Raw genomic sequence first — 114,668 nt, 5'->3', positions numbered from 1 at the left:
TGCAGAAACTGCGCGGCAACCGTATCGCGATGATCTTCCAGGAGCCCATGACCTCCCTCAACCCGCTGCACAGCATCGAAAAGCAAATCGGCGAAACGTTGCTGCTGCACAAGGGCATGGGCGGCAAGGCGGCGCAGGCGCGCATCCTTGAACTGCTCGAACTGGTGGGCATCCAGAAACCCCAGGAGCGCCTCAAGGCTTATCCGCACCAACTGTCCGGCGGCCAACGCCAACGCGTGATGATCGCCATGGCCCTGGCCTGCGAGCCGGAGTTGCTGATTGCCGACGAACCCACCACCGCGCTGGACGTGACCGTGCAGCGCAAGATCCTGCTGCTGCTCAAGTCCTTGCAACAGCGCCTCGGTATGTCGCTGCTGTTGATCAGCCATGACCTCAACCTGGTGCGCAGCATCGCCCAGCGCGTGTGCGTGATGCGCGCCGGGGAGATTGTCGAGCAGGCTGACTGCGAGACCTTGTTCACGGCGCCGCAACACCCTTACAGCCGCCTGTTGCTGGACGCCGAGCCGTCCGGCGATGTGCTGTGCAGCGATCCGCGCGAGACCGTGTTGGAAGTGGATGACCTGACCGTACAGTTCCCCCTCAGCGGTGGGCTGTTTCGGCGCAAAACCTACCTGCGCGCCGTGGATGGCATCAGCCTCAACGTGCAGCGCGGCAAGACCCTGGGGATTGTCGGCGAGTCAGGCTCGGGCAAATCCACCCTGGGCCAGGCGATCCTGCGCCTGCTGGATTCCACCGGCAGCATCCGCTTCCAGGGTGAAGCCCTCGACCCGCTGAACCATCAGCAAATGCGCCCCTGGCGCAAACAGATGCAGGTGGTTTTCCAGGACCCTTACGGCAGCCTCAGCCCGCGTATGTCGGTACAGCAAATCATCAGCGAAGGCTTGGAAGTCCACGCGCCGTGCAGCCTCGCCGACCGCGACGCGCAAGTGATCCAGGTGCTCAAGGACGTGGGCCTAGACCCCGCCAGCCGCCATCGCTACCCCCATGAATTCTCCGGCGGCCAGCGGCAACGTATCGCCATCGCCCGCGCCCTGGTGTTGAAACCCGCGCTGATGCTGCTGGACGAACCGACCTCGGCGCTTGACCGCACAGTGCAAAAACAGGTGGTTGCACTGCTGCGCGAGCTGCAGGAAAAGTACGGCCTGACCTACTTGTTCATCAGCCACGACCTGGCCGTGGTACGCGCCATGGCCCACGACATGATCGTGATCAAGGACGGCAAGGTGGTGGAGCGCGGCGCGAGCCATGATGTGTTCGAATCGCCACAACATCCGTACACCAAGGAGTTGCTGGCGGCGGCGTGCGGGCTGTCGACATGAGCACCAGCCTCAAGGACTACCAACAGGTTCGCGGCCTGGCGATCCAGTCGCTGTTCGAGATCATCGAGCAGTCCAGCGAAGGCACGGTGATTGTCGACCGCGACGCCAATATCGTGTGGATGAACGAGCGCTACGCCAAGCGCTTCGGCCTCAAAAGCGCTGACGAGGCCATCGGCCAGCCGTGCGAGCAGGTGATTTCCAATAGCCTGTTGCGCCAAGTGGTACGTAACGACCAGCCGATCCTGCTGGATATCCAGGACACACCCAAAGGCCCGTTGGTGGTGATGCGCCTGCCGATCCACAACGACGCTGGCGCGGTGATCGGCGCGATTGGTTTCGCGTTGTTCGATGAACTGCGCAACCTGTCGCCATTGATCGAACGTTACCTGAGCATGCAGCAGGAGCTGGCCTCCACCCGCTCGCTGCTGCGCTCACGCCAGAGCAAGTACAACTTCGCGCACTTTATCGGCACCAGCGCCGCCAGCCTTGAGGTCAAACGCCGTGCCCGGCGCAGCGCGAGTGCCGAGTCGCCGGTGTTGTTGCTCGGCGAAACCGGCACCGGCAAGGAGTTGCTGGCCCAGGCCATCCACGGTGCCTCACCGCGTGCGCACAAAGCCTTTGTCAGCATCAACAGTGCGGCGATTCCCCATGACCTGCTGGAAGCCGAATTCTTCGGCACCGCGCCAGGCGCCTTTACCGGCGCTGATCGCAAGGGCCGTCCAGGCAAATTCCAGATTGCCCAGGGCGGCACGCTGTTCCTCGATGAAATCGGGGATATGCCGCTGCCGCTGCAAAGCAAATTGCTGCGGGTGTTGCAGGAAAAGGAATTCGAACCGGTGGGTTCCAACGAGATGCTGCACAGCGATGTGCGGGTAATCGCGGCGACCTCCATGGACCTGGAAGCGGCGATCAAGCGTGGTGAGTTTCGCGCCGATTTGTATTACCGGCTGAATGTGTTGCCGATCCACGTGCCGCCGCTGCGTGATCGATTGGAGGACATTCCGGCATTGAGCGAGGCGATCCTCGAAGAACTGCGCAGCCAGCATGAGCTGGACCGCGAGGCTCTGGCGCTGTTGGCACAGCATGCGTGGCCGGGGAACATCCGTGAGCTGCGTAATGTGCTGGAGCGGGCGGCGTTGCTGAGTGATGACTTGGTGTTGAACGCCACGGACATTCGCGCGGCGATCGGCACGTTCAGCCCCGTGGAGCGCGGCGCGGTCGCAACGGTTGAGGGCGAGACATTCGCGGCGGCGCGGGAGCGGTTTGATCGACAGCTGATTGCGACGGCACTTAAGGCCTGTGACGGCAACGTGGTCGAGGCGGCCAAGCGATTGGGGCTGGGACGGTCGACGCTGTACAAGAAGATGGTGGCTCTGGGCATCGCCTAATCTCCACAAAGAGACTAAGTTCTCCATATAAAGACAATCCATGTGGGAGGGGGCTTGCCCCCGATAGCATCAGGTCAGTCAACACATGTGCTGGCCGATGCACCGCTATCGGGGGCAAGCCCCCTCCCACATTTGATCTTCGCTTGTCTCGAAATTGAGACAAAACCCAAAAACACTCGAAAGAAATTAAAAAATATCCATATATTTCAATAACTTGAAAATATGGCACACATCTCGCTATAGCCCTCCCCACAGTTTCACCCACAAAAATAACAATCCGATGGAGACACACCATGAGTGTGATCATTGCCCTGGCCGCGCTCGCGCTGCTGATGCTGGCCGCCTACCGTGGCTATAGCGTTATCCTGTTTGCCCCCATCGCCGCCCTTGGCGCGGTACTGCTCACCGACCCGTCCGCTGTCGCCCCCGCCTTTACCGGGGTGTTCATGGAGAAAATGGTCGGCTTTATCAAACTGTATTTCCCGGTGTTCCTGCTCGGTGCGGTCTTCGGCAAGTTGATCGAGTTGTCGGGGTTCTCGCGCTCCATCGTGGCCGCTGCGATTCGCTTGCTTGGCACGCGTCAGGCGATGTTGGTGATCGTGCTGGTCTGCGCCCTGCTCACCTACGGCGGCGTATCGCTGTTTGTGGTGGTGTTCGCGGTGTACCCGTTCGCGGCGGAGATGTTCCGCCAGAGCAATATCCCCAAGCGCCTGATCCCGGCGACCATCGCCCTCGGCGCATTCTCGTTCACGATGGATGCCCTGCCCGGCACGCCGCAGATCCAGAACATCATCCCCAGCACCTTCTTCAACACCACCGCCTGGGCGGCGCCGTGGCTGGGGTTGATCGGCACGATCTTCGTGTTCTGCACCGGCATGCTGTACCTGGCGCGGCAACGCAACAAGGCCCAGCGCGCGGGTGAAGGCTATGGCACTGAGTTGCGCAACGAGCCTGAGACCGCCGAAAACCTCACTCTGCCCAACCCGTGGATCGCGCTGTCGCCGCTGATCCTGGTGGGGGTGATGAACCTGTTGTTCACCCACTGGATCCCGCAGTGGTACGGCAAGACCCACAGCCTCAGCCTGCCGGGCATGAGCGCGCCAGTGACCACTGAAATCGCCAAGCTCACCGCGATCTGGGCGGTGCAGGCGGCGTTGCTGGTCGGGATCTTGATGGTGCTGGCCTTCGGCTGGTCGGCGATCAAAAGCAAGCTCGCCGAAGGCAGCAAAAGTGCGGTCAGCGGCGCCTTGCTGGCAGCAATGAATACCGCGTCGGAATACGGTTTTGGTGCGGTGATTGCCTCGCTGCCAGGCTTTCTCGTGCTGGCGGACTGGCTCAAGGGCATCCCCAACCCGCTGGTCAACGAAGCAATTACCGTGACCCTGCTGGCCGGTATCACCGGTTCCGCGTCGGGCGGTATGAGCATCGCCCTGGCGGCCATGTCCGAGAGCTTTATTTCGGCGGCCCATGCGGCCAATATTCCCCTTGAAGTGCTGCACCGGGTCGCGGCCATGGCCAGCGGCGGCATGGACACCCTGCCCCACAACGGCGCGGTGATCACCCTGCTGGCGGTGACCGGCCTGACCCACCGCGAAGCCTACAAAGACATTTTCGGCATCACGATTATCAAGACCCTCGCGGTGTTCGTGGTGATCGGTACTTTCTACGCCACCGGCATTGTGTGAGGTTTTCATGACGACTTTGAATGGCAAGACCGCCCTGGTCACCGGCTCCACCAGCGGCATCGGCCTGGGCATTGCCTTGAGCCTGGCACAGGCAGGCGCCAACTTGATCCTCAACGGCTTCGGCGACGCCAGCGCGGTGATCGCGCAGGTGCAGGCGTTTGGTGGCAAGGTGGGGCATCACCCTGCGGACGTCAGCGACCCGGCGCAGATCGCCGATATGTTCGCCTACGCCGAGCGTGAGTTTGGTGGCGTGGACATCCTGGTCAACAACGCCGGCATTCAACATGTGGCGGCGGTGGAAGAGTTCCCGGCCGAACGCTGGGACTCAATCATCGCAATCAACCTGTCCTCGGTGTTCCACAGCACGCGCCTGAGCCTGCCGGGCATGAAGGCCAAGGGCTGGGGGCGTATCGTTAATATCGCCTCGGTTCACGGCCTGGTCGGTTCGGTGGGCAAGGCAGCCTATGTGGCGGCCAAGCATGGCGTGATCGGTTTGACCAAAGTGGTAGGCCTGGAGACGGCAACCAGCAATGTGACCTGTAATGCGATTTGCCCCGGCTGGGTGCTGACGCCGCTGGTGCAGAAGCAAATTGATGATCGCGTGACCAAAGGTGTGGACCCGCACCAGGCGCAGCATGATTTGCTGGCGGAGAAACAGCCGTCCCTGGAGTTTGTGACGCCGCCGCAGTTGGGTGAGTTGGTGTTGTTTTTGTGCAGCGAGGCCGGTGCGCAGGTACGTGGCGCGGCGTGGAACATTGATGGCGGCTGGCTGGCCCAATAAAAACAGACACTGGCGTTCTAAATTGTGGGAGGGGGCTTGCTCCCGATGGCGGTGGGTCAGTACCACACGGGCTAGCTGATACTCTGCTACCGGGAGCAAGTCCCCTCCTACAGTAGAATTCTATTGTTTTGAAGACTTGCATAAAAACAATGATGGCGGCTGGCTGGCCCAATAAAAACAGACACTGGCGTTCTAAATTATGGGAAGGGGCTTGCTCCCGATGGCGGTGGGTCAGTACCACACGGGCTAGCTGATACTCTGCTACCGGGAGCAAGTCCCCTCCTACAGTAGAATTCTATTGTTTTGAAGACTTGCATAAAAACAATGATGGCGGCTGGCTGGCCCAATAAAAACAGACACTGGCGTTCTAAATTGTGGGAGGGGGCTTGCTCCCGATGGCGGCGGGTCAGTACCACACGGGCTAGCTGATACTCCGCTATCGGGAGCAAGCCCCCTCCCACAGTAGAATTCTATTGTTTTGAAGACCTGCATAAGAACAAGAGACCTTGCTGATGTCCGAGATCCTCTGGCAACCCTCACCGGAACGCATCCGCCACACGCGGATGGACCAGTTCCGCCGCTTCATCAACGACCGCCACGCCTTGCAACTGGGCGACTACCCCGCCCTGCATCAATGGAGCATCGACCAGCGGCCGGACTTCTGGCAGGCGATCGTCGCCTACTTCGACGTGCAGTTTCGCAGCCCGCCCGGCGCGGTACTGATCGAAGGCGCCGAGATGCCCAGCGCCCAGTGGTTTCCCGGCGCGACCCTGAATTTCGCCGAGCACCTGCTGCGTCGGCGTGACCACCACCCGGCCGTGGTCGCGATCAGCGAAGACGGCCAGCGCGAACAACTCACCTACGCCGAACTGGTCGCCCACGTCGCCGGCCTGCAAAACAGTCTGCGGTCGGCTGGCGTCGGCATCGGTGACCGGGTGGCGGCGTGCATGCCCAACACCTGGCAAACCCTGGTGGGCATGCTCGCCACCACCAGCCTGGGCGCAATCTGGTCGTGCTCCTCGCCGGACTTCGGCACCCAAGGCGTGATCGACCGGTTCGGCCAGATCGAGCCCAAGGTGCTTATTACCTGCGCCGGTTATCGGTACGCCGGAAAACCCATCGACCAGAGCGCCAAACTCAATGAAATCCTCGAACGGCTGCCGTCCCTGGAGCAGTTGATTGTGGTGCCGTACGCGCGGCCCGAGGCGCAGGTCGAGGACTACCGCACCCAGGCGAAGGTTGTGCTGTGGCGGGACTTTTACCAACCCGGTGGCGAGCCTGAGTTTGTCGCGGTGCCCTTCGATCATCCGCTGTACATCCTCTATTCCAGCGGCACCACCGGCGTGCCCAAGTGCATCATCCACAGCACCGGCGGCGTATTGCTTACACACCTCAAGGAACACGGCCTGCATGCCGATCTGTCCCGCGAGGACTGCCTGTTCTACTACACCACCTGCGGCTGGATGATGTGGAACTGGCTGGTCTCGGTACTGGCCATCGGCGCCACGGCTGTACTGTATGACGGCTCGCCCTTTCATCCTGGACCTGAGCGCCTGATCGACTTGATTGATGCCGAAAAGATCAGCGTGTTCGGCACCAGCCCAAAATTCCTCGCCACCCTGGAAAAGGCCGGGCTGCAACCGCGCCTGAGCCACGACCTGGGCAGCCTCAAGGGGCTGATCTCGACCGGGTCGCCGCTGTCACCCCAGAGCTACGACTATGTGTACCGCGAGATCAAGGGCGAGCTGTGTTTATCCTCCATGTCTGGCGGCACCGATATCGTGTCCTGCTTTGTTATCGGCAACCCGGTGTTGCCGGTGCGCCGAGGCGAAATGCAGTGCAAGAGCCTGGCGATGGCCATTGAAGTGTGGGACGACCACGGCCAGCCGTTGGTCGGTGAAAAAGGCGAGCTGGTGTGTACCCGGCACTTCCCGGCCATGCCCATCGGCTTGTGGAATGACCCCGACCAGAAGAAGCTGCGCGCCTCGTATTTCAGTCAGTTCCCCGGCGTGTGGGCCCAAGGCGACTACGCTGAGCAACGCCCGAATGGCAGCCTGCTGATTCACGGCCGCTCCGACGCGGTGCTCAACCCCGGCGGCGTGCGCATCGGCACGGCGGAGATCTATCGCCAAGTGGAGAAAGTCCCACAGGTACTGGAAAGCCTGGCCATCGGCCAACGCTGGCAAGACGACGTGCGCGTGGTGCTGTTTGTACGCCTCGATGAGGGCATCGAGTTGGATGAGGCGTTGCAACAGCAGATCCGCCAAGTGATCCGCGCCAACACCACACCGCGCCATGTGCCGGCCAAAATCCTGGCTGTCAGCGATATCCCTCGTACCATCAGCGGCAAGATTGTCGAATTGGCGGTGCGCAATGTGGTGCATGGCGAGCCGGTCAAGAACACCGACGCCCTGGCCAACCCGCAGGCATTGGAACAGTTCCGCGACCGCCCGGAACTGGCATAAAGATGAAAGGATTCAGCGCTGACGCACTCATTTGAAGACAAACGCCGAATGCATGCTATTTTTCGGGGGTAGTCACCCATTCTCGACTCACGGGATAATGGGTGTTGTCATTTTTCAAAGCGTTACGCTCAGGGCTTTTTATGAAAGGAACATCCACCGGTAGCGACGCCGCTGCATTAATTGCGCGGCTGGACTGGGCACGAAGCCCACTCGGTGAGGCCAATGATTGGCCGCAAAGCCTGCGCACAGCGGTCGATATTGTCGTCCATTCGCCGATGCCCATGCTCCTGCTGTGGGGCAGCCAACTCACCCAACTCTACAACGACGGGTTCGCCCTGCTAGCCGGAAACAAACACCCCGAAGCCATGGGCCAACCGGCGCACGAGACGTGGCCAGAGCTGGAAAGCTTTACCGGCCCTGTCTACGACGCCGTGCTCAGCGGCCAGGTGCGCACCTTCAGCGAGCAGCGCTTTGTCCTGCAACGCAATAATCGCGACACGGAAATCTGGCTCGACCTGACCTACAGCCCGATCCGCGATGAAAGCGCCAACGTGGCCGGCATCCTCGTCACTGCCATCGAAACCAACGAGCGCCGCAAGGCCCAGCACAACACCGAGCAACGCTTGCAGCTTGCACTGGCGGCGACCGACGCCGTGGGCACCTGGGATTGGGACATCGGCGAGGATCACTTTATTGCCGACGCCCACTTCCCCTACCTGCACGGTGTCGACCCCGACGACGCGAACCGGCTGCCCATCAGCGATTACCTCCAAGGTGTGCATCCCGAAGACCGGGCCACGGTGGCGCGCAGTATCAAGCACTGCATCACCCACGGCACCGAATACGCCGAGGAATACCGCCTGCAACAAGCCGATGGCCAAGTCCGCTGGGTGTTTGCCCGAGGCCGTTGCTACAAGGATCACCACGGCCGCCCCGCACGTTTCCTCGGTGCCGCCCTGGACCTGACCGAGCGCAAGCACACCGAGCAGGCCCTGCGCCAAAGCCAGACCGAATTGCAGCTGATCATCAACGCCATGCCGGTGCTGATCGGATACGTCGACCACGAGCAGCGCTTTCGCCTGAACAACAGCGCCTACCTTGATTGGTACGGCATGACGCCCCAGGAACTGTACGGCAAGAGCATCCGCGAAGTATTAGGCGACGAAGTGTATGCCGGGCGCGAACACCAGATCGCTGCCGCGCTCAAGGGCAAGGCGTGCAGCTTCATGACCATCACGCCCCACCGCGACGGGCGTCCCCGCCATGCGCTGATGAAATACCTGCCGCGTTTCAGCAATGACGGCTCGGTCAATGGTTTCTACATCTTTGTGATTGACGAGACCGAACGCAAACTCACCGAAGAAGCCCTGCGCCACCTCAACGATAACCTCGAAGAACGCGTGGCCGAGCGCACCCAGGCCCTGGCCGAGGCCAACCAACGCCTGCAAAACGAGATGTTCGAGCGCGAGCGCGCCGAAGATGCATTGCGCCATGCGCAGAAAATGGAAGCGTTGGGCCAGCTCACCGGCGGCATCGCCCATGATTTCAACAACATGCTCACCGGCATTATCGGCAGCCTGGACCTGATGCAGCGCTATATCGTCGCTGGGCGCAGTGAGGAAATCGGGCGCTTTACCGATGCCGCCGTGTCGTCGGCTCACCGCGCTGCCGCCCTCACTCACCGTCTGTTAGCGTTTTCGCGGCGCCAGTCACTGGACCGTCGCCCCACCGACCCCAATCAGCTAGTAGCGTCCCTGGAGGACCTGTTCCAGCGCACCAAAGGCGCGCATATCACGCTCAAGGTGCAACTGGGTCAAGACATCTGGCCAGTCAACACCGACGCCAGCCAGCTGGAAAACGCCCTGCTCAACCTGGTGATCAACGCCCGCGACGCCATGCCCGACGGCGGCGAATTGTTGATTGAAACCGCCAACAGCTACCTGGACGGCACCGACATAACCACCCTCGAACCGGTCAAGGCCGGCGACTACGTGATGCTCGGTGTGTGCGACAACGGCACCGGCATGGCACCAAAAATCCTCGCCAAAGCATTCGATCCTTTCTTCACCACCAAACCCATCGGCCAGGGCACCGGCCTGGGCCTGTCGATGATTTACGGGTTTGCCCAGCAGTCCGGCGGCCACGTCACGATCCAGAGCGAACCTGGCCAGGGCACCTGCGTGCGCCTGTACCTGCCACGCCTACATGGCACCGCACTGGAAAGCAACCTGCCCGCCAGCCTCGGCGAAGTGCCGGTGGCACTGGCCGGTGAAGCAGTCGTGGTGGTTGAGGACGACGCGGCGGTGCGCATGCTGGTGGTGAATGTGCTGGATGAATTGGGCTACACCGCGCATCAGGCAGCGGATTCACGCACCGCGTTGCCACTGCTGGAGTCGGATCTGCGCGTGGACCTGCTGGTGACCGACGTCGGCCTGCCGGGCATGAACGGCCGGCAACTGGCGGAGATTGCCCGCCAGCATCGCCCAGGCTTGAAGGTGCTGTTCATGACCGGCTACGCCGAAAAAGCCGCCGAGCGCCAGGGCTTCCTGGAAGATGGGATGGACATGGTGGCCAAGCCGTTTTCCATCGACCTGCTGGCGACTAAAATCCGCAGCATGATCAACGTAGCCGAATGAGTTCAGGCATAATCGCGCGCCGTCGCACACCTGGTAGAGACCAATGAAAGCCCAAGCCCGTCATATCCTGGTGAAAACCAGTGAAGAAGCCGAACAACTCAAGCAGCGCATTGCCAAGGGCGAAGCCTTTGATGTGTTGGCCAAGAAGTACTCCACCTGCCCGTCGGGCAAACGTGGCGGCGATTTGGGTGAAGTGCGGCCGGGGCAGATGGTCGGGGCGATTGATGCGGTGATTTTCAAGAAGCCGGTGAAGGTGGTTCACGGGCCGATCAAGAGCAAGTTTGGGTATCACTTGGTGCAGGTGTTTTACCGCGACTGAGGCTTTGACTTAAGACCGCTATCGGGGGCAAGCCCCCTCCCACAGGGATCGCATTCCTCCAGATGAAATGCGGTCACGTGTGGGCCCGATCCGCCGCGGGCGGCCACTCACTTAGTCTCTGGGAATAAGCGCACCCGGTACCTGGATGACCCGGCTCGCCAACCGATGCCCCGCCAACGCAGCCTCCTCCGGCGAATCACCCTTGAGCCGCCCGGCCAGATACGCCGCACTGAACGAATCCCCCGCCGCCGTGGTGTCCACCACCTTCTCGACCTTCAACGCCGGCACCGCAAAGCGCTCCTGCGCGCAGCGGATCAAACACGCATCCGCCCCACGTTTTAGCACCACTTCCTCAATCGCCGGATAGGCCGCAAACACCTGCTCGCTGTCGGCATAGTCAAACAACGCGCGCTCGTCATCCTCGGTGAGCAAGGCGATATCCACCTCGGCCAAGACCTTGCGATAAGCCGCACGCGCCGCCTCGACACTGGCCCACAAACGCGGCCGGTAGTTGTTGTCGAACACCACCGTAGCGCCGCGTCGGCGCGCGTCAACCAGCGCTTGCAGCAAACGCTCGCGCCCAACCTCCCCCAGCACCGCCAGGGTAATGCCGCTGAAATAGACCACGTCATAGGCCGGCAACGCGGCCAGGATGGGCTCGGCGGCCGGCGTGGTGAAACAGTCGCGCACCGCGGCTTCGTTGCGCCAGTAGAGGAATTTACGCTCGCCGTTGGCGTCGGTCTGAATGCAGTACAAGCCCGGCAACCGCCCCGGCAGGCGCTGGACCAAGCCCAGCCCCAGGCCTTCGTCGGTCCATTGCAGGCACATGGCGTCGCTGAAGCTGTCATCGCCCAAGGCGGTGACGTAATCGACGCTGCCGATCGGGCCCAACTCACGGCGCAGGTACACCGCCGTGTTCAGGGTGTCGCCGCCGAAGCTTTGTTGCAGGCTACCGTCGGCGCGGTGTTGCAGTTCGATCATGCATTCACCGATGAGGGCGATGCGTGGATGGGTGGTCATGGCTGCTGTCTCGGGGGGGCTGATGGCCTCATCGGGGGCAAGCCCCCTCCCACATTTGAAATGTGTTCACACATCAAAGTATGGGAGGGGGCTTGCCCCCCGATAGGAGCGACGCGATCTAGAAGCTGGTATGCAGGGACTCGATCACCTGCAACTGTTCATCCACCAGGCAACCCACCTGCCACTTGTCAAACGTCAGGCAAGGATGGGAAGTGCCAAAGGAAATGATGTCGCCAATGCGCAGTTCAACCCCAGGCGCCACGACCATGAACGCATGCTGGTCCATCACGGCCGTGACCTTGCACGCGCTCACATCATCGCCTTGCGCCGGCACAATACCGGCCTTGTAGCGCTTGAGTGGCACCGGCAACCCGGCGTCGTATGCCACGTCGCGCTTACCGAGGGCGATCACCGCAAAACCGGGCTCAGGCAACGACTGCACATGAGCCCAGACTTCCAGGGCCGGGCGCAGGCCTTCACTGAGGTCGCTGCGGCGGTCGAGCACGCAGCATTGAGCTTCTTTGTAGATGCCATGGTCGTGGGCCACATAACTGCCGGGGCGCAATACGCTGAGGAAGCGGCCGGCGGCGTTCTGCGCTTCAAAGGATTCGGCGATCAGGTCGTACCACGCCGAACCCGACGCTGTGACGATCGGCTTGGCCAAGTCGAAAGAACCGTTGTTCTGCAAGTCCACCGCCAGGCGCACCAGGCTGGCGGCGAAGTCGCGGATGCCGCTGACGGCGTGCTCGCCATGGATCACGCCTTCGTAGCCTTCAATACCGGTGAGGGCCAGGGCCGGCTGGGCCTTGATCGCCTTGGCCAGGTCGCGCACTTCCTGCTCGCTGCGGCAACCGCAACGGCCGCCAACCACGCCGTACTCGATCATCACGTTCAGGCGCAGGCCACGGGCGGCGAAGAACAGGCCCAGGTCGGCGACGTTATCCGGGTGGTCGACCATGCAGTGGAAGTCAAAATCCTTGTCCGCCAGCAGGTCGGCGATCAACGCCATGTTCGGCGCGCCCACCAGTTGGTTGGCCATCAACACACGGCGCACACCCCCGGCATAGGCGGCGCGGGTCTGCACGGCGCTGGCCAGGGTAATACCCCAGGCGCCCTGGGCGATCTGACGCTGGAACAGTGCCGGCATCATGCTGGTCTTGCCATGGGGCGCGAGTTCGGCGCCGCTGTTGCTGACAAACTCCTGCATCCAACGGATGTTGTGTTCCAGGGCGTCGCGGTGCAGCACCAGGGCCGGCAGGCTGACGTCTCGGACCAGGTGGGCGCCGACGGCGGCGGCGCCTTTTTCAACGGCGTTGATGGCAGACATGTAAAGCTCCTATTCGTTGATGCGACGCGCCAGGTAATTGGCGCTGTCGATCAACACCCGGCGATAGTCGTTGTAGTTTTTTTGCGCATCGGCCCGAGGGGCGACGATGCACAGGGTCGCAATGCTGATGCCTTGCGCGTCCCGCACCGGGGCGGCAAAGCAATGGGTAAAGGTGTCGGCCACACTGTCGAAGGAAAAGAACCCATCGAGGGTAGCCTGACGGATTTGCGCGAGGAACGTTTCCAGCGGCAGACGCTGGCCGTCCGGCAGGATAAAGTCATCGTGGTCGATCAGGTCGACAATTTGCTGGTCACTCAGGTGCCCCAGCAGCAGGCGCCCGGAGGCGGTCCAGGGGATCGGGGCGTTTTCGCCGATGTCCGAAGAAATCCGGAAATGCCGCTCGCCTTCGCGCATCAGCGCCACGGTGTATTTGCGCCCGTTGAGCAGGCACATCTGCGCGGTTTCATGGGTCTGACTGACGATCTCCTGCAAGGCGTGATCGGCCTCGCGAGTCAGGTCGAAGTGTCGCAGGTGCGCCTGGCCGAGGAAGTACAACTGACGACCGAGGTAGACGTGACCGTCCTTGCCCACGGTTTCCAGAATGCGGCGCTCCAGCAAGGATGCGACCAATTCATAGACGGTGGACTTGGGGCTGCCAATGCCGCTGGCGATATCATTCGGCCGCAGGGGCTGGCCGACTTCCTTGAGGAAATCAAGGATGTCGAATGCACGGTCCAGGCCTTTGGCGCGGCGTTTGATGGTGTCTTCGGTCATGGCAATTTCGGTCCGGTCGAAATGGTAGGGCTGGCGCAGGTCCACTGTGGGAGGGGGCTTGCCCCCGATGGCGGCGTGTCAATCAACACCTCTGTTACTGATACACCGCTATCGGGGGCAAGCCCCCTCCCACATTTGATCTCTGGTGCTTAAGAGTGGGGCAATTTAGCCCTTTTTCTTGTAGGCCACACAATCAATCTCCACCTTGCAATCCACCATCATATTGGCCTGTACACAGGCCCGCGCCGGGGCATGTTCGGGTGTGAAGTATTCGCCGAAGACCTTGTTGAAACTCCAGAAGTCCCGAGGGTCTTCCAGCCATACGCCGACGCGCACCACGTCTTTGAGCTCGTAGCCGGCTTCTTCGAGGATCGCCACCACGTTGCGCATGGTCTGGCGGGTTTGTTCGATGATCCCGCCGGTGATGATTTCGCCGTCCACCGCAGGCACTTGGCCCGAGACGTACAGCCAACCGTCCGCTTCCACCGCGCGGGCGAAGGGACGAGGCTGGCCACCGCCGGCAGTACTGCCGGCTCCGTAACGAGTGATGCTCATAAAACGATGCTCCTGATTAAAAACGAATGTTCTTGAGAAATTCCGCCAGGCGCGGCGATTGAGGCCGCTCGAAGATATCCTTCGACGAGCCCTGCTCTTCAATCCGCCCCTGGTTCATGAATACGATCTTGTCCGAGACTTCATAGGCAAAGCGCATTTCGTGGGTGACCAGCAACATGGTCATGCCCTCTTCCGCCAGGCCTTTGATCACGCTGAGCACTTCACCTACCAACTCCGGATCGAGGGCTGAGGTGACTTCGTCGAACAGCATCAAGCTGGGGTTCATCGCAATCGCACGGGCAATCGCGACACGCTGTTGCTGGCCGCCGGACAACTGGCCGGGGAAGTGATTGCGGCGCTCTAAAAGTCCTACGCGGTCCAGCCATTTTTCCGCCAAAGCCACGGCTTCATCCTTGCCCATCTTCTTGACCTTGAGCAGGCCCAGGGTGACGTTCTGCAAGGCGGTCAGGTGCGGAAACAGGTTGAACTGCTGGAACGCCATGCCGGTCATCGCCCGGTGCTGGGCGATGACGCGTTCGGGGTGGCGCACGCGCTTGCCGCCAATGTCGCTGTAGCCGATGGATTCGCCGTCCAGGGTGATCTGGCCGCCCTGGAACTCTTCCAGCAGGTTGACGCAACGCAGCAGCGTGGTCTTGCCCGAGCCGCTGGAACCGATCAAGGTCACTACGTTGCCGCGCTGCATGGACAGGTCGACGCCTTTGAGCACTTCCACATCGCCGTATTGTTTGCGCAAGCCGCGAATGTTCAGCAGCGGCTCGGTTGTTTGAGGTTGGTTCATGGCAAGGCCACCCGCTTTTCAATGTAGCGCCCGAATAACTCGATGGCGTAGTTGATGACAAAGAACATAAACCCGGCGAACAGGTAGAACTCCAGGGTCATGAAGGTACGTGCGATGACTTGCTGGGTACTGAGCAGCAACTCGGCCACGCCGATCACCGAGAGCAAGGTCGAGGCCTTGACGATCTCCGTGGAGGAATTGACCCAGGTCGGCAGGATCTGCCGCAATGCCTGGGGCAACAGCACGTAGGCCAGGGACTGGTAGAACGTAAGGCCAATCGCCTTACCCGCTTCCAGTTGCCCACGGGGAATGGCTTGCAGTGCGCCGCGCACGATTTCCGACACGTGGGAGCCGCAGAACAGCGTGAGCCCGACGGCACCGGCCTGGAACGCGCTGATCTGCCAGCCGAGCGCCGGCAGCATGTAGAAACACGCCAACACCAACACGAACACCGGTGTACCGCGGATCAAATCCACGTACAGGCGAAACGGCGCACGCATCCAGAATTTGCCGTAGGTCAGCACCAACCCTGCGAAGATGCCGATCAGGGTGCCAAAGATAATCGCCAGCGCCGAGCAGTAGATGCTGGTCTGAAAGCCGGCCCAGAGGGTCTCTCGGGCGACCCACAACTCGTGTAGCCAACTGGGGGATTCGTACATAAAAACCCTCCTTAACGACGGATCGCCAGACGCTGTTCCAGGTAGCGGAGCAACATGGCAATGAGGTAACAGGCAGCCACGTAGAGCGCGGTCGTGACCAGCCAGGTTTCAATCACCCGGTAGCTTTCGACGTTGATCTTGCGGGCGTAATAGGTCAGCTCGGGCACCGCAATCGCAGCGGCGAGCGAGGTGTCCTTGAACAGCGAGATAAAGTTGTTCGAGAGCGCCGGCAGCACATTGCGCAACATCACCGGCACGGTGATATACGCACGGATACGCCACTCGCCGAGGCCAATCGCCAATCCGGCTTCACGCAGCCCCTTGGGAATATTCAACAGACCGGCGCGGAACACTTCGGTCAGGTAGGCACCGGCGTACAACGACAGCGTGATGATGAACGAGGGGATCTTGTCCAGCCGGATACCCAGGCTGGGCAAGGCGAAGTAGATCAACAGGATCAGCACCAGGATCGGCGTGTTGCGAATCACTGTCACATACACCGAGGCGAAGATGCGCAGCGCACGATGTTTGGACAGCATGGCAAACGCCATCAACAGGCCGATCACGCAGCCGATGGCGATCGACAGCAATGCCAGTTGCAGGCCAAGACCGAGCCCCGCCAGCAAGGTGTCGAAATCGCGCCACACGGCGGCAAAGTTCAACTGATAGTTCATGGTCGACAGTACCTAGTTGGGGCGCCTTGGCAGGCACCCCGGTTGTTCCGGATCACTTGAATTCAACAGGGAAACCAATCGCCGGTTCTGGCAGGTCGACACCGAACCACTGCTTGAACGAGGCTTTGTAGGTTGGGAATTCCACACCGGTCATGGCTTCATGCAGGGCAGTGTTGACGAAGTTCAGCCAGTCCTGATCACCACGCTTGACCGCGCACGCGTAGGTTTGCGGGCTCCAGGCGTAAGCCGGGCTGCGGTAGCGGCCGGGGTTCTGCACCATCAGGTATTTGACCGAGGATTGGTCGGTGGCGGCGGCATCGGCGCGACCGGAATTCACGGCCTGGTACATCAGGTCGACGCTGTCGTACTGGTCGACCTTCGCCTTGGGCAGCGCCTGGTGCACCAGTTCTTCGGCATACACGTTTTGCAGCACGGCCACGGTGACGCCATCGCCAGCCGCCTGCAGGTCTTCAATCTCTTTGTACTTGCTGTTGTTCGGCAGCAGCAGGCCCACGCCTTCGCGGTAGTACGGCAGGGTGAACGCCACCTGCTGTGCACGGCTGGCGGTGACGGTGATGAACTGGCAGCTCATGTCGACTTTGTCCGTCAACAGGTTGGGAATGCGCGCGTCAGACGACTGCACCACAAACTCGACTTTGCTCGGATCGTTGAACAAACCTTTGGCCACGATGCGGCCGATGTCGATATCAAACCCCTGCAACTTGCCATCCGCTCCCTGGAAGTGCCACGGCGCATTGGTACTGCCTGTACCCACGATCAAATGCCCACGTTTGAGCACGTTATCGAGCTTGCTGTCCGCCGCCTGCACAACGCCTGCGAGGGAAGCCGATGCGGCGAAGAGAAAAACACACGCTTTGAACACGGAAGGTCGGTGATGCATGACAAGCACTCCAGAAGTTGTGTATTCCGCTATACCGGAACTTAGTATGTAACAACGGAATAGACAGCAGAAAGTGTGCCATACGCGCTTAGCGAAAACTACGGCCTGGGTAAAGTCCTTGGTAATCAGATAGATAACGCGAGGCGTAAGATGCGGCGTTGCGCCAGCATCCGGATTCAGATTGCTACCCAAGGCCTCACAGGGGATCACAGCGCCATTGGCGTGCGTCACCGCCCCGTTACCGCGCACCCCGACGGTGCGCCCGCCCCATGGAAAAATCCCTGTGCTGGGCTAGCCTTTGGCACACACCCAACGACAAGGACTGCATTGCGATGAAGCTCAGTCTCACCCTGGTACTGCTTTCGTTTCTGGCCGCCGGCAGCGCGTCGGCCAACAACGACCGCCGCGAATGCAAAGAAGAATTGCGCAAGCTCAAAGAAGCCTTCGACATCAATTACAGCAGCCAAAACCACCACGGCTATCGCCGCGCCAAAGCGTCCAGTGACAATGAGGAATACCGCAAGTGCGCGAACCAGGCACGCAAGGCCCGCGAACGCCTGGAGCGTGACGCGGACCTGTGAAGGTTGACAGTAGACGACGATGACCCTCGAGCTTAGCGTTGGCAGAAACCCGCGCCGCTCGTAAGGAGATCATCATGGGGGTTGCCACCGCGACCATTGCAAATGCCGAGGATTACCAGCGCGTACTGAGCACGTCGCGGCCGGTATTCCTGCTGTTTGTCTCAGATCACTGCCCGGGCTGCGCGATCTCCGGGCCGCTGTTCCAGAGGATTGCCCGCAAGTACCGCTCAGTGGTGAGCCTGGTACTTGATTGCGCGAAAACCCCGAGGCACCCGAAGGTTACGGGTACCCCAACGCTGCTGATTTATCTCAACGGCACACTGATGCAGACGTTCAGAGGGTTCGGCCCCGAGGACGAACAAGTGCAGACGATCGAAAACGCATTCATGCTCTATGCCCCCCACAAGCGCGCAAAACCACCTGCGTCACCCGCCGCTCCTCGACCGCAGCCACCGTCAAGCGCCAGCCCTCATGCTCCAGGCTATCGCCCACCACGGGCAGGCGGTCGAGCAGGCTCATCACCAACCCGGCCAGAGTCTGGTAATCCTCCGTCGCGACAACCTTGAAGCCGGTACGCTGACGAATCTGGGTCAGGTTCAAGGCGCCATTGGCACGGAAGCCATCGCCCTCTTCGACAATATCCGGCCCTTCGATCTCACTGGCATCCGGCAATTCACCGGCGATGGACTCGAGAATGTCGGTCATGCTCAACACGCCCATGAAGTCGCCGAATTCGTTGATCACAAAGGCGATGTGGGTCGATTCCTGACGCATCTGTTCCAGGGCGTTGAGGATCGAAAAACTCTCCAGCAGGTTGATCGCTCGACGCGCCAGGTGCTCCAGGTTCGGCTCGTTGCCGGCCAGGTATTCCTTAAGCAGTTCCTTTTTATGCACGAAGCCCAACGGCTCATCCACCACGCCGTTGCGGATCAACGGCAGGCGAGAGTAGGACGAATGCATCAGTTTCAGGCGAATCGTGTCGGCATCGTCCGCCAGGTCGATAAAGTCGACCTTGGCCCGCGGCGTCATCAAGGTACGAATCGGCCGCTCGGCCAGTTGCAGCACGCCACTGATCATCACTCGTTCACGTCGATCAAACAGCGGGCCCTGATTGGCATCTGTCTCGCCCAGCAAGTCGGCCACGTCTTCGCCCACCTCTTCTACCGCCAGGCTGCGACCGCCGAGCAAGCGCATCACCGCATGGGCAGTACGCTCGCGCACCGGCAACACGCCCTGCGCCGATTTCTTGCGACGGGCGCGGGCAATCTGGTTGAACACTTCGATCAGGATCGAGAAGCCAATGGCTGCGTACAGGTAACCCTTCGGAATATGGAAACCCAGGCCTTCGGCGGTCAGGGCGAAACCAATCATCATCAGGAAGCCCAGGCACAGCATGATCACTGTGGGGTGGGCGTTCACGAAGCGCGTCAGCGGCTTGCTCGCCACGATCATCAGGCCGATGGAAATGATCACCGCGATCATCATCACCGCCAGCTCATCCACCATGCCCACGGCGGTAATCACCGCATCCAGGGAGAACACCGCATCAAGCACCACGATCTGCGCCACGATCGGCCAGAACATCGCATACGCCACGTTGCCAGTGCGCTGAGCCACATGCCCTTCAAGGCGCTCGTGCAATTCCATGGTGGCCTTGAACAGCAGGAATACACCACCGAACAGCATGATCAGGTCACGGCCGGAGAAACTCTTGTCGAACACCTCGAACAGCGGCTGGGTAAGGGTCACCAACCACGAAATACTCGCCAGCAGGCCAAGGCGCATCAGCAATGCCAGGGACAAACCGATCAACCGCGCACGGTCACGCTGCTCCGGTGGCAACTTGTCCGCCAGGATCGCGATAAACACCAGGTTGTCGATACCCAGCACCAGTTCCAGCACAATCAAGGTCAACAGGCCGAGCCAGGCCGTTGGATCCGCTAACCATTCCATTTATATAAATCTCTATCTAGGTTTCAGAATGCCGGACACGGCAAAGCGCGGTCAGTGGACCGGAACAAGGTTAGCAGTCGGAATACGGGATGTTTCAGCGGGAACGGCAGCAGCGGATGTCTTGGGGAAAGACGACTGGGGGGCTCCGAGAGGGTGTTCATGCAAATCCTGAAATAACAAAAAGGACTTGAATCCTACAGGCGAAAAGCAAGTTTCCCACAACGCAAAACTATTACAAAACCTGTCTTTGAAACCCATACCCCTGTGGGAGGTGGCTTGCTCCCTCCCACAGGGGACACCATGCATTCTGAAGGTCGGGTTACCAGAACCGCTGCTGGGTCAACCGGCTCCACCAGGTCAGCAGCACTCGGTCCACCGAACCGCTGGCCGCCAGACCCACGCGCTCTTGCAGGCTTTTGCGCTCGGCATAGTGCAGGTGGAACACCTCGGCGGTCTTGGCCTTGGTGGCCAGGTATTCGTCGCTGGTTTGCAGCTCGTCGACCAATTGTTTGTCGAGGGCTGCAACGCCGAGCCACACTTCACCCGTGGCTACGTCATCAATCGCCAACTGCGGGCGATACCGCGACACGAAGTTCTTGAACAGTTGATGAGTGATATCCAGGTCTTCCTGAAACTTCTCGCGGCCCTTTTCGGTGTTTTCGCCAAACACGGTGAGGGTGCGTTTGTATTCGCCGGCGGTCAGCACTTCAAAGTCGATATCGTGTTTTTTGAGCAGGCGATTGACGTTGGGCAACTGCGCCACTACGCCGATGGAGCCCAGGATGGCAAACGGCGCGCTGATGATCTTCTCGCCGATGCACGCCATCATGTAACCGCCGCTGGCCGCGACCTTGTCGATGCACACGGTCAATGGCACGCCCGCCTGGCGGATACGCGCCAATTGTGACGAGGCCAAGCCGTAGCTGTGCACCATGCCACCACCACTTTCCAGACGCAGCACCACTTCGTCCTTGGGCGTGGCCAAGCTCAGCAATGCGGTGATTTCATGGCGCAGGCTCTCGGTCGCCGAGGCCTTGATGTCACCGTCGAAATCCAGCACGAACACCCGTGGCTTGGCCTCGGGTTTTTTCTTACTGTTCTTCTTTTCAGTTTTGCTTTCGGACTTGCGCAGCGCTTTGAGCTGATCCTTGTCGAGCAGGCTCGACTCCAGGCGCTCGCGCAGGCCCTTGTAGAAATCATTGAGCTTGCTGACCTGCAGTTGGCCGGCGGATTTGCGACGACCTTTACTGCGCAGTGCGGCGAAGCTGATCAGTACCACCAGAATAGCGACCACCAGGGTGACAGTCTTCGCCAGGAAGCTGGCATATTCGGCCAAAAAATCCATGTGACTCCTTACAAGTGCATTTACAAGAGCAGTGCGCCAGGCGCGGATTGCCCAAGCATACCGATGGCACCGCATTCGGGCCAGTGATCAAACCGTCGGCAGCCAAGGCCTCTAAGGAGCTTTTAAAACAAGCGTATGTTTTTTCATTGACAGCTCCCTGGCATCCCCATAACCTCGCCAGACTTTCAACGTACCGGGAAAACGGACGTGGGCAGCATCTATCTGATTCGACATGGCCAGGCCTCCTTCGGTGCAGACGATTATGACGTCCTGTCGCCCGTTGGTGTGGAGCAGGCACAAGTGCTCGGTCGCCACCTGGCGGACATGGGCATCGTGTTCGACCGCTGCGTGGCCGGCGACCTGCGCCGCCAGCAGCACACCGCCACGGCTGCCTTCGATCAATACCGCGCCCTTGGCCTGCCGGTTCCGGTCTTGGAAACCGACAGCGCCTTCAACGAATTCGATGCCGAAGCGATCATCCGCGCCCTGCTCCCCGACCTCCTCACCACCGAACCAGACGCTCTGGACATCCTGCGCAATGCCGCGCAGAACCGCAGCGAATTCCAACGCATCTTCGCCCTGATCATTGAACGCTGGTTGGCCGGCACTTATGACACGCCGGGACTGGAAAGCTGGCTGGGGTTTGTCGAGCGCGTTCAGGGTGGCTTGCAACGCATTCTCGATGCCGCAGACAACACACAGAAAATCGCCGTGTTCACCTCCGGCGGCACCATCACCGCCCTGCTCCACCTGATTACCCGAATGCCTGCTACACAGGCTTTCGAACTGAACTGGCAAATTGTTAACACCTCGCTCAACCAGCTGAAATTCCGCGGTCGCGAGGTGGCACTGGCTTCCTTCAACAGTCATAGCCACTTGCAACTGTTGAAGGCGCCGCAACTCATCACCTTCCGATGAAGTGCGGCCAACCGTGACCCCAAGGTCACTGGACTCCACCCAAAAGGATCGAAACCATGACTGACGTAGCCAAAGCTGTAGAAGCAATGAAAGCCAAATTCAACCCAAGCGCTGCCGACGGCTTGGACCTGGTATTCGGTTTCCGTATCGATGAAACCAAGAACTTTTCCCTGGTCGTCAAAGACAAAACCTGCGAACTGCATGAAGGTGAAAACCCGGACGCACAAGTGACCCTCGTCATGGACAGCGCGACCCTGGAAGGCATCGTCGACGGTTCGACTGACGGCATGCAGGCCTTCATGGGCGGCAAACTGCGCACTGAAGGCGACATGATGCTCGCGATGAAACTGAGTGAGCTGTTCCCTTCCTGATTCACAGGCAAGCTTGCATCTCGATCCCGCCTCTCCAGGCGGGATTTTTTTTGCCAACTAACCTGGGATCAATCAAGGTCCGAGGCGGCAGCTCAGCAGTGCAACTCAGACCTTCGGTTGCAGCAGCAACGCCACCAACGCACTCCACCCCGTCTGATGGGACGCCCCCAACCCGCGCCCGGTTTCCCCGTGAAAATACTCATGGAACAACACCAGATCACGGCTGAGCGGGTCCGCTTCCAATTGCGAATAGCCCGCCATCGATGGCCTACATCCATTGTCGTCCCTTAGAAACAGCCCGGTCAGCCGCTGACTGAGGCCTTCAGCCACTTCCTCCAGGGATGACAGATACCCGCTGCCCGTTGGGTACTCCACCGAGAAGTTATCCGCGTAGTACCGATGAAATTCACGCAGCGATTCAATCAGCATGTAATTGACAGGCATCCACACGGGCCCCCGCCAATTCGAGTTGCCGCCATACAATCGTGAGTCGGACTCGCCAGGCTGGTAACGCGCGCTGAGGGTGTCGCCGTTCATCTTCAGCGCCAGGGGCTGCTCGGCGAAGGCTTTGGACAGCGAGCGCACGCCAAACGCAGAGAGGAACTCACTGTCCTCCAACATGCGCCGAAGCAGGTCCTTTGTACGTTCGCCCCGCAACAACGCCAGCAACAAGCGATTGCCCTGCCCCGGCTCGTTCCAGCGTGAGACCAATTTAGCCAAGTCCGGCCGGTGTTTCATAAAGCCCAGCAACCGTTCGCGCAAACCCTCCAGGCCTTCATGCTCGCGCTGCTCCAGCACCAGCACGGCGAACAACGGCATCAGGCCGACGATGGAGCGCAAACGTACCGGCTCGTTCTGCCCATCGGGGCTGTGCAGCACGTCGTAGAAGAACAGGTCCTGCTCATCCCACAAACCTTCGGCACTGTCATCGACCCGGTTAATGGCACCGGCGATATACAGGAAATGTTCGAAAAACTTCACCGCAATATCCACGTACACGGCATTGCGCCTGGCCAGTTCCAGGGCGATGCGCATCAGGTCCAGGGCATACGCGGCAACCCACGCGGTGCCGTCGGCCTGGTCCAACTGATACCCCGGCGGCAATGCCGCCGAACGGTCAAACAACGCAATGTTATCCAGCCCGAGGAAACCGCCCTGGAACAAGTTGCGGCCCTCGGCGTCCTTGCGGTTGACCCACCAGGAAAAATTCAGCAGCAGCTTATGGAAAATCCTCTCTAGAAAATCCATGTCGCCTACACCGGTCAACGCCTTGTCCTGCTGGTAAACCCGCCAACTGGCCCAGGCATGCACCGGCGGGTTCGCATCATCGAAGCGCCATTCATAAGCCGGCAGTTGGCCGTTGGGATGCATGAAGCGATCCTTCACCAGCAGCAGCAACTGTTGCTTGGCGTAACCCGGATCGATCAGCGCCATCGCCACCGCCTGAAAGCCCTGGTCCCACGAGGCATACCACGGGTATTCCCAGGTGTCGGGCATGGAAAGGATGTCGAAGTTGGACAGGTGCCGCCAATGGGTATTGCGGATATGCAGGCGCTCAGGCGGCGGCGCTGGCTGGGCTGGGTCACCATCGAGCCATTGGTTCACGTCGAAATAGTAGAGCTGCTTGGACCACAACAAGCCAGCCAGGGCTTGGCGCTGCACATTGCGAGCGTCCGCATCGCCAATGCCCTGTTGCAGGGCCGCATAGAAGTAATCGGCTTCCTGACGACGTTGCTCGAACAACTTACGGGCGTTGGCCGCGGGCGCATCCACGGGGGCAAAGCGCAGGTACAAAGTTTTGCTTTCCTGCCCTGCCAGTTCAAGGATGAACCGCGCGGCAACCTTGGTACCGGTGTCCCGGCGAATCGCCGATTGAGCGCCACTGACCACGTAATCGTTGATGCCATCCTTGAACGGGCCCGGTGCCACCTGCCCGTCCAGCTTGACGACATTGCTTTCGTTTTCGCAGAACAACCATTCCAAACCATCCTGGCCCCAGGCACTCAGATAACGATCCGGCAATTCATGATGACGGGCCAACACCTGCTCGCCGTCCAGCCGCAACTGCGGCTTGGGCGCATCAAAGGTCCAGCTCCAGTCGTTACGCGCCCACAGTTGAGGCATTACCTGCAAACGCGTCGGCTGCTCCGAGCGGTTATGCACCGTGACCCGCATGAAAATATCGTCAGGCTGCTGCTTGGCGTACTCGACGCTGACATCGCAATAGCGGTTGTCCTCAAACACGCCGGTATCGAGGATTTCATACTCGGCATCACCCAGCCCGCGACGGGCGTTCTCGGTGATCAGGTCAGCATAGGGAAAGGCGGCATGGGGGTATTTGTAGAGCATGCGCATGTAGGCATGACTCGGTACGCCATCGACGAAAAAGTACAGTTCCTTGACGTCCTCGCCATGGTTGCCCTCGGCGTTGTTGAGACCGAACAACCGCTCCTTGAGGATCGCATCGCGCTCGTTCCACAGCGCCAGCCCGAGGCACCAGCGTTGCGCCTTGTCGCTGAAACCGGCCAGGCCGTCCTCACCCCAACGGTAGGCGCGGCTGCGCGCGTGTTCATGGGGAAAGTAGCGCCAGGCATCGCCATCGGCGCTGTAGTCTTCACGCACGGTGCCCCATTGGCGTTCACTCAGGTACGGGCCCCATTCGCGCCAGCGCTCGGCGTCTTCAGTGGCCAGGCGTTGGCCTTCAATCGTTTGCGTTACGGGCGTGGCCGTCATTGGGTCCTCCATCGCCGACAAGGTGAGGAGCAGTGTAGAACCCATCCACACCCGCGTGCACATGAAGACTTGGCAGAGAATGCCGTTCATTCATTTGCAGAATGAAGTCCAGAGGAATCTTCGTTTGCAAGCGCACCTGGGGCCCAACAAAATCCAGTAAAAGACCATCACCCTCTCCACCGTCATCAGGAATTTTTCTATGCCCAGTACCGCACATGTCAGCCCAGACGAGATCCGCAAGGGGTTTTCCAAGGCCATGTCCGATATGTACCGAGATGAAGTTCCCCTGTATGGCGCGCTGATGGAGTTGGTGGCCGAGACCAATAGCCGCGTGCTCGACAGCGAACCGAGCCTGGCGCAACAGCTGCAACGCACCGGCGAAATCCAGCGTCTGGACATGGAACGCCACGGCGCCATTCGCTTGGGCACAGCAGCGGAATTGGCCACAATCAGCCGCCTGTTTGCGGTGATGGGCATGCAGCCCGTGGGCTACTACGACCTCACGCCAGCCGGCGTGCCGGTGCATTCCACAGCATTTCGCGCGGTGCATGAACACGCGCTGCAAGCCAGCCCGTTTCGGGTGTTCACCTCCCTGCTGCGCCTGGAATTGATCGAGAATGCCGAACTTCGCGCCTTCGCCGAAACTGCATTGGCAAAGCGCTCGATCTTCACCACCGGCGCCCTGGCGCTTATCGCAAAAGCGGAAACAAACGGCGGCCTCAATGCCGACGAGGCCGCCGAATTCATCCGCCAGGCCCTGGAAACCTTCCGCTGGCACCACACCGCCACCGTTACCGCCGCGCAGTACCAGCAACTCAGTGACCAGCACCGCCTGATCGCCGATGTGGTGGCCTTCAAGGGGCCGCACATCAACCACCTCACCCCGCGCACCCTGGACATTGATCAGGTACAGACCGCCATGCCCGCCAAGGGCATAACCCCCAAGGCCGTGATCGAAGGCCCACCGCGCCGCCAGTGCCCGATCCTGCTGCGCCAGACCAGCTTCAAGGCCCTCGACGAAGCCATCGCCTTCACCGACGCCCAAGGCAGCCACAGCGCCCGCTTCGGTGAAATCGAACAGCGTGGCGTCGCCCTCACGCCCAAAGGCCGCGCCCTCTACGACCAACTGCTGAACGCCGCCCGCGACGAACTGGGCGCGTTCCCCAACGAATCCAACGCCGCGCGCTACATGCACTTGATGGAACAACACTTCCAGGCCTTCCCCGACAACCACGGGCAGATGCGCGAACAAGGCCTGGCGTACTTCCGCTACTTCGCCACGGAACAAGGCCTGGCGGCACGCGGCCACGCCGATCAACCACGCACATTGCAAGCACTGATCGCCGCCGGTCATGTGGATGTAGAGCCGTTGGTGTATGAGGATTTTCTGCCGGTAAGTGCGGCGGGGATTTTCCAGTCGAATTTGGGGGATGCGGCACAGAGTCATTACGCCGCCAATTCAAACCAGGCGGAATTCGAAAAGGCGTTGGGGCGCAGGACCATCGATGAATTGCAGCTGTACAGCGAGACCCAACAGCGCTCGATCGATGCGTGCACTGAAGCGCTGCTTGCTTGAAAGACAGCGTCCACCCGGCCCAATAGCACATCCTTGCGCCGCGATAGTCAAGGGCGCAGAGGGGTCTTTCACGCCCTTACAAACTACCGGTAGCGGAAACCCCCTACATTATTTTAGGAAGTTCGCAGTTTGTAATAAATCCAATTCGGTACGACGCTGACTAACAACAGCAATCGTGTCGAACAGAGAAGGTCAAGACAACGTCAACTAGCGCTGTGTTTTACCTACAAAGATTATTGACAATGGAATAGCTTTCTTCATTCATCCCAGGCGGGAAACATTGATTTCCCTCATCGACCAGAATAAAAGTCATGCGACCACTACAACCCTATCGAGCAGCGCTCTGCATGGCAATACTTATTTCTGGTTCCGCAAATTTAATCTTGGCGGCATCTTCCCTTTATTGGAAAGCACTTGAAGAGATTCCGCCATTAACAGTACTCACCTACAGGATCATATTATCTACCGCCGCGCTTTCATTTTTTATATTCACACCCCGAAAAGTCAATCAAATAAAAAACCTGACACCGCGATCAATCCTCATTCACTGCGCTGCATCTTTGCTTGTCGCCGTCAACTGGCTGACTTTTATAAGCGCCTCAATTAACGGCAATGTCTTGGAAAGCGGCTTGGGATATCTGCTAGCCCCGTTTATCGCCATTGTATTAGGCATTTCAATTTACAGAGAGCGAATCACGCACACGAAAATTCTGGCAATCTCAATTTCATTCATCGCAATTGTATTGCTCATCGCCTTTAGCAACACCTTAAATCACTGGATTTATTTATTAATCGCTACTACTTGGGGCTCGTACACATACCTAAAAAAAGCCACCCCAGTAGACGCTGTGAATGGCTTATTCCTAGAAACTACTTTCCTGACTGCTGGTTTAGCGCTCGCCATCTGGCTATTCGACTTACCCATCATTTTACCTGGCGAACTTTCCGACCGATCAAGCGGGCTAATCTGGTTCGCAGGATTAATCTCTATCATACCTTTGCTAATGTTTTCTTTCGCCACAGGAAAAATGCCCTTGGCCCTTACCGGACTTATACAGTTCACCCTACCTATCGCCCTACTAACTATTGGCGTGCTTTTCAACGAACAAAAAATATCGACTCTATCGTTAACACTTATTTTCATGACGGCGGGTATGTTAATCGCCGTCCTTGCTTACGACATGAAAATCGCCGCCACTTCAAATTTGGCACAATTCTCAATCGATTCTGAAGGAGTCCACCCAGCTCAACAGCACAATCCTTGCGCTGCAAAACGTCCCCAGAGCCGGGCGGACGGGGCGCATCATAAGGAGTGATTCCCACGATGTCCCTCAGTCAAATCTGAACAAACCTTGCCGCGTTTCAGGCGTCGAGGCGCCCTGCGATTTCGTCCTTGATCAGCAGGCGTTTCTTCTTCAACACCTCCACCACCGTGTCGTCGGCCTTTTCTGATTCCGCCCGGAGCACCTCGCCGTCGGCAGCGTCGTATTGGGTGAGCAGCGAGTCCAGCCGTTTATCGCTCGCCCTGCGTTCGTGAACGACTTCCTTGCTCAAACCCAAATCCTGATACAGGTCGTGTTTCACTGGCATGACGTACCTCCGCAAGTTGATCAATGGCCTACGCCCTTGAAGCTAGACCATTGCAAAGGGTCTTGTCATGTTTGAAGTCAATACGTCCCCGTTCGTCGCGGCAACGGCAATGGGATCAAACCTTCGCGGCGCCCGGCCCTCCACAGTAGATCGTCACTTGAGGGAGACCGGTTTCATGACTAACGCCGCAACCACTGTCGACACCCTATGCATCAACACCCTGCGCACCCTGGCGATGGACGCCGTGCAGAAGGCCAACTCCGGCCATCCGGGCACGCCCATGGGCCTGGCGCCGGTGGGATACACGCTGTGGAGCCGGTTTCTGCGCTATCACCCCGAGCATCCCGACTGGCCCAACCGTGACCGATTTGTGTTGTCAGTGGGGCATGCATCCATGCTGTTGTATTCGCTGCTGCACTTGGCCGGTGTGAAAGAAATTGATGCCCATGGCAAGCGCACCGGGCACCCGGCGATCAGCCTGGACGATATCAAGCAATTCCGTCAGGCCGACTCCAAGACGCCGGGGCATCCGGAATACCGCATGACCACAGGCGTGGAAACCACCACAGGCCCCCTTGGCCAGGGCTGTGCCAACAGCGTGGGCATGGCGATGGCCGAGCGTTGGCTGGCTGAGCGCTTTAACCATGACGAACAGGTGCTGTTCGATTACAACGTCTACACCCTGTGTGGCGACGGCGACATGATGGAGGGCATCAGCAGCGAAGCGGCGTCGATGGCCGGCCATTTGAAGCTGGATAACCTGTGCTGGATCTACGACAACAACACCATCAGCATCGAAGGCCACACTGAGCTTGCCTTCAGCGAAGACGTGATCAAGCGTTTCCAGGCCTATGGCTGGCACACCTTGCACGTCACCGATGCCAACGACTTGCAGGCACTGAGCGCAGCCCTGGAGACCTTCCAGGCGAATACCGGCGCGCCGACGCTGATCGTGGTCGACAGCGTGATCGGCTACGGTTCGCCCCACAAGCACAACACCGCCGCCGCCCATGGCGAGCCGTTGGGTGATGACGAAATCCGCCTGACCAAAGCTGCGTATGGTTGGCCGCAGGATTCCAGCTTCCTGGTGCCCGATGAGGCGCGCACGCTCTTGCGCGACGCCCTGCACGCCCGCGCCGAACCGCTGTACCAGCAATGGAACCAGACCCTGGCCCGTCTCGACCCTCAATTGGCCGATGAACTACGGCGGATGCGCGCCGGGGAGATGCCCGAGCACTGGCAGGCTGACCTGCCCGACTTTGCCGCCGATGCCAAGGGCGTCGCCAGCCGCGCGGCGGGTGGCGAGGTACTGAATGCCTTCGCCCAGCAAATCCCCTGGCTGCTCGGCGGCTCGGCGGACTTGTCGCCTTCGACCAAGACCAACCTCACCTTCGACGGTGCCGGGCGCTTCAGCGCTGATGACTACAGCGGGCGCAACCTGCATTTCGGTATTCGCGAACACGCCATGGGCGCCATTGCCAATGGCATGGCGCTGTCGTATTTGCGGCCGTACACCTCGACCTTCCTGGTGTTCAGCGACTACATGAAACCGCCGATCCGTCTGGCGGCGATCATGGAGTTGCCGGTGGTGTTCGTGTTTACCCACGACTCCATCGGCGTGGGTGAAGATGGGCCGACGCACCAGCCCATTGAGCACCTGACGCAGTTGCGCGCCACGCCAGGGTTGCTGACCCTTCGCCCTGGCGACGCCAACGAAACCCTGGAGCTGTGGAAAGTTGCGCTGGCGCAAACCCATCGGCCGAGCTGTGTGGTGCTGTCACGCCAGCCGCTGCCGACTCTGGATCGCACGCAATACGCAGCGGCGACCGGTGCAGCCAAAGGCGCTTATGTGTTGGCGGGGGCGGATAAACCCCAGGTAATTTTGATCGGTACCGGCAGCGAAGTCAGCCTGGCGGTGGCGGCCTATGAACAGCTCAAGGGCGAAGGGATTGCCGCACAAGTCGTCTCGATGCCGAGCTGGGAGTTGTTTGAAGAACAGGACCAGGCCTATCGCGACAGTGTGTTGCCGCCGGCGGTGACGGCGCGCGTAGTGATGGAACAGGCTGGGCCTTTGGGGTGGGACCGCTATGTCGGGCAAACCGGCGCCAAGGTGGTGATGAACAGCTTCGGGGCTTCGGCGCCGTTGGCGAAGTTGCAGGAGAAGTTTGGGTTTACGGTGGAACATGTGGTGAAGCAGGCCAAGGCACAAATCCAACTGACCAGACACTGATCACTCTGTGGGAGGGGGCTTGCCCCCGATAGCTATCTGTCAGGCACTTGATGGGGTGACTGACCCACCGCTATCGGGGGCAAGCCCCCTCCCACATGTGGACCTGTTTAACTGTTAGATCAACGCTCGGGCCAGGAAGGGCGCAGTCCGGCTTTTCTTGCTCTTGGCAACTTTTTGCGGCGTACCGCTGGCCACCACTTGCCCGCCCAAATCCCCTGCCCCCGGACCGATATCGATCACCCAGTCACTCTGGGCCACCACACGCATTTCATGCTCGACCACCACCACCGTGTGCCCTGCATCCACCAAGTGATTGAGCTGGCTGAGCAGGCGATCCACATCCCGTGGATGCAGCCCGGTCGTTGGCTCATCCAACACATACAAGGTCGACCCACGGGCATTGCGTTGCAGCTCGGTGGCCAATTTGATCCGCTGCGCTTCCCCCCCGGACAGTTCGGTAGCCGGTTGACCCAGTCGCAGATAACCCAGGCCGATATCCCGCAGCACCTGCAACGAGCGCAGTACCCCTGGCTGCTCGGCAAAGACCTCGACTGCCTGCTCAACGGTCAGCCCGAGCACCTGAGCGATGCTCAAGCCTTGCCATTTGATCGCCAACGTCTCGGGGTTGTAGCGCGCGCCGTGGCAGGTCGGACAGGGTGCGTACACACTCGGCATAAACAACAACTCGACGCTAACAAAGCCCTCGCCCTCGCAGTTCGGGCAACGGCCCTTGGCGACGTTGAAGGAGAACTGGCCCGCATCGTAATGGCGCTTCTTTGCCGCGGGCGTGGCGGCGAACAGTTTGCGCACGTTGTCGAACAGCCCAGTGTAGGTCGCCAGGTTGGAACGTGGCGTACGGCCGATGGGTTTCTGATCCACCTGCACCAGGCGTCGGATCTGTTCCAGCCCGGCGCTGATGCGCCCGCCACTGGTTTGCGGCGTCTCATCTTCCAGGCTCGGCTCTTCGTCGTTCTCCACCACACGCCCAAGGCCACTGCCCACCAACTCCAGCAGCGCCTGGCTGACCAGGCTGGACTTGCCCGAGCCGGAAATGCCGGTCACCGAGGTGAAGCAGCCCAAGGGAAAATCCACGTTCAGACCATTGAGGTTATTGCGCGTCACGCCCTCCAACTTCAACCAACCACTGGGTTCGCGGCGAGAGGGATTTGATGTACGCCGCTCGGCGAACAAATACTCACGGGTCTGCGACGCCTCTACGTCAGCCAACCCAGCAGGTGGCCCGCTGTACAGCACTTGCCCGCCATGCTCGCCAGCGGCCGGGCCGACGTCGATCAACCAGTCGGCGCGGCGCATGGTTTCCAAGTCGTGCTCCACCACAAACAACGAATTACCGGCGGCCTTCAAGCGCTCAAGCGCGGTGAACAAAGCCTCGCCATCCGCTGGATGCAAGCCCGCCGAAGGCTCATCCAGCACATAGATCACTCCAAACAATTGCGAGCCCAATTGCGTGGCCAAGCGTAAACGTTGCAACTCCCCGGACGACAAGGTCGGTGTGCTGCGCTCCAGGGACAGATAACCCAGGCCCAATTCGATCAAGGTGCTGACCCGCTCCAGCAAGTCCTGGGCGATACGCTGCGCAGCCAGGCGCTTCTCCACCGAGAGCTTCATCGTGTCCTGCCCCGCCGCCACCGGCCGCAGCAGTTCGGCCAGCTGCGACAACGACAGCTGCGACAACTCGCCAATATCCACCCCGGCAAACTTCACCGAGAGCGCCGCCTTGGTCAGCCGCTTGCCTTCACACAGCGGGCAGGCGCTGCCCTGCATGAACTGCGACACGCGCTTTTTCATCAGCGCGCTTTGGGTGTGGCTGAAGGTGTGCAGGATGTAGCGCCGCGCGCCGCTGAACGTGCCCTGGTAACTAGGCTCCAGCTTGCGCTTCAACGCCTCGCGGGTTTGCTCCGGGGTGAAACCGGCATACACCGGCACAGTGGGGGTTTCTTCGGTGAACAGGATCCAGTCGCGCTGCTTTTTTGGCAGGTCGCGCCATGGGATATCCACGTCATAGCCCAAGGTCACCAGAATGTCGCGCAGGTTCTGGCCCTGCCACGCCAACGGCCAGGAGGCAACCGCGCGCTGGCGAATGCTCAGCGAAGGGTCGGGCACCATCAGCGCCTCGGTCACTTCATACACGCGGCCCAGGCCATGACATTTCGGGCACGCACCCTGGGGCAGGTTCGGCGAAAAGTCCTCGGCATACAGCATTGCTTGCCCCGCAGGGTAGCTGCCGGCGCGGGAATAGAGCATGCGGATAAGGCTCGATAACGTGGTGACGCTGCCCACCGAAGATCGCGCGCTGGGCGTGCCACGCTGCTGTTGCAGGGCCACGGCGGGCGGCAGGCCTTCGATGCTGTCCACGTCGGGCACGCCAACCTGGTCGATCAGGCGCCGCGCGTAAGGCGCCACCGATTCGAAGTAGCGCCGCTGGGCCTCGGCATACACCGTGGAAAACGCCAGGGACGACTTGCCCGAACCCGACACGCCGGTAAACACCACCAGGGCATCCCGGGGAATATCCACGTCGACGTTTTGCAGGTTGTGCTCGCGGGCGCCGCGCACCCTGACAAAGCCTGGGCGTTGGGCAGTGATCGCAGGGATGTTGCGCTGTGAAGTCATGGTCAACCTTATCGTGCGGTGAGCACGCTGCGCACCCGTAGCGTCAGGGCTTCGGGGCTGTAGGGCTTGCTCAGCAGATGAATATCGGGGCTCAGCAGGTGGTTGCTGGAGAGGATGTCGCGGGTGTGACCGGAAGTGAACAGCACCGGCACGGGCGGGGTTTGTGCACGGGCCCAGGCGGCCAGGTCGGTGCTTTTAAGGCGGCCGGGCATGACCACGTCGGTAAAAATCAACTCGGGTTGCAGGCCAGCTTTGAGCTTCGACATGGCCTGGTCGCCGTCCTCGGCGGTGATCACGGTGTAGCCCGACTGTTCGAGCACGTCCACCACCGTCAGGCGCACGCCTTCGTTGTCTTCGACCACCAGGATCGTTTCCTGGCCGCCTACGGACGCAACGGGCTCGTCTGACGCTTCAAGGCACTCCTCGCCCAGGCTGCGCGGGAAGTACAACTGCACCACGGTGCCCTGGCCTTCTTCGCTGCTGACCTCGACATGCCCGCCACTTTGACGCACAAAGCCGAACACCATGCTCAAGCCCAGGCCGGTACCGTGACCGTCGTGCTTGGTGGTGAAGAACGGTTCGAACACCCTGGCCTGGATCCCAGGAGGCATGCCCACCCCGGTGTCGGTGACCGCCAGGCGCACATATTCTCCGGGACTGACGCTCTTGCCGATGCAATCGCCGGGGTTAAGGATGATGTTTTCGCCGCTGATGCGGATCACCCCCTCACCTTTCATGGCGTCGCGGGCATTGATCGCCAGGTTGAGCAACGCATTTTCCAACTGGTTACGGTCGACGTTGATGCTCCAGGAATCCTGGGGCAACTGCACATCGATATGAATGGTTTCTCCCAGTGCGCGCTGCAACAGTTCGCCAAGGCCGGCATAGATGCGTTGCGGGTTGTACACCGCCGGCGACAACGGCTGGCGGCGGGCAAAGGCCAGCAGTTGCGCCGACAGCTTGGCCCCGCGCTCCACTGCCGCGATGGCCGCGTTGACGCGGCGCTGCACCTGGGCATTGTCTGGCTCATGGCGGGCCAGCAAGTGCAGATTGCCGGCGATCACTTGCAACAGGTTATTGAAGTCGTGGGCCACGCCGCCGGTGAGGCCGCCGATGGCTTCGAGTTTTTGCGATTGGCGCAATTGGTCCTCGGCACTGGAGCGCGCCTGGACTTCAGCGGCCACCCGTTGTTCGAGGTTATGGGTGAGTTCCTGGCGCACCTGTTCGGACTTCACCAGTTCGGTGGTATCGACCACAATCGCCAACACGCCGGCTGGTTGCTGGTTGTCGCCGGCGACGGGGCTGTAATACAAATCCAGCCACACGGTTTCCGGCTGGCCATTGCGCAGCAGCACCAGGTCTTTGTTGTTGAAGGACAGAGTGCCGCCGGCCAGACAGGTGTCCACCACATGGCGATTGAAATCCGCCACCTCCGGCCAACCCAACTCCACCGGAGCCCCCAGCAAAGACGGGTGGCGGCCGCCGGCAAAGACCGAGTAACTGTCGTTGTAAATCATGTACCCGGCCCGCCCCCACAACATCACCATCGGCATCGGCGATGCGAGCATCATCTGCACGTTACAGACCAGGCTAGTGGACCACTGGTTAATGGGACCGAGGTCCGTGGTCGACCAATCGAACGCGCGAATGCGCTGGGCCATTTCACCGGCCCAACCTTCACAGCCGTGGGGGTTAGATAAAAATTGCATCGTTCGGCTCAGTGCAAAAGAGAAGACAGTCGCCATTTTTGGAGCTTACACGGAGCAGATGGTTTCATCTGGTATTAATTTGGGGTCACCTCAGTGGAAATCCCGGCTGCGCACAGACATGCCTTCCAGCAACGGCGTGAGGTCGGTGAGCCGCCCGGCGATCAGATGGCGCACCTCGCCGACCGCCTCCCAGCGCCCGTCTACCTTGAGCAAGCGCGACCCCACCAGCGCCTGGCGCTGACGTTCGGCCAGGTCGCGCCAAACCACCACATTGAGATTGCCGAACTCATCTTCCAAGGTGACAAAGGTCACACCGCTGGCCGTGCCCGGACGTTGCCGCCCCGTGACCAACCCCGCGACACTCACATTACGCCCATGCTCCACCGCCATCAGCTCGCGGGAGCTGCGACAACGCCGCTTGCGCAGCTCATCGCGCAACAACGCCAGCGGGTGCGGGCCGAGAGTGGTGCCGACGGTGGCGTAATCAGCCTGCAAGTCCTCGCCGACCGTCGGTGCGGGTAAAGCGACCACGGCTTCGTCGGGGCTGGGCAGCCCGGCGAACAGCCCCAATTGTTTGTGCCCCCCCGCCACGTCCCAGCGGGCTTGGTGCCGGTTTCCAGCCAGGGCACGCAGGGCGCCGGCGTCGGCCAGCAACGCCTGGGCACGGGCGTCCAGACCGGCGCGCTGGTCCAGATCAGCAATGTCACTGAAACCTGTGCCAGGGCGGGCGGCCTCGATGCGCCGACCATCCTCTTCACGAAACCCCGCGATCATGCGCAAGCCCATACGGATCGCCGGTTGCTGGCCGTCAATGGGTTCCAGGCTGCAATCCCAGTCGCTGGCCTGCACATCCACCGGGCGAATCTGCAAGCGATGGCGCCGTGCGTCCTGCAGTATCTGGTCCGGGCTGTAGAAACCCATAGGCCAGCTGTTGATCAACGCGCAGGCGAATGCCGCCGGCTCGTGGCATTTGAGCCAGCAACTGGCGTAAGTCAGCAAGGCGAAACTGGCCGCATGGGACTCAGGAAAGCCATAGCTGCCAAAGCCCTTGATCTGCTCGAAAATCTGCGCGGCAAATTCCTCGGTGTAGCCGTTTTTCAGCATGCCGGTGCGCAAGCGGTCCTGATGGGGTTCCAGGCCGCCGTGACGTTTCCACGCGGCCATGGAGCGGCGCAACTGGTCGGCCTCGCCAGGGCTGTAGTCGGCGGCGACCATGGCGATCTGCATCACTTGCTCCTGGAACAGCGGAATGCCCAGGGTGCGCTTCAATACGCTTTCAAGTTCCGGTGACGGGTAGGTGGTTTTTTCTTCCTTGTTACGTCGTCGTAGATACGGATGCACCATCCCTCCCTGGATCGGACCGGGCCGCACAATAGCGACCTCGATCACAAGGTCATAAAACGTCTGCGGCTTGAGCCGGGGCAGCATCGACATCTGCGCCCGCGACTCGATCTGAAATACGCCAATGGTGTCGGCCTTGCTGATCATCGCGTAGGTGGCCGGGTCTTTCTTGGGGATCGTCGCCAGGGCCAGGTCGAGGTTGCGGTGGCGGCGCAGCAAATCGAAACAGCGGCGAATCGCACTGAGCATGCCCAAGGCGAGGATATCCACCTTGAGCAGGCCCACGGCATCCAGATCGTCCTTGTCCCATTGGATAATGGTGCGCTCGGCCATGGCCGCGTTTTCCACCGGCACCAGAGTGTCCAGCGGGTATTCGGAAATCACGAAACCGCCGGGATGTTGGGACAGGTGCCGGGGAAAACCGATCAGTTGCTGGGTGAGCGTGAGCACACGGCGCAGGATCGGGCTGTCCGGGTCGAAGCCGCCTTCACGCAGGCGTTCCAGCGGAGGCGCATCATCACTCCAGCGCCCGCAGCAGTCGGCCAGGGCGTTGATCTGGTCCGGCGGCAACCCAAGGGCCTTGGCCACATCGCGCACCGCACCGGCGGCGTGGTAGCTGCTGACCACCGCCGTCAGCGCCGCGCGGGTACGGCCGTAGCGCTGGAAAACGTACTGCAGCACTTCTTCGCGGCGTTCGTGCTCGAAGTCCACGTCGATATCCGGTGGCTCGTTGCGCTCCTCTGACAGGAAGCGTTCAAACAGCATATTCGTCAGGCTCGGGTTGATCTCGGTAATGCCCAAGGCAAAACACACCGCCGAGTTGGCCGCCGACCCTCGGCCCTGGCACAGGATCGAACGGCTGCGGGCGAAGCGCACAATATCGTGCACGGTGAGGAAATAACTTTCGTAACCCAGCTTGCTGATCAATGTCAGTTCGTGATTGATCTGCTGCATGGTCTTGGCGTCGATTCCGTGAGGCCAACGCAGGGCGATGCCTTCTTCGGTGACGGCGCGCAGCCAGGATTCGGCGTCATGCCCCTCGGGCACCAATTCGCGCGGGTAGTGATAACGCAACTGGCCGAGGTCGAAGGTGCAACGGCGGGCGATGACCAGGGTTTCATCGAGCAAGGCTTGGGGGTACAGCGTGCCCAGGGCATCAAGGCCGCGCAGATGCCGCTCGCCATTGGGGTGCAGGCGCGTGCCGGCTTCGGCCACCGGGACGTGATGGCGGATGGCGGTCATGGTGTCTTGCAGGGCGCGTCGACCGCGTGCGTGCATGTGCACATCACCACAGGCCACCGCCGGGATATTCAGGTTGGCGGCCAGGTGCAGGCGCTGCTCCAGATGGCGCGCATCGTCTTGGCCGCAATGCAGGTGCACCGCCAGCCACAGGCGCTCGGCAAACGTGCGGCGCAGCCATTGGATCGAGGCCTGGGTGTCGCTGTCGTCGGCGACCCATAGCGCCAACAGGCCGTTGAGCGGTGCGTCGAAGTCTTCGTGCAGCAGGCGATAACTGCCTTTTTCCGCACGCCGCCTGGCCAGGGTGATCAGGCGGCACAGGTGCTGGTAACCGCTGAGGTTTTCTACCAGCAGCACCAGTTTCGGGCCGTTTTCGATGCGCACTTCGCTGCCGATAATCAGCGGTAACTCCACCGCCTTCGCCGCCTGCCACGCACGCACGATGCCTGACAACGTGCATTCATCAGTGATCGCCAAGGCGCTGTAGCCCTGGCGCTTGGCGCGCTCGAACAACTCCAGCGCGGTGGACGCGCCGCGCTGAAAACTGAAATTGGACAGGCAATGCAGCTCGGCGTAGTTCATGCAAACCAGCCTTGCAGCCACAAACCATCGCCCTGCCCCACGCTGCGGTAGGCCCAGCCTTGCTGACCGGCGCGGGTCTGGATCAGGTAATAGTCACGGCGGATATCGGCGCCGTCCCACCAGCCGGATTCGATACGTTCCGGGCCCATCAGAATCTGCACACCTTGCTCGGTCAGCAAGGTGGGTTCCCTGAGCAGCCAACCGGGGCGGTGCACCTTGTTCAAGGTCGGGCATGTGCGACTGTCGGCCGTTGCTTGCCAGGCGCACTCGGGGCGGTGGTCGGCATGAAAACGCAAGCCTTGTACCGCCTCATCCCCAAGGCGCGCGCGCAGGCGTTCGCGCAATTGCTCCCAGGGCAGGGTCTGTTGCGGGCGGTCGTCGAACAGGTCCTGGCGCTGCGGCACAAACACCGGCAAGTCCTGGGCCACCAGGCGAAAACCGCGCACCGGCGCCGTGACTTGCACTTGCTCCAGGCGCCCACGGGCCAGCTCGAACAGCATCGCCGGTTCGCGCTCGGCGCTGAGCAGGCCGACCTTGATCACACTGTCGGGCAACTGGGCGTGCTCCAGGTGCAGGTCAAAACGCTGCACGCCACTGTCGCGTCCGCAGAGAAAGGCGGATAAATCACCGGTCAAGCGCCGCAGTGGAAACAGCAGCGCCTGGTGGGACTGCACGTCGAAATTCAATTCGATGCGCACATCGAACTGGTCCGGCGGCTGGTAAAACCCAAGGGCCAGCGGGCGTTGCCCGGTCAAGGCATCCAGGTGCTTGAGCAGGCCGGCATCAAAGCGCCGTGCCAGGGTGTGCCGGGGCAAGGCTTGCACCTGGGACAGGGTGCGCAGGCCCATGCGCGACAAGGCGGTAGCGGCCTGAGGTTCAAGGCCGGCGCGGTCGATGGGCAGTGGTGCGAGGGCCTGCATCAATGCCTCATCGTCGATGGCCAGACCGTCGTAAATATTGGCCAGCACCCGCGCCGCCGCCGGGTTGGGCGCGGCGACGATGCGGTGACGAAAGCCCAGCTCGGTCAATTCTTTGCGCAAGCGCGCTTCGAACTGCGGCCAGGGACCGAACAGGCCCAGGCTCGATTCGATCTCAAACAGCAACGCACGCGGGTAATGCACACTGACCTGGGAACTGAAGCGATAGGCCCAGGCTGCCAGGAACTGCTGCCAGCGTTCGATTTCCACGGGGTCGTATTCGGCGCTGGCAAAAGTCTTGGCCAGGGCATGGGCCGCCGTCAGTGAAAGGCCTGGACGCAGGCCCAAGGCGCGGGCGGCGTCGTTGACGGTTTGCAGTACGCGCCGCTGTGGCGTACCGGCCAGCAGCGCGAGGGGTTGGTCGGGCTCGGGGTGCACACGCTGCACCCCGTCCAGCGCCAATTGCGGGAAGACAATACACACCCAGCGCATGGCAACCTCAGTGCCCCGCCAACGCAATCGGCGCCGGATGGGCCAAACCGCCACGGCACTTGATCACCCGTACTTGGGCGGGTTTCGCATCGACCGCCAAACGCAGGGCAGCAGGCGATGAATTGACCCCCTCACTCAAGGCGCGCCAGGCAAACGCCAGGGTCTGGCCGGTTTCTGCTGCCACCTGCAAGCGCCGCAGCGCCCGGTCATCGGCCTTGCGCGGCCAGCACAGCACCGCGCCGCAACTGCCGGAGCGCAGGCACTGCTCCACGGCCCACAGCGCATCACGTTCCTCGGCCTGGATCACTGAAAGCTGGCGTACATCCACCCCGGCGTTCTGCCAGGCATGGGGGTACGGCGTATACGGCGGCGCCACCAACACAATGCGCTCCCCCGCCTTTGACAGGCGCGCCAGGGTGGGCAGCACCAGTTGCAGTTCGCCGATGCCCTCCTTGGCCATGAGGATTTCACTCAAAGCCGATTCAGGCCAGCCGCCGCTGGGCAGCACCGCATCCAGCGCGGCCAGCCCGGTGGGGTGCACACTGGCGGGAGGCGCGGCCGGCCGGCCTTTCCAGACGCGGCCGCCATTGAACAGCGCGTCCAGGGCAACGACGGCGCCCATCAGCCTTGCCTCACCAGGCCGCAGAACACCCCTTCGATGGCCAGGTCCTGATCAGGGCCCACCACAATAGGTTGATACGCGGGGTTGCGCGGCAGCAGGCGCACGCGGTCGCCACTGCGTTCGAAACGCTTGATGGTGACTTCGCCATCCAGGCGCGCCACCACGATCTGCCCGTTCAAGGCCTCGGCACTGCGGCGTACGCCTACCAGATCGCCGTCAAGGATGCCGTCTTCGATCATCGAATCGCCCTGCACCCGCAGCAGGTAGTCGGGGGTTTTCGCGAAGGTGCTTGGGTCGAGTTGCAGGCGACTGTGCACTTCGGCGTCAGCACCGATGGGCAGGCCGGCGGCGACTCGGCCGAGCACGGGCACGTCCAGCCACTCCGGACGCATGGGTTGGTTGAGCAGGCGAATACCGCGAGCCTGGTTGGGGTTGACCTCAATGAAGCCTGCTTCGGTCAGGGCCACCACGTGTTTGCGCGCGACGCTGCGGGAGGCAAAGCCGAACGCCTCGGCAATCTCGGCGAGGCTGGGGGGCTGGCCTTGTTGCGCGATACGGTCGCGGATGAAGGTCAGGATGGCGGTGCGGCGGGGAGTCAGGGTCGTCATGGAGTACATTTGTACTCCTGCGGGAAATTTCTTACAAGAGCCGGTAGTCGGGGGGGGTTGAGTTGAGTACATATCCGTTGGTTAGGTAACGGCTACTTATGGTTCCGCTCTTACAGCGGCTCACTTTTGGAAAGGCCCAAAAGTAAGCAAAAGGCCTTCGCCCCAACACTCGGCACCTCGCCTAGGCTCGGTGTGCCCTCACTCCGGCTTGAATCCGTGGGCCGCCGCGATGGGCCATCCATGGCCCAGCGCGGCTAACCCGGCGTCCTGCCGGGTTACCCACGGATTCAAGCCTGCGTTCGGCCAGCGTGTTTGACGGGGCGCCTAGGATCAAAATCAAAAGCGCAGATCAACAGACCGCTGACTTCGTCAGCGAAAAGGATGTAAGAGCCAGATCAAAAGCACATCAAAAGCAGAGCAAAAGCAGAGCAAAAGCAGGACAGCAGGACAGCAGGACAGCAGGACAGCAGGACAGCAGGCTAGGACCTATCTATCTGATCTATGGAGATCAAACTGTGGGAGGGGGCTTGCTCCCGATGGCAGTGGGTCAGTCACAAATGCATCAACTGACACACCTTCATCGGGAGCAAGCCCCCTCCCACCTTTGGACGGAGTTGGAGCTGAGAACCCGGTCGGCTCTAAGGTCGCCGCGGCCTTGCTTTTGATCTGAAATCGCCCCGTCAACCACGATGGCCGGAATTCGATATTGATTTGGGGGGTAAACCGGCAGGGATGCCGGTTTAGCAGCCCTGCGCCATGGATGGCGCGTGGCGGCGGCCCCCCAAATCAATGTCGGATTACGGGCACACCGAGCCTAAGCGAGGTGCCGAGTGGTGGGGCGAAGGCCTTTTGGTTACTTTTGGCTGGGCCGGCATTCCGGCCTTTACAAAAGTGACCCGCTGTAAGAGCGGAACCATAGGCGGCCGTTACCGCAGCAACGGATATGCACTCAATCAACCACCCCCCCCCGCCATATGCTCGGCAATCCTCAACCTCAACCAACGCTCCGCCGGATCATTGTCATGCACCCCACTCCACACCATCGACAACTCCGCCGCATCAATCGCAAACGGCGGATCCTCTGCCCGTAACGTGGTGCCCTCGGTCAACGCACACGCCGCATAATCCGGTACCGTCGCAATGATCTGCGTCCCCGCCAACAACGCCCGCAACCCGCTGAATTGCGGCACCGCCAGCACCACCCGCCGCGCGCGGCCGATGCGGGCCAAGTCCAAATCGATGTTGCCGCTCAAATCCCCGGAGAACGACACCATCGCATGGGGCCGTTCGCAATAATCATCCAGCGTCAGCGGCGCCACCCCGTCATCCCCACGCAATACCTTGCACGGGATATCCCGCAGTTTCTTGCGCTTGGCATTCGCGGGCAGTTCAGTGGTGTAGCTCACCCCCACCGAAATCTCGCCACTGGCCAGCAGCGCGGACATCAGCAAGTAATTGGCGCGGCGTACCACCACGATGATGCCAGGGGCTTCTTCGCGAAGCTGACTGAGCAACGGCGGAAACAAGCCAAATTCGGCGTCGTCGGACAGGCCGATACGGAACACCGCACAACTGGTGGACGGGTCGAAATCCTTGGCGCGGCTGACCGCGCCGGAAATGGTGTCCATAGCCGGTTGCAGCTCCTTGAGTATCGCCAGGGCGCGCGGCGTGGGCTCCATGCCCCGCCCGTTGCGCAGCAGCAACGGGTCGTCGAACAGGTCGCGCAGCCGGCCTAAGGCAGCACTCACCGCCGGTTGGCCCATGAAGAGTTTTTCGGCGACCCGGGTCAGGTTCTTCTCGAACATCAACGCCTCGAAAATCACCAGCAGGTTCATGTCGACGCGACGCAGGTCATTGCGGTTCATGGCGGTATCCAAACGGTTAGCAGACTGCCAGCTAAGCACGCAAAACAAGGGGTTGATTGCATGTCTGTGCTGTCTTTTCCGTGACTGCACCTGACGAAATTAACAACGATTAACTCGTCAGCCAGACGGTACGGCAACAAGATTGACGCCATCTACACTGCATCCATTCACCGGGAACGCTCCCATCGACTGCGGATATCCGTCATGGCCCGAACTGAGCACTGCGCTCCTCGCTTATCCGCTACTGGCGGCCTATGCCCCCGGCGCGAGCGTATCGCCAAGCAATTGATCCTCGCCAACCTCGGCGAAAGCCTGGCGATTGCCGACCTGGCCCAGGCCTGCGCGCTGTCGCGCAGCCATTTCTCCCGTGCATTCAAGTGCACCACCGGGCTGTCGCCCCAGGAATGGATACGCCTGCAACGCATCCAGCGGGCCAAGGAATTGATCACTCAGTCTTCCTTGAGCCTGACGCAGATCAGCCTGGAATGCGGGTTCTGCGACCAGGCACATTTCTGCCATATGTTCACCCGCAGCGAGGGTGTCAATCCGATGACCTGGCGAAACCACCAACTGCGTCACAAGCCTCAAGAGATCGCTGCCTAGTGGTCTGCAAGCACCTGGAATATGCTGGCCGCTTACTTTCTCCAGAGCATGGCCACCCATGAGTGACCAACGCGATCAGGCCGTGCACTTCGGGCCGTACCGTATCCATCCCCACCAGCGCCTGGTGCTGGAGGCTGGTCGTCCGTTGCGCCTGGGGCGGCGGGCCGTGGATATCCTGCTGATCCTGCTGGAGCAGGCCGGTAATGTGGTGAGCAAGCAGGAGCTGATCGCTCGGGTCTGGCCCAAAAGCGTGGTAGAGGACGGCAACCTGCGGGTGCATATGGCGGCGTTGCGCAAGGCGCTGGGCGATGGCCAGGCCGGGCAGCGCTATATCGTTACGGTGGCCCAGCGTGGCTACAGTTTTGTTGCGCCACTGAGCATCGAGCCGATGAGCCTACCCACAGAAGGCACGCCCCAACGCCCCTGCCACAACCTGCCGCTGCGCCGCACCCGCATGCTCGGCCGCCAGGCGCTGATCGACAGCCTGGTGCAGCACCTGCCCGAACAACGCTTTATCACCCTAACGGGCGCCGGCGGCATCGGCAAGACCACCGTGGCGTTGCGCGTGGCGGAATTGCTGATCGGCCATTACCGCGACGGTATCCGCCTGCTGGACCTGGCGCCCCTCAGCGCGCCGTCGATGATCCTGCCCAACCTCGCCGCCCTGCTCGACCTGACCCACACCGAGCACGAACCGCTGGCCACCTTCGCGCGCCGCCTGCAAGAGCGCCAGGTGCTGCTGGTGATCGACAACTGCGAGCACTTGCTGGACGACATTGCGCTGATCAGCGAAACCCTGCTGCGCCATGCCCCAAAACTGCACATCCTGGCCACCAGCCGCGAAGCATTGCGCGCCGAAGGCGAATCGGTGCAACGCCTGGAACCCCTGGCCTGCCCACCCGCCACCGGCAACCGCGCCCAGGCCCTGGGCTATCCTGCCCTGCAACTGCTGATCGAACGCGCCATGTCCCATCAGGACAGCTTCGAACTGAGCGAAGCCGAACTGCCCCTGGCGATTGATATCTGCCAGCGCCTGGACGGTATTCCCCTGGCAATCGAATTGGTGGCGGCGCAGATCGAGCGCTTCGGCCTGCCGGGGTTGCTGGTGCAGATGGAAGACAATTTCCGCCTGCTCACCCGTGGCCGGCGCAGCGCCCTGCCCCGGCATCAAACCTTGCGCGCGACCCTGGATTGGAGCTTCGACCTGCTCACGACGTGCGAGCAAATCTGCCTGCGCCGTCTCGCCGTGTTCCGGGGTGGTTTCAGCCTGGCCAGCGCGGCGGCGGTGATTGCCGGAGAACAGATCGCACCGACCGAGGTGCTGGGCTCGATCACTCAACTGGTCGCCAAATCCTTGCTCAATGTGGAGCCCGGCGATGACGAGATGGTCTATCGCCTGCTGGACATCACCCGCACCTACGCCCTGGAAAAACTCAGTGTCGCCGACGAGCTTGATGCCACCCGTGAACGCCACGCCAACCGCTGCCTGGCGCTGATGGACCAGGCGCAGGAAGATTGGGAGCAGATCGCTACCCAGCCGTGGATCGACCGCTATGCCCCGCTGCGCGAAGACATCCGTGCCGCCCTCGACTGGGGCCTGGGCGACCAGGGTGTGCACGTGCTGGGCATTCGCCTCACCGTCAGCGCCATGCCGTTGTGGCAGGAGCTGTCGCTGCTGCGCGAACACGGCCTCTACGTGAGCAAGGCCTTGGCGCGACTGGGACAATCGAGTACGCCGAGCCAGCGCTTGCACATGGCATTGCAGTTGGCCTTCGGCAGTTTCTCCTATCACGCCCAGGGCAGTACGCCGCAGACCATAGACGCGTTTTCCTGCGCACGACGCCTGGCCGAAGCTGACAAAAACCTGCCCGGCCAACTGCGTGCCGTGTCGGGGCAAATGGCGGTCAGCCTGTGCAGCGGCAACTACCGTGAGGCGTTGAAGCAAAGCCTGCATTTCGACCAGTTGGGGCCACACACCGAGTCGTTGCTGGCCCTCAGCGCCCAACGCCTGCGAGTACTGGCGCAGCACTTCGCCGGCAATCAGGTGCTGGCGCAGCACAATGCCGAACAGGTGATCCAGCGCATGGCCCAGAGCGGCCATCTCAACCGGTTTACCCATGGCTTTGGCGTGCAGTACGACCAAAGCGTGGCTTCGCTGACCATCCTCGCGCGCATCCTTTGGCTGCGCGGTTTCCCTGAACGCGCGTGGCGCACTGCAAGCCAGGCGCTGGCGCTGGCGCTGCAGATCAACCACGGCACGTCAATCTGCTACACCCTGGCCCTGGCTGGGGTGGTGATCGCTCAGTACAACGGCGATACGCTTGCGGCCCGCGATCAGTTGGACCTGCTGTTGCAGCAGGCGCAAAAACATTCAGTGCAGTTGTTCCACACCTGGGCGCAATGCTACGAAGGCACGGCGCAGATTGCCGAAGTACAAGGGTTGGGCCTGGTCGAGGACATCCTGGTGACCTTCAACGCAATCGCAGTGGATGACGCCCTGTTCGAACGCGCCCGAAGCGGTGCGGCCGGCTGGTGCACACCGGAGATTCTGCGCGTGCGCGCCGAGGCCATGCCCGATGCCCAATCAGCCGAAAGCCTGTTGCTCGAAGCCCTGGGCCTGGCGCACCAGCAAGGCGCGCTGGCCTGGGAGTTACGATGCGCAGACAGCTTGGCGCGGCTGTGGCACAAGCAAGGTCGTGTGCAGGCCGCGCGCGACCTGCTGGGTTCAGTCTATGAGCGGTTTACCGAAGGCTTCGACACCCAGGATCTAATCCGCGTGCGCCGCCTGCTCGACGAGTTGCAAGACAAACGGCCGGCCTGAAAACGGCCCCAGGTAATGCCCATAGCCCTGTTGCAAGCGTGCTACCTGCTGCGGGTCGCGCAGAAGTGCCAAGGCGTAGCTGCGCACACTGTTGAGCAGGCGATAGCGCGGATAACCTGGGCCGGGCTCAAGGTTCAGCAGTGAGGTGTCGACCAGCCGACTCAACAAGTAAGACAGGTCGGCATGCTCCAGCTCCGTGCCGACCACGAGCTCACTCAAGGTGGGCAAAGTCACCGCCATTTTGAACAGGCTCATCTGCAGGAACAGCCAGCGCTCCGGCAAGCTCAGGCGCTGGTAGGTCCAATCCAGCGCGGCACTGAGGGATTGGTGGCGCTCAACCGCTGTGCGGCGCCCCCGCGTGAGGATCTGCAAGCCCCTGCACACTTGCGCCTGCACACCACGGACGCCAAGGGCGTCTACTTGGGCGGCGGCCAGTTCGAGAGCCAGAGGAATACCGTCGAGGCGCCGGCAGATATCACGCAGCGGTGCCAAGTCCTGGGGCCGCAACACAAACCCCTGCTGGCTGGCACGCACCCGTGCAACAAACAACTGCACCGCCGGACTCACCATCGCCTGTTCAACGCTGCCCAACACCGACGGAGCTGGAAGCGCCAACTGGGGCACGCGCAACACCCATTCGCCCGGGGCATGCAAGGCTTCACGGCTACTGACGAGCACACTGATCCGGGGCGCGTTTTCGCTAAGCACACGCAGCAGATGTCGACAGGCGCCAAGCAGCAGATCAGCGCCATCAAGTACCAGCAATAATTGTCGGGAAGCCAATTGACGGCACAGTTCAGTGGCGCTGCCGCTGGGTTCGAGATGCAGGACCGTGGCCAGGTGGCGCAGCATCATCAGCGGCGCCTCGACGGTGGCCAGGTCGACCCACCACACACCGTCGCGGTAGCGCGGCAACACGCGCTCGGCCAGGGCCAGGGCCAAGGTGCTCTTGCCCACGCCGGCGCATCCGGTGAGGGTCATCAGCCGCTGCCCGGACAAACGCCGCACCAGCACGCCCAGCAGTTCATCACGGCCAATCACCGGGCTGAGCCGCGCGGCCAGGTTGTGCCTAGGCAGCACCGCTGCGGCCACGCCTTGCACGGGCGCAGCGAAGCAGTAGCCGCGCTGGGGGTCATTGAGGATAAACCGTTGCCCGTCGAGGGCACGGCGCAGCGCGGCGATGTGCACCCGCAGGTTGTTCTCTTCCACCACGCTATTCGGCCAGACCCGCTCGATCAGGGTGGCCTTGCTGACAAATTGCCCAGGCGCTTCCAGCAGCATCGCGAGGATATCCAGCGCCCGCCCGCCCAACGACACCGGCCAACCCGCCTTGCTGACCAGTCGCTGCTGCCGGTGAAAGGCATAGGCACCGAAGCGCACCGTGCTATCCGCGTCAATCGCCTGAGGGTCGTTCATGTCTGCAATCGCGCTGAAACACCCGGCCTTGGGCGTTCGCGCATCCTTTTCCGTGGGCTCGACGCTATTCTTGCCAGCTACCCATGACAGGACAATGCTGGCACGGGGAGCGATACGGACAATCGGGTGTGCGAGACGGACATCCTGTCGTTAACTGAACTGCTGTCGGTATTGGGTAGGGTTGAGACCGAGCTTTTCACTGAATAAAAAGCGCATGTGCCGCACGCTGCCAAAGCCTGCGTGGAACGCCACGGTCTTGAGTGGCAGATCGGTGGTTTCCAGCAATTGCCGAGCACGGTCGATGCGCGCGCCTTGCAGGAAGGCCATGGGCGTCATCTGCACATCCTTGGCAAACAACCGGGCAAAGTGGCGCGCACTCATGCCGGCCAACTCGGCCATGGACTCGATGGTGAACGGCTGCTCCAGGTGCGCGAGAACATGGTTCTGCACGCGGGTAATCGCGGTTTCCTGGGGCGCCACGGCCGCGGTCATCGGGCTGAATTGGGCCTGGCCGCCCTGGCGTTTCATCACCACCAACAGCACCTTCGCCACATCCACCGCCACCTGCTTGCCATGGTCCTGAGCAACGATGGACAACGCTAGGTCGATACCGGCCGTGACCCCGCCCGAGGTAATCAACCGCCCGTCCTGCAGATAGATACGGTCGGTCTCGACGATGGCGTTGGGGAACGCCTTGATCAGCCGCTCGGTGTAATGCCAATGAGTGGTCACGCGGTGCTCGTCCAACAGCCCGGCGTGCCCGAGCACAAAGGCGCCCGTGCAGATCGAGCCAAAGCGCCGTGCCCGTGGCGCCGCTGCTTTTAGCCAGGGCAGCAGCGCCGGATGGCATTCGTTATAGGCACCGGGGCCACCGGGCACCAGCAAGAGGTCATAGGCACCGTCGGCCTGCTCCAGCAACAGGTCGGTCTGCACCATTACGCCGTTGGATGCGCGCAGTGGGCCAGGTTCGGTGCCAACAGTAAGGATCTGATAATGCGCCGCCGCCGGCAGGTAGCGGTTGGCGATGGAAAACACTTCAAGCGGCCCGGCCATGTCGAGCAAGAGGAAGTCCGGGAACAGCGCCATGGCCACGGTTTTCATACAGAAGGCATCCATCGAGGGGAAGAAAGCGGGAGGCATTATGGCATGCCTTTCACTGTCAATCTGAGAGGGACAGTTATTCAGATTTCAGCTTCTTAATGAATATTTCAGTAACCAGTAACCTTCTTCTCAACGCAAGCGCCCTGCATCTCGCAGCCAGCGCCCACTTGAGGACACAACCATGCTGACCCTTCGCAAAGCTTCCGAACGCGGCGCCGCCAATCACGGTTGGTTGAAGTCGTTCCACACCTTCTCGTTCGCCAACTACTGGAACCCCAACGAGCAGGGTTTTTCCGACCTGCTGGTGATCAACGATGATCGCGTCGCCGCCGGCAAAGGCTTCGGCCAGCACCCGCACCGTGACATGGAGATTTTCTCTTATGTGCTCGAAGGCGCCCTGGAGCACAAGGACACCCTGGGCACTGGCTCGGTGATCCGCCCTGGCGATGTGCAATTGATGAGCGCTGGCAGCGGCGTGGCCCACAGCGAGTTCAACCACAGCCAAAACCGTGGGGTGCATTTCCTGCAAATCTGGATCGTGCCCGCCGTGGCCGGTGCCGAACCGCGCTATCAACAGGAGCACTTCAGCGAGGCACAAAAGCGTGGGCGCCTGCAGTTGATCATCTCGCCGGACGGCGCCGACGGTTCCCTGAGCGTACGCCAAGACGCCAGGGTGTACGCCGGGCTGTTCAACGGTGACGAAGCCACAACCCTTGACCTGCCGCCGGATCGCCACGTGTACATCCATGTGGCCCGGGGCAGCGTGGAGATCAACGGCCAGCGCTTGCAGGAAGGTGACGGTGCCAGAGTGCGTGATGAGCAGCGCATCCACGTGAGTCAAGGTCAGGACGCCGAGGTGCTGGTGTTCGACCTGCGACCTCAGGAACTGCCGCAAATGCCTTGATCAGCCGGGCGATGGCCGTTGCAAACGGTCCATCGCTGGCATCGATAGTCACCATCAGCGCAATGAAGTTCTCTTAAAAAATGCAACGCGTAACATCAAACCCATACCAGGCAACACCCAAACTAAAACACTCGGAGCACACCATCATGAAACGCCAAATCTTGCTTAGCCTCGCTTTCTCGGTACTCGCTGCAAACGCATTTGCCCACCCTGTAGTTGCTGAAGGCGGTGCAGATCGCCTGATCGAAAACCGTGTTGCTGAAAGCGGTTCGGATCGACTGATCGAAAACCGTGTTGCCGAAGGTGGTTCGGACCGTCTGCTGGAAAACCGCGTAGCTGAAGGTGGCTCGGACCGTCTGCTGGAAAACCGTGTAGCTGAAGGTGGCTCGGATCGTCTGATGGAAAACCGCGTAGCTGAAGGTGGCTCGGACCGTCTGCTGGAAAACCGCGTAGCTGAAGGTGGCTCGGATCGTCTGCAGGAAAACCGCGTAGCTGAAGGTGGCTCGGATCGTCTGATGGAAAACCGCGTAGCTGAAGGTGGCTCGGATCGTCTGATGGAAAACCGCGTAGCTGAAGGTGGCTCGGACCGTCTGCTGGAAAACCGCGTAGCTGAAGGTGGCTCGGATCGTCTGATGGAAAACCACGCATAACCCGCCCTGTTCGAGGGCACCCCCAAACCGGCCTGATCAGCCGGTTTTTTTTCGTCTATTAGAAAGTGCACTCAAACTCGCAAACACTTGGGGTTGCGTCGCTGCCGACCCAGATAATGCTATTTACTGATATAAAACCACAAAATAATTCTATTTTTTAATAATTAGGTTAGAACCAAACGGCATTTTACAGCGGACGTCGCGGCCCCTACCTTGGACGAGCATGACCGACCCCCTGCCCGGCGGAGGTACACACTCCCTACTCGACAAGGACAGACCATGAGCATCGAATTCATCGGCTATATCGGCGGCCACCATGCATCCGAAATTCATCCACGCAGCGGCCCGACCCTGCAACCGGACTACGTGGAAACCGTGGCCCGCGCCCACGAAGAGGCCGGCTTCGACCGCGCCCTGGTGGCCTTCCACTCCAACAGCCCGGACAGCACGCTGATCGCCTCCCATGCCGCCAGCGTCACCCGCAAACTGCAATTCCTGATCGCCCACCGCCCCGGGTTTGCACAACCCACCCTCGCCGCGCGCCAGTTCGCCACCCTGGATGTGTTTAACGGCGGGCGCACCGCCGTGCATATCATCACCGGTGGCGACGACCGCGAACTGCGCGCCGATGGCAGCCATATCGGCAAGGACGAACGCTACGCACGGACCGACGAATACCTGAGTGTGATGCGACAGGAATGGACCAGCGAACAGCCCTTCGATTTCACCGGCACCTACTACCAGGTCGAAGGCGCGCACTCCACCGTGAAGTCGCCGCAGCAACCGCATATCCCACTGTACTTCGGAGGGTCTTCCCAGGCCGCGATTGAAGTGGCGGGCAAACATGCCGACGTGTACGCACTGTGGGGCGAAACCTACGAGCAAGTGCGCGAGATCGTGACTCAGGTCCGGGCCGAAGCAGCCAAGCATGGACGCACGATTCGCTTCAGCCTGTCGCTGCGACCGATCCTCGCCGAGACCGAAGAGCTGGCGTGGGCACGCGCTGACAGCATCTTGCAACAGGCCACCGAGTTGGCAGAGAAGAATGGATTTGTGCGGCGTGAACCGCCGAATGAAGGCTCGCGTCGGCTACTCGCAGCGGCGGCACAGGGTTCCCGGCTGGACAAGCGTTTGTGGACGGGGATTGCGGGGTTGCTGGGCGCGCAAGGGAACTCAACCTCGTTGGTGGGCACCGCCGAACAAGTGGCTGAAGCGCTGGTGGATTACTACGACCTCGGCATCACCACCTTCCTGATCCGTGGGTTTGATCCGCTCAATGATGCGATCGACTACGGCAAGCGGTTGATCCCCCTCACCCGCCAACTGATTGCAGAACGCGAGCAGGCCAAACAGGTCGCGTAAGCCAGAACACGGCAAAACCAATGTGGGAGGGGCGGTGCGATGATTCGACTCGCCCTCTCCCACATGCCTATCTTCATTAAGCTCAGGATCAGTTCTTGTAGTCGGTATCGCTGCGTTCCAACTGCCGAATCAGCGCATTCCAATGCCGCGCCACGCCCGGCCCCTCGCCGCTGCTATGCGCCTTGGCCTGTTCTTCAACCTTCGCCACTACCTCCTGTGGCGGAAAGACCAGCTCAGCATTCCCCGCCGCTTGCGCCGCGATCTGAATATTGCACGCACGCTCCAACCCTTGCAGCTGCTGGAAGGCATGTTCGACGCTGATACCCGCCGTCAACAGCCCGTGGTTGCGCAGGATCATCACGCTCTTGTCGCCCAGATCCGCCACCAACCGCTCACGCTCGTCCAGGTCGAGGGCGATGCCTTCATAGCCGTGGTAGGCCACTCGCCCGGAAAAGGCGATGGAGTGTTGGGAAATCGGCAACAAGCCGTCCTTCTGCGCGGACACCGCAATGCCATCGCGAGTATGGGTGTGCAGCACCGCTTGCAAGTCATGGCGCGCGCCGTGGATGGCGCTGTGGATCACGTAGCCGGCGTAGTTGATACCCAGGCCGGTGGGGTCGTCGACGATCGTGCCGTCGAGGTCGACCTTGACCAGGTTGGAGGCGTTGATTTCATCGAACAACAGGCCGAAGGCGTTGATCAGGAAATGCTCCTCCGGGCCCGGTACACGGGCGGAGAAGTGGGTGTAAATATGATCGGTCCACTTGTACAAGGCCGCCAGGCGGTAGGCGGCGGCCAGCTTCACGCGCACTTCCCACTCTTCTGGCGTGACGCGTTGACGAACGTTGTTGGAGACGCTGGAAATCGAGGTGACGCTGCTCATGGCAAAACTTCCTGGATGGCCTTAAGGACTTCCAGGCAAGCCTAGGGGATGCTCAAAAATAATAAAAAGCACATTTTAATCTAAGCTAATTATTATTTTTTTTCATATCAAGCCGCATCCCGAATCTTGTGCAACGACGCCGCCACCCATTTGCCAAACGCATCCACCGGCCCTTGCAGGTTGCCGAGGAAATGCGGGTAGATGAGCCAAAGGTCCATCACCGGTTTGAAGTCCTTGAGCGGCATTACCGCCAATTGTTCGCGGTGAGCGCTGCGCTCCAGCAAGGGACGCGGCACCAGGCCCAAGCCCAGGCCATCGGCGACCAGACCCAATTGCAATTCAGTGCCGAAGGTTTCCAGGTTGACCCGCAGCGCCAAGCCCTGATCGGACAAGGTGCGTTGCAACCCGGCACGGAACCCGCAGCCGTCCGGGTTAAGAATCCACCCGTTCTGGTACACATCCGCCAGCTTGCAGGGTTTTTTCGGCAACTGCGCCTTGGCGCACACCACCACCAACTCCATCTTGCCGATAGACTCGCCAACGATGTTATCCGGGAAGATCTTGCCTGCCGGGAACAACGCCGCCGCCGCATCCAGTTCGCCCCGTTCAATCTTGCCGACCAACTGGCTGCCCCATCCGGTCGCGACCTGGGCGCGCAGTTCAGGGTACTCAGTGCGCAGCAGCTTCAGCGCGTCCAGCAGCACTACATCGCCGATGGTCTGCGGCACGCCCAGGCGCAGTACGCCGGAGGGGGGTGCGTCGGTGGCTACCAGCTCACGCAAGGCATCCATCTCGCGCAGGATCAACCGGCATTGTTCATACACGCGGGTACCGATCAACGTCGGTTTGAGGGGCTTGGTATTGCGGTCAAACAGCTCCACCCCCAGCGCCTGCTCGAAGTTCTGCACGCGGCGAGTAATGGCCGGCTGGGTCAGTTGCAACGACTCGGCGGCATGGCTGATGGACTGGCAACGAATCACTTCGACAAAGGCATCGATATCGTCAATTTTCATTTGGGCCGCACATAGAGAACAGTCATTAAGATGTCCGCGAAGCATAGTTGCAGGAACGTTATCTGAATAGCCCACGCTGTGATCGATAACGTCTAACGCTATACACGCCGGTTCTAAATTACCTTCAGCTATAAGCTAATCATTAAAAAATAGCATATTAACTATAAACATTATGCTTAGATAAACCCATCAACACCGACTGATGGAATTGCCATGACCCAGGCCCGACACCCCGAGAGACTCAGAGCCTTCATTGGCGCCCTGGCGGAACTGATCGACGGCAATCCGCGCGAAGGCGACCTGTTGCACCGTGGCGGCAAGCTGCTCGCGCAACTGGTCAGCCATGATGACTGGCTCCCCGACGAATTCGCCCAACCCAACCCCGAGCGCTACCAGCAATTTTTGCTGCACGCCGATTCGCGCCAGCGCTTCAGCGTCGTCAGTTTTGTCTGGGGTCCGGGGCAGACCACGCCGATTCATGACCACCGGGTGTGGGGGCTGATCGGCATGTTGCGCGGCGCGGAGTTTTCCCAAGGGTTTGAACGCGCGCCCGACGGCAGCCTGGTCGCCGAAGGCAAGCCTATTAAGCTGGTGCCGGGCCAGGTCGAAGCCGTATCGCCCAAGGTCGGCGACATTCATCAGGTCAGCAACGCCCACAGCGACCAAGTGTCCATCAGCATTCACGTGTACGGCGCCAATATCGGTGCGGTACGCCGTGCGGTGTACCAGCCCGACGGCAGCGAGAAACTGTTTATCTCCGGTTATTCCAACGCCTTCCTCCCGAACATCTGGGATTTGTCCAAAGAAAAGAGCCCTGCCCTATGAGCACCGTACCGACCCGCAATTTCGCCCAGATTCGCCAGGCCCTGTTGGACCATGCAGAAGTCGCCCTGATCGACGTGCGCGAAGAAGCGCCGTTTGCTGAATCCCACCCGCTGTTCGCGGCGAATATCCCGCTGTCCAAGCTGGAGCTGGAGGTGTATTCGCGCATTCCACGGCGTGATACCCAGGTCACCGTCTACGACAACGGCGAAGGTCTGGCCAGCCGCGCCGCCGAGCGCCTGATTGCGTTGGGCTACACCCAGGTCAGCCTGCTCGAAGGGGGCCTCAATGGCTGGCGCAGCGCCGGTGGCGAGCTGTTTATCGACGTGAACGTGCCGAGCAAAGCCTTTGGCGAACTGGTAGAGAGCGAGCGTCACACGCCGTCCCTGGCCGCCGAAGAAGTGCAGGCCCTGCTCGACAGCCACGCCGACGTGGTGGTGCTCGACGCCCGCCGCTTCGACGAATACCAAACCATGAGCATTCCCACCAGCATCAGCGTGCCCGGTGCCGAACTGGTGCTGCGCGCCCGTGAACTGGCGCCGGACCCGGCCACGCGCATTATCGTCAACTGCGCCGGACGCACCCGCAGCATCATCGGTACCCAGTCGCTGATCAATGCGGGCGTGGCCAACCCGGTATCCGCACTGCGCAATGGCACCATCGGCTGGACCCTGGCCGGGCAAACACTCGCCCACGGCCAGGCGCGACGCTTTGCCCCGACCTCGGAAGAACATCGCCAGGTCGCCGCCATCGAGGCACGCCGTGTCGCCGACAAAGCCCGCGTTGGCCGTGCCACCCTGGACGATCTACACGCCTGGCAGCAGCAAACCACTCGCACCACCTACCTGTTCGATGTGCGCACCCCGGAAGAATTCGAAGCCGGTCACCTGCCCGGCGCGCGCTCCACCCCCGGCGGCCAATTGGTCCAGGAAACCGATCACGTGGCCAGCGTACGCGGCGCACGCCTGGTGCTGGCGGATGACGACGGCGTGCGCGCCAACATGTCCGCGTCCTGGCTCGCCCAACTGGGCTGGGACGTGCACGTGCTGGACGACCTGCAAGCGGCGCACTTCAGCGAAAAAGGCATCTGGGTCGCCCCGGTGCCCACGCCGCCCCAAGCCGAACTGATCAGCCCGCACACCCTCGCCGACTGGCTGGCCCACGGCGACACCGTGGTGCTGGACTTCACCGCCAGCGCCAACTACGTCAAACGCCACATCCCCGGCGCCTGGTGGGCCCTGCGCGCGCAACTGCCCCAGGCCCTCGCCAAAGTGCCGACCGCCGAGCGCTACGTGCTGACCTGCGGCAGCAGCCAACTGGCGCGCCTGGCGGTGGCCGAAGTCGAAGCCATCACCGGCAAGCAAGTGTTCCTGCTGCAAGACGGCACGGCAGGCTGGATCAACGCGAAATTGCCCCTGGAAGAAGGCGAAACCCACCTGGCCTCACCACGGATCGACCGCTACCGCCGTCCGTACGAAGGCACCGACAACCCCAAGGAAGCCATGCAGGCATATCTGGATTGGGAGTTCGGTTTGGTTGCCCAGTTGGCCCGTGATGGGACCCATGGGTTCTACGTGATCTGATCATCTAACACACCTGCCTCTGAATGGGGGCAGGCTTCACCGACCCCTTTCCAGGCGGAGGTAACCCACACCTTTTTTGATCTGCCTGGAGCCTCTATCCCATGGTCTTTACCACCCCCTTCAAGCGCCTGTTCCTGGGTACTGCCCTGGCCCTTGGCCTGGCCACCAGCGCCCACGCCGCCGACCTGCAACCACTGCGGGTGGCCAATCAGAAATCGACGATCAAGACGCTGCTGGAAGTGTCCGGCGAAACCAAAGACGTGCCCTATGCCATCCAGTGGTCGGAGTTCCCCTCCGCCTCGCCCCTGGGCGAAGCCCTGAATGCCGGCGCGGTGGATGTCGGTGCCTTGGGCGATGCGCCTTACGTGTTCGCGCTGGGTGCCGGGGCGTCCTTAAAAGTGGTCAGCATCATCCACGCCGAAGGACGCAACACCACCGCGCTGCTGGTACCCAAGGACTCGCCAATCAAGACGGCCGCCGACCTCAAGGGTAAGAAAATCGTCACCGGGCGTGGCTCCATCGGGCATTACCTGGCGATCAAGGCGTTGGCCAGCGCGGGCCTGACCAGCCAGGATGTGCAGTTCATCTTCTTGCTGCCCGCCGAATCCCGCTTGGTGCTGGATAACGGCACCGCCGATGCCTGGGCGACCTGGGACCCTTACACCACCGTGGTGACCTCCCAAAGCCAGGCGCGAATCATCGCCAGTGGCAACACGCTGTTGAGCAACCACCTGTACCTCGCGGCAACCAGCCAGGCCATTGCCGACAAGCGCACGCAGCTGGACGACTTTGTCGCCCGCGTCGATCGCGCCTACGCCTGGGCCAATACGCACCCCAACGAATACGCCGCCGCCCAGACCAAAATCACCGGCCTGCCACTGGCCGTGCATGTGGCCGTGGCCAAGGAAACCCGTCTGAGCCCGGTATTGATCGACGACAGCGTGATCAGTGGCCTGCAAACCACCGCCGACACCTACCAAAAAGAAGGCCTGCTGACCAAACACATCGACGTGTCACAGGGCTTCGACAAAAGCTTTAACGCCAAGCGTGCCCCCAACAACCAAGTCTCGCGCTGAAGGAACAGAACATGAGCCAGCCACGTCAACTAAAACCACGCCATTTAAAACTGGGTGCCATGGTCCACGGTGTCGGCCACGGCTGGGGCGAATGGCGCCACCCGCAGGCACAACCGAATGCCAGTACGAATTTCGGCTTCTACAAGCAGCAGACTGAACTGGCCGAAGCTGCCAAATTCGACTTTGTGTTCATCGCCGATAGCCTGCATATACACGCCAAATCCAGCCCCCATTACCTCAACCGTTTCGAGCCGCTGACGATCTTGTCAGCCCTCGCGGCATTGACCACCCATATCGGCCTGGTCGCCACCGTGACCGTCAGCTACACCGAGCCCTACCAAGTGGCACGTCAGTTCGCGTCTTTGGACCATATCAGCGGCGGCCGCGCCGGATGGAACGTGGTCACCTCGTGGCTCAGCGGCACCGCCGATAACTTCGGCAAGGCCGAGCACCCGCCCCATGCCGTGCGCTACCGCATCGCCAAGGAACACCTGAACGTGGTCAAGGGCCTGTGGGATTCCTGGGAGGACGACGCCTTTGCCTACAACAAGCAAAGCGGCGAGTTTTTCACCCCGGACAAGCTTCACGCGTTGAACCACAAGGGCGAGTTTTTCTCGGTCAAAGGCCCGCTGAACATTGCGCGTTCGCGCCAGGGCCAGCCCGCAATTTTCCAGGCCGGCACCTCGGAAGACGGGCGTAACTTTGCCGCCGAACATTCCGATGCGATTTTTGTGCATGTGGAAAGCATCGAAGAAGGCCTGGCCTACTCCCAGGACCTCAAACGCCGTGCCAAAGGCTTTGGCCGCGATGCCGACAGCCTGTCGATCCTGCCGGGCATCCGCCCGATTGTCGGGCGCGACGAGGCCGAAGTGGAAAGCCGCTACCAGCAGGCCGTGGAGCTGGTCACCGTGGAAGACGCCATCGTCGCCCTCGGCCGCCCGTTCAACGACCACGATTTCAGTAAATACCCCCTGGACGACCCCTTCCCGGAACTCGGCGACTTGGGCTCCAACAGCCAGAAAGGCGGCTCCGATCGCATCAAGCAACTGGCCAAGGACGAAGGCCTCACGCTGCGTGAAGTGGCCCTGCGGTTCTCGCGGCCCAAGCGTGATTTTGTCGGCACCCCTGAGCAAGTCGCTGATGCGATCCAGACCTGGTTCGAGCGCGGTGCCAGCGATGGCTTCATCGTCAACTCGGTGCTGCCGGATGGCTTGCAGTACTTCACCGAATTGGTGGTGCCGGTGCTGCAACAGCGCGGCCTGTTCCGCACCGAATACACCGGGCAGACCCTGCGCGACAACCTGGGCCTGGACGTACCGGTCAACCGCTACAGCGTCGAGGTGCAAGCGCCGCAGGAGGCATTGGCATGAGCGAATCCCTTAACCGTCAGTTGGCGGCGCTGCACGCCGAGCGTGTAGCGACCTGGGCCCCGGCGGCATTGCAAGTCAATATCGACCAGCGCCAGCGCCTGGTGGATGAAGCGCGGGTAGACGACTACGTGCAGGTGGGTGATGAGCTCGACCCGTTTACCTTGCTCAACGTCGAAGGCGGCGAACTCAACCGCGAGCTGCTGTTGGCAGGCGGCCCGGCGGTGCTGATCTTCTTCCGCTTTGCCGGCTGCCCGGCGTGCAACATCGCCCTGCCCTATTACGAGCGCCAGCTGTACCCACGCCTGCGCGAATTGGGTGTACCGCTGGTAGCGATCAGCCCGCAAGTGCCGGAGCGCCTGGTGGAAATCAAGACCCACCACGCGCTGCAACTGCTGGTCGCCAGCGACCCGGATAACAACCTCGGGCGGCGCTTGGGGATTCTCTACAGCTTCGATGAAGCCTCGCGTAACGCGGCATTGGCCAAGGGCAATCACATCGGTGAAACCACCGGTACGGGGACCTGGGAGTTGCCCCAACCGACCGTCGTGGTGATTGCCCAGGACGGCACGGTCGCGTTCGTAGACGTTAGCCCGGATTGGCTGGTACGTACCGAAGCCGAGCCGGTGGTACAGGTGGTGGAGCGCTTGTTGGGCCAACAGCCTGTGCGCCTCGCCATCTAAGCCAAAAATCCTCTGTGGGAGGGGCAAGTCGAATCGTCGCGCCGCCCCTCCCACATTTTTGACCGAGTACATTCTTATGACCCAACCGTCTCTACGCTCCGTGGAAGTCGCCAATTTCGAAGCCTTGCTCGAACGCCTCACCACCGAGCTGGCCAGTACCGCGCCGCAGTACGATGACAGTGGCGCCTTCCCCCACGCCAACTTCCAGCTATTGCATGAACACGGCCTGGTCGCCCTCACCGTGCCCAAGACACTGGGCGGCGGCGGTGCCAGCCTGCCTCAGGCGCGCAAGGCGATCAGTGCGATTGCCAAGGGCGAGCCGTCCACCGCGCTGATCCTGGTGATGCAATACCTGCAACACACACGCCTGCAAGACAGCAAAACCTGGCCCCAGCACCTGCGCGTGAAAGTCGCCGAAGACGCAGTGCGTAACGGTGCGCTGATCAACGCCCTGCGCGTCGAGCCCGACCTCGGCACCCCGGCCCGTGGCGGCCTGCCGGCAACCACTGCGGTGCGCACTGCCGAAGGCTGGCGCATCAGCGGGCGCAAGATCTACTCCACCGGCAGCCATGGCCTGAGCTGGTTCAGCGTGTGGGCGCGCAGTGACGACGCCGACCCGCTGGTGGGCGCCTGGCTGGTGCCCAAGGACAGCCCCGGCGTGAGCATCATCGACACCTGGGACCACCTCGGCATGCGCGCCACCTGCAGCCATGAAGTGGTGCTCGACAACGTGCTGGTGCCGCTGGACAACGCCGTCAGTGTCAGCCCTTGGAGCGCACCGCAGCCGGAGTTGGATGCGGAGGGTTTCCTGTGGATGTCGGTGCTGCTCTCGTCGGTGTACGACGCCGTGGCCCAGGCCGCGCGGGACTGGCTGGTGAACTGGCTGGAAGAACGCACGCCGTCCAACCTCGGTGCGGCGTTGTCGACCTTGCCGCGCTTTCAGGAAACCGTCGGGCATATCGACACCCTGCTGTTCGCCAACCGCAGCCTGCTCGACGCCGCCGCCGACGGCCACACCCCGGCCGCCAACGCCGCACAGTTGAAGTACCTGGTCACCAACAACGCTGTTCGCGCGGTGGAACTGGCCATCGAGGCTTCCGGCAACCCTGGCCTGTCGCGCCATAGCCCGCTGCAACGCCACTACCGCGATGTGCTGTGCAGTCGCGTACATACCCCCCAGAACGATGCAGTGCTGCAAGGCGTCGGTAAAGCCGTGTTCGCCCAACGCCAGAAGGAACGCACATGACTCAAGTGATTATTGCCAGCCAGTTGGACGAAGACTACAACGACGTGATCCGCGCTCGCCTGCGCACGGTCCACCCCGAAGCCCAGGTGATCGGCGTTCCGGTGGGCGTGCCAAGCGACCTGCCGCCCCAGGCGAATATCCTGTTGCTGCGTCCGATCAACGTGCGCGGCTACACCGCCCCGGATACCCCGCCGCCAGGCTGGCCCTACGGCGCGCAATGGGTGCACTTGGTCTCATCGGGCATCGACTTCTACCCGCAATGGCTGTTCAACGGCCCGCCGGTGACGACCTCCCGGGGCAGCGCCGCCGACAACCTGGCCGAGTTCGCCCTGGCGGCGATCTTTGCCGCGTCCAAGCATTTGCCGGATATCTGGGTGAAGGATTCTCAGTGGAATTTCACCCCGCTGCGTCCGCTCAAGGGCACCACATTGGGCATTCTCGGCTTTGGTGCGATTGGTGAACGCCTGGCGCAGAAGGCTCACGCGCTGGGAATCAAGGTGGTTGCGCTGCGCCAAAGCCCGACCCCGTTCGGGATCGACGGGGTCGAGGCGGCAAGGGACATCCACGACCTGTTCGCCCGCGCCGACCACCTGGTGCTCGCGGCACCGCTGACCGAGGCTACGCGCCATATCGTCGATCGGGACGTGTTGGGCAGCGCCAAGCCGGGGCTGCATTTGATCAACATTGCGCGCGGGGGGTTGGTGGATCAGGAGGCGCTGCTGGAAGCGCTGGATAACGGGCAAATCGGCCTGGCATCGCTCGACGTGACCGAGCCGGAACCGTTGCCGGATGGGCACCCGTTGTATACGCATCCGAGGGTGAGGTTGTCGCCGCATACGTCGGCGATATCGACCGACAGCCGTAATGAGATTACTGATACGTTTTTGGCGAACCTGGAGCGGTATGTTTTGGGTGTGGAATTGGTGAATCTGGCTAATGGGTGATGCCGTTTGAGTGTGGGGTTTGTTTGGGTTGCGGTTTGTTGGGGGGACATATCCGTTTCTGCGGTCACGGCGGGTATTGGTTCCGCCCTTACGGCGGGTCACTTTGGAAAAGCCCCAAAGTAACCAAAGGGCTCTTGCCCCAACACTCGGCACCTCGCCTAGGCTCGGTGTGCCCGCACTCCGGCTTGAATCCGTGGGCCGCCGCGATGGGCCATCCATGGCCCAGCGCGGCTAACCCGGCGTCCTGCCGGGTTACCCACGGATTCAAGCCTGCGTTCGGCCAGCGTGTTTGACGGGGCGCCTGAGATCAAGATCAAAAGCGCAGATCAAAAGACCGCTGACTTCGTCAGCGAAAAGGATGTAAGAGCCAAATCAAAAGCAGATCTAAAGCAGATCTAAAGCAGATCTAAAGCAGATCTAAAGCAGATCTAAAGCAGATCTAAAGCAGATCTAAAGCAGAGCAAAAGCAGAGCAAAAGCAGAGCAAAAGCAGAGCAAAAGCAGAGCAAAAGCAGAGCAAAAGCAGAGCAAAAGCAGGACAGCAGGCTAGGACCTATCTGTCTGATCTATGGAGATCAAACTGTGGGAGGGGGCTTGCTCCCGATAGCAGTGGGTCAGTCACAGCTGCATCAACTGACACACCCTCATCGGGAGCAAGCCCCCTCCCACATTTGGACGGAGTTGGAGCTGAGAACCCGGTCGGCTCTAAGGCCGCCGCGGCCTTGCTTTTGATCTGAAATCGCCCCGTCAACAACGATGGCCGGAATTCGACATTGATTTGGGGGGTAAACCGGCAGGGATGCCGGTTTAGCCGCCCTGCGCCATGGATGGCGCGTGGCGGCGGCCCCCCAAATCAATGTCGGATTACGGGCACACCGAGCCTAAGCGAGGTGCCGAGTGGTGGGGCGAAGGCCTTTTGGTTACTTTTGGCTGGGCCGGCATTCCGGCCTTTACAAAAGTGACCCGCTGTAAGAGCGGAACCATAGGCGGCCGTTACCGCAGCAACGGATATGCACTCGATCCCATCCAACATCCTGGTCGGCTAAACACCACCTGCGGTAAACCAAGCTCACCACAACAGCAGCATTGCCAACCGAACGGATCATTTGATGCGGTAGTGAAAGGTATTCCGCACAGCCGGCACCACAACAGCCTTGCCATCAACGATCCTTGGCTGATAACGGAAGGTGTTCGCCGCCGCCAGTGAAGGACGCATGAACAACGGGTGGCAGCCGTCCAACACCTTGGGATTTTCCACGCGGCCTTGGGTGTTGACGCTGTACTCCAGGGTGCAATCGCCTTCGATGTTCTTGTCCAGAGCACGCTCTGGGTAGTCCGGCGCTTCCTTGCTCAGAGGCTGGTATTGGCGGCTATCAAAGGCCGGTGCCGCTGCAGGCGCAGGTGTGGCGACGCGGGCTTTTTCCGCAGCCAATCGCTCCTGGGCCTGGCGCTGTAGTTCCAGCTCGCGGGTGCGTTGTTCGGTGGCCAGGCGTTCCTGTTGTTGCTCGATTTTCTTTTCTTCGACGCGTTTACGCGCCAGGGCGGTTTTCTCCAGTTTTTGCGCCTGGATTCGGGGGTCGACCGCAGGTTTCACTGGTACCGGAATCACCACCGGCTCCGGCGGCGCAGGTGCCGGTGCAGCAACCACCGGTTCTGGTACTGCCACCGGCGCAGGCGGCAGCATGACCAACTGCGTGTGCATCACCCGAGGTGCCTCCACGATCGGTTTTTCCGTCGACCAGCCCACCATCAACGCCGCCAACACGCCCACGTGCAGCGCCACCGCCAGGCTGGCGGCGAAGCTGTTTCGCCACACGCCGGAGGTATCCCTGGGTTCCATCACAAGCGTCGGACTGTGCATGATCATCGCCGTCATTGCGGGGCCTCGGTCACCAGCCCCAGGTTGCTGACACCGCCTTTTTGCAACACCGCCATGGCTGCAACCACACGTCCGTAGCCGGCGTTGTCGTCGGCGCGGATGTACACCTGGGTGTCGCTGCGTGCCGCCACCACCTGCATGACCTTGGCGCCCATTTCGTCCAGGCTCACGGCGCTGTCGGTCTGGTGCTGGGTGTCGAGCTCGCCGCCGAGGTTCCAGTAGTAGCCGCCATCGGCCTTTACCGACAGCGTCAGGATCTGCTGGCGGGTATCGGTGGCCAGCGCCTCGGCGGCGACCTTGGGCAGCTCGATCTTCACGCCCTGGGTCAGCATTGGCGCGGTGACCATGAAGATCACCAGCAGCACCAGCATCACGTCGATATACGGCACCACGTTCATTTCGGCCTTGGGCCCGTGCTTGCGTTGCGGCCTGACTAACATGGGAGTTGCTCCTTTCAGGCGGCCACGGCCAGGTTGATCGGCGCACCGCGCAGGGTGCGGTGCAGGCGCACTTGCAGCTCATTGCCAAACGCGTAGTAACGGGTGAGCAGCGTCTGGCCACGCGCCGCGAAGCGGTTATAGGCGATCACCGCCGGGATGGCTGCAAACAGGCCGATGGCTGTGGCGATCAGCGCTTCGGCAATGCCCGGCGCCACTGTCGACAACGTGGCCTGTTGCACTTGGGACAAACCGATAAAGGAATTCATGATCCCCCACACCGTGCCAAACAAACCGATGTACGGGCTGACTGAACCCACGGTCGCGAGGAATTGCAGGCCCTTTTCCAGCTCGATTTCCTGCTCGGTGATCGCCACCTGCAAGGCCCGCTCAACACCTTCGAGCACCGCCGGGTCATGGCTGTGCAGGTGCTGGTATTCCTGGACGCCGGCAATAAAGATCGGCCCAATCCCGCCCTCGCCCGCCTGCACGGTTTCGCGGTACAGCGGTTGCAAGTCCGACGCTGCGCGAAAGCGCTGCACGAAGCCATTCAACTGGCGCTCCAGGCGGCGCAGTACGCTGCCGCGCTGGATGATCAGGTACCAGCTAAGCAACGACGCCAGCAGCAAGGTGATCATGACCGCCTTGACCAACAGGCTGGCGTCACTGATAAGGCCCCAGATCGTCATATGTTCCATCGTCGCGTGCATGGTGATGTCCTATTCGATTAAAAAGTGATGACGGGGTGATGACGGTTCACGGCAATTTCAGCGCACGGGTCACGTCAGCCCACGGTACGAATTTAAAATTCTGGGTTTGCTCGGGCATGCGCTTGCGGCCGTCCTGCACCACCAGCATGCCTTGGCTCCAAGGCCCGCCCAGGTTGATGGCGGTGACCTCCAAGCCATCGGTTTCCGAGGCGCCGTCGATACCGGCGGCGGCATTGAGGCCGACGCGAAACCCACCGTGAATCGCAAACGGCGGCTCGGCATCCACCACCAGGTAGCTGTCGTTGCCTTGGCTTGAGATCACCAAATAGTCGCGTTTGTCGCTCTGATACAGCGCCAGGCCCTCGACGTCCGCGTGCAACTGCGGGCCGACCTTGATCACGCTAGTGAGGGTGGCCGGTTGATCGGCACGAGCGTCCACCGCCCACACCCCCACGTCTTCTTCGCCGATAAACAAGCGCTGGCGCTGGTCGTCGGCCACGCAGCCTTCAGGCTGGCTGTCGACCTTGAACTGGCGCACCAGCTCACCTTGCACACGGCCATCCGGGGCGCTCAGGCGGTATTGCAGGAAGGTGCCGTCCTTGCCGTTGGCGATGGCATAGATCTCGCCGCTGGCGGGCTGATACAGGCAGATGCCATAGATTTCCTTGAGCGGCGTAGGCACTTCACCGGCTTCGCGCAACTCGCCGCTCTGACGGTCGATGCTGAATACGCTGAGGCTGTTGTGATCACGATTGCTGGCGACGGCCAGATCCACGGTCTGGGCGCCCAGCTTGAAGTTGGGGCGGACGTCGACGTTGTTCAGGCGTCCGACCGCCAATTCCTGCAACAGCTTGCCGTCAAGGTCATAGGCCAACAGGCCTTGTTTTTTGTTGGTGCCAAGCACGCGGCTTTTGGCCGGGGTGTCGGGGTGAATCCAGATCGCCGGATCATCCGCCGCATCACCCTGGCGGCCGACTGGGTCGGTTTGGCGCACGGCGGCGACTTCCGGCAGTACAGGATCTGCCGCTACCGGCTTGGCCTGCCAGTTGAGCTTGCCCTGGTAGAGCGTGCCGCTGTCGTCGTCGCGTACCAGCAGCTGTTGGCCGTTGACGCTCAATTGCTCGGGTTCTTTCAGGCCAGGCAAGCTCAGGCTCGGCTGTTCCACCCAGCGCTCGCCGGTCCTTTGGAACAGGTGAAGTTGCGCAGTCTTTGGATCGAGCGCGACCACGCCACCCGGCACCAGGGCGACGGCACCGGCTTCACGTTTGGGATTATCGAACACCGCCACCGGGATGCGTTTCACGTCCGCTTCCGGGTGCGCCGGGTAGGCCCACCAGCCGACATTTTCTTCATTGACTATCAGTTGATTCGTCCCGTCGTCCACCTGGCAGAACTGCGCCGATGGTGGCAGCGGCAAACCGCGCACACGCTGGGGTTCAGTCAGCAGCGTCGCGCCATTGCCCACCAACCATTGCTCGCCCTTGCCCTCCTCACCCACCAAAAACACAAACAGGTTGGCCGCTGAATCGCGGTACAGGCACAGGCCGCTCACCGGGTAATCGCGGGCCGGCAGGTACAGCGGTTTGCCCCAGGTTTTGCTGGCGGCGTCGAGGGTGATCAACAGCGCTTGTTGACGATCATTGTCGAGGCTGGCGACCAGTACCTGGGCGCCTGCGGTGCGGGTGTCGAGGCTGCTGAAGTTGCCTTTGAACCGGGTCAGTTCAGTGCCTTTGGCGTCGAGCAGTTGCAGGCCGTCGCGGGTGCTGGCGGCCAGGCGCTCGGGGGTGCTGGGGAGGAAAGCCACTGCTTCGGCGTTCAGGGATGTCGCCCAAGGCGTCAGGGTCAGGTCGGCAGCCAGTGCATGAGTGCAGGTCAACACCGATATCAGCAAGTACAACGTGGAGATTCTCATGTACAAACAAATCCTTCGAAAACAATGGAGTTCCCATGTGGGAGGGGTCTTGCTCCCGATGAGGGTGTGTCAGTCAGCAGATGTATTCACTGAACCACCGCTATCGGGAGCAAGCGCCCTCCTACATTGGAATCGAGGTGTGAGTTAGAAATGGGTGAAGGTCAGGCCGAGCTTGTAGGTCGGGCCGTACTCTTCGTATTGGCCGTTGTAGCTGCGGTGGCCGGTGTAGACGAAGTACGACTCATCGGTGAGGTTCTGGGCCTCGAAGCTGACTTGCAGGTTCTTGGTCAGCGAGTAGCGCGCGCTGAAATCGACGAAGGTCTGCGCGTCCACATGCAGGTCGTGGGCCTTGTCGTTGATCGAGGCCAGTTCATACAGGTAGGCCGATTTGTAGTTGGCCGACAGGCGCAGGCTGAGCTTGTCGTCTTCCCAACCGAGCATCAGGTTGCCGACGGTGTCTGATTGGTTCGGCAGGCTGATGTTGCGTTTGCGGTTCGTGCCGCTGGCGGCGTCGAAGCCTTCGATATCCGCGCTAGAGCGGCTGAAGGTGCTGTTGGCGCCGATCAGCAGACCGTTCCAGGGCGCGGGCAGCCAGTCGAATTTCTGCGAGTAGGCCAGTTCCAGGCCATAGAGCTTGGCGCTGTCGCCGTTGGCGTAGGTGTGGGCCTCGGAGAAGTCGGTCCAGGCGCCGGTGCCGGCCACGTCGGTGTTGTAGACGAAGTTCTTGATGTCTTTGTAAAACACGAACGCCGAGACGGTGCCGGCGCGGCCCATGAAGTGCTCGATGCCAAGGTCGAGGTTGCTCGATTCCAGGGGCTTGAGGTCCGGGTTGCCAAAGGTGGCTTCGTCATCGTCGATCACAAAACCCGGCGCCAGTTGGCCGAAGGTCGGGCGCACCACGGACTTGGTCCAGGCCGCGCGCACCTGGGTGTTTTTGTCGATCTGGTAGCGCGCATGCAGACCCGGCAGCCAGTGGTGATACTGGCGCTTGGTCTCGGTGGCAGTGAACACGCCATCGGTGGCGCCGGTGCCCTTGGCTTCGAACTCGGTGCCTTCGTAGCGCAGGCCGGCGATAAAGCGCCAGTCGTCGATGTCGATGGTGTTCATCAGGTAGCCGGCGTTGATGTCTTCGCGAATGGTGAAGTCGTTGACCCGGGACTCGGTCTCGTCATAAAAGTCCGCTGCATTGAGGCTGCCGATCAGTTGCTTGATGCCGCTGGCGCTGATGCCTGGCCCGTAGTTGCCCAAGCGATAGTCGACACTGCCCTTCTGGAACTGGGTCAGGTTGAGCTGGTCGGCGGTGTAGCCAAGGGTGTCGAAGTCCTTGTAGACCCAGGCCTCCAGGTCATTGTCCTTATTACGGCGACTCACCTTGCCACCGAATTTGACCTGGGACGCATAGCCGCTCAGGTCGTAGTCGCGGGCCAGGTCCAGGCGCAGGTTTTTCTCGGTGTCCTTGGTGTTCTTTTTTTCCCAATCAACTTTGTCGAGCGTGAAGTTGCTTGGGTCGTAGAAACCGGCACCGATGATCGGCCGTGGCTTGTCCTTGTCGTAGAAACCGCTGTTGGCAAAGTCGCCGCCGTCGAAGGTGGCTCCGGCGATGTGCGCCGGGCTGTCTTCGCTCGATTGGCTGTAGCCGGCCTGACCGCTGAGGGTCCACAGGCCAAGCATGCGCTCACCGCCGAACACGTAGGACTGGATTTCCTGGGTTTCCTCACGGTTCTTCAGCTTGCGCTTGGCTTCAGCGTCGCCCAGTTCACCAGCGGCTTGGGGGTCGGCAAATTCAATGCTGGTGGAGTTGCGGGTTTCGGTGTCTTTGTAGCGGCTGTAGAGGGTGCGCAGGTAGTAGCTGCTGAGGTCATCGGGCTTATAGTCGAAGTTCAGTCCACCGCCGGCGCGTTCGCGGCTGATGTCGTAATCACGCTGTTCGAATTCGTTGAGTTTGGCGCCGTCGGTGAAGTCCCAGGCACCGCCGGTTTCGACGTTGTCCGAGCCAAAATCACGCTTCTGCCAGCTTAGGGCTGCGGCTACGCCAAAGTTGTCGATGCCATCGCCGAGGCTGAAGCGGTTGCTCGCCGCGCCGGAGAATTTGGGGCTGGTCTGACTCGTATTCTTGTCGTAACTGGCTTCGGTGCTGCCGGTGTAGAACAGGCCTTTGTGGTCGAAGGCCGACAGGCTCTGCACGTCGACGGTGCCACCGAGGGAGTTAGCATCCATGTCCGGGGTGAGGGTCTTGATCACCGACAGCGACTGCACCAGTTCTGACGGCAGCACATCAAGGGCCACGGCGCGGCGCGCGCTTTCCGGGGCGGGCACCAGGGTGCCGTTGATGGTTACGCTGTTGAGGTCCGGGCCGAGGCCACGCACGCTGACAAATCGCCCTTCGCCCTGATCGCGCTCGACGCTGATGCCGGGCAAACGCTGTACCGCTTCTGCGACGTTTTCATCCGGCAACTGGGCCACGCCGTCGGCATGCACCACGCTTTTGATGCTGTCAGAGCTGCGCTGCTCTTTAAGCGCTTGATCGATGGCAGCGGCCTGGCCGACCACTTCGACATGCTCGGTGGTAGTGGCCTCGGCGGCGCTCAACCGTTCGCTGGCAATCGCCAGGGCCAAGGCGGTGAGCGTGAAGCTGACGAGCCCGGTGCGCTTGTACATGAAATCCTCCCCAAGAATCCGTTGGCGCCAGGCAAATGGCCCGGCAACTGGGAGGGCAAGCTAGGGGTGGGGGATTACCGTTCTGTGACAGGAGTTGGCGCGAAGCCCCGTAAACCGGGGGTTTTGCCCTAACCGGGACGTGGAATGAGCTGATATGACCTGTGGAGATCCCCTGTGGGAGGGGGCTTGCCCCCGATAGCGGTGGGTCAGCAGGCCTATCTGTTGACTGATACACCGCCATCGGGAACAAGCCCCCTCCCACATTTTCTGATCTCCAGTGTGTTTGAGGTGAGCTGATTCGACCCTCCCACGCCGTCATCCAACCGTCACATCCATCTGCTGTGCTGGCGCCCATCGCTCATTCGCCCAAGGACCCGCGGCCATGTTTTCCGTGCTCAAACCTCATCGCTGGAAACTCGCGCTCTTGCTCATTGCCGCCAACGCCGGGCTGATCCTGCACCTGGCCTGCGGCGAGTTGAAAAGCGTCAGCGAGTGGGTCTGGCTGGATATTTTCGGCGAAGGCGGTTCCGCCCTGCTCGCCCTGGTGTGGCTGGGCCTGGTGCTTAAAAGCCGCCCCGCCGGGCGCGTCACCAATTACCTGGCGCAGGGGCTGTCGTGCATCTTCTTTTCGTGGTGGATCGACAGCCTCGATGAGTTTATCCGCCTGCCTGACAGCATCACCTGGGACCACTGGCTGGAATCCGGGCCGATGCCGGTGGGCATGATTCTGCTGACCATCGGCATCTACCACTGGCACCGCGAACAACTGGCGATCAGCGCGCAGATGGAAAAGCGCGAACGGCTATTTCGCGAGCACCGGCTGTTCGACAAACTCACGCCCCTGGCCGGTGCCGACTACCTCAAGCGCCAATTGGCCGACAGCCTGCACGACAGCCGCGAACAGCAACAACCGCTGTCACTGCTGGCCCTGGACCTGGACAACTTCGCCGCCATCAACCAGGCCTACGGGCATGCCGAAGGTGACGCCGTGCTCCAGGCCCTCAGCCATTTGTTGTTGCTCAATCTGCGCCGCCAGGACTTGCTTTGTCGACTGGCCGGTGACCGCTTTGTGGTGCTGCTGCCCAACACCGGCGAGCGCCAGGCCAAAGAGCTCGCGCTGGAGTTGCAGCAAGCGGTACATGGCCTGGCCCACAAAACCCGGCAACAGGGCGAACGCCTGCAACTGGCGGCGACCACAGCGGTAGTAATGGCCCTGGACGAGCCGCCCCAGGACTTGCTCAAGCGCCTGAACCTGGCGTTGGCCAGGGCCAAGCAACCTCTCGCGAAAAGCGCCTGAGATGGCGGTGAAAACCAACTGGTATGAGGCCGACAGCCGCTTCATACCAGGGCACAACCAACCGGCCACGCTGATTGACCTGGCCCTGTCCCGTGACATCGACAGCCATCGTTTGCTGCGCGGCACCGGGCTGTTCCACGAGGACATCCTGGCCGGAACGGCGCGCTTGAGCCCGCAGCAATTCCTGGCACTGATCGGTAACAGTCGAAAGCTGCTGGATGCCGACGACAGCAGTTTTCTGTTGGGCCAGCGCTTGCTGCCCGGCTATTACGGCGCAGCCAGCCATGCCTTGGGCCATGCACAGAATCTGCATCAGGCGCTGGAGATCCTTATTCAGCAACAGGTGCTGCTCAGCCCGTTGGTCACCCTGCAAGTGGAGCTGGATGAGCGCCACGCCTACCTGTATTGGCTGGACAGTTGCGGCGCTGGCGAGCAGTGGCGGTTTCTGCTGGAAGCGAGCATGACGTCGCTGGTTGCCATGAGCCAATGGCTCAGCGGCGAGCGTCTGCCGTGGGTGTGCAGTTTCAGCCATGCCGAGCCGCGTTATGTCGAGCAGTATTGGGTACATCTGGGCGAAGAGACGCGCTTCGAGCGCCCGCTGGACATGATGTGCATCCCCCGCGAACACCTCACCCGCGCCTGGCCCGGGGCTTCGGCTACCGCCGGCCAGGTCGCGCGCCAGCAGGCTCGCGAACAGATCGAACATTTGGGCTTTGCCGGCAGTTTTCTCGATTGCCTCTACGACTATTTGCGCGAGCAGGTGCGCCAACCGCCGAGCCTGGAACAGGCGGCCCAGGCCTTCGCCATGAGTCCGGCGACCCTCAAGCGCAAACTGCACAAACACCACACCGGCTTTCAGCAGCAAGTGGACCGGGTACGCAAACAGGTGGCGCTGCACCTGTACCAGGTCAAGGGCTACAGCAATGATGAAGTGGCGGCGTACCTGAACTTCAATGATGCGGCGAACTTTAGACGCTCATTCAAGCGCTGGACTGGCAGCACCCCGAACCTGATCCGCCAGTTGTTCAACAGCCGCTAGCCAGGCGCTCGCGCAGGAACTCCACCAACGCCTGCACCGGCCGCGAGCTTTGCCGATGTTGGGGATAGACCGCCGACAAGGTCAGGGCTTCGGGGGCGAAGTCGTCGAGAATGGTGATCAGGCGACCGTCCTTCAACGCGTCGCCAACGATAAAGGTCGGCAGGTAAGTGACGCCCAGCCCGGCGATGGCGGTGTCACGCAACAGCTCACCGTTATTCACGCGCATGCGACCGCTGACATTCAGCGCCTGCACCTTGCCCTTGAAGCGCCATTGCACTTGACGGCCATGGCCATAAGGCAGGCAGTCGTGTTGAGCCAGATCATCGGGTTGCAAGGGTGTGCCGCGCAGAGCCAGGTAGTCGGGGCTGGCGCAATACACCCGCTGGATGCTGGCGATACGGCGGGCGATCAGGGTGGAATCTTCCAGGGTGCCGATGCGCAACACCAGGTCGTAGCCTTCGCCGATCAGGTCCACGGGGCGATCGCTGAGGTCGACCTCCACCGACACTTGGGGATGGCGCTGCAAAAACAACGGTAACAGGCAACCCAGGTGCGCCATGGCAAACGACAACGGCGCACTCAGGCGAATGGTGCCGCGCGGTTCGCTGTTCTGGCCGGCGATGCCCTGCTCCACTTGCTCGACTTCACCGAGCAGGCGCAAGGCGGATTCGTAGTAGCTCTGGCCCAGGGGCGTGACATCCAGCCGGCGCGTCGAGCGGTTGAGCAGGCGCACGCCGAGGCGATCTTCCAGCTGGATCAGGCGGCGGCTGACGAATTGCTTGGACAGGCCCAATTGTTCGGCGGCAGCGGTGAAGCTGCCGGATTCCATGACCTGGCAAAACAGGCGCATGTCTTCGAAGGGGTTCATTGTCGCTTCTCGGTGGACGATGGGCTGATTTATAACTGGATGGTCGCAACACCACAAATCAAATGTGGGAGGGGGCTTGCCCCCGATTGCGGTGTGTCAGTCTCAATAGCTTTGACTGAGGCACCGCTATCGGGGGCAAGCCCCTCCCACATTGATCACCTACAGGCTTGAAAACCGGTTACTTGGCAGTAAACGCCGAGTAGCTGTTCATCAGGTTGCGGTAGTTGGGGATGCGCGGCGACAGCAGGTTGGCCAGGCCTTCCATGTCGTTGCGCCAGTCCACTTGCAGCTCGCAGGCCACGGAGAACCAGTTCACCAGTTGGGCGCCGGCGGCGGTCATGCGCGCCCAGGCGGCTTGTTGCACGGTTTCATTGAAGGTCCCGGAAGCATCGGTGACGACGAACACTTCGAAGCCTTCAGCGAGGGCACACAGGGTCGGGAACGCTACGCACACGTCCGTCACTACACCGGCAATGATGATCTGCTTGCGGCCGGTGGCCTTGACCGCCTTGACGAAATCTTCGTTGTCCCAGGCGTTGATCTGGCCAGGACGGGCGATGTACGGCGCGTCCGGGAACAGTGCCTTGAGTTCTGGCACCAGTGGGCCGTTAGGACCGCCTTCAAAACTGGTGGTCAGGATGGTCGGCAGGTTGAAGAACTTCGCCACGTCGGCCAGGGCCAGTACGTTGTTCTTGAATTCATTGGGGGAGAAATCCTGTACCAGGGAGATCAGGCCCGTCTGATGGTCGACCAACAGTACGACGGCGTCATCTTTGTTCAAGCGCTTGTAAGTCATGGGTTAACTCCTTGGGGGGTTTTAAAAGGCAAAACACGAGCAGCCGAACGCACCCCAGAAGCCCTGGAAGTCGCTGACCGGCACGCTGGAAAGACGGGCTTTCTCATGGCTGTGGGAATGCACGCCGCACGGGCCGCTGCATTGGTGTACTTGAGCTTGCAAAGGTGAACTTGGACGCCAGTGACCCGGCACCTTGACCACCGGCGACCAGTCCGGCAGCACCGGCACGCGCGGCGGTGCGTAGTCTTCGAAGTCGCCGGCGCCGTACACGACCTTGCCGCCCACCACGGTGAGCACTGACTCGATCCACTTGATGGCTTCTTCATCGACACTGAAGAAGTCCGCTGACAGCGCGGCGACGTCCGCCAATTGGCCGACCTTGATCTGGCCTTTCTTGCCCTGCTCGGACGAGAACCAGGCGCTGCCATGGGTGAACAGCTCCAGCGCGGTGAGGCGCGGCAGACCTTCGGCGTGCAGTTCCAGGCCGCCGACGGTACGGCCGCTGACCATCCAGTACAGCGAGGTCCAAGGGTTGTAGCTCGACACCCGCGTGGCGTCGGTGCCCGCCCCTACCGGCACGCCTTCGGCGAGCATGCGCTTGATCGGCGGCGTGGCTTCGGCAGCCTTGGCACCGTAGCGCTCGACAAAATACTCACCCTGGAACGCCATGCGGTCCTGGATCGCAATGCCGCCGCCGAGGGCTCGAACGCGCTCGATATTTTTCGGGGTGATGGTCTCGGCGTGGTCGAAAAACCACGGCAGCCCATTAAACGGGATGTCGCGGTTGACCTTTTCGAACACGTCGAGCATGCGCGAGATGGACTCGTCATAGGTGGCATGCAAGCGGAACGGCCAGCGTTGTTCCACCAGGTGGCGCACCACCGGTTCCAGCTCCTGCTCCATGGTCAGGGGCAGATCCGGGCGCGGCTCCAGGAAGTCTTCAAAGTCTGCCGCCGAGAACACCAGCATCTCGCCGGCGCCGTTATGGCGCAGGTAGTCATCGCCCTGGTGCAGGGTGACGCTGCCGGTCCAGTTCTTGAAGTCGCTGAGTTCTTCCTTGGGCTTCTGGGTGAACAGGTTGTAGGCGATGCGCACCGTCAGCTGTTCGTCCTTGGCCAGTTGCTCGATCACCGCGTAGTCATCGGGGTAGTTCTGGAAACCGCCGCCGGCGTCGATGGCGCTGGTGAGGCCCAGGCGATTGAGTTCACGCATGAACTGGCGCGTGGAGTTGACCTGGTATTCCAGCGGCAGTTTCGGGCCCTTGGCCAGGGTCGAATACAGAATCATCGCGTTGGGCCGCGCCACCAGCATGCCGGTGGGGTTGCCGTTGCTGTCGCGCACGATCTCGCCGCCCGGCGGGTTCGGCGTGTCTTTGGTGTAGCCGGCCACGCGCAACGCGGCGCGGTTGAGCAAGGCGCGGTCATACAGGTGCAGCACAAACACCGGCGTGTCCGGCGCGGCCTGGTTGAGTTCTTCCAGGGTCGGCATGCGTTTTTCGGCGAACTGGAATTCGTTCCAGCCGCCCACCACGCGCACCCATTGCGGCGTGGGCGTGCGGTCGGCCTGGTCCTTGAGCATGCGCAGTGCATCGGCCAGGGACGGCACGCCTTCCCAGCGTAGTTCGAGGTTGTAGTTCAGCCCGCCACGGATCAGGTGCAGGTGGGAGTCATTTAGGCCGGGAATCACGGTGCGGCCCTTGAGGTCGATGACCTGGGTGCCGCTGCCACGCAGGGCCATGGCCTCGCCATCGGTGCCGACGGCGACAAAGCGGCCCTGGCTGATGGCGACGGCGGTTGCGCGCGGGTTTTCACGGTCCACGGTGTGGAACTGGCCATTGAACAGAATCAGATCGGCGTTCATAGGGTTTCCTTTACAGAGGCTTCAAGCCAGGGTGCGAACAGGCGGGTAGCCGCCGGCATCAGCAGGTACACCACCAGCAGCACGATGGTCAGGGTGACCAGGAAGGTGGAGACCACGTAGTTGGACAGGAACGGGTGCAGACGCAGGATGGGCCCCCAGATAAACGGCAAAAGCAAGGTCTGCGGCAAAATCACAAACAGGCTGACGACCGCCTGTTTCCAGCGCGGCGGCTTGGCGGCGCTGTCGGCCAGGGGCGCGAACCAGAATTCGTTGACCGCACCGATCTCGGTCTTGTCGCCATCGGCCAGCATCGGCGAGGCTTCGACAATCAGGGTTTTACGCTCGGGGGAGTCGAGCCAGGTTTCCAGGTCGTCGGTGGAGCGGTAGCGCAATACGCAAGTGAATAGCGCCAGGTTGTTCTGTTTGCTGCGCACCACGTCGACACCCAAGTGCCCTGGGCGCTCGCCGGCGATGCGCACGATGCGGCGCAGCCAGGCTTCGTAGTTGGCTTCCTGGCCTTGCTTGATCAAGTGTTTGACGACCAGGGTGACGACTTCGTCGGGTCCCGTCTGTGGTGCTGGGTCCATGGTGTGCCCCTCTGCCTTGAAATGTCAGCGATGAGGGGAGTTTGCCGCGGATGGTGGGTGGGAAAATTGGATGTACGTGCTGTTTAAGTCACCAGCCTTCTTTCAACATACGCAACTCCAGGTGCTGCAGCAGCATGATGGTCTTGCCGTCGGCGATCTCGCCGCTCTGCACCATCGCCAGGGCCTGCTCGAAGCCCAGTTCCAGCACCTCGATGTCCTCGCCCTCCTCTTCCAGGCCACCGCCACCACTGACCCGATCCCCCGGCTGGTATTCGCCGATAAAAAAGTGAATCCGCTCAGTGACCGAGCCTGGGCTCATGAACGCCGCGTAGACCTTCTCAACCTGCCCCACGCGATAACCGGTCTCTTCCTCGGCTTCCAGGCGAATACGCTCCTCGGGGCTGGCATTGTCCAGCAAGCCCGCCGCCGCTTCGATCAGGTAACCGTGGTAGTCATTGACGAAGGTGGGCATGCGGAACTGGCGAATCAGCAACACGGTGCGTTGCGCGCGGTTGTACAGCAGGATGGTCGCGCCATTGCCTCGGTCGTACACCTCGCGGGTCTGAGCTTGCCAACTGCCGTCGCGACGACGCAGGTCGAAGCTGTATTTTTTCAGCAGGTACCAGTTGTCCGAGAGGGTCTCTTCGGCGGTGATGCGAACGGGGCTGTTGTCCATGGTCGGGCTCTTTGTTCCAAGGAGTAATCGGGGGTTCACGCTTGTTTGATGCGAGGCCACGCGGCCGCGACTTCTTCAGCACTGCCGGCGTTGATCCGCGCCAGGTTGCGCGGGTAGTCCACCCCGGGATTCTCAGTGAAGCGCGTTGCGGTGAATTGACCGTTGCTGGCCCGCAGGATGTAGCCCGTGTCCTCGCACAGCGTGGAGGCGAGAAACAATACCCCCGGGGTTACCCAATCCGGCTTGAGTTCGTCAGGTTCCTCGGTCACGCCCCACATCCGCGTCTTGGCCACCGGCGAGATCGCATTGACCCGGATGCCGGCCTCGGCGCCCTCATGGCTCAGCGCGTTCATGATCCCCAGTTGCGCCATCTTGCCAGCGCTGTAGGCCACCAGGCCGGTCTGCTCGTATTGTGCGTACATGGCGCGGTCGGACGTGGTGAGGATAATCCGTGGCGCGGTTGAGCGCAGAAGGTGCGGCCACGCGTGCTTGCACAGCCAAAGTGGCGCGTAGAGGTTGATGTCCATGGCCCGCTGCAGGAACGCGGCATCCAGGTCTTGGATGTTCTGGTAACCCACCCAACCGGCGTTGTGAATAAGGATATCGAGTTGACCGAATGCCTCGATGGCGTACGCAACCAGTTGCTGACAGCCCTCGTTGGTGGACAAGTCACCGCCATGTCCGATCACCGCGAGCCCTTCGGCCTGCAAGGCTTCTGCCGCCGCCTGGACCACCGAGGCATCGTTGCCGGCGCCCACCTTGTCGGCGCCGATATCGCTGATCACCACCCGGGCACCGCCCAGGGCCAGTGCCCGTGCATAACTGAGTCCCAACCCACGCGCACCGCCGGTGACGATGGCGGTTTTACCTGTGAAATCCATGTGCTTGCTCTCCTGTTCGGCCGCCTACCCTAACAACCGGTGTACGGGTTGTTCAATGCTGTAACACTTTGCAAGCAATCGCCGTGGGCGGCCGTCGAATTTATACCTGCCTGTGTAGGCCATCTGGTAAAACCCCAGCTTCATCTTTGTTCAGGAATCTTCATGCCCTCTCGTTTTCTATCGCGCCTGAGCCTGCGCTGGTTGCCCCTGCTGTGCATGGCGTTGTTGATCGTCGGCCTGCCGGTAGGGTGCAGCGTGCTGCAACACAAGGAGCGCGAACTGGTGTTTCGCATCGAACCGGGCACCGCCAGTTGGTACAGCGGCTTGCCCAAGGCGGTGCAGGAATTTGAACTCAAGCCCGCCAGTTTTAAGTCGGGGCAGAACATTCATGGTTGGTGGTACCCGGCGGACAAAAAGGACGCGCCAGCGATCCTCTACCTGCATGGGGTACGTTGGAACCTCACCGGGCAATTGTTCCGCATCGAGCAATTGCATGCCCTCGGCTATTCGGTTCTGGCCATCGACTATCGCGGCTTTGGCCAAAGCCGCGGCGAGCTGCCGTCGGAAACCACCGTGTACGAAGATGCGCGTATCGCATGGGAACGTTTCCAAGTGCTGCAACCCGACCCGAGCAAGCGCCTGATCTACGGGCATTCCCTCGGTGGCGCGGTCGCCATCGACCTGGCTGCCGAACTGGGCAAGCAAACGCCTCGGCCGGTGCGCGGCCTGGTGATCGAATCCACCTTTACCTCCCTGGCAGACGTGGCGACGGCGGTGGCCAACACGTCGTTGCCGGTGCGCTGGTTGCTGTCGCAAAAGTTTGATTCCATCGACAAGATTGCCGACATCCATATGCCGTTGCTGGTGGTGCATGGCCTCGACGACCGCTACGTGCCGCCACGCTTCAGCCAGCAATTGTTTGAAGCTGCCCAGGAACCCAAGCGGCTGTTGCTGGTGCCCGGCGCCAGCCATAACAACAGCATGAGTCTGGCCGGTCGCAGTTATCGCCAGGCTCTCGACAACTTGATGCAGACCAAGATGCCCGCCCACGTTGTCACGCACTCCGCGGAGCGCAAGGGCGAGTCATAAAACAGCTTTTCGGCACTGGGTTCGCGCTTGGCTGTCAAGCGCAAACCCTGCCCATACTGGGCCTCGCTGAAAGTTGATCAAATATTGACCGCGGGCTAAATCGCCATACCCGCCGGGGTCTTGCAAAGTTATCCACAGAGATACCCACGGTTTTCGTGGACAACTCTTTTCGTATTTTTACGATTTTTTTGCTCAAACAATGCTTTCGGGAAAGGTCCCCGGCAGCAAAATCTCACGGTTCACATCGCGTATATCGTTATAGCCACACAGCGCCATCGACACGTCCAATTCACGGGCGATGATGTCAAGTGCCTTGGTCCCCCCCGCCTCACCCATCGCACCCAAACCATACAAATGCGCACGACCGATCATGGTGCCTTTAGCGCCGAGCGCCATCGCCTTGAGTACGTCCTGGCCGGAACGAATACCGCCATCGAGCCACACCTCGATACGCTCGCCTACCGCGTCGACAATCGCCGGCAACTGGCTGATGCTCGACGGCGCGCCGTCCAACTGACGGCCACCGTGGTTGCTCACCACCAAGGCATCCGCACCGGAATCAGCCGCCAGGCGCGCGTCTTCGACATCAAGGATGCCCTTGATGATCAACTTGCCGCCCCAGCATTTCTTGATCCACGCCACATCGTCCCAGCTCAGTCGCGGGTCGAATTGCTGGGCGGTCCAGGACGACAGCGAACTCATGTCCGCCACACCCTTCACATGCCCGACGATATTGCCGAAACCGCGCCGTTGGGTGCCGAGCATGCCCATCACCCAACGCGGTTTGGTCGCCATATTGAGGATATTCGGCAGGGTCAGTTTGGGCGGCGCAGACAGGCCGTTGATCAGGTCCTTGTGCCGTTGCCCCAGGATCTGCAAGTCCAGGGTCAGCACCAGCGCATCCACGCCAGCGGCCTTGGCGCGTTCGATCAGTTGCTCGACGAAGCCACGGTCACGCATCACATACAGTTGGAACCAGAACGGCTGGCCCACCTGTTCAGCGATGTCTTCAAGGGAGCAGATGCTCATGGTCGACAAGGTGTAGCGCAGGCCAAACCTGGCGGCAGCGCGGGCGGTGAGAATCTCGCCATCGGCATGCTGCATACCCGCCAGGCCGGTGGGAGCCAGGGCCACGGGCATGGCCATGTCCTGGCCGATCATAGCGGTGCGGATCGATCGCTCATCAATGTTGCGCGCCACCCGCTGGCGGAATTTGATCCGGGCAAAATCGCTTTCATTCGCCCGGTAGGTGCTCTCAGTCCAAGAGCCGGAATCGGCATAATCGTAGAACATCCTTGGGACACGTTTTTGCGCCAGCTTGCGTAAATCTTCGATGGTTGTGATCAACGACATCTAGGTCACCTCTCCCTGAACTGAGCGCAGAGAGTAGCCGCACCACGGTCGCTCAACCAGTGATTGCGTTTATATCTACGGGCGACTAATCTCGCACAAACCCGCAAAAAAGCGCAAAAACATGCACGACACTCATCAAGCCATCGACCTGCCTTCCCTCCGCAAACAGAAGATTCTGTTGCTGCTGGAGCGCGACGGCAAAGTCACCGCCTCGGAACTGGTGGAACACTTTGCGGTGTCTCAGGACACCATCCGTCGTGACCTCGGCGAACTCGCCGCCGCCGGCCTGTTGCAGCGCGTACACGGCGGCGCCCTGCCTCGGCCCAAGGACACAGGCAAAGATTTTTTCACCCGGGTCGGCGAGACCAATGACGCCAAACGCCAACTCGCGCAGTTGGCCGCACAGAGGGTGGAAGACGGCCAGATTGTGCTGTTCGATTCCGGCTCGACCACGCTGCAGATCGCTCAGTCATTGCCGCGCGCAATCCGGCTGACGGTGGTCACAACCTCACCGATGATCGCCATTGCCTTGGCCGACCATCCCAATGTGACCGTGATTCTGGCCGGCGGCCAACTCAACCCGGCCACGCTGTCCACCGGCGGCCACGAAGCCGTACGCCTGATCCAGAGCATCAAGGCCGACCTGTTGTTTACCGGCGTATGCGCATTGCATCCGCAAGTAGGCATCAGCTCGCTGCACTTTGATGAAGTCGCGGTCAAGCAAGCCTTCCTCGACAGCGCCTCCCAGGTGGTCGCGGTGACCATGGCGGACAAACTCGGCGCGGTGGAGCCGTTTGTGGTGGCGCCGTGCAGCAGGATTCACACGTTGATTACCGAGTGGCATGTGCCGAGTGTGGAGGCGTACGAGCAGCTAGGGTTGGAAGTGTTGCGGGTTGAGGTCGAGTAGGTACAGGGCATCGGCCACCGCATGGCCGCTGGCGGTGTTGTCGAAAATGCACCAGGTAGGAACGCCGTCTGCGGCCGACCGGCTCAGGTGCCTTGCGAACCCGAGTACACGCTCCGGGCCATAGGCGCTGTGATAGATGCGCGGTGATCCGTGCAGGCGCCAATAGCGCACGCCTTGCCATCCCGCGCAGGTGGGCGTGGCGTCGATCACGGGTGGGTCGACTGCCACCCGTCCTATGTGCAAATCCTGCAACATCGCCTCAGCTGCCAGCCAACTGGCGTGGCGCGGCTCAAGCACCACATTGCCGGCAAAACATCGGCGAACAGCCATGAAAAAGACGCTGGCACTGGAGGGCTCATAGCTCAATGAGGGAGGCAGTTGCACCAGCAGGCAGCCCAGGTGTTCACGCAGTGGCGCGCACTGTTCGAGAAACTCATCCAGCGCAGCTTCACAACGCTGCAGGCCCAACTCGTGGGTAATACGTTTGGGCACTTTCACCGAAAAACGAAACGCAGACGGCACGGATTGGCCCCAACGTGCGTACGTTTTCGGCAGGTGTGGACGATAGAACGAGCTGTTGATCTCCACCGCGTTAAAGCGCGACGCGTAGCGCTGCAAATGGGTGCCCGCGTCGCTGAACGCCGGCCAGTGCTCACGCGGCAAGCTCCAGCCCGCACAGCCGACGTACAACAATCCCGTCAAAACAGGACCGCCGCCGCATCGCGCATGAAAATCTCGATGGTCTTGGGGCCTACGCCATCGAACTCGGCCAAGCGGTTCTCAAACGCCTTGCGGTCTGCACTGGCGCGACGTACGTGAGTGATCTTGCCCCCGTAATCGGCGTTCAGCTTCGCGCTGAGGTCCAGCAGCCGCTGCGCAGTAGATTCGTCGTAGCGAACGTAATGGGCACACCCCAGCATTGCCACCAATTCTCGCGACGTACAGTGCTGCAACTTGCGGGCAGTGTCGCGCCCCTGCTGCTCCACAATCACCCTGTACGCCTGTGCGGCAATGGGTGCCTGGATTCGCTTGCCCATCAGGAAACTGGCGATAAACCACTTGAACAAGCCGCTGTCGTCGTCAGGCTTGAGTTCGATCCCCAATTCAGCAGCGGTAATGGCGCGCGCCATGCTTATTGACCCCGCTTGCGATCAGCCGTGGCGGCTGAGTCTGCACTTTTCCGTGCCTCTTGCGAGCTCATACGGTCAGGCGTTTTAACGGCAGTTAGGGGAGCGGCCACGGTATCTCTCCAAGCAATTAACGGCGCACAAAAAATCGCGTCCTGTGTGAAGCAGAGCCCTGGGTATTTCGATAGTTCAAGGAAATTGCAGCGTAGAAATCGGCGCAAAAAAATTTAAACCTTTTGCCCACGCGCGCCCTCAACAGTGAGGTATCGGCGAAGCTGAAATGGCCAGGAAGCGACAGGCCAGACACGACCATTAACCCCCTTCACCCAGGAGACACTCGACCATGACCTCGCAACTCAACGGAAAGAAAATCCTCATCATCACCTCCAACACCGGCATCGAGCGCGACGAGTTGCTCAAGCCCCTGGAAGCGCTGCGCGGTTTTGGCGCGACGGTGACCCACGCTTCCAGCAAGGGCGGCAGCACCCAAACGTTTGTCGGTGATACCGAAAAGGACAGGACCGTGGAATCCGAGGTGCAACTGTCGGATGTGCAGAGCAGCGATTTTGATGCGCTGGTGATCCCCGGCGGTACCGTGAACGCCGACACCCTGCGCCAGGACGCAGCGGCGCTGCGCTTGATCAAGGACTTCGCCGCCGACGGCAAAACCATTGCGGCCATCTGTCATGGGCCGTGGACCCTGATCGACGCGGGCGTGATCAAAGGCAAGACGTTGACCTCCTACAAAAGCGTCCGCATCGACCTGGAAAACGCCGGCGCTGCCGGTTGGGTCGACGCCGAGGTCAAGCAATGCAACGCCAATGGCTGGACCTTGATCACCTCCCGTACACCCGACGATTTGCCGGCGTTCAATGAGGCGATTGCCAAGGCGCTGGCTGGCTGATATCCGGCACCTGAACGTAAACAGGCGCCCATAGGGCGCCTGTTTGCTAACGGCCTTAGGCGTCAGCTCTTGCGGTGTTCCGGCATCTCGCGTTTGGGCCCGAACATCGCCCACGCAATCAGGCCCAGCAACGGCACAAAGATCAGGATCACCAGCCACAGCCCCTTGGTCTCCCAGCCACCGGTACTGCGCAATACGACGTTAATTGCCCACAATTCCAAGAGCAGCAGAATTACCGCCAAACCGATCCAGACATAATTTATTTCCATGATTCACCTCCTGAGGTCTATGGGTTAGGTCAAGCATTCCCCCCAAGGGTTCCATCGAAATTACGCCAGGGCGCTCTCGCCCAATGGTTGCGGCACATGCCGAGTCACCTCTGTCTGTCCAGTGCGCAGGTAGAAGCGGGTTTAATGCAACCTGGTTGGGGACCGACCATGCAAGCTGCACGACACAGGTTTTCTAAAATCAATCTCAACTTATTGATTCGAATGACGTTTAACCGATCATCCATGATGGTCTGACTTATGCAATTTCCTACCAGACAACGCGCGCACCTCGACGCGCCCGTACCCTGACTGTGAGGTTTCATCATGAATGCCATCGACCTGCTCAAAGCCGACCATGAACGTGTTAAAGCATTGTTGACCCAACTGAGCGAATCCACCGAACGCGGGGTTAAAAAGCGCACCGAGTTGCTGGCTAAACTCGAAATGGAAATCAGCCTGCACACCAAGCTTGAAGAAGAGATTCTGTACCCGGCGTTCCGTAAAGCCGGCGGTAAGGAGCAGGACATCATGTACCACGAAGCCAAGGAAGAACATCGCACGGTCGACTCGCTGGTGCTGCCTGACCTGAAGCAGACGGAGCCGTCCACCACCGAGTTTTCCGGTCGGGTGAAGGTGGTCAAGGAACTGCTGGAACACCACATTGAAGAAGAGGAAACCGAGATGTTTCCTCAAGCGAAGAAACTGCTGGGCAAAGCTCTACTGGAAGAACTGGGTGAACAAATGCAAGCCATGAAGGCCGCGCATAAGAAGGCGATGGCGGACAAGCCAATGGCTGCGTGACGCACCCGTCGACCCGTGGACAAGTCCACGGGTGTGTTCGATGAATCAAGAGGATTGAATCATGACGAATAGACAAAGGATCGTGCTTGCACTCTGCCTGACGGCTCTTTCAGGCCAACCCGCCCTCGCCGCTTTCGGCGACAACCCGACACCTGCAGCCAATGCTGTTGCAGGTGATGGGGCTGCAGGCTCCGCGCTGCCACCCGGCACGTACCCGAGCAGCCCGGCCGACAGTGGCAAAAAAAGCCAGGACACCGTCAAACAGCCGGACAAAACTCCCAAGGCTGATGACCGCGACGATAGAGACAAAGACCGTCAGCAAAAACCGCGCACCGGCAGCTGACAGCTCAACCGTAATCGGCAGCGCAGCCTGTCAGTCAGCGAGCGCTGTTCCGGGCCACGCCACCGACGCTGCGATGTGCTGCACCATTTAGTGCCAACGCAATACGCACGCGCCTTGATACTGATCAAGGCACAGGCAACCAGTCGTTGAAGCGTCCTTGGGCATTCAACGGGCACCAGGCGAAATCCCATGGCGAGGGTGGCAAGGCTGAGGGTGCAGCGTCGGCGAACATTGCTTGCTTGCAATCGAACACCGTCATCGATTGCCAGGCCAGGACTACCCCCTGCGCGTGGCTGGTATCGGTGTTGACCCAACACGCTGCGGCGGCCGCCATGAACGCTTCGATGGGCTCATCGTCGATGTGCTGGCGATACGTCGAGCCCAGCAACCAGCGGCACACATTCAGGTGGTAGGTCCAATCCTGCGCGGGCTGGTTGCGATAGGCCCAGGTCATAAAGCTGCGGAACAGGTTCAAGCCCTCGGGCGGGTCGAGCTTTAGCAGCGCTGGGCAGATATCGAACAGGGTGTGCCAGTAGGGCAAAAGGCGCGCATCCAGGCGCACGAAGCAGCGGGAGTTACTCGGGTATTCAGCCCGCGCCGGTTCCGCGCGCAGGCGACGGGACGCCTTGCTGACCAGGCGACTGGCGCCTGCAGGCAATTGTTGGTTCATGAAATGCACTCACAGTCGTGACGATAGAACGCCTCCTGGTCACAGGAAGCCCAAGGCACACGTCAGAATGCGGGGGAAGCGCGGGGATTGGCCGAGGGCCAGGCATGGCGCGGAGGCGCCTTGTTGCGTTGTTCATGGGCCGGGCGCGGGGTTTGTCCGAGGCCCAACAGCCACGCCAGTCCAATCAGGAACACCAGGGCGACCGTCAGGGCGGCGCACACCGGGCAGGCAAAGTAGTTCGAGATGTTGCTGGAAGATGGGCTGCCCAACCCTTTGTCGGAAAGTGGCGCCTGCTTACCGTCCACCGAACAGAACGCGCCGCCGATCCCATTGAGCTCCTGGCCCATCATCTGGCCATGGCCCAAACCGCACACGAACAGGTTCATCAGTACGCAGAAGTACAGGGTCCAGACGATTGGCGAACGGTCGGGGTGGCTCGATTTCATGGCGGCGACTCTACCACCGAAGCCGCAAAGGGATGAAATACGGCGGCCCCCTGTGGCAGAACGTCGCAGATTACGTGCCATCGCCAGGGTTGGTAGACTTGGCGCCCTCCTCGTTTACTCCTTTTCAAAGCCTGATGTGTAGATCCAGAGCAATGCAGGCGTTTCACAGGATGCACAGTTGATGAGTACGTTATTCACCCGCCGCAAGGTCCTGACCGGCATGGGCCTGCTGGGTCTGGGCCTGCTGACCGGTTGTGACAACAGCCCCAGGTTGAACTTCAAGTACGGCAAGGACTTGAGCGACAAGATCATGGGCCGCACCTTCAAGCTCAAGAACACCGAGGGCGACACCGTCACCCTCAGCTCCTACCGTGGCCTGATGCCGGTGGTGTTCTTCGGCTTCACCCAGTGCCCGGCCGTGTGCCCGACCACCCTCGCCCGCGCCGCCCAAGCCAAGAAGCTGATGGGCCGCGACGGCGAGATCATGCAGGTAATCTTTATCACCCTCGACCCGGAACGCGACACACCGGAGATTCTCGACAAGTACGTCAAGGCCTTCGATCCGAGCTTCGAAGCGCTGTACGGCACCCCCGAAGAAATCGCCGTGGCCGCCAAGGAGTTCGGGATCTTTTATGAAAAGATCCCCGCCGGAGACACCTACACGCTGTCCCACACGGCCACCAGTTTCGTCTTCGACACGCGCGGCAACCTGCGCCTGGGCCTGCAAGCATCCCTTACCGCAAAAGAGTGCGCAGAAGACCTGCTCACCGTCATGGAGGTCTGCTAATGACTGCCGTTCAACACCTCAAGCGCTTCACCTTCGGCCTCGCCCTCTTGGGTTTCGCCGCCCACGCCAGCGCCCAGGTGCAAGTGACCGACGCCTGGGTGCGCGCCACGGTGCAGGGCCAGCCGTCCAGCGGCGCGTTCATGACCGTCACGGCGGACAGCGACAGCAAGTTACTGCGTGTGGCATCGCCGGTGGCAAAGGACGTGCAGATCCATGAAATGAGCATGAAAGACGACGTCATGCGCATGGGCCCGGTAGACGCAGTGGCCTTGCCCGCAGGCAAGGCCGTCACACTCGACCCGAATGGCTACCACGTGATGCTGATGGGCCTGACCGGGCAGATCAAGGAAGGCGACCAAGTACCGCTGACCCTGACGGTGGAAAACGCCAAGGGTGAACAGCAGACCGTGGAAGTGACCGCGCCAGCACGTGGTTTGGATGGTGTGGACCATAGCCATATGGACCACAGCAAGATGCACTGACCGTGCTGCATCAATCCACGATAAACAGCTTCGCCCCAACGCTCGTCGATGAGCGATGCGCTTCCATGTCATTACCTACCTGGTAACTCATCCCGGCCGTCAGCGTGAACTGACGGCCGTCTTCCAACTCCGTGTCCAACTCGCCTTCCAGGCACAACAACACATGCCCGCGTTTGCACCAGTGATCGGCCAGGTAGCCGGGGGTGTACTCCACCATGCGTACACGAGTGTTTCCGAAATGGCAGGTGCGCCACAGCGCATGGCCGGTAACGCCGGGGTAAACGACGGGGTCGATGGCGGACCAGTCGGTGGTGCCAAAGGGGACAGCGGTGAGGTTCATGGGGGGCTCAGTCGTGAGTGATGGTGGAGGGAGGCTATCGGCCTGCAACGGTAGGCGACAGACACAGATCCCATGCTTTTGTGGGATACAGGTGGCGACGCTTGTTATCCTGCCGGTCTTGTTCCCGTGGATGCGCGCTGATGCAGATCGACCCTGCTTACATCCTGCTTGAGACCGAGCACTGGCAGCTCAACCATCACCTGGCGTCAAAACTGCCGGGCTACCTGATGCTGGGCGCCAAGGCGCGTATTCATTCCCTGGCCGACATGCCGGAAGCCGCACTGGCCGAACTGGGTGGGTTACTGGCCAGGACCCAGCGGGTCATGGAGGCCCAACTCGAACCCAAGTGGCTGTACATCAGCCGCTACGGGCATATGCCAGGGTTCCCGCTGCATTTTCATTTCATCCCGGTGTATGACTGGGTGGAGGATGCGTTCTGGCGGGATGAGCGTTATCGACTGCTGCATAGCTTTGCCGCGCCTGGCCATGCGCAGGCGCAGACCGACGGCGCCGAGTTGACGCTGTTTGTGTGGCGCGAATTTGGGGAAAGTCGGGTGCCGCCGCAGGTTCATGGGGATTCGGTTGACGCGGTTATAGAGCGGCTGCGCGCGGCTTTCCGTACCTGATGAGGGGCAAGGACGGCGTCGAGAGCTTTGTTGCCTGAACCACCGCTATCGCCAGTAAGCCCCTCATTGGGCAGCGCTGCTCATTCAATCCGCTTAGTCATCGGTATACACGCCAACTCCAGCCCCGACGGCGAGTGGTAGATCGCCGGCTGCTCCCCCACATAGCCGCATGCCCGATAGAAACTCGCCGCATTCAACGTCGCATCCAGCACCACCTCTGCTAACTCCAGTTCCCGCGCAAGCGCCTCAAGATGATCCAGCATCGCCTTGCCGTACCCACGCCCGGTGAACTGCGGCAGTACAAACAACGCGCCCACTTCATTGTTGTCGAGGTCGAGCATGCCGGTGGCGACCGGTTCATCGTTTACCCAGCCGAGGTAAAACGGTTTTTCCATCAACGTGCTGTAACCATCGTCGGCACTGCCGCGAGTCCAGAGCGCCATTTGCTCAGCGGTGTAGGCACCGATGCATTGGCTGCGGATGGCTTCGCGGCGGATGTCAAAAGCGGCGTTGGCGTCTTCGGGGGTGGCGCGTTTTATTTCCAGCACAGGGTCCTTCCTTTATGCGTGTTGGTGACTTCAAGGCCTGATCGATACCTTGGAGCCAGACGTGGTTTTTTATATTAGCGCGATCGAGTGGCGCGATGCTGGGGGCAGTGCAACAGTCAGGATGTCGCGACATACACCGTAGACTGTGCCACGTGGCGGGTTTGTATCTATCATGTGCCCTTTCAATCAATGCCCCAGGAACCTGCATGCCCGCCCTCACCCTGCGCAACGCCCTCCCCGCCGACGCTGCCCGTTGCTTTGAGATAGAAATCACTGCCTACGAAGGCGACGAAGCCGCGACCCTGGAGAAGATCGCCACGCGCATTGCGTTGTACCCGCAAGGCTTCCTGATTCTTGAAGCCGATGGCGAGGTGGTGGGATTTATCAACAGTGGCTGCGCCCATGAAGTGGTGATGTCGGACGAGGCATTCAAGGAGTTGGTGGGGCATGCACCCGAGGCGCCGAACGTGGTGATCATGTCGGTGGTGGTCGACCCCGCGCATCAGGGCAACGGCTATTCCACGGTGTTGATGAGCGAGTTTGTGCAGCGCATGAAAACGCTAGGCAAACGAACCATTCACCTGATGTGCAAGGAGCGGCATGTGCCGTTGTATGCGCGGCTGGGTTACACCTATGTTCGGCCTTCGCCTTCGGATCACGGCGGGATGGCGTGGCATGAGATGGTGATGGCGCTTTAACGCTCAGCCCAACATGCTCCGGGTACATCACCGCTATTTTTGTCCAGGGAAGGAATCACCTCGTGCTCAACGCAACACCGCCCACCTTTCAACAAGCTGTTAAGAAAAACCTCAAACGAATGGCCATCTATTGGGCGCCCCTCAGCGTTATTTTCGCGGGGCTGGGCACATTGCTGGGGTTTTATACGCTGTCCACCTACGCGACTGCGATAGGCCGCCCGGACCTGATGGCCGCTGCGCTGGAGGCCAAGTCGGCGCTGATTCCCTGGCTCGCCGCCGTGGCCGGCATGCTGGGGGTGTACCTGTTCATTCTGTTATCGACCACATTCCTGTTCGGGCTAACGATGTCCTTGTTCAGTGATGCGGCGTCCCAACAGCGCAAATTGGTGGGCATCCTATTTGTGCCGGTATTGAGCGGTATCCTTGCAATGCTGTGGCACAGCTTCAAGGGGCCTTCGTTGAGCGGTGACGACACGCTGCTCTATACCCTGGTTGGTCTTGCCGCCACCTTGTTTGGCCTGGTGGCGTTACCCGGATTCCGCGTTGCCGTCGACATCTGTGCAACCTTTGCGAGTACCGCAAAACCTCGCAGCTGGCCGGTACGGGGATTGTTCATCCTCATGCTTGCATTGTTGCTGATTGCAACGGTGTTCTCTGCGGTATTTCCCGCCAGCTTGATCTACAGCGCCTATGCCGACAAAGACACGCTCGACGGCATGAACCGCTTGATGTTTATCTCGATGTTCGCCACCACCGTCCCCCTACTGCCCGTGGTGGTGTTCTATGTTTGCAAGGGGGACCTGTTCAAGCGCCTGTTCTTTAGCCTGCTGGCAGTGGTCGCCTGCGCGGCAATGGTCATTGTTGTTGCACCGGGAAGTTCTGCCTCCATCGTTTATTCGGCGGCGCTTGCCATGAAGGCGCGTGACCCGGTGGAGGCCAGGTTCTGGCTGACAAAAACCTGGGCCACGGAAGATTTCGATACGCAAATCTGGGGCGAGGTCGAAGAATTGCGTGGTCACCCCGTGGTACGCGCATTCCCACTGTTTTCCTTCGGCGATGTGCTGCTTTTGTGCCCAACCCGCCTGATCAACAAAACGCTCAAGGAGTGGCCGGAACATTCCGACTACTGTGTCCTCACTCAAAGCAGCAACGCGATTCGCACACCCAGGAAGTCGGCGCCGGCAACAGACGCTGCAACGCCCTCTGGAAACAAAACAGGACAAGCATCACCCGAACACTCATCAGACGCCTCGCCCAACTGAACCACGGGCCAGCGCCAAGGTTAGGCACAACACGGACGCCATCGCGATGCAGCATGCTCAGATTGAAATCAGCGACCAACCCAACCCCGACGCCGAGCGCATCCTGAGTAGCGGCCTGGCCGCCTTCAACGAACAGGCCGCCGGTTACCATGACCGGCGCCCTTTGACGGTGTTGATCAGAGACCCGCACACCCAGGAAGTCTTGGGAGGCATTACGGGTAGAACAGCGTTCGGCATGGCCTTCCTTGACCTGTTTCACCTGCCCGACTCCCTGCGTGGCACGGGCCTCGGCAGCCAGTTGCTGAAAGCTTTTGAAGACGAAGCTCGGCGTCGGGGCTGCCTGAATGCGGTGCTGTACACCATCAGCTTTCAGGCGCCGGGGTTTTACGAGAAAAATGGATGGGTGCGGTTTGGGGAAATACCCTGCGCGCCCCAAGGCAGCAGCCGCGTTTTTCTCTCTAAACAGCTGTAACGGTCAGGGCCTCGTCAGGCTTACCAACTCCCCGAAGCCCCGCCGCCGCCACTGGAACCGCCGCCCCCGGAGGAATTGCTGGAGCTGGAGCCACTGGAGCTGGAGCTAGAGCTGGAGCCACTAGAGCTGGAGCTTGAACCGGAACTCCGACTCGAACCCGACCCGGAACTGGCAATGCTCTGCACAAACACAATAAACGCCACGAAGGAGGCCACGGGGATCGCCACGATCCAGCCCTGGTAACCGTGCCCCAGCAGCATCCCTGCGGCAACGTAGACAGCCGTGACCGCCAACGCACGCAGGAGGAAAAAGCGCGGGCTCTTTTTCCAGGATGCTTTGATGACGAAGTACAACCCAAGGTATAAGCCCAGCACTAACGCCCCGCCAAACGGCCAGACCAGCCAATGGACATAACTGACCTCTACAAACCGGTTGGCTATCACCACACCGACGACATAGGCCAGCACCCCCATCACGCAGTAGAACGCCGTGCGCGCCAGCCACAATGCGCCGAAGGTGGCGCCGCCAATCAGGATGCTCAGCGGCAATACCAGCAGATAAACCGGCCATTCCCGGCCACCGGCGAACACCACCAGCAACACAGTGACGGCAGCCGTGGCGATTAACGCCCCACGCCAACCCAGCTTGCGCGCGGCCATCAGCACGCCGCCAATCGCACCAACGATAAACGCGAGCAACACCGCGATGGCCTCGGGCGCAACGCCGGGGCCTGTCACCTGAGGCAACTCTCCGCCGTCCACCAGCACGACCAGATCATCCACGCCTTGGCTGATGCCGCCCGCGTAATCGCCCCGACGAAACGCCGGCGTGATGTGCTCCTCAATGATGCGGTGGGCCAACAGGTCGGTGACGGTGCCTTCCAGGCCGTAGCCCACTTCGATACGCACCTTGCGATCAGCCTTGGCCACCACCAGCAGGATGCCGTCGTTGACGTCCTTGCGCCCCAGTTTCCAGGCGCGGAACAGTTGGTTGGCGTAATCCTCGATGCTCGCCTCGCCAGTGGAGGGCACCAGCAACACGGCCACCTGGGCGCCTTTGCGTTGTTCGAGGGCGGCGAGCTGCTCTTTCAGACGAGTGGTGGTGCTGGTGTCGAGGGTGTTGGTGAGGTCGATCACCCGCTGGTCAAGGGCGATGCCAATCGGCGAGGTGTCAGCCTGGGCGCTGATTAACGGGCTGGTGAACACCACTACCAGCAGAATCGAGAGAGATTGCCGTAACCACCGCATCATGTTTGTTACCTGAAGTTTCTTCCTGAAGGCGCCGACTTTACCTTATCAGCTCTATAACGCGTGACCCCACGCCGATGACTATCTAAACTGCCGTGTATATAGCAATACGCCATAATTTCGGGACCCACATGGACCTACGCCACCGCAACAACGTTACTGTGATGGGCCGTGGGGCTTCGACCCTGGTGTTTTCCCATGGATTCGGCTGCAACCAGGCCATGTGGAAATACTTGGCACCGCAGTTTGAAGACCGCTTTCGCGTGGTGATGTATGACTTGGTGGGCGCCGGTCTGTCTGACCTGAGCGCCTTCGACAAGACCAAATACAACGTGCTGGAAGGCTACGCCCGCGACCTCAACGAGATCATCGACGCCTATGCCGAAGGCCCGGTGATTCTGGTGGGGCACTCGGTCAGCGCGATGATCGGCACCCTCGCCGATCGCCTGAGCCCCGGCCGTGTCGCTGCCCATGTGATGATCGGTCCCTCACCGCGCTATATCGATATCGATGACTACGTAGGCGGCTTCAAGCGCAGCGATATCGACGACCTGCTCGACACCCTCGACAGCAACTACCTCGGTTGGTCCAGCGCCATGGCCCCGGTGATCATGGGCGCGCCTGGGCAACCAGCGCTGAGTGACGAACTGACCGACAGTTTCTGCCGCACCGAACCGGACATCGCCAAGCAATTCGCGCGCGTCACCTTCATGTCCGACAACCGCCAGGACGTGATCGGCCTGACCACCCCGGTGTTGATCCTGCAATCAAGCGACGACCTGATTGCCCCCGTGGCCGTGGGCGAATACCTGCACCGCGTGTTGCCCAACAGCACCTATTGCCTGGTGGCTAACGTCGGCCACTGCCCCCACATGAGCGCGCCGCAAGCCTGCGCGGCGGCCATGGACACATTCCTCGCGCCTTGGGCGGTTTCCCGTGCCCACTGAGCTGTTCGACAGCGCCGCCTGCGCCCTGGCCGTCACCTCGGAAGACGGCACGATCCTGCAAGCCAACGCGCGCTTCAGTGATTGGCTGGGGTTCAGCAATGCCGAGTTGTGCGGCCATCGCTTCCAGGACCTGCTGACCATAGGCGGGCGGATCTTCCACCAGACCCACCTGGCGCCGATGCTGCGTATGCACGGCAGCGTCACCGAAGTGAAGTTGGACATGCTGCACCACGACGGGCACAAGGTGACCGTGCTGCTCAACGGCAACAAACGCGAACAGGCCGGCGCTGTAGTGCACGACCTGGCGTTGTTCGGCACCACCGACCGGGACAAGTACGAGCGCGAGTTGCTCAACGCACGCAACTTGGCCGAAGCGCTGCTGCAGGAAAAGACCGCTACCGAACTGGCGCTGCACCAGGCACAGGCCGAACTGAGCGAGGCCTACGCCATTGCCCAGCGCCGCGCACTGTTTGCCGAGCAGATGGTTGCGATTGTCAGCCATGACCTGAAAAACCCCCTTACGGCGATCCGCATGGCGTCGGACTTTCTCAACCGTGGCGAGCGCACCGCCAAAGAACGCCAGCTACTTGGGCATATCGGCCAATCATCCGAACGCGCCCAACGCATGATTGCCGACCTGTTGGACTTCACCCAGGCCCGGGTCGGCCAGGGCATCAGCATCAAGGCGGCGCCGCTGGACCTGCATGACGTGATTCATCGCACGGTGGATGAGCTGCGTGTGGCATTCCCCAAAGCGACGTTGGAGCATCAGGCCAAAGGCAGTGGCGGCGCGTGTCTGGACGCAGACCGTGTGCAGCAGATCATCGGCAACCTGGTGGCCAACAGCGTGGCTTATGGCGACCCGCTGCTGCCCATCACCATCACCTCGAACCTGGGTGATGGCGCGTGTGAAGTCGCCGTGCACAACCACGGCCCGGCAATTCCCGAAGCCTTGCTGACCGGGCTGTTCGAGCCCATGACCCGCGGCACCGACCAGGGCAGTGACGTACGCAGTGTGGGCCTGGGGCTGTATATCGTGCGCGAGCTGGCCAAAGTGCATGGCGGCGATGTGGCGGTGAGTTCCTGCGCCAACGCCGGCACCACGTTTACGGTGAAGTTTCAGGACAGATAGACACTGCCCTGCATGATCGGCTCGACACTGCCGGTCAACACCACGCCGCCCTCACCCGCCCAGTGCACGGTGACCGTGCCGCCATCGCACTGCACCTGCACCGTGGCATCCAGCAAGCCGCGCCGGATGCCATTGACCACCGCCCCGCAACAGCACGAACCGGAACCCAACGGCACGCCACCGCCACGCTCCCAGATGCGCAGGCGGATATGCCCACGGTCCAGCACCTGCACAAAATGCACATTGGTCCTGGCCGGGAACAACGGATGAAGCTCCAACGCCGGACCTACTGCGGCCACATCAATGGCGTTGATGTCGTCGACAAAAAACGTGCAATGGGGATTGCCCATGCTGCACGCCGCCGGGCTGCCGTCGATCGGCAAGGTGCCCGTGTCCATGGCCTCGGCCAGCGGCACTGATGCCCAGTCCAACGACGGCTCGCCCATGTTCACCGACACCCGCCGCCCCGACTCGCGCACGCAGGTCAGCAGGCCACGGTCAGTGCGCAGCACAACCGAATCGCCGCCGATTTCATACATCAAACGGTCGGCCACGCCTCGGGTGGCGCTCCCGCAGGTTTGCAGCGCTGTGCCGTTGGGGTTCCAGAACTTGATACGCGCGACGGCATCTTCGCAATCAAGCACCACGGCCAGTTGATTGAAGCCGATGCCAGTGTGGCGATTGCCCAGGCGGCGGGCGATCTGTGGGGTGATCGGGTCGTCCAGGCCACGGCGGTCGACGATGATGAAGTCATCGCCATGGGCGTGCATTTTTACGAACTGCAAGGGCATGGAGTGTCCTGGGGTCGACCTGTGGAGGAAGTGGAGGATACCCTGAACCCGCCCCTGTGAACTATCGAAGGACCGAACCATGCTTATCGTCTTCAGCGGCTTGCCCGGCACCGGCAAGACCACGATTGCCCGCGAACTGGCACGCCGGTTCAATGCGGTTTACCTGCGCATCGATGTCATCGAACAAGCGCTTCGCGATGCAGCTGTGGTGCCGGGCGCCAGCGGCTATGGCGTGGCGAACGCTCTGGGCTTGAGCAACTTGCAGTTGGGGCATACGGTGGTCGCCGACTGCGTGAACCCGGTGCAGGAAAGCCGCGCGGCGTGGCGAGCAACTGCCGCAACGGCGGGGGTGGCGTTGGTCGATATCCAAATCGTTTGCTCTGATACGCGCGAGCACCAACGCCGCGTCGAAAGCCGTGAGAGCGATATTCCAGGGCTAATTGCGCCGAGCTGGCAGTCGGTATTGGTTCATGAATACGAACCTTGGAATGACGCGCCATTGACGGTCGACACCGCCCAGATCGATGCGGCGCAGGCTGTTGAAAAGCTCCTCAAGCACTTGCGCCGTTGATTGCCGCGCAACAAAAGCGATCAAGTTGTTGATAACCATTATCAACCACCGCTAAACTCCGCGCCCTCTCACTTCCCAGTCTGTGCCACGCGGCACAGTCGCGCGCAGGCAGCTGACTCTCTTGGCGGATGAAAAACTCCAGCTTTACCTGACCCACCGGGCCGCGCTGCTGGACTATGCCACGCCCATCGTGGGCTGCCGCGCGCGCGCCGAGGACGTGGTGCAGGAAGCCTGGTTGCGTTTCAGCGGCCAGGATGAGCAGGCCGATATCCGCCACCCGGCCAGCTACCTGTACCGCATCGTGCGCAACCTTGCCCTGGACCTGACGCGCCGCACCGCCACCGAGCGGGTGCAGCCCGGTGGCGACGAATTGCTCAACGACTTGCCCTCCAGCAGCGCCTCCCCTGAGCGTGAAGTGAGCAGCCAGAATGAACTGGAAGCCATCTCCCGCGCCTTGGCCCAATTGCCCGAGCGCACCCGCCGCGCCTTTGAAATGCATCGGCTGGGCGGATTCACGTTGCAACAGGTAGCCGCCGCTTTGGGGGTGTCGACTGCATTGGTGCATCAACTGGTTCACGACGCGCTGCGCCACTGCATGGACTGCCTGGAGGTGGACGATGACTGAGCGCACCGAAACTTTTCTGAAAAAAAACTCTGCTGATGCGTCTTTTGCGGTGAAGGGCGAATCCATGGGATCCTGCCCGCCGTTTTTTGCCTGCGGAGATACGCCATTCATGCCCACCGAGGATAGCGCCAACGCCCGCCGCGACCAGGCCCTGGACTGGCTGATGCGCGTGCAACAGGCCCCGCTGGATGCGGACCTGCGTGGGCAAGTGGCCGATTGGTGCGCAGCCAGCGAGGCCAATGCCAAGGCCTATCGCAAGGCTGAACGCGTATGGCAGTTGACTGGGCATGTAGCGCCGGTCAGCGCAGAACATTGGCCACAGCCCGCAGCGCCACTGCAGCGTTACACCGCCCGCCCGCGCCGGGTTCGACGCTGGGTCGCCGCTGCCATCGCGGCGTGTCTGGTGGTGGCGTTGGCGCCGAGCCTGCTGCTGCGCTGGCAAGCCGATTACCGCACCGGCGCTGGGGAAACCCGCGACATCACCCTCAGTGACGGCAGCGTGGTGCAACTCGACAGCCATTCGGCGATTGCCGTGGACATCGCCGACAATCACCGCGATGTGCGATTGCTGACCGGCCAGGCGTTTTTCAAGGTGACGCCGGACAAGAGCAAACCCTTTCATGTATTGACCACGACATTGCGCGTGACCGTGACCGGCACCGCGTTCAACGTCAATGCCACGCCGGATGATCCGAGCGTCGCCGTGCAACAAGGCTCGGTCAATGTCACCGATGCGCAAGCCCGCCGCACCCTCGCCAGCCTGGTGCCGGGGCAACGCCTCACCTTGCGCGCCGGGCGCGCCGAACTCGGCAGTTTTTCCCCCAGCCAGGCTGCTTCCTGGCGTCAGGGCCAGTTGATTGCCGATGACCTGCCGATCAACGAGGTACTGGAACAACTGCGCCGCTATACACCCGCCATCATTGTGCTGCGCGATAAGCAACTGGGTGCGCAGCGGGTCACGGGGGTTTACGACCTGCGCAAACCCAAGGCGGCGCTGCAGGCCGTGCTGCAACCCTACGGCGCAAAAGTCAGCGCCTACAGCCCGTGGCTGCTGGTGTTGAGCAAGTAATTTCCCGGCATTTAAAAATAATTCAGCTTTTTTCTGAAAATCCCCCGCGCTGTCCCGTCTTCTGTCCCGCGCGCAGCAATTGAGATTTATTCGTATTCATTGACTGGCCGGTTTTTTGTGCCGGCGCGGGGATCTTTGCATGACACACACCCTTCACCCGTTCGGTACGCCGGGCACGTGGCCGCTGCGCCTGAAAAAAGGTGCTGCCGCCAGCGTGCTCGGGCTTTGCTGCGCGTTTGGCCCGCTGCCGCTGGCCCTGGCGCAACCCGATGCGCCCGCCTCGGGCCACGTGTTCAACATCCCGCCGCAGCCGCTGGCCGGCGCCTTGATCGCCTTCGGCCTACAGAGCGGCAAGCAAGTGAGCGTTGACCCGCAGCTGCTCAAGGGCGTGAGTTCCCCCGGTGTGAATGGCGACATGAGCAACGACGCTGCCCTCGCTTACCTGTTGCAAGGGACCGGCATCGGCTGGGGCTATCAGGATGGCGCGCTGGTATTCCATCGCCTGCCCAATGCCGCTGCTGGTGAACCCTTAATGCTGGACAGCACGGTGGTGCTGGGTTTCACCCAGGAAAACTCGTTCCAGGGCGCCACCGTTATTGATCAAAAGGCGATCCAGGCCTTCCCCGGCGCCAATGGCGACATCACCACGCTGCTGCAAATGCACCCTAGCGTGCAGTTCAGCGGTGCGCAGCAGAGTTCTAAGACCCCCGGAGAAATCGACCCGGCGGACATCAGCATCAACGGTGCCAAGTTCTACCAGAACAACTTCATGATCGACGGTATCTCGATCAACAACGACCTCGACCCCGGCGCCCACGGCTACGGCGAAACCCGTCAGTTCGATGCAGCACCGAGTCGCTCCCACGGCATCGCCCTGGACGCCGACCTGCTGCAGGAAGTGACGGTCTACGACAGCAACGTGCCCGCCGAATATGGGGGATTCAACGGTGGTGTAGTCGACGCTATCACCCGTCGGCCCACGCAGGCGCTGCACGGTAAATTCTCCTATTCCATGAGCCGGTCGGCGTGGACGAGTTACCACATCACCGAAAAAGACCAAGCTAACTTCGACAACGCATCCAACGAGCAATACCAGCCCGAGTTCGAGAAGACGACGCTGCGCGGCAGACTCGAAGGCCACCTGACCGAAGACTTCGGCGGCATCCTGAGCTTCTCGCAAAAGCGCTCGGTCATTCCGTTGAACACCTACACCGGGGGCTACAACAGCCCCACCGGCGAGAACACTCGGGACCAGACGCGTCAACTCGACAACTACATGGTCAAGTCCTACTGGAACGTCAACGACAGGCTCAGCCTCGACGGTTCATTTATCCAGGCGCCCCAGGAAAACACCTATTTCCGCGAAAACTACCGCAACGCTGATTTCACCAACATCAACGGCGGCTGGCAGGGCTCGGTCAAAGCCGTATGGGAAGGCGACACGGCGCGCTGGTCGCACACGCTGGCGGTCAGCGACCTCAACAGCTCGCGCCGCTCCGAATCCAATGACGCGATCGCCTGGTTCTACTCCACGACCAAAGACTGGGGTCGCCCGGAAACTACCAACTCCCGTAGTGGCGAGGGTGCCTATGGCAACCTGGACCAGACCCAGAGCAGCATCGACTACAAACTCAAGGCTGACTGGCAGGCCTTCAACTGGGCGGGCACCGAACACAAAGTGGTCACCGGCCTGCAACTGACCCGCACCCAAGCGACCTGGGAGCGGGAAAAAATGGCCACCTCCGCCACCATCAACAAGCGCGACAGCATTGCCACCTGCGCCAACAACGACAACCTGTGTTCCATCGGTACGCTGCTCAACGGGTCCACCCGCCAGTGGGCCGGTACGCGCCTGGAGTACGGCGCCGGCAAGATCGACCTGACGGAAAACAAATACGCAGTGTTCGTCGAAGACGCGATGCAGATCGGCAAGCTCGGCCTGCGTCCGGGGTTACGCCTGGAAGGCGACGACTACATGCAACAACAGAACCTGGCCCCACGTTTTGCCGGTGACTACGACTTCTTCGGTGACCGCAGTACCGTGCTGGTATTCGGCGTCAACCGCTACTACGGCCGCAACCTGTTCAAATACCGCCTGGCCGACGGTCGCCAGGGTTTTAACACGCTCTACACCCGCACCACCCAAGACGGCGCGTGGCGTTCAACTCAAGTGGAAAACCTGAACAAGCTGACCGACCTCAAGGTGCCCTACGATGACGAATGGACCCTGGGGCTTGATCAGGTTTGGCTCGACACCGACTTTCGCCTCAAGTACGTGCACCGCGAAGGCAAGGACAAAATCGTCAAGGCCTCCTCTCGCGTGCTGGGCCTGGGAGCACAAGCCGGCTATGACAGCATCTACTACACCTACACCAACCAAGCTTCCAGCGAGAGCGATAACATCAGCCTGACCATCACCCCCAAAGGGGAATTCAATTGGCAAGGCACCCGCACCAGCGTGCAAGCAGCCTTTGACTGGTCACGCACCAAAGACGCCTACGGCACTTACGAGTCAGGTATCGACGCCGATGAATTCGCCGATGCTGACGTGATCTACGACGGCAAGCGCATGGCCTATAGCGACCTGCCTGCCAGCGACTTCAATCGCCCCTGGACAGCCCGCCTGACCACCATCACCGAGATCCCGCAGTGGAACCTCACCGTCAGTAACTTCCTGCGCTATCGCGGCCCCTACGAACAGATCGTCAGCACCAGTAAAACCGTGACCGTCGACGGCGATGACCTGGCGGTGTACGACGCCGCGACTGTCAAGGCCGCCCCCACGTGGGACATGCGCATCAGTTGGGAAATCCCCACAGGCAAGGAGCAGGCGCTGTTCGCCGCGGTGGACATCACCAACGTCACCGACCACGTCAACGAGATCGTCGGCAGTGGCAGCTCGACCGTCACCTATGAAGTCGGCCGCCAATATTGGCTCGAAGTCGGCTACCGCTTCTAACCAGCCACCTGATTAGCCTGGAACCCTTGATGAATAAGTTACTTGCAGGCCTGCTCGGCCCACTGCTGCTGTGCGCCTGCGCATCGCCCGTCACCCAAGAACCGCTGCCGTGGGCGCCCCAGGTGGTGCGCGGCCAACTGGCCAATGGCTTGGAATACCGCTTGGTGCAGGACAGCACCCAAACCGGTCGCCTGGACCTGCGCCTGACCGTGCGCGCCGGCTCGGTGGATGAAGACGACGACCAGGTGGGCGTGGCCCATATGCTCGAACACCTGACCTTCCGCAGCCGTGCGGGCCAAGCCAGCGACCTGCGTGCGCAGATGACCGCGTTGGGTTGGGTGCAGGGCCGCAACTACAACGCCATGACCAGCTATGACCGCACCCAGTACCTGCTCAGCCCCATGGCCGGTACCACGCAAACACCGATAGCCTTGGAAAAGCTTGCGCAACTGGTGTTCGCGGGTGATTACAACGCCGCAGACCTTGAGCGCGAACGCCCCATCGTCATCGAAGAATGGCGCGGCGGCCTTGGCGTGGCCCAACGCATGAATGACCAACGCGCGGCCACTCAACGAGTGGGTTCGCGTTACCCGCAACATCGCACCATCGGCAATGAAACGGCGATCCGCGAAGCGTCGCTCGGTGCCTTGCAGCGCTTTCAACAGCGTTGGTACGTACCCAATAACATGGTGTTGTCGGTGGTCGGCGACTTCGAGCCACAGCAGTTGACGCAGCAGATCCAGCAGGCCTTTGGCACCCCCCTCGCCAAGGCACTACCGGAACGTGAACACCGCGAACTGCCTCTCGATAACCAGCTCAAAATCTTCCGCCTGCAAGACCCGCAAACCGGCAGCAACCAAGTGTCCCTGCTGTTTCGCCTGCACGAACCGGACAGCCGTGGCATCACGGCCGAAGCCAGCCGCGAGCGTTTGGTCGACCGCATGGCCCTGTCGGCGCTGTTGGCCCAGTTACGCCGCCAACCCCTGCCATCCGGCGTGCGCAGCCTTACGGCGCAGAAGACCTTGATCGGCGAGTATTCCAGCGTACTGGGTGTCGCGGCCGGTGTTGACGGTGCTCATCATGACGATGCCCTGAAGCAACTGCTGACCGAGTTGGAGCGTGTGCGCCAACACGGGTTGACTGCGCAGGATCTGGACCGGGAACGGAGCAAAATCCGCTTATTGGCAGACGCCATGCTGGCCAAGGATGAGTCGCGCACCTTCGAGCAATGGGTGACCTCGCTCAACGATGCCGCCGTGCAGAACCGCCCCGTCGTCGCGCCGCATCAGATCGCCCAGCGCACGCTTAACGCGCTGGACACCATCGACCTCGCAGCCCTCAATGCCCGCCTGAACCGTTGGCTGAACAGCCCCGACCAAGTGCTGCAATTCACCGCGCCGGGCAACCGTGTGGTGCGCCTTCCGAAGGTGGACGATGTGCAACAGTTGCGCGCGTCCATTGCCCACTCATCACTGGCAGCGCCGCAGTCGGCCCCGCCGGTGGCACCGCCCGCTGCCACCTTCACACTGCCATCGGCTGGAGCACCCGGTTCGGTGCTGGGCAAACGCAGCTTTACCGCTGAACAGGTCGAGCACTGGCAACTGAGCAACGGTGATCGCCTGGTCTGGCTGCGCCGCAATGCCGAAGACGGCCAATGGCGACTGCAAGCCGAATCGTCCGCCGGTTACGAGCGCCGCAACGTACCCGCCTGGCGCCTGCAAATGGCGGCGCAACTGGGCAACCAGAGTGGCGCGCCAGGATTGGAGGCGTGGCGTAAACAGCACAAGGCAACCTTGAGCCTTGAACAAAGTGCTACGCGCCTGCAATTAAGCGCCCACTCAAACGCCTCGATTGTCGCCCTGACCACACTGCTGCAAAGCTATCGCCAGAGCCAGGTGGGCGCGCCGATCGATGACGAACTGTTCAGCGCTGCCCGCGATGATCTGCTGACCCGCGTGAGCACCCGACCCGACGCCATCGCCGCCGCCCGACGTGAACTGCGCTACGGCGTCGACACCTGGCAAGCCCCGGATCAACACGCCTTGGAGGCATTGCAATCAAGCACCCTGAATGAGGACTGGCAGCAGCTCACGCAGGCCCCGGTCACCTACTACCTGATGGCGGACATGGATCCGGCGCACCTGGCAAAAGCCGTGGTCGAGCAACTGGCCAATATCCCGCGCGGCGTTGCCCAACCCGGCCGCCCTGCCCTGCAAAAACCCGGTCAACGCCGCGCCGACATCGCCGTAGCCCTGGAACCTCGCGTGGTACTCGAAGCCAACAGCTTCAGCGAACAGCCATGGACGCCCGAAGCGGCGGCCCGTGTCGCAGCCCTGCGTGAACTGGCCAACCAGCAGCTCAAGCAACGCCTGCGTGGCGAGGCGTCCGGCGTCTACCGCCTGCGCTTCGACAGCGAACTGAACCCCGACACCCAGCGCATCGAAAGCCAGTTGAGCTTCACCTGCGACCCCCAACGCGCCGATGAGCTGTGGGCGCTGGCCCAGCAGACTCTGGCGCAGTTAGGCCATTCAGTGGATGCCAAATGGGTCGCTGACGAACGCATGGAACTGCGCCGTCAGGAGCGAAAGCGCTTGCTCGATCCCACCACCCAATGGCGCCGCCTGTTGCTCAGCGAACGCCAATGGCAAGACCCGCGCTACCTGAGCCGCCAGACCCGTTTGCCGGACGGCCTGCGCCTGGAATTGCTCAAACCCTTGGCCAGCCAGTTGTTCCCGGCGAATAACCAAGTGCTGCTGCGCGTCCTGCCAACGGTGGATTCCCCTTGAAGAGTCTGCGTACGTTCTACCGCCTGGCCGCGCCGTTCTGGCGCCAGGGCTCGCAGTGGCTGGGCTGGCTGATGCTGGTCAGCATCATCGGCATGGGCCTGTTGATCGTACAGATCAATGTCTTGATCAACGCCTGGAGCAAAAGCTTCTACGACACCCTCGGCGCATTCGACACGCCTGCGCTGTACGCGCTGATGGGCCGCTACGTGATTTACCTCGGCGCCTATGTGCTGATCGTCGTCGCCCTGGACTGGGTGCGCAAAGCCTTGGTGCTGCGTTGGCGCCAGGCCATGACCGAGCAGTTCACCCATGCCTGGCTCGCTGACCAGGCCTTCTACCGCCTGGGCCTGAACGGCGAGCCGGACAACCCCGACCAGCGCATCAGCGAGGACGTGGATATCGTTGCCGACCTGAGTGTGGAGTTGGTGGCATCGTTCATCATCAACATGGCCCAGGTCGGTGCTTTCATGAGCATTCTCTGGCAACTGTCGGGGGTTCAGACGTTCAGCGTCGGCGAATACAGCATCACACTGTCGGGCTACCTGGTGTGGATTGTGGTGCTCTACACCCTGGCCGGCAGCTTGATCACCCACTGGGTCGGCCGTCCGCTGCACCGCCTGAACGTGGACCGCCAGCACTATGAAGCTGACTTTCGTGCCAGCCTGCTGCGCAAGCGTGAACACGCCGAACAGATCGCCCTATACCGGGGCGAGGCGGTGGAGCGCGCGCACCTGGCTGAGCGTTTCCAGGCGATTGCGCACAACTGGCGGCAACTGATGGGCCGCGAGCGTAACCTCAGCCTGTTTACCGTCAGCTATGAACGGGTCAGCCTGATCATTCCGGTGTTTGCCGCCCTGCCCGCGTTTCTGGCCAAGACCATCACGTTAGGCGGGTTGATGCAGATCCGCAGCGCGTTTGGCGCGGTGCAAGGCTCCCTCAGTTGGTTTATCAAGCTGTACCCGAAGTTGATGCGCTGGAGTTCGGCGGTGGAACGGCTGGGGCAATTTGAACACGCCATCGCCGCCAGCCGCTGCCAGGCCCAGGCACCGGTGATTGGCGACTGCCTGTGCGTCAGCGGCCTGGATGTACTGCGCCCTGACGCGGGCCTGCTGCTGGGCGATGTGTCAGTACAAGTGGCTCAGGGGGAGTGGCTGTTGATTGCCGGCCGCAGTGGTATCGGCAAATCCACGTTGCTGCGCACCTTGCAGGGCCTCTGGCCGTATTGCCGGGGCGGCTGGCAATTGCCGCCAGGGCGCAGCCTTTTGCTGCCGCAGAAGCCTTATCTGCCGAGCATGCCGCTGCGTCAGTTGCTGGCTTACCCTGCGGTTGAAGTGCCAAGTGGCGTGCGCTTGGTTGCCGTGCTGCTACAGGTGGGGTTACCGGGGTTGGTAAAGCGCCTGGACGAACAACGTGAATGGGCGCGGGAACTGTCGGGCGGTGAACAACAGCGCATCGGTCTGGCGCGCGCGCTGCTGTATGCGCCGGATACGTTGTACCTGGATGAAGCGACCAATCAGCTCGACGAGGCCAGTGCGCATGCCCTATTGGTGCTGGTGCGTGAGCAATTGCCTGAATGCACAGTGATTGGCATCAGTCATCAGGTGGCGCTGGCGCCACTGTTTGATCGCACCTGGTCCCCTGAAACGGCACAAAACGCTGGGGTTGTGGCAGGTTTTGAGGCTGCTGCGCAGCCCAGCGCGGGACAAGCCCGCTCACCACAGAAAGAGCACTGACCGGGGACTAGAGCACGCTGCCCATCGCCTTCATCAACACCAGGTCCCGCGCGTAAATATCCGGCGCGTAGACCAACCCACCCTGGCGGTCGACTTCAACCGTCCAGTAACCGAGCAACACCGGCACCGGTGTGGACAGCCTGAATTCATGGGTCACGCCAGTGGCCAGCAGTTCATCGGTGCGCGCGCGTTCGGCAGGGCTGACCAGCAGATCGCGCAGCAACAACGGTTGTTCCACCCGCACGCAACCGGAGCTGAATGCGCGAGGGCCTTTGGTGAACAGCGGCTGGCTCGGGGTGTCGTGCAGGTATACCGAATACGGGTTGGGAAAGCGCATCACGATCTTGCCCAACGGGTTGCGCGGCCCGGCTTCCTGGCGCAGCAGGATATTGCCGGGGCGCGCCCAGTCGATCTGCTCGGGCGCCAGCGGGTGGCCTTCGGCGTCGAGCACTTGCAGGTTTTGCTGGCGCAGGTATTCAGGGTTCAGGCGGATGGCCGGGAGTTTATCCTCGCGCATGATGGTCGGCGGGATCGTCCAGGTGGGGTTGAGCGTCAGCCGGGTGATGCGGGATTTGAGCAGCGGCGTCTGGCGTTCGGCGCGGCCCACTTGCAGGCGGGTTTGCCACACCGGGATGCCGCTCTGGTACACGCTCAATTGCGCAGCGGCGACGTTGACCAGCACGCCTTCGGGCTCTAGGTCCTGGGCCAGCCAGCGGAAGCGTTCAAGGTTGATGCGCAGTTGCTCGCGGCGCATGGCCGGGCTGATGTTGAGTTCGGCCACGGTGCCGGCGCCGATCACACCGTCCGATTGCAAGGAGTGGCTGACCTGGAAAGCCTTCACCGCCGTGACTAACTCAGGACGGTATTGCTTGCCGACGCCCTTCGGTTCGCTGGGCAGATAACCACCGCTGTAGAGCCGCCGCGCCAGTTCCGGAACGCGTGGATCTTCCATACCGGGACGCAACAACGGGCCGCTGCCAACCGCCTCCCAATGGGGCAATGGCTGCTGGCGCACCGTGGAATAGGCATTGCGCAGGCTGCGGTACAAATCTGCGCTGGGGCGGGCCTGGTCGAACGCTTGCGCCATGTCATTCAAGCCGATGGCGGCAAAGGCCAGCACGTCGGTGTTGGGATCGCGGGTGGGAGGCTGGGAATGCCACAGCGGTTCGAAGCGCGATTGCTGCAGCCGGCCGAAGTGCAAGTCCTGGAGGGCTTGCAGGTAGTGTTGGCTGCTGTCGATATCGCTGCACAGTACGTTTTGCGTGGCGTGCGGCGCGGGCAGACTATAGTGGGTGGGATCCAGGCCATCGTCGGCGAGCATCAGCAATTGCGTTTGGAGTGCTTGGCGGCGCGTCTCGTCCGACCATAACGGTGCATCGCCTTGCTGCTGATAGAACGCTTGCAGGCGCGCAAGGGCTGGCGCGTCGATCTGCGGCGCCAGGCCTGGGCAAACACTGGGCAACTGCGCCAGGGCTTGTTGCAACGGAGCCAGGTCCACCGGCGCGGGGGTCGTGACCGGCAGCGGTTCCACCGGCAGCGCATCCGCTGTGGCGACCAATGGTGCAACGAGCAGGCAAATGCTCAAGTAACATGCGTGTTTTTTGAACAATGGCTTGGCTCCAATCCACAGTGGGGGAGATGTACTGTAGATGCTGACTTTTATGTATCGCCTGGGAATCGCCTTGAGTTTGGCTGTATTGAGCAATTCTGCGCTCGCCGCCAATGGCAACCCTCCTTCCTTGTATAGCAGCCTGGCGCGCTCGGCTCCAGAACTCAATCCCACTGTGCTGAAAAGTGCCCTGAGCGCGATGCAGTGCGCGGTCAGCAATGGCGAGGAACGCTCCGAGCGCCTGGCCGTGATTGACTATTCTCAGCCGTCGACCGCCCGTCGGCTGTGGATCTTCGACCTGCGCAAGAAAACCCTGGTGCTGCGCGACCTGGTAGCCCACGGCGCCAAGTCCGGGGAGAACTTCGCCACCCAGTTCTCCAATACCGAAGGTAGCCATCAATCCAGCCTGGGCCTGTTCCGCACCCAGGAAAGTTACCTGGGCACCCACGGTTACTCGCTGCGCATGGATGGCTTGGAGCCGGGGTTCAATGACCAGGCCCGTGATCGCGCCATCGTGATTCACGCCGCCGACTACGTAAGCCCGCTGTGGAGCAAGCGCGAAGGCCGTATCGGCCGCAGCCAGGGTTGCCCGGCGGTGCGCCCGCAGGTGGCGCGCCAGGTGGTGGATAAACTCAAGGACGGGCAGTTTATGTTTTCGTGGTACCCCGACCAGCGCTGGTTGAAGTCCTCGACGTACCTCAATTGCAAACCCCAACAGGTGGCAAGTAGTCGTACAAACCGTGGCGGTTAGCCTGTCCCCACAGATAAAAGAGAGCGTTCAATGCTTCTACACCAATCGACCTGGATCGAGATCGGGCAGTTTCTGGAGCGCAGTCGCACGGTGGTGATCCCCATCGGCTCCAACGAGCAGCACGGCCCGACCGGTCTGCTGGGCACCGACTGGATGTGTCCGGAAATCATCGCCGTTGAGGCGCAAAAAAACGCCGACATCCTGATCGGGCCGACCTTCAATATCGGTATGGCCCAGCATCACCTGGGTTTCCCCGGCACCATTTCCTTGCGCCCTTCCACCTTTATCGCCGCGATTGGCGATTGGGTGCGTTCGCTGGCCGGGCATGGTTTCGACAAGATCCTGTTCCTCAACGGCCATGGCGGGAATATCGCAACCATCGAGGCGGCGTTTTCCGAGCTGTACGCCGAAGCCAGTTTTGCCCGTCGACCCGCCGGCTTCGCCCTGAAGCTGGTGAACTGGTGGGACCTGGAAGGCGTCAGTGACCTGGCCCACCGCCAATTCCCGGTAGGCCACGGCAGTCATGCCACGCCGTCAGAGATCGCGGTGACGCAGTGGGCGTATCCGGACTCGATCAAGTCGGCCGACTATTCGCCGCAGATCGCCAACACCGGTCCGATCCGCGAAGCCCTGGACTTCCGTGCACGCTTCCCCGATGGACGCATGGGCTCGGACCCGGCGCTGGCGACGGTGGAGAAAGGCGGTGAATTGGTGGCGTTGGCGGCTCAAGGGCTGGTCAAGACCGTCAACAGTTTCAGCAACGAAGCCAAAGCCTAGGTCGAGTACACATCAACCTGTGGGGAGGGGCTGCCTCGCAGACCAGCGCAGGGCAAGCCTGCTCACCACAGCAAGCCTCCTCCCACATTGGATGTGTGTGCTACTTACATTCCTGCGCCGCCAACTCCAGTCGCGACGGCGTTAACGCCGACGCCAGCGGCTTGCGCTCATACAGGAACACCTTGGCGCCCTCTCCAGCCTTGTACGCTTCCAGCACATCGTCGGCCGCAATCTTGCTGGTCAACACCGCGCGGGCGTGGCGCGAGTTCTGGGTCACGGTCGACGTAATCCCGTGTTTTTCCAGCTTGGGCAAGACGCATTGGAAATAGGCGTCAGTGCCTTTGCTGGTTTGCAGGGTCAAAGTTGGAGTGTTTGGGGCAGAGACACAGCCGGCCATCAAAAGAGCCGTAGCCGGTACAAAAAAAGAGCGCATGAAAAAATCCTGATATTGAATATAAACGTTCACATCAACCGGCACGTACCAGCGCCTTGAGCGACGCATCAAACTGCTTCAAAGCATCCAACTGCACATCCCGCTGCTGCTCGATCTGCGCGGCAATCTCCGGCGCGTCCTTGTCACGGACCCACACCGACGGCACCTGCTTGTGCACCGAGCCTTCGGCCTTGGCGATGTATTGCAGGTCGGCGTCATAGAACCGCGCAATAAAGCGCGCCTCGACCTGATCGTTACGCTGGGTGAGCAGTTGATTATGGGTATCGAGCATCACCACTACATCGGGATGAGCCTGCACCAAGGCATCCAGGTTGTCGTAGACGGTCACCGACAAAAAGGCGCCCTGCAGCGAACTCATCAACCAATCAATGGCCAACTCCGGGTCGGAGCTGTTGACGAACGCCTGGCGGATACGCCCGTCGAGGGCATCCTTGGCGCCATTCAAGGCCATATCGTGGTAGCGTTCCAGATAGCTGAGGTTGTCGCGAGTATTGTCGCTCAACAACACACCTACTGACTGCGTGTGCTGCAGGGAGTTTACGCTACCGGCGATGGGTAGCAAATGGCCTGTACGCAGTTCGCCGGCGATGGCCGCGTTGCTCACTGCCACCGTACCCAGCATCAGAATCATTAGACCAAGCTGAATAATCGTCCTCATCGCGCATTTCCTTGAACAGCGTCTCGATGAAGGGATTTTGCGCTTTCCGTGCGAAAACAGAACTTGCGTTGCGTGATGGTGACTATTATCTGAAGCGATAGTGTTGCGATAAAACCGATAAGGAGCCGCCATGAAGCCCCACCAGAAAACCTTCGACCGCATCCGTGAAGCCGTCTTGCCGGAATTTCGCGAGAGGGTCGCCGATTACCTGGTCGACTATGAAACCGTGCTGCAGGACATCAACGCCGACGCCGACCAAGTCTGTGCCAGCGCCCAACAACTGCGCGGTTACCTGCGCGGCTTGAACACCACGCGGGTGCTGGGCATGGCCGATTGGGAAGACCTGGATCGGCGTGTGGAACACATCACCGCAAACGCTACAGCGCAGGACGTTGCTGATTGACCCATTCCTGCACCGACGGCCGCTGCCACTGACGCTGGGCATACGCCACCAACTCAGCCGGTACGCGGTCGCCGTTGAGGATCAGGCGGTTGAGCATGATCGCCAGATCCACATCAGCAATCGACCACTCACCGAACAAGTTCGTCGGGTTACCCGCCAACAACGCCTGCGCCCCAGTGATCAACCGCTTGGCGGCCGCTTCGGCCACGGGTGACAACGGCGGCATCTGCTGGCCGTAGAACACCACCAGCGTGGAACGCTCCTGACGAATTGGCAGCAAATCACTGCGCAACCACGCCTGTACCTGCCGCGCCCTCGCCCGCTGCTTTGGATCGGCGGGGTACACCGCTGTCCCAGGGTAGGCCTCTTCCAGATACTCGGTGATCGCCGAAGATTCCGACAACGCAAAGTCACCTTCCACCAGGGTTGGCACCCGTTGGGTCACAGACAGCCGGGCGAAATCGGCGGTCTGGTTTTGCGCGGCATCCAGGTCCAGGGTAACCAGTTCGAAGGCCAGGCCCTTTTCACGCAGGGTGACGAACACCGACATCGCGTAGGGGCTGGTGAACAGCGAATCAACGTAAAGGCGCAACGGGCTCTGGCTCATGGGCAATCTCCTTGAATGAGCCCTCACGCTACGAGATGTGCGCGGATAAAGACAATGCAGGGTTTTTATGGGGGCATTCCTGGCGGGAATACTGCTTAAAACGCCTGAATATCGACCTCGCCCGTGTAGGGCTGCCGGTGGGTGCCTACACGTCCTTTATAGATCGGTTTTGGGTGGGCGTCTGGCGTCTGGCGCCCCCCCCAACACGCTCGACAGTGGACCGTGTTTACCCTTTAGAAGTCCACCGTTGCCGATAGCTTCACCGTGCGTGGCTCGCCCTGGGTCAGGTAGTTATTGGCGGTCGACGCCGACGCCCAGTACGCCTTGTTCGCGACATTCTCGACGTTGGCGCGCAAGGTGATGAACTTGTCGTCGGCCTTGAAGCCATAACGCGCACCGAGGTCAACACGGGTCCAGGCCGGAATGCTGAGTATGTTGTCAGCGTTGACGTACTCGCCGCCGGTGCGCAGCAGCCGTGCGTTAACCGCAGCGCCCTGGATGCCCGGAATGTCCCAATCGGCGCCCACGTTGAACTGAAAACGCGGCACACCGGCGGCGCGGTTGCCGTCGGTGAGGCCGTTGGCGGTGCGCTTCAACTCGGTGTTCATCCAGGTCGCACCGGCCAGCACGCGCAGGCCGTCGAGGGGTTCGCCGAAGACGTTGAGTTCCACACCTTTGTTGATCTGCTGACCGTCGACGCTGAAGGTATGGGTGCCATTGGCGTTGGTGTTGGTCGCACTGTTCGGCTGTTCGATGCGGTAGACACCAAGGGTAGCGCCATAGCTGTCCCAATCGAACTTGACCCCGGCTTCGGTCTGTTTGCTGCGGTTGGGCGCAAAGACTTCGCCGGGGTTGGTCACGTTGGTCAGCGGCGCCGTCGGACCTTGGGCCAAGCCTTCGATTCGGTTGGCGTAGAACGCCACATGCTCCCAAGGCTTGACCACCAGGCCATAAACCGGCGTGGTGATCGACTCGGCATAGTTGGCACTGCGCACGCCGGTGGTGGTGTTCCAGGCGTCCACTTCGATGGTCTGGCGGCGCACGCCCAACGTCAGCAATACGCGATCGTCGATAAAGCCCAAGGTGTCGGACACCGCAGCACTCTTGATGCGGTTTTTGCCAACGATGCGTGGGTCGTGCACATCGCTGCCGAAATAGGTGACGGTCGGGCGCGCTATCTGGGTCGGGTTGTACAGATCGCCGGGCTTGCGATTGCCCCGCAGGATCGCTTCAAACGCCGAACGCTGTTCGCCCCAGACTCCCGACAAACCGACGTTCATCTGATGGGTCACCGGCCCAGTGCTGAAGTGCCCGTTCAAACCGGCCATGGCACTCTTGTTGTCCTCATCATGGGGAGAATACAAAAAGCCCACTTGCCCGGCACCGTTGTTGCCCACATACAACGACGAATACTGACCATTCTCCCGCGTGTGCTTGGCGCCGCCGCCCACGTACGCCGTCCAGTTGTCATTGAGGTCGTACTCGGCATTGAACATGCCGTAGGTGTCTTCCAACTCCGACCAGCTCCAATCCTGGGCGTAGTTATGCTTCGCCGATGGCGCCTTCGGCACTTGGGTACCTGTGGGGTAGACCACCGAGCGACCGCTGTTGATACGCTCTTTCTGGTAGCCGAAATCGGTGGACATGCGCAGGCGCTCGCCACGGTAATCCAAGGCAATGGCGATCAGTTGTGAGCTTTTGAATTCATCCTCGATGGCCGTGTCACCGCCGTGTTTGGCCAGGTTGACCCGCGCACCGAAACGGTTGTCTTCGCCAAAGCGCTGGCCCAGGTCGAGGTGCCCACCGGCCTGGCCGTCGGTGGTGGTGTCGAGGCTGATGCTGCGGGTCGCGGTGTCTTCGGCGCGCTTGGGCACCAGGTTGACGCTGCCGCCAATCCCGCTGCCCGCCGGCGATACGCCGTTGACGAAGGCGTTGGGGCCTTTGAACAACTCCACACGCTCCAGGGCCTCGGTGGTGACGATCTGCCGGGGCAGCACGCCATAGAGGCCGTTGAAAGCAATGTCATCGGTGTTCAGTGGCAGGCCGCGGATGGTAAACACTTGGGAGAAGTTACCGAACCCGGAGGACTGGCGCACCGACGCGTCGTTGAGCAACACGTCGCCCACGGTGCGCGCCTGCTGGTCGGCGATGGTTTTGGAGGTGTAGCTGACCACGCTGAACGGCACGTCATTGATCGAGCGATTGCCCAACACCCCCAGGCGCGCCGAACGCGCTACCTGGCCACCGCCATAGGTGTCCACCTCTGCCCCACTCGTTTCGGCGCTGATGGTGGTGGCGCCCAGTTGCAGCACGTCGCCAGTGGCCTCGGGGACCACGGTGTAGCCGCCGCTGCCGGTGCTTTGCACGGTGTAGCCGCTGCCCTGGAGCAGTTGCATGAAACCCGATTGCGCAGTGTAGCTGCCTTGCAGGCCCGGACTCTGTTGGTCATTGAGCAGCGCGGAATCAAACGACAGCGGCACACCGGATAACGCCGCGAACTGCGCCAACACATTGCCCAAGGGCCCCGGCGCGAGGTCATAGCTGCGCGCGGCGCCCGCGACTGTCTCTGCTGCCATGGCGCTGTGCAGCGGTGCGAGAGTGGCAAGCGCAACAGCCAGGCTCAGCGCCTTGAGGGGACGGGGGCAAACGAGGTGCAGTCTGGCGTTCATGGGCGTTCCTGTCGGCGCGGTGCAACGTTGAGGGTTCTCCCCTACACCGGACGACAACGAAAAAGGTATCAGCGAATCTGAAAGAAATTTCAACGCGGCTCGACGGTGACCCAGTAGCCGGTCAAGCGGCTGACGGTCACCGGCAGGGTTTCCTGCAACAGGCGCAGGCTGGCATCGGTATCACGCAGGGGGAATGCGCCGGAAACGGTCAACCCCGCCACACCGGGGTGGCAACGCAACACGCCGGCACGGTAGCGCCCCAGTTCGTCGAGCAAATCCGCCAGGCGCATATGCTGGGCCAGCAGCATGCCGTTCTCCCAAGTCATGGCGCTGACATCCAGCGGCCCAACCGCCGCCACGCTGTCGTTGCCAAATGCGCTCTGCTCACCGGCCTTGAGGATCAACCCACGCTCGGCGTGGGTAGGAAGCATCTCCACCGCACCTTCGATCACGGCCACGCGGCTGATGTGCTCACCGACACGCACGCTGAAGTGCGTGCCCAGCGCACGGGCGGTGCCGTGGCGGGTTTGTACGATAAACGGACGATGGCTTGGCGCAGGGTCCTTGGCGGTGGTGATCATCACTTCGCCTTGCAGCAGTTCAATGCGCCGTACCTGATCGGTGAAGCCGATATTCAACGAGCTGGCGGTGTTGATCAGCAGCCGCGTACCGTCAGGCAAGGTCAAATTGCGTTGCTCGCCGATGGCGGTGCGCTGGTCGGCCGCCCACGACTCCCAGGGCTTTTGCTGCAAGGCCAGCCACGTCGCCGGACCTGCCAGCAGCAACAACCCCAATGCCTGGCGCCGGCCAAGGGATTTTTTGCGGCCGATACGCTTGAGGGTGTCGCCGGCAATCGCACTCGGCACGCTGTTGAAGTCCCCCAGAATCGCCTGCGCACGCTGCCAGGCCTGCGCGTGCTGGGCGCTGCGGCCTTGCCATTGGGCGATGGCGCGGTGGTCTTCGTCGGTCGCGCTGCCGGACTGCAACTGCACCATCCAGTCGGCGGCTTCGCCCAGGATCAGCGGGTCAATCGACGGGTTCATGCCACGCTCAGGCAGGCGAGGAAAGCATCGCGCATATAGCGTTTGACCGACACCAGCGACACCTTCAACTCATCGGCAATCTGCTGGTACGTCAGGCCATCGAGCTGCGACATCAGGAACGCCTGGCGGGTTTTCTCGGGCAAGTCACGCAGCATGGCTTCGATACGGTACAGCGCTTCGAGAATCAGCCAGCGGGTTTCCGGCGATGGCACTTGCTGCTCGGGCAAGTGGGCGATGGTTTCCAGGTAGGCGCGTTCGACCTCCTGACGACGCCAACTGTCGATCATCAGGCCCTTGGCAATATGAGTGAGCAACGCCCGTGGCTCGCTGCCAAAACCGGCGCAGCTCTGGCGACTCAACAACCGCACGAAGGTGTCGTGAGCCAGGTCGGCCGCATCGCTGGCATTGCCCAGTTTGCGGTCGAGCCAGCGGTACAACCATCCGTGGTGTTCGCAGTACAGCGCCTGAATAGGCAGGTTGAGGGGGGACGACATGCGATTCACCGGCACCAAGGCCACGGAGTAATTAAGAATTGATCGCATTCTAGTCTGGGTGACGGACCTCAGCAATGTGCAATTTAATGTTATAGGATAACATCCACTTTCCACCCAGCCCTGCGACCACACCCATGACCGATGCTGTTCCCCTCCGTCAACGCCTGCTCTCCATCGACGCCCTGCGCGGCCTGGTGATCCTGTTTATGCTGCTCGACCACGTTCGCGAAACCTTCCTGCTGCACCGTCAGGTCGGCGACCCGATGAGCATCGACAACACCGAACCTGCGCTGTTTATCAGCCGCACCCTCGCCCACCTGTGCGCGCCGGTGTTTGTCTTACTCACGGGGTTATCCGCGTTTTTGTACGGCCAGAAATACCAGGGCCGCCGCGATGTGTCGGCGTTCCTGTTCAAGCGCGGGTTGTTCCTGGTGGTGCTGGAATTCACCCTGGTCAACTTCGCGTGGACCTTCCAGCTCCCACCGAGCGTGATCTACATGCAAGTGATCTGGGCGATTGGCATCAGCATGATCGCCCTCGCCGCCCTCGTGTGGCTGCCGCGCCCGCTGCTGATCATCGTGGCGCTGGTGATCATCGGCGGGCACAACCTGCTGGATGGCGTGCACTTTGCTCCAGGTTCGGCGCTGCAGAATCTGTGGGCAATCCTGCATGAACGCAGTTGGATCGACGTATCCGCCGACCTGCGCTTGCGCACTACCTATCCGGTGTTGCCGTGGATCGGTGTGATTGCACTGGGCTACAGCATCGGTCCGTGGTTCGCCAATGCCACAGTGCCTGCAGCGCGCCAGCGCCATCTGTTGCTGGCCGGTGCGGGTTCGTTGATGGGGTTTGTGATGTTGCGTGCGGTCAACGGCTACGGCGAGAAGCCTTGGCAGACGTACGAGAGCGGCGTGCAAACGGTGATGAGCTTTTTCAACGTGACCAAATACCCGCCTTCGTTGTTGTTCCTGGCGTTGACGTTGGGGATTGGACTGTTGCTGCTGTTGGCGTTTGAACGCGCGGGGCATAAACGTTGGATCGGAGTATTGGCCGTGTTTGGTGCAGCGCCGATGTTCTTTTACCTGCTGCACCTGTACGTGCTGAAAGTGCTGTATGTAGCGTGTGTGGCGGCGTTCGGCCTCAACCATGGCAACTACTTCGGGTTCGACAGCATCGGTGCCGTATGGCTGGCGGCCCTGTTGCTGCCGCTGGTGCTTTACGTGCCAGTGCGCTGGTTTGCCGGGCTGAAGGCGCGTCGACGGGATCTGGCGTGGCTCAAATACCTCTGAGCGTAGATTCAATTGTGGGAGGGGCAGTGTGGCGATGCTACAGGCCCTGACTACGATGTCTCCGAGTCAGGATGCTGGCTGAGTACATATCCGTTGCTGCGATAACGGCGGCTTACGGTTTCGCCCTTACGGCGACCGGATTCTTAAGCCGAACTCCGTCCAAATGTGGGAGGGGGCTTGCTCCCGATGAGGGTGTGTCAGTTGATGCAGCTGTGACTGACCCACTGC

101 protein-coding genes and 1 pseudogene (1 of these 102 running past the window's edge) are annotated in these 114,668 nt (G+C 61.3%); 51 read left to right on the top strand and 51 right to left on the bottom strand.

Going from position 1 to position 114,668, the window contains the following annotated elements; genetic code table 11:
* The 7 genes from AOA61_RS17825 to AOA61_RS17795 form a co-directional block, all read left to right on the top strand.
* On the top strand, positions 1–1,340 hold the 3' portion of the coding sequence (locus AOA61_RS17825; protein WP_099602279.1) for an ABC transporter ATP-binding protein. 235 nt of this gene lie to the left of the window's left edge; the window shows 1,340 of its 1,575 coding nt (coding positions 236–1,575); the start codon falls outside the window, past its left edge; it ends in the stop codon at positions 1,338–1,340.
* A complete protein-coding gene (locus AOA61_RS17820) occupies positions 1,337–2,728 on the top strand; it encodes a sigma-54-dependent Fis family transcriptional regulator (RefSeq protein WP_099602278.1) in 1,392 nt (463 codons plus the stop codon). Before AOA61_RS17825 ends, AOA61_RS17820 begins: the two co-directional genes overlap by 4 nt.
* A 293-nt stretch (positions 2,729–3,021) precedes the next feature.
* The gene (locus AOA61_RS17815) at positions 3,022–4,413 is read left to right on the top strand and encodes a GntP family permease (RefSeq protein ID WP_032886537.1); all 1,392 of its coding nucleotides are present in this window, start codon (positions 3,022–3,024) and stop codon (positions 4,411–4,413) included.
* 7 nt (positions 4,414–4,420) lie between these two features.
* A complete protein-coding gene (locus AOA61_RS17810) occupies positions 4,421–5,194 on the top strand; it encodes a 3-hydroxybutyrate dehydrogenase (protein WP_095184544.1) in 774 nt (257 codons plus the stop codon).
* 512 nt (positions 5,195–5,706) lie between these two features.
* Positions 5,707–7,659 carry an acetoacetate--CoA ligase gene (locus AOA61_RS17805; protein WP_099602277.1) on the top strand — a complete coding sequence of 651 codons (1,953 nt, stop codon included), beginning with the start codon at positions 5,707–5,709 and terminating at the stop codon, positions 7,657–7,659.
* A 140-nt stretch (positions 7,660–7,799) separates the two neighbouring features.
* Positions 7,800–10,295 carry a PAS domain-containing protein gene (locus AOA61_RS17800; protein ID WP_099602276.1) on the top strand — a complete coding sequence of 832 codons (2,496 nt, stop codon included), beginning with the start codon at positions 7,800–7,802 and terminating at the stop codon, positions 10,293–10,295.
* A 43-nt stretch (positions 10,296–10,338) separates the two neighbouring features.
* The gene (locus AOA61_RS17795; protein ID WP_003174397.1) at positions 10,339–10,614 is read left to right on the top strand and encodes a peptidylprolyl isomerase; all 276 of its coding nucleotides are present in this window, start codon (positions 10,339–10,341) and stop codon (positions 10,612–10,614) included.
* Between the two features lie 111 nt (positions 10,615–10,725).
* Here AOA61_RS17795 and AOA61_RS17790 read toward each other — a convergent pair whose 3' ends face one another.
* The 8 genes from AOA61_RS17790 to AOA61_RS17755 form a co-directional block, all read right to left on the bottom strand.
* A complete protein-coding gene (locus tag AOA61_RS17790) occupies positions 10,726–11,634 on the bottom strand; it encodes a sugar kinase (protein ID WP_099602275.1) in 909 nt (302 codons plus the stop codon).
* A gap of 118 nt (positions 11,635–11,752) precedes the next feature.
* Positions 11,753–12,961 (bottom strand): amino acid deaminase, encoded by a 1,209-nt coding sequence (locus AOA61_RS17785; RefSeq protein ID WP_099602274.1) that lies wholly within the window; start codon positions 12,959–12,961, stop codon positions 11,753–11,755.
* Positions 12,962–12,970: 9 nt separating this feature from the next.
* The gene (locus AOA61_RS17780) at positions 12,971–13,735 is read right to left on the bottom strand and encodes an IclR family transcriptional regulator (protein WP_099602623.1); all 765 of its coding nucleotides are present in this window, start codon (positions 13,733–13,735) and stop codon (positions 12,971–12,973) included.
* A 165-nt stretch (positions 13,736–13,900) separates the two neighbouring features.
* Positions 13,901–14,290: a RidA family protein gene (locus tag AOA61_RS17775; RefSeq protein WP_010210958.1), complete on the bottom strand. Its 390-nt coding sequence runs from the start codon at positions 14,288–14,290 to the stop codon at positions 13,901–13,903.
* A 16-nt stretch (positions 14,291–14,306) separates the two neighbouring features.
* On the bottom strand, positions 14,307–15,089 hold the full coding sequence (locus AOA61_RS17770; protein ID WP_032886550.1) for an amino acid ABC transporter ATP-binding protein: 783 nt from the start codon (positions 15,087–15,089) through the stop codon (positions 14,307–14,309).
* Entirely contained in the window at positions 15,086–15,748 is a 663-nt protein-coding gene (locus AOA61_RS17765; protein ID WP_095184540.1) for an amino acid ABC transporter permease, read from the bottom strand. The genes AOA61_RS17770 and AOA61_RS17765 overlap by 4 nt, the downstream gene beginning before the upstream one ends.
* Positions 15,749–15,759: 11 nt before the next feature.
* Positions 15,760–16,422 carry an amino acid ABC transporter permease gene (locus tag AOA61_RS17760; protein WP_065878346.1) on the bottom strand — a complete coding sequence of 221 codons (663 nt, stop codon included), beginning with the start codon at positions 16,420–16,422 and terminating at the stop codon, positions 15,760–15,762.
* 52 nt (positions 16,423–16,474) lie between these two features.
* Positions 16,475–17,323 carry a transporter substrate-binding domain-containing protein gene (locus AOA61_RS17755; protein ID WP_032886556.1) on the bottom strand — a complete coding sequence of 283 codons (849 nt, stop codon included), beginning with the start codon at positions 17,321–17,323 and terminating at the stop codon, positions 16,475–16,477.
* Between the two features lie 332 nt (positions 17,324–17,655).
* On the opposite strand from AOA61_RS17755, the gene AOA61_RS17750 reads away from it, so the two are divergent.
* Positions 17,656–17,904, top strand: coding sequence for a hypothetical protein (locus AOA61_RS17750; protein WP_032886558.1), 249 nt, complete (start codon positions 17,656–17,658; stop codon positions 17,902–17,904).
* A 74-nt stretch (positions 17,905–17,978) separates the two neighbouring features.
* Positions 17,979–18,269 (top strand): annotated as a pseudogene (locus AOA61_RS17745) (thioredoxin family protein); the annotation flags it as partial.
* A gap of 19 nt (positions 18,270–18,288) precedes the next feature.
* Here AOA61_RS17745 and AOA61_RS17740 read toward each other — a convergent pair.
* Complete coding sequence (locus tag AOA61_RS17740) at positions 18,289–19,857, bottom strand: TerC family protein (RefSeq protein ID WP_032886560.1); 1,569 nt, start codon at positions 19,855–19,857, stop codon at positions 18,289–18,291.
* 319 nt (positions 19,858–20,176) lie between these two features.
* Positions 20,177–21,202 (bottom strand): protease SohB, encoded by a 1,026-nt coding sequence (gene sohB, locus AOA61_RS17735; RefSeq protein WP_017135929.1) that lies wholly within the window; start codon positions 21,200–21,202, stop codon positions 20,177–20,179.
* A 207-nt stretch (positions 21,203–21,409) separates the two neighbouring features.
* Here sohB and AOA61_RS17730 point away from each other — a divergent pair, with 207 nt between their 5' ends.
* Positions 21,410–22,120 (top strand): histidine phosphatase family protein, encoded by a 711-nt coding sequence (locus AOA61_RS17730; RefSeq protein ID WP_032886565.1) that lies wholly within the window; start codon positions 21,410–21,412, stop codon positions 22,118–22,120.
* A gap of 56 nt (positions 22,121–22,176) precedes the next feature.
* On the top strand, positions 22,177–22,491 hold the full coding sequence (locus tag AOA61_RS17725) for an SCP2 sterol-binding domain-containing protein (RefSeq protein WP_099602273.1): 315 nt from the start codon (positions 22,177–22,179) through the stop codon (positions 22,489–22,491).
* Positions 22,492–22,596: 105 nt separating this feature from the next.
* Here the strand turns inward: AOA61_RS17725 and AOA61_RS17720 are convergent, their stop codons facing one another.
* On the bottom strand, positions 22,597–25,224 hold the full coding sequence (locus AOA61_RS17720; protein WP_099602272.1) for a glucosidase: 2,628 nt from the start codon (positions 25,222–25,224) through the stop codon (positions 22,597–22,599).
* Positions 25,225–25,423: 199 nt separating this feature from the next.
* Here AOA61_RS17720 and AOA61_RS17715 point away from each other — a divergent pair, with 199 nt between their 5' ends.
* On the top strand, positions 25,424–26,800 hold the full coding sequence (locus AOA61_RS17715; RefSeq protein WP_099602271.1) for a VOC family protein: 1,377 nt from the start codon (positions 25,424–25,426) through the stop codon (positions 26,798–26,800).
* A 347-nt stretch (positions 26,801–27,147) separates the two neighbouring features.
* The gene (locus AOA61_RS17710; RefSeq protein WP_158234809.1) at positions 27,148–28,116 is read left to right on the top strand and encodes an EamA family transporter; all 969 of its coding nucleotides are present in this window, start codon (positions 27,148–27,150) and stop codon (positions 28,114–28,116) included.
* 46 nt (positions 28,117–28,162) lie between these two features.
* Here the strand turns inward: AOA61_RS17710 and AOA61_RS17705 are convergent, their stop codons facing one another.
* Positions 28,163–28,390, bottom strand: coding sequence for a YdcH family protein (locus tag AOA61_RS17705; protein WP_032886572.1), 228 nt, complete (start codon positions 28,388–28,390; stop codon positions 28,163–28,165).
* A gap of 175 nt (positions 28,391–28,565) precedes the next feature.
* Between AOA61_RS17705 and tkt the strand changes: the two genes are divergently transcribed.
* Positions 28,566–30,620 (top strand): transketolase, encoded by a 2,055-nt coding sequence (gene tkt / locus AOA61_RS17700; RefSeq protein WP_099602269.1) that lies wholly within the window; start codon positions 28,566–28,568, stop codon positions 30,618–30,620.
* Between the two features lie 114 nt (positions 30,621–30,734).
* On the opposite strand, the gene uvrA is transcribed toward tkt, so the two are convergent.
* From uvrA to AOA61_RS17660, 7 genes are all read right to left on the bottom strand, one after another.
* On the bottom strand, positions 30,735–33,254 hold the full coding sequence (gene uvrA / locus AOA61_RS17695; RefSeq protein WP_099602268.1) for an excinuclease ABC subunit UvrA: 2,520 nt from the start codon (positions 33,252–33,254) through the stop codon (positions 30,735–30,737).
* A gap of 8 nt (positions 33,255–33,262) precedes the next feature.
* Positions 33,263–34,963, bottom strand: coding sequence for an ATP-binding protein (locus AOA61_RS17690; RefSeq protein WP_099602267.1), 1,701 nt, complete (start codon positions 34,961–34,963; stop codon positions 33,263–33,265).
* A gap of 90 nt (positions 34,964–35,053) precedes the next feature.
* Positions 35,054–38,146, bottom strand: coding sequence for an error-prone DNA polymerase (locus AOA61_RS17685; protein ID WP_218197357.1), 3,093 nt, complete (start codon positions 38,144–38,146; stop codon positions 35,054–35,056).
* Complete coding sequence (locus AOA61_RS17680) at positions 38,122–39,534, bottom strand: DNA polymerase Y family protein (protein ID WP_099602265.1); 1,413 nt, start codon at positions 39,532–39,534, stop codon at positions 38,122–38,124. The genes AOA61_RS17685 and AOA61_RS17680 overlap by 25 nt, the downstream gene beginning before the upstream one ends.
* 7 nt (positions 39,535–39,541) lie before the next feature.
* Positions 39,542–40,156 carry a translesion DNA synthesis-associated protein ImuA gene (gene imuA, locus AOA61_RS17675; RefSeq protein ID WP_095184532.1) on the bottom strand — a complete coding sequence of 205 codons (615 nt, stop codon included), beginning with the start codon at positions 40,154–40,156 and terminating at the stop codon, positions 39,542–39,544.
* Positions 40,156–40,773 (bottom strand): transcriptional repressor LexA, encoded by a 618-nt coding sequence (gene lexA, locus AOA61_RS17670; protein WP_032886583.1) that lies wholly within the window; start codon positions 40,771–40,773, stop codon positions 40,156–40,158. Before lexA ends, imuA begins: the two co-directional genes overlap by 1 nt.
* 944 nt (positions 40,774–41,717) lie before the next feature.
* Positions 41,718–42,629, bottom strand: coding sequence for a LysR family transcriptional regulator (locus AOA61_RS17660; protein ID WP_099602264.1), 912 nt, complete (start codon positions 42,627–42,629; stop codon positions 41,718–41,720).
* A 204-nt stretch (positions 42,630–42,833) separates the two neighbouring features.
* Here AOA61_RS17660 and AOA61_RS17655 point away from each other — a divergent pair, with 204 nt between their 5' ends.
* Together AOA61_RS17655 and AOA61_RS17650 are read left to right on the top strand one after the other, a co-directional pair.
* Positions 42,834–43,232, top strand: a complete 399-nt coding sequence (locus AOA61_RS17655) for a helix-turn-helix domain-containing protein (RefSeq protein WP_095184531.1) — start codon at positions 42,834–42,836, stop codon at positions 43,230–43,232.
* Positions 43,233–43,290: 58 nt separating this feature from the next.
* Complete coding sequence (locus AOA61_RS17650) at positions 43,291–46,053, top strand: winged helix-turn-helix domain-containing protein (protein ID WP_099602263.1); 2,763 nt, start codon at positions 43,291–43,293, stop codon at positions 46,051–46,053.
* On the opposite strand, the gene AOA61_RS17645 is transcribed toward AOA61_RS17650, so the two are convergent.
* Together AOA61_RS17645 and AOA61_RS17640 are read right to left on the bottom strand one after the other, a co-directional pair.
* Positions 46,000–47,469 carry a winged helix-turn-helix domain-containing protein gene (locus AOA61_RS17645; RefSeq protein WP_099602262.1) on the bottom strand — a complete coding sequence of 490 codons (1,470 nt, stop codon included), beginning with the start codon at positions 47,467–47,469 and terminating at the stop codon, positions 46,000–46,002. The two genes, AOA61_RS17650 and AOA61_RS17645, sit on opposite strands and share 54 nt — an antisense overlap.
* Positions 47,470–47,619: 150 nt before the next feature.
* Entirely contained in the window at positions 47,620–48,570 is a 951-nt protein-coding gene (locus AOA61_RS17640; protein WP_032886590.1) for a GlxA family transcriptional regulator, read from the bottom strand.
* 181 nt (positions 48,571–48,751) lie between these two features.
* Between AOA61_RS17640 and AOA61_RS17635 the strand changes: the two genes are divergently transcribed.
* From AOA61_RS17635 to AOA61_RS17625, 3 genes are all read left to right on the top strand, one after another.
* Positions 48,752–49,474, top strand: coding sequence for a pirin family protein (locus tag AOA61_RS17635; protein ID WP_099602261.1), 723 nt, complete (start codon positions 48,752–48,754; stop codon positions 49,472–49,474).
* A 146-nt stretch (positions 49,475–49,620) separates the two neighbouring features.
* Positions 49,621–50,124 carry a phage infection protein gene (locus AOA61_RS17630; protein ID WP_099602260.1) on the top strand — a complete coding sequence of 168 codons (504 nt, stop codon included), beginning with the start codon at positions 49,621–49,623 and terminating at the stop codon, positions 50,122–50,124.
* 279 nt (positions 50,125–50,403) lie between these two features.
* Positions 50,404–51,486, top strand: a complete 1,083-nt coding sequence (locus AOA61_RS17625; RefSeq protein ID WP_099602259.1) for an LLM class flavin-dependent oxidoreductase — start codon at positions 50,404–50,406, stop codon at positions 51,484–51,486.
* 88 nt (positions 51,487–51,574) lie between these two features.
* On the opposite strand, the gene AOA61_RS17620 is transcribed toward AOA61_RS17625, so the two are convergent.
* Both AOA61_RS17620 and AOA61_RS17615 read right to left on the bottom strand, forming a co-directional pair.
* The gene (locus AOA61_RS17620) at positions 51,575–52,369 is read right to left on the bottom strand and encodes a class II aldolase/adducin family protein (RefSeq protein ID WP_032886594.1); all 795 of its coding nucleotides are present in this window, start codon (positions 52,367–52,369) and stop codon (positions 51,575–51,577) included.
* Positions 52,370–52,476: 107 nt separating this feature from the next.
* Complete coding sequence (locus AOA61_RS17615) at positions 52,477–53,382, bottom strand: LysR family transcriptional regulator (RefSeq protein ID WP_032886595.1); 906 nt, start codon at positions 53,380–53,382, stop codon at positions 52,477–52,479.
* Between the two features lie 213 nt (positions 53,383–53,595).
* Between AOA61_RS17615 and AOA61_RS17610 the strand changes: the two genes are divergently transcribed.
* From AOA61_RS17610 to AOA61_RS17580, 7 genes are all read left to right on the top strand, one after another.
* The gene (locus AOA61_RS17610; protein ID WP_032886597.1) at positions 53,596–54,207 is read left to right on the top strand and encodes a cysteine dioxygenase; all 612 of its coding nucleotides are present in this window, start codon (positions 53,596–53,598) and stop codon (positions 54,205–54,207) included.
* Entirely contained in the window at positions 54,204–55,787 is a 1,584-nt protein-coding gene (locus AOA61_RS17605; protein ID WP_099602258.1) for a rhodanese-related sulfurtransferase, read from the top strand. The genes AOA61_RS17610 and AOA61_RS17605 overlap by 4 nt, the downstream gene beginning before the upstream one ends.
* Before the next feature lie 101 nt (positions 55,788–55,888).
* Positions 55,889–56,863 carry an ABC transporter substrate-binding protein gene (locus AOA61_RS17600; protein ID WP_032886599.1) on the top strand — a complete coding sequence of 325 codons (975 nt, stop codon included), beginning with the start codon at positions 55,889–55,891 and terminating at the stop codon, positions 56,861–56,863.
* Between the two features lie 11 nt (positions 56,864–56,874).
* Positions 56,875–58,233 carry an LLM class flavin-dependent oxidoreductase gene (locus AOA61_RS17595; protein WP_032886600.1) on the top strand — a complete coding sequence of 453 codons (1,359 nt, stop codon included), beginning with the start codon at positions 56,875–56,877 and terminating at the stop codon, positions 58,231–58,233.
* The gene (locus AOA61_RS17590) at positions 58,230–58,913 is read left to right on the top strand and encodes a peroxiredoxin-like family protein (protein WP_099602257.1); all 684 of its coding nucleotides are present in this window, start codon (positions 58,230–58,232) and stop codon (positions 58,911–58,913) included. Before AOA61_RS17595 ends, AOA61_RS17590 begins: the two co-directional genes overlap by 4 nt.
* Before the next feature lie 76 nt (positions 58,914–58,989).
* On the top strand, positions 58,990–60,159 hold the full coding sequence (locus AOA61_RS17585) for an acyl-CoA dehydrogenase family protein (RefSeq protein ID WP_099602256.1): 1,170 nt from the start codon (positions 58,990–58,992) through the stop codon (positions 60,157–60,159).
* Positions 60,156–61,103 carry a D-isomer specific 2-hydroxyacid dehydrogenase family protein gene (locus AOA61_RS17580; protein ID WP_099602255.1) on the top strand — a complete coding sequence of 316 codons (948 nt, stop codon included), beginning with the start codon at positions 60,156–60,158 and terminating at the stop codon, positions 61,101–61,103. Before AOA61_RS17585 ends, AOA61_RS17580 begins: the two co-directional genes overlap by 4 nt.
* A gap of 1,101 nt (positions 61,104–62,204) precedes the next feature.
* Here the strand turns inward: AOA61_RS17580 and AOA61_RS17570 are convergent.
* The 5 genes from AOA61_RS17570 to AOA61_RS17550 form a co-directional block, all read right to left on the bottom strand.
* Complete coding sequence (locus AOA61_RS17570; protein ID WP_099602253.1) at positions 62,205–62,978, bottom strand: energy transducer TonB; 774 nt, start codon at positions 62,976–62,978, stop codon at positions 62,205–62,207.
* Positions 62,975–63,421, bottom strand: coding sequence for a protein TolR (gene tolR / locus AOA61_RS17565; protein ID WP_032889397.1), 447 nt, complete (start codon positions 63,419–63,421; stop codon positions 62,975–62,977). Before tolR ends, AOA61_RS17570 begins: the two co-directional genes overlap by 4 nt.
* A 14-nt stretch (positions 63,422–63,435) precedes the next feature.
* Complete coding sequence (gene tolQ, locus AOA61_RS17560) at positions 63,436–64,128, bottom strand: protein TolQ (protein WP_099602252.1); 693 nt, start codon at positions 64,126–64,128, stop codon at positions 63,436–63,438.
* Positions 64,129–64,174: 46 nt separating this feature from the next.
* Complete coding sequence (locus tag AOA61_RS17555; RefSeq protein WP_099602251.1) at positions 64,175–66,040, bottom strand: phytase; 1,866 nt, start codon at positions 66,038–66,040, stop codon at positions 64,175–64,177.
* 144 nt (positions 66,041–66,184) lie between these two features.
* Positions 66,185–68,698, bottom strand: coding sequence for a TonB-dependent receptor (locus tag AOA61_RS17550; protein ID WP_099602250.1), 2,514 nt, complete (start codon positions 68,696–68,698; stop codon positions 66,185–66,187).
* A 382-nt stretch (positions 68,699–69,080) separates the two neighbouring features.
* Between AOA61_RS17550 and AOA61_RS17540 the strand changes: the two genes are divergently transcribed.
* Positions 69,081–69,995 (top strand): GGDEF domain-containing protein, encoded by a 915-nt coding sequence (locus AOA61_RS17540; protein ID WP_099602248.1) that lies wholly within the window; start codon positions 69,081–69,083, stop codon positions 69,993–69,995.
* A gap of 1 nt (position 69,996) precedes the next feature.
* A complete protein-coding gene (locus AOA61_RS17535; protein WP_032889410.1) occupies positions 69,997–71,034 on the top strand; it encodes an AraC family transcriptional regulator in 1,038 nt (345 codons plus the stop codon).
* Here the strand turns inward: AOA61_RS17535 and AOA61_RS17530 are convergent.
* The 6 genes from AOA61_RS17530 to AOA61_RS17505 form a co-directional block, all read right to left on the bottom strand.
* Positions 71,021–71,902, bottom strand: coding sequence for a LysR family transcriptional regulator (locus AOA61_RS17530; RefSeq protein WP_095184514.1), 882 nt, complete (start codon positions 71,900–71,902; stop codon positions 71,021–71,023). The genes AOA61_RS17535 and AOA61_RS17530 overlap by 14 nt on opposite strands.
* 178 nt (positions 71,903–72,080) lie before the next feature.
* The gene (gene ycaC, locus AOA61_RS17525) at positions 72,081–72,698 is read right to left on the bottom strand and encodes an isochorismate family cysteine hydrolase YcaC (RefSeq protein ID WP_032889415.1); all 618 of its coding nucleotides are present in this window, start codon (positions 72,696–72,698) and stop codon (positions 72,081–72,083) included.
* 21 nt (positions 72,699–72,719) lie between these two features.
* Positions 72,720–74,558: an amidohydrolase gene (locus AOA61_RS17520; protein ID WP_095184513.1), complete on the bottom strand. Its 1,839-nt coding sequence runs from the start codon at positions 74,556–74,558 to the stop codon at positions 72,720–72,722.
* On the bottom strand, positions 74,555–75,145 hold the full coding sequence (locus AOA61_RS17515; RefSeq protein ID WP_032889421.1) for an antibiotic biosynthesis monooxygenase: 591 nt from the start codon (positions 75,143–75,145) through the stop codon (positions 74,555–74,557). The genes AOA61_RS17520 and AOA61_RS17515 overlap by 4 nt, the downstream gene beginning before the upstream one ends.
* 88 nt (positions 75,146–75,233) lie before the next feature.
* A complete protein-coding gene (locus tag AOA61_RS17510; protein WP_032889423.1) occupies positions 75,234–75,821 on the bottom strand; it encodes an NUDIX domain-containing protein in 588 nt (195 codons plus the stop codon).
* 35 nt (positions 75,822–75,856) lie between these two features.
* Positions 75,857–76,702, bottom strand: a complete 846-nt coding sequence (locus tag AOA61_RS17505; RefSeq protein WP_032889425.1) for an SDR family NAD(P)-dependent oxidoreductase — start codon at positions 76,700–76,702, stop codon at positions 75,857–75,859.
* A 162-nt stretch (positions 76,703–76,864) separates the two neighbouring features.
* On the opposite strand from AOA61_RS17505, the gene AOA61_RS17500 reads away from it, so the two are divergent.
* Positions 76,865–77,791, top strand: coding sequence for an alpha/beta hydrolase (locus AOA61_RS17500; protein ID WP_099602247.1), 927 nt, complete (start codon positions 76,865–76,867; stop codon positions 77,789–77,791).
* A gap of 192 nt (positions 77,792–77,983) precedes the next feature.
* On the opposite strand, the gene AOA61_RS17495 is transcribed toward AOA61_RS17500, so the two are convergent.
* Positions 77,984–79,144, bottom strand: coding sequence for an alpha-hydroxy acid oxidase (locus tag AOA61_RS17495; RefSeq protein ID WP_099602246.1), 1,161 nt, complete (start codon positions 79,142–79,144; stop codon positions 77,984–77,986).
* 121 nt (positions 79,145–79,265) lie between these two features.
* On the opposite strand from AOA61_RS17495, the gene AOA61_RS17490 reads away from it, so the two are divergent.
* Positions 79,266–80,051 (top strand): DeoR/GlpR family DNA-binding transcription regulator, encoded by a 786-nt coding sequence (locus tag AOA61_RS17490; RefSeq protein WP_099602245.1) that lies wholly within the window; start codon positions 79,266–79,268, stop codon positions 80,049–80,051.
* Here the strand turns inward: AOA61_RS17490 and AOA61_RS17485 are convergent.
* The gene (locus AOA61_RS17485; RefSeq protein WP_241150134.1) at positions 80,016–80,753 is read right to left on the bottom strand and encodes a DUF72 domain-containing protein; all 738 of its coding nucleotides are present in this window, start codon (positions 80,751–80,753) and stop codon (positions 80,016–80,018) included. The genes AOA61_RS17490 and AOA61_RS17485 overlap by 36 nt on opposite strands.
* Complete coding sequence (locus AOA61_RS17480) at positions 80,750–81,181, bottom strand: DNA methylase (protein WP_099602243.1); 432 nt, start codon at positions 81,179–81,181, stop codon at positions 80,750–80,752. Before AOA61_RS17480 ends, AOA61_RS17485 begins: the two co-directional genes overlap by 4 nt.
* A 340-nt stretch (positions 81,182–81,521) precedes the next feature.
* On the opposite strand from AOA61_RS17480, the gene AOA61_RS17475 reads away from it, so the two are divergent.
* The gene (locus AOA61_RS17475) at positions 81,522–82,082 is read left to right on the top strand and encodes a type 1 glutamine amidotransferase domain-containing protein (protein WP_032889437.1); all 561 of its coding nucleotides are present in this window, start codon (positions 81,522–81,524) and stop codon (positions 82,080–82,082) included.
* A gap of 62 nt (positions 82,083–82,144) precedes the next feature.
* Here AOA61_RS17475 and AOA61_RS17470 read toward each other — a convergent pair whose 3' ends face one another.
* Positions 82,145–82,351 (bottom strand): PLDc N-terminal domain-containing protein, encoded by a 207-nt coding sequence (locus AOA61_RS17470; RefSeq protein WP_095184509.1) that lies wholly within the window; start codon positions 82,349–82,351, stop codon positions 82,145–82,147.
* Between the two features lie 324 nt (positions 82,352–82,675).
* On the opposite strand from AOA61_RS17470, the gene AOA61_RS17465 reads away from it, so the two are divergent.
* The gene (locus tag AOA61_RS17465) at positions 82,676–83,152 is read left to right on the top strand and encodes a hemerythrin domain-containing protein (RefSeq protein WP_032889441.1); all 477 of its coding nucleotides are present in this window, start codon (positions 82,676–82,678) and stop codon (positions 83,150–83,152) included.
* 61 nt (positions 83,153–83,213) lie between these two features.
* Positions 83,214–83,495 (top strand): hypothetical protein, encoded by a 282-nt coding sequence (locus AOA61_RS17460; RefSeq protein WP_032889443.1) that lies wholly within the window; start codon positions 83,214–83,216, stop codon positions 83,493–83,495.
* Positions 83,496–83,619: 124 nt separating this feature from the next.
* On the opposite strand, the gene AOA61_RS17455 is transcribed toward AOA61_RS17460, so the two are convergent.
* Together AOA61_RS17455 and AOA61_RS17450 are read right to left on the bottom strand one after the other, a co-directional pair.
* Entirely contained in the window at positions 83,620–84,165 is a 546-nt protein-coding gene (locus tag AOA61_RS17455; RefSeq protein WP_099602242.1) for a putative natural product biosynthesis protein, read from the bottom strand.
* A 62-nt stretch (positions 84,166–84,227) separates the two neighbouring features.
* Positions 84,228–84,611: a DUF2946 domain-containing protein gene (locus AOA61_RS17450; RefSeq protein ID WP_099602241.1), complete on the bottom strand. Its 384-nt coding sequence runs from the start codon at positions 84,609–84,611 to the stop codon at positions 84,228–84,230.
* A gap of 181 nt (positions 84,612–84,792) precedes the next feature.
* On the opposite strand from AOA61_RS17450, the gene AOA61_RS17445 reads away from it, so the two are divergent.
* Complete coding sequence (locus AOA61_RS17445) at positions 84,793–85,398, top strand: SCO family protein (protein ID WP_032889449.1); 606 nt, start codon at positions 84,793–84,795, stop codon at positions 85,396–85,398.
* Positions 85,398–85,880, top strand: a complete 483-nt coding sequence (locus AOA61_RS17440; protein WP_095184506.1) for a copper chaperone PCu(A)C — start codon at positions 85,398–85,400, stop codon at positions 85,878–85,880. The genes AOA61_RS17445 and AOA61_RS17440 overlap by 1 nt, the downstream gene beginning before the upstream one ends.
* A 10-nt stretch (positions 85,881–85,890) precedes the next feature.
* Here the strand turns inward: AOA61_RS17440 and AOA61_RS17435 are convergent, their stop codons facing one another.
* Positions 85,891–86,220 (bottom strand): DHCW motif cupin fold protein, encoded by a 330-nt coding sequence (locus AOA61_RS17435; RefSeq protein ID WP_032889453.1) that lies wholly within the window; start codon positions 86,218–86,220, stop codon positions 85,891–85,893.
* Positions 86,221–86,360: 140 nt separating this feature from the next.
* Here AOA61_RS17435 and AOA61_RS17430 point away from each other — a divergent pair, with 140 nt between their 5' ends.
* Positions 86,361–86,846, top strand: a complete 486-nt coding sequence (locus tag AOA61_RS17430) for a hydrolase (protein ID WP_032889455.1) — start codon at positions 86,361–86,363, stop codon at positions 86,844–86,846.
* Positions 86,847–86,926: 80 nt separating this feature from the next.
* On the opposite strand, the gene AOA61_RS17425 is transcribed toward AOA61_RS17430, so the two are convergent.
* Positions 86,927–87,394, bottom strand: a complete 468-nt coding sequence (locus AOA61_RS17425; protein ID WP_099602240.1) for a GNAT family N-acetyltransferase — start codon at positions 87,392–87,394, stop codon at positions 86,927–86,929.
* A 206-nt stretch (positions 87,395–87,600) separates the two neighbouring features.
* On the opposite strand from AOA61_RS17425, the gene AOA61_RS17420 reads away from it, so the two are divergent.
* From AOA61_RS17420 to AOA61_RS17410, 3 genes are all read left to right on the top strand, one after another.
* On the top strand, positions 87,601–88,092 hold the full coding sequence (locus tag AOA61_RS17420) for a GNAT family N-acetyltransferase (RefSeq protein WP_032889459.1): 492 nt from the start codon (positions 87,601–87,603) through the stop codon (positions 88,090–88,092).
* 62 nt (positions 88,093–88,154) lie between these two features.
* A complete protein-coding gene (locus tag AOA61_RS17415; protein ID WP_099602239.1) occupies positions 88,155–89,354 on the top strand; it encodes a hypothetical protein in 1,200 nt (399 codons plus the stop codon).
* A 46-nt stretch (positions 89,355–89,400) separates the two neighbouring features.
* Positions 89,401–89,826: a GNAT family N-acetyltransferase gene (locus AOA61_RS17410; protein ID WP_032889463.1), complete on the top strand. Its 426-nt coding sequence runs from the start codon at positions 89,401–89,403 to the stop codon at positions 89,824–89,826.
* Positions 89,827–89,846: 20 nt separating this feature from the next.
* Here AOA61_RS17410 and AOA61_RS17405 read toward each other — a convergent pair whose 3' ends face one another.
* Positions 89,847–91,076, bottom strand: coding sequence for a YgcG family protein (locus AOA61_RS17405; RefSeq protein WP_099602238.1), 1,230 nt, complete (start codon positions 91,074–91,076; stop codon positions 89,847–89,849).
* Positions 91,077–91,204: 128 nt separating this feature from the next.
* Here AOA61_RS17405 and AOA61_RS17400 point away from each other — a divergent pair, with 128 nt between their 5' ends.
* The gene (locus AOA61_RS17400) at positions 91,205–92,020 is read left to right on the top strand and encodes an alpha/beta fold hydrolase (protein WP_099602237.1); all 816 of its coding nucleotides are present in this window, start codon (positions 91,205–91,207) and stop codon (positions 92,018–92,020) included.
* Positions 92,010–93,152: a PAS domain-containing sensor histidine kinase gene (locus tag AOA61_RS17395; RefSeq protein ID WP_095184496.1), complete on the top strand. Its 1,143-nt coding sequence runs from the start codon at positions 92,010–92,012 to the stop codon at positions 93,150–93,152. The genes AOA61_RS17400 and AOA61_RS17395 overlap by 11 nt, the downstream gene beginning before the upstream one ends.
* On the opposite strand, the gene dapF is transcribed toward AOA61_RS17395, so the two are convergent.
* Entirely contained in the window at positions 93,140–93,943 is an 804-nt protein-coding gene (dapF, locus tag AOA61_RS17390) for a diaminopimelate epimerase (RefSeq protein ID WP_099602236.1), read from the bottom strand. The two genes, AOA61_RS17395 and dapF, sit on opposite strands and share 13 nt — an antisense overlap.
* Positions 93,944–94,022: 79 nt before the next feature.
* Here dapF and AOA61_RS17385 point away from each other — a divergent pair, with 79 nt between their 5' ends.
* The 6 genes from AOA61_RS17385 (at position 94,023) to AOA61_RS17360 (ending at position 103,686) form a co-directional block, all read left to right on the top strand.
* The gene (locus AOA61_RS17385; protein WP_032889472.1) at positions 94,023–94,514 is read left to right on the top strand and encodes an AAA family ATPase; all 492 of its coding nucleotides are present in this window, start codon (positions 94,023–94,025) and stop codon (positions 94,512–94,514) included.
* A 121-nt stretch (positions 94,515–94,635) separates the two neighbouring features.
* On the top strand, positions 94,636–95,139 hold the full coding sequence (locus AOA61_RS17380) for a sigma-70 family RNA polymerase sigma factor (protein ID WP_032889474.1): 504 nt from the start codon (positions 94,636–94,638) through the stop codon (positions 95,137–95,139).
* A 109-nt stretch (positions 95,140–95,248) separates the two neighbouring features.
* The gene (locus tag AOA61_RS17375) at positions 95,249–96,208 is read left to right on the top strand and encodes a FecR domain-containing protein (RefSeq protein WP_032889996.1); all 960 of its coding nucleotides are present in this window, start codon (positions 95,249–95,251) and stop codon (positions 96,206–96,208) included.
* Between the two features lie 139 nt (positions 96,209–96,347).
* Positions 96,348–99,167: a TonB-dependent receptor gene (locus tag AOA61_RS17370; protein ID WP_099602235.1), complete on the top strand. Its 2,820-nt coding sequence runs from the start codon at positions 96,348–96,350 to the stop codon at positions 99,165–99,167.
* Between the two features lie 29 nt (positions 99,168–99,196).
* Positions 99,197–101,953, top strand: coding sequence for a M16 family metallopeptidase (locus AOA61_RS17365; RefSeq protein WP_099602234.1), 2,757 nt, complete (start codon positions 99,197–99,199; stop codon positions 101,951–101,953).
* Entirely contained in the window at positions 101,950–103,686 is a 1,737-nt protein-coding gene (locus tag AOA61_RS17360; RefSeq protein ID WP_099602233.1) for an ABC transporter ATP-binding protein/permease, read from the top strand. Before AOA61_RS17365 ends, AOA61_RS17360 begins: the two co-directional genes overlap by 4 nt.
* Positions 103,687–103,693: 7 nt before the next feature.
* Here AOA61_RS17360 and AOA61_RS17355 read toward each other — a convergent pair whose 3' ends face one another.
* A complete protein-coding gene (locus AOA61_RS17355) occupies positions 103,694–105,295 on the bottom strand; it encodes a murein L,D-transpeptidase (protein ID WP_099602232.1) in 1,602 nt (533 codons plus the stop codon).
* A gap of 40 nt (positions 105,296–105,335) precedes the next feature.
* Here AOA61_RS17355 and AOA61_RS17350 point away from each other — a divergent pair, with 40 nt between their 5' ends.
* Positions 105,336–106,046: a murein L,D-transpeptidase catalytic domain family protein gene (locus tag AOA61_RS17350; protein ID WP_099602231.1), complete on the top strand. Its 711-nt coding sequence runs from the start codon at positions 105,336–105,338 to the stop codon at positions 106,044–106,046.
* A gap of 30 nt (positions 106,047–106,076) precedes the next feature.
* A complete protein-coding gene (locus AOA61_RS17345) occupies positions 106,077–106,823 on the top strand; it encodes a creatininase family protein (RefSeq protein WP_099602230.1) in 747 nt (248 codons plus the stop codon).
* Between the two features lie 100 nt (positions 106,824–106,923).
* Here AOA61_RS17345 and AOA61_RS17340 read toward each other — a convergent pair whose 3' ends face one another.
* Both AOA61_RS17340 and AOA61_RS17335 read right to left on the bottom strand, forming a co-directional pair.
* Positions 106,924–107,256: a lipoprotein gene (locus tag AOA61_RS17340; RefSeq protein WP_032890002.1), complete on the bottom strand. Its 333-nt coding sequence runs from the start codon at positions 107,254–107,256 to the stop codon at positions 106,924–106,926.
* A 34-nt stretch (positions 107,257–107,290) separates the two neighbouring features.
* The gene (locus AOA61_RS17335) at positions 107,291–107,935 is read right to left on the bottom strand and encodes a hypothetical protein (protein ID WP_032889485.1); all 645 of its coding nucleotides are present in this window, start codon (positions 107,933–107,935) and stop codon (positions 107,291–107,293) included.
* A gap of 130 nt (positions 107,936–108,065) precedes the next feature.
* On the opposite strand from AOA61_RS17335, the gene AOA61_RS17330 reads away from it, so the two are divergent.
* Positions 108,066–108,338: a hypothetical protein gene (locus AOA61_RS17330; RefSeq protein ID WP_032889487.1), complete on the top strand. Its 273-nt coding sequence runs from the start codon at positions 108,066–108,068 to the stop codon at positions 108,336–108,338.
* On the opposite strand, the gene yfcF is transcribed toward AOA61_RS17330, so the two are convergent.
* From yfcF to AOA61_RS17310, 4 genes are all read right to left on the bottom strand, one after another.
* A complete protein-coding gene (gene yfcF, locus AOA61_RS17325) occupies positions 108,313–108,945 on the bottom strand; it encodes a glutathione transferase (RefSeq protein WP_099602229.1) in 633 nt (210 codons plus the stop codon). The genes AOA61_RS17330 and yfcF overlap by 26 nt on opposite strands.
* A gap of 233 nt (positions 108,946–109,178) precedes the next feature.
* Positions 109,179–111,614 carry a TonB-dependent receptor gene (locus tag AOA61_RS17320; RefSeq protein WP_099602228.1) on the bottom strand — a complete coding sequence of 812 codons (2,436 nt, stop codon included), beginning with the start codon at positions 111,612–111,614 and terminating at the stop codon, positions 109,179–109,181.
* A gap of 89 nt (positions 111,615–111,703) precedes the next feature.
* Positions 111,704–112,657, bottom strand: coding sequence for a FecR domain-containing protein (locus AOA61_RS17315; protein WP_099602227.1), 954 nt, complete (start codon positions 112,655–112,657; stop codon positions 111,704–111,706).
* On the bottom strand, positions 112,654–113,151 hold the full coding sequence (locus AOA61_RS17310) for a sigma-70 family RNA polymerase sigma factor (protein ID WP_095184486.1): 498 nt from the start codon (positions 113,149–113,151) through the stop codon (positions 112,654–112,656). Before AOA61_RS17310 ends, AOA61_RS17315 begins: the two co-directional genes overlap by 4 nt.
* 134 nt (positions 113,152–113,285) lie before the next feature.
* Between AOA61_RS17310 and AOA61_RS17305 the strand changes: the two genes are divergently transcribed.
* Entirely contained in the window at positions 113,286–114,440 is a 1,155-nt protein-coding gene (locus AOA61_RS17305; protein WP_099602226.1) for a DUF1624 domain-containing protein, read from the top strand.
* Positions 114,441–114,668: the final 228 nt, after the last annotated feature.

Origin of the sequence: Pseudomonas sp. 2995-1 (genome assembly GCF_002742505.1) — a bacterium.
Taxonomy (GTDB): domain Bacteria; phylum Pseudomonadota; class Gammaproteobacteria; order Pseudomonadales; family Pseudomonadaceae; genus Aquipseudomonas; species Aquipseudomonas sivasensis.
Note: the sequence above shows the minus strand (reverse complement) of the source record. Positions and strands in the feature narration are given on the sequence as shown.

What these genes read in the sequence shown, in the direction of transcription:
- AOA61_RS17820 (WP_099602278.1), top strand. Translation starts at nt 1,337, where the DNA reads ATGAGCACCAGCCTCAAGGACTACCAACAGGTTCGCGGCCTGGCGATC.
- AOA61_RS17815 (WP_032886537.1), top strand. Translation starts at nt 3,022, where the DNA reads ATGAGTGTGATCATTGCCCTGGCCGCGCTCGCGCTGCTGATGCTGGCC.
- AOA61_RS17810 (WP_095184544.1), top strand. Translation starts at nt 4,421, where the DNA reads ATGACGACTTTGAATGGCAAGACCGCCCTGGTCACCGGCTCCACCAGC.
- AOA61_RS17805 (WP_099602277.1), top strand. Translation starts at nt 5,707, where the DNA reads ATGTCCGAGATCCTCTGGCAACCCTCACCGGAACGCATCCGCCACACG.
- AOA61_RS17800 (WP_099602276.1), top strand. Translation starts at nt 7,800, where the DNA reads ATGAAAGGAACATCCACCGGTAGCGACGCCGCTGCATTAATTGCGCGG.
- AOA61_RS17795 (WP_003174397.1), top strand. Translation starts at nt 10,339, where the DNA reads ATGAAAGCCCAAGCCCGTCATATCCTGGTGAAAACCAGTGAAGAAGCC.
- AOA61_RS17790 (WP_099602275.1), bottom strand. Translation starts at nt 11,634, where the DNA reads ATGACCACCCATCCACGCATCGCCCTCATCGGTGAATGCATGATCGAA.
- AOA61_RS17785 (WP_099602274.1), bottom strand. Translation starts at nt 12,961, where the DNA reads ATGTCTGCCATCAACGCCGTTGAAAAAGGCGCCGCCGCCGTCGGCGCC.
- AOA61_RS17780 (WP_099602623.1), bottom strand. Translation starts at nt 13,735, where the DNA reads ATGACCGAAGACACCATCAAACGCCGCGCCAAAGGCCTGGACCGTGCA.
- AOA61_RS17775 (WP_010210958.1), bottom strand. Translation starts at nt 14,290, where the DNA reads ATGAGCATCACTCGTTACGGAGCCGGCAGTACTGCCGGCGGTGGCCAG.
- AOA61_RS17770 (WP_032886550.1), bottom strand. Translation starts at nt 15,089, where the DNA reads ATGAACCAACCTCAAACAACCGAGCCGCTGCTGAACATTCGCGGCTTG.
- AOA61_RS17765 (WP_095184540.1), bottom strand. Translation starts at nt 15,748, where the DNA reads ATGTACGAATCCCCCAGTTGGCTACACGAGTTGTGGGTCGCCCGAGAG.
- AOA61_RS17760 (WP_065878346.1), bottom strand. Translation starts at nt 16,422, where the DNA reads ATGAACTATCAGTTGAACTTTGCCGCCGTGTGGCGCGATTTCGACACC.
- AOA61_RS17755 (WP_032886556.1), bottom strand. Translation starts at nt 17,323, where the DNA reads ATGCATCACCGACCTTCCGTGTTCAAAGCGTGTGTTTTTCTCTTCGCC.
- AOA61_RS17750 (WP_032886558.1), top strand. Translation starts at nt 17,656, where the DNA reads ATGAAGCTCAGTCTCACCCTGGTACTGCTTTCGTTTCTGGCCGCCGGC.
- AOA61_RS17740 (WP_032886560.1), bottom strand. Translation starts at nt 19,857, where the DNA reads ATGGAATGGTTAGCGGATCCAACGGCCTGGCTCGGCCTGTTGACCTTG.
- sohB (WP_017135929.1), bottom strand. Translation starts at nt 21,202, where the DNA reads ATGGATTTTTTGGCCGAATATGCCAGCTTCCTGGCGAAGACTGTCACC.
- AOA61_RS17725 (WP_099602273.1), top strand. Translation starts at nt 22,177, where the DNA reads ATGACTGACGTAGCCAAAGCTGTAGAAGCAATGAAAGCCAAATTCAAC.
- AOA61_RS17720 (WP_099602272.1), bottom strand. Translation starts at nt 25,224, where the DNA reads ATGACGGCCACGCCCGTAACGCAAACGATTGAAGGCCAACGCCTGGCC.
- AOA61_RS17715 (WP_099602271.1), top strand. Translation starts at nt 25,424, where the DNA reads ATGCCCAGTACCGCACATGTCAGCCCAGACGAGATCCGCAAGGGGTTT.
- AOA61_RS17710 (WP_158234809.1), top strand. Translation starts at nt 27,148, where the DNA reads ATGGCAATACTTATTTCTGGTTCCGCAAATTTAATCTTGGCGGCATCT.
- AOA61_RS17705 (WP_032886572.1), bottom strand. Translation starts at nt 28,390, where the DNA reads ATGCCAGTGAAACACGACCTGTATCAGGATTTGGGTTTGAGCAAGGAA.
- tkt (WP_099602269.1), top strand. Translation starts at nt 28,566, where the DNA reads ATGACTAACGCCGCAACCACTGTCGACACCCTATGCATCAACACCCTG.
- uvrA (WP_099602268.1), bottom strand. Translation starts at nt 33,254, where the DNA reads ATGACTTCACAGCGCAACATCCCTGCGATCACTGCCCAACGCCCAGGC.
- AOA61_RS17690 (WP_099602267.1), bottom strand. Translation starts at nt 34,963, where the DNA reads ATGCAATTTTTATCTAACCCCCACGGCTGTGAAGGTTGGGCCGGTGAA.
- AOA61_RS17680 (WP_099602265.1), bottom strand. Translation starts at nt 39,534, where the DNA reads ATGCGCTGGGTGTGTATTGTCTTCCCGCAATTGGCGCTGGACGGGGTG.
- imuA (WP_095184532.1), bottom strand. Translation starts at nt 40,156, where the DNA reads ATGGGCGCCGTCGTTGCCCTGGACGCGCTGTTCAATGGCGGCCGCGTC.
- lexA (WP_032886583.1), bottom strand. Translation starts at nt 40,773, where the DNA reads ATGTACTCCATGACGACCCTGACTCCCCGCCGCACCGCCATCCTGACC.
- AOA61_RS17660 (WP_099602264.1), bottom strand. Translation starts at nt 42,629, where the DNA reads ATGAACCGCAATGACCTGCGTCGCGTCGACATGAACCTGCTGGTGATT.
- AOA61_RS17655 (WP_095184531.1), top strand. Translation starts at nt 42,834, where the DNA reads ATGGCCCGAACTGAGCACTGCGCTCCTCGCTTATCCGCTACTGGCGGC.
- AOA61_RS17650 (WP_099602263.1), top strand. Translation starts at nt 43,291, where the DNA reads ATGAGTGACCAACGCGATCAGGCCGTGCACTTCGGGCCGTACCGTATC.
- AOA61_RS17645 (WP_099602262.1), bottom strand. Translation starts at nt 47,469, where the DNA reads ATGAACGACCCTCAGGCGATTGACGCGGATAGCACGGTGCGCTTCGGT.
- AOA61_RS17640 (WP_032886590.1), bottom strand. Translation starts at nt 48,570, where the DNA reads ATGAAAACCGTGGCCATGGCGCTGTTCCCGGACTTCCTCTTGCTCGAC.
- AOA61_RS17635 (WP_099602261.1), top strand. Translation starts at nt 48,752, where the DNA reads ATGCTGACCCTTCGCAAAGCTTCCGAACGCGGCGCCGCCAATCACGGT.
- AOA61_RS17630 (WP_099602260.1), top strand. Translation starts at nt 49,621, where the DNA reads ATGAAACGCCAAATCTTGCTTAGCCTCGCTTTCTCGGTACTCGCTGCA.
- AOA61_RS17625 (WP_099602259.1), top strand. Translation starts at nt 50,404, where the DNA reads ATGAGCATCGAATTCATCGGCTATATCGGCGGCCACCATGCATCCGAA.
- AOA61_RS17620 (WP_032886594.1), bottom strand. Translation starts at nt 52,369, where the DNA reads ATGAGCAGCGTCACCTCGATTTCCAGCGTCTCCAACAACGTTCGTCAA.
- AOA61_RS17615 (WP_032886595.1), bottom strand. Translation starts at nt 53,382, where the DNA reads ATGAAAATTGACGATATCGATGCCTTTGTCGAAGTGATTCGTTGCCAG.
- AOA61_RS17610 (WP_032886597.1), top strand. Translation starts at nt 53,596, where the DNA reads ATGACCCAGGCCCGACACCCCGAGAGACTCAGAGCCTTCATTGGCGCC.
- AOA61_RS17605 (WP_099602258.1), top strand. Translation starts at nt 54,204, where the DNA reads ATGAGCACCGTACCGACCCGCAATTTCGCCCAGATTCGCCAGGCCCTG.
- AOA61_RS17600 (WP_032886599.1), top strand. Translation starts at nt 55,889, where the DNA reads ATGGTCTTTACCACCCCCTTCAAGCGCCTGTTCCTGGGTACTGCCCTG.
- AOA61_RS17595 (WP_032886600.1), top strand. Translation starts at nt 56,875, where the DNA reads ATGAGCCAGCCACGTCAACTAAAACCACGCCATTTAAAACTGGGTGCC.
- AOA61_RS17590 (WP_099602257.1), top strand. Translation starts at nt 58,230, where the DNA reads ATGAGCGAATCCCTTAACCGTCAGTTGGCGGCGCTGCACGCCGAGCGT.
- AOA61_RS17585 (WP_099602256.1), top strand. Translation starts at nt 58,990, where the DNA reads ATGACCCAACCGTCTCTACGCTCCGTGGAAGTCGCCAATTTCGAAGCC.
- AOA61_RS17580 (WP_099602255.1), top strand. Translation starts at nt 60,156, where the DNA reads ATGACTCAAGTGATTATTGCCAGCCAGTTGGACGAAGACTACAACGAC.
- AOA61_RS17570 (WP_099602253.1), bottom strand. Translation starts at nt 62,978, where the DNA reads ATGACGGCGATGATCATGCACAGTCCGACGCTTGTGATGGAACCCAGG.
- tolR (WP_032889397.1), bottom strand. Translation starts at nt 63,421, where the DNA reads ATGTTAGTCAGGCCGCAACGCAAGCACGGGCCCAAGGCCGAAATGAAC.
- tolQ (WP_099602252.1), bottom strand. Translation starts at nt 64,128, where the DNA reads ATGCACGCGACGATGGAACATATGACGATCTGGGGCCTTATCAGTGAC.
- AOA61_RS17555 (WP_099602251.1), bottom strand. Translation starts at nt 66,040, where the DNA reads ATGAGAATCTCCACGTTGTACTTGCTGATATCGGTGTTGACCTGCACT.
- AOA61_RS17550 (WP_099602250.1), bottom strand. Translation starts at nt 68,698, where the DNA reads ATGTACAAGCGCACCGGGCTCGTCAGCTTCACGCTCACCGCCTTGGCC.
- AOA61_RS17540 (WP_099602248.1), top strand. Translation starts at nt 69,081, where the DNA reads ATGTTTTCCGTGCTCAAACCTCATCGCTGGAAACTCGCGCTCTTGCTC.
- AOA61_RS17535 (WP_032889410.1), top strand. Translation starts at nt 69,997, where the DNA reads ATGGCGGTGAAAACCAACTGGTATGAGGCCGACAGCCGCTTCATACCA.
- AOA61_RS17530 (WP_095184514.1), bottom strand. Translation starts at nt 71,902, where the DNA reads ATGAACCCCTTCGAAGACATGCGCCTGTTTTGCCAGGTCATGGAATCC.
- ycaC (WP_032889415.1), bottom strand. Translation starts at nt 72,698, where the DNA reads ATGACTTACAAGCGCTTGAACAAAGATGACGCCGTCGTACTGTTGGTC.
- AOA61_RS17520 (WP_095184513.1), bottom strand. Translation starts at nt 74,558, where the DNA reads ATGAACGCCGATCTGATTCTGTTCAATGGCCAGTTCCACACCGTGGAC.
- AOA61_RS17515 (WP_032889421.1), bottom strand. Translation starts at nt 75,145, where the DNA reads ATGGACCCAGCACCACAGACGGGACCCGACGAAGTCGTCACCCTGGTC.
- AOA61_RS17510 (WP_032889423.1), bottom strand. Translation starts at nt 75,821, where the DNA reads ATGGACAACAGCCCCGTTCGCATCACCGCCGAAGAGACCCTCTCGGAC.
- AOA61_RS17505 (WP_032889425.1), bottom strand. Translation starts at nt 76,702, where the DNA reads ATGGATTTCACAGGTAAAACCGCCATCGTCACCGGCGGTGCGCGTGGG.
- AOA61_RS17500 (WP_099602247.1), top strand. Translation starts at nt 76,865, where the DNA reads ATGCCCTCTCGTTTTCTATCGCGCCTGAGCCTGCGCTGGTTGCCCCTG.
- AOA61_RS17495 (WP_099602246.1), bottom strand. Translation starts at nt 79,144, where the DNA reads ATGTCGTTGATCACAACCATCGAAGATTTACGCAAGCTGGCGCAAAAA.
- AOA61_RS17490 (WP_099602245.1), top strand. Translation starts at nt 79,266, where the DNA reads ATGCACGACACTCATCAAGCCATCGACCTGCCTTCCCTCCGCAAACAG.
- AOA61_RS17480 (WP_099602243.1), bottom strand. Translation starts at nt 81,181, where the DNA reads ATGGCGCGCGCCATTACCGCTGCTGAATTGGGGATCGAACTCAAGCCT.
- AOA61_RS17475 (WP_032889437.1), top strand. Translation starts at nt 81,522, where the DNA reads ATGACCTCGCAACTCAACGGAAAGAAAATCCTCATCATCACCTCCAAC.
- AOA61_RS17470 (WP_095184509.1), bottom strand. Translation starts at nt 82,351, where the DNA reads ATGGAAATAAATTATGTCTGGATCGGTTTGGCGGTAATTCTGCTGCTC.
- AOA61_RS17465 (WP_032889441.1), top strand. Translation starts at nt 82,676, where the DNA reads ATGAATGCCATCGACCTGCTCAAAGCCGACCATGAACGTGTTAAAGCA.
- AOA61_RS17460 (WP_032889443.1), top strand. Translation starts at nt 83,214, where the DNA reads ATGACGAATAGACAAAGGATCGTGCTTGCACTCTGCCTGACGGCTCTT.
- AOA61_RS17455 (WP_099602242.1), bottom strand. Translation starts at nt 84,165, where the DNA reads ATGAACCAACAATTGCCTGCAGGCGCCAGTCGCCTGGTCAGCAAGGCG.
- AOA61_RS17450 (WP_099602241.1), bottom strand. Translation starts at nt 84,611, where the DNA reads ATGAAATCGAGCCACCCCGACCGTTCGCCAATCGTCTGGACCCTGTAC.
- AOA61_RS17445 (WP_032889449.1), top strand. Translation starts at nt 84,793, where the DNA reads ATGAGTACGTTATTCACCCGCCGCAAGGTCCTGACCGGCATGGGCCTG.
- AOA61_RS17440 (WP_095184506.1), top strand. Translation starts at nt 85,398, where the DNA reads ATGACTGCCGTTCAACACCTCAAGCGCTTCACCTTCGGCCTCGCCCTC.
- AOA61_RS17435 (WP_032889453.1), bottom strand. Translation starts at nt 86,220, where the DNA reads ATGAACCTCACCGCTGTCCCCTTTGGCACCACCGACTGGTCCGCCATC.
- AOA61_RS17430 (WP_032889455.1), top strand. Translation starts at nt 86,361, where the DNA reads ATGCAGATCGACCCTGCTTACATCCTGCTTGAGACCGAGCACTGGCAG.
- AOA61_RS17420 (WP_032889459.1), top strand. Translation starts at nt 87,601, where the DNA reads ATGCCCGCCCTCACCCTGCGCAACGCCCTCCCCGCCGACGCTGCCCGT.
- AOA61_RS17410 (WP_032889463.1), top strand. Translation starts at nt 89,401, where the DNA reads ATGCAGCATGCTCAGATTGAAATCAGCGACCAACCCAACCCCGACGCC.
- AOA61_RS17405 (WP_099602238.1), bottom strand. Translation starts at nt 91,076, where the DNA reads ATGATGCGGTGGTTACGGCAATCTCTCTCGATTCTGCTGGTAGTGGTG.
- AOA61_RS17400 (WP_099602237.1), top strand. Translation starts at nt 91,205, where the DNA reads ATGGACCTACGCCACCGCAACAACGTTACTGTGATGGGCCGTGGGGCT.
- dapF (WP_099602236.1), bottom strand. Translation starts at nt 93,943, where the DNA reads ATGCCCTTGCAGTTCGTAAAAATGCACGCCCATGGCGATGACTTCATC.
- AOA61_RS17385 (WP_032889472.1), top strand. Translation starts at nt 94,023, where the DNA reads ATGCTTATCGTCTTCAGCGGCTTGCCCGGCACCGGCAAGACCACGATT.
- AOA61_RS17375 (WP_032889996.1), top strand. Translation starts at nt 95,249, where the DNA reads ATGCCCACCGAGGATAGCGCCAACGCCCGCCGCGACCAGGCCCTGGAC.
- AOA61_RS17370 (WP_099602235.1), top strand. Translation starts at nt 96,348, where the DNA reads ATGACACACACCCTTCACCCGTTCGGTACGCCGGGCACGTGGCCGCTG.
- AOA61_RS17365 (WP_099602234.1), top strand. Translation starts at nt 99,197, where the DNA reads ATGAATAAGTTACTTGCAGGCCTGCTCGGCCCACTGCTGCTGTGCGCC.
- AOA61_RS17350 (WP_099602231.1), top strand. Translation starts at nt 105,336, where the DNA reads ATGCTGACTTTTATGTATCGCCTGGGAATCGCCTTGAGTTTGGCTGTA.
- AOA61_RS17345 (WP_099602230.1), top strand. Translation starts at nt 106,077, where the DNA reads ATGCTTCTACACCAATCGACCTGGATCGAGATCGGGCAGTTTCTGGAG.
- AOA61_RS17340 (WP_032890002.1), bottom strand. Translation starts at nt 107,256, where the DNA reads ATGCGCTCTTTTTTTGTACCGGCTACGGCTCTTTTGATGGCCGGCTGT.
- AOA61_RS17335 (WP_032889485.1), bottom strand. Translation starts at nt 107,935, where the DNA reads ATGAGGACGATTATTCAGCTTGGTCTAATGATTCTGATGCTGGGTACG.
- AOA61_RS17330 (WP_032889487.1), top strand. Translation starts at nt 108,066, where the DNA reads ATGAAGCCCCACCAGAAAACCTTCGACCGCATCCGTGAAGCCGTCTTG.
- yfcF (WP_099602229.1), bottom strand. Translation starts at nt 108,945, where the DNA reads ATGAGCCAGAGCCCGTTGCGCCTTTACGTTGATTCGCTGTTCACCAGC.
- AOA61_RS17320 (WP_099602228.1), bottom strand. Translation starts at nt 111,614, where the DNA reads ATGAACGCCAGACTGCACCTCGTTTGCCCCCGTCCCCTCAAGGCGCTG.
- AOA61_RS17315 (WP_099602227.1), bottom strand. Translation starts at nt 112,657, where the DNA reads ATGAACCCGTCGATTGACCCGCTGATCCTGGGCGAAGCCGCCGACTGG.
- AOA61_RS17310 (WP_095184486.1), bottom strand. Translation starts at nt 113,151, where the DNA reads ATGTCGTCCCCCCTCAACCTGCCTATTCAGGCGCTGTACTGCGAACAC.
- AOA61_RS17305 (WP_099602226.1), top strand. Translation starts at nt 113,286, where the DNA reads ATGACCGATGCTGTTCCCCTCCGTCAACGCCTGCTCTCCATCGACGCC.